At 26.8% G+C, this 115,343-nt stretch carries 107 protein-coding genes and 8 tRNA genes (1 of these 115 running past the window's edge); 53 read left to right on the top strand and 62 right to left on the bottom strand.

The genetic code is table 11. The features are described from left to right. The 5 genes from ABLL_RS03775 to ABLL_RS03755 form a co-directional block, all read left to right on the top strand. On the top strand, positions 1-297 hold the 3' portion of the coding sequence (locus ABLL_RS03775; protein ID WP_014473453.1) for a lipocalin family protein. 225 nt of this gene lie to the left of the window's left edge; only the last 297 of its 522 coding nucleotides appear in the window; its start codon lies beyond the left edge, outside the window; the stop codon is at positions 295-297. A 203-nt stretch (positions 298-500) separates the two neighbouring features. Continuing rightward, the gene (locus ABLL_RS03770) at positions 501-1,952 is read left to right on the top strand and encodes an acetyl/propionyl/methylcrotonyl-CoA carboxylase subunit alpha (RefSeq protein WP_014473452.1); all 1,452 of its coding nucleotides are present in this window, start codon (positions 501-503) and stop codon (positions 1,950-1,952) included. Positions 1,953-2,019: 67 nt separating this feature from the next. After that, complete coding sequence (locus ABLL_RS03765; protein WP_014473451.1) at positions 2,020-2,235, top strand: hypothetical protein; 216 nt, start codon at positions 2,020-2,022, stop codon at positions 2,233-2,235. 74 nt (positions 2,236-2,309) lie between these two features. Then, a complete protein-coding gene (locus tag ABLL_RS03760) occupies positions 2,310-4,454 on the top strand; it encodes an EAL domain-containing protein (protein WP_014473450.1) in 2,145 nt (714 codons plus the stop codon). Positions 4,455-4,624: 170 nt separating this feature from the next. Next, positions 4,625-6,577 (top strand): methyl-accepting chemotaxis protein, encoded by a 1,953-nt coding sequence (locus tag ABLL_RS03755; protein ID WP_014473449.1) that lies wholly within the window; start codon positions 4,625-4,627, stop codon positions 6,575-6,577. A gap of 6 nt (positions 6,578-6,583) precedes the next feature. On the opposite strand, the gene ABLL_RS03750 is transcribed toward ABLL_RS03755, so the two are convergent. From ABLL_RS03750 to ABLL_RS03725, 6 genes are all read right to left on the bottom strand, one after another. Beyond that, positions 6,584-7,456, bottom strand: a complete 873-nt coding sequence (locus ABLL_RS03750; protein ID WP_014473448.1) for a DMT family transporter — start codon at positions 7,454-7,456, stop codon at positions 6,584-6,586. Positions 7,457-7,466: 10 nt separating this feature from the next. Continuing rightward, positions 7,467-8,723, bottom strand: a complete 1,257-nt coding sequence (locus tag ABLL_RS03745) for a TolC family protein (RefSeq protein ID WP_014473447.1) — start codon at positions 8,721-8,723, stop codon at positions 7,467-7,469. A 12-nt stretch (positions 8,724-8,735) separates the two neighbouring features. Then, positions 8,736-11,870 (bottom strand): efflux RND transporter permease subunit, encoded by a 3,135-nt coding sequence (locus tag ABLL_RS03740; RefSeq protein WP_014473446.1) that lies wholly within the window; start codon positions 11,868-11,870, stop codon positions 8,736-8,738. Positions 11,871-11,878: 8 nt separating this feature from the next. Further along, a complete protein-coding gene (locus ABLL_RS03735; protein WP_014473445.1) occupies positions 11,879-12,922 on the bottom strand; it encodes an efflux RND transporter periplasmic adaptor subunit in 1,044 nt (347 codons plus the stop codon). A gap of 16 nt (positions 12,923-12,938) precedes the next feature. Further along, on the bottom strand, positions 12,939-13,544 hold the full coding sequence (locus ABLL_RS03730; RefSeq protein ID WP_014473444.1) for a TetR/AcrR family transcriptional regulator: 606 nt from the start codon (positions 13,542-13,544) through the stop codon (positions 12,939-12,941). Between the two features lie 134 nt (positions 13,545-13,678). Beyond that, the gene (locus ABLL_RS03725) at positions 13,679-15,136 is read right to left on the bottom strand and encodes a YdiU family protein (protein WP_014473443.1); all 1,458 of its coding nucleotides are present in this window, start codon (positions 15,134-15,136) and stop codon (positions 13,679-13,681) included. A gap of 241 nt (positions 15,137-15,377) precedes the next feature. Between ABLL_RS03725 and ABLL_RS03720 the strand changes: the two genes are divergently transcribed. Further along, positions 15,378-16,925: a PAS domain-containing methyl-accepting chemotaxis protein gene (locus ABLL_RS03720; RefSeq protein WP_014473442.1), complete on the top strand. Its 1,548-nt coding sequence runs from the start codon at positions 15,378-15,380 to the stop codon at positions 16,923-16,925. Here ABLL_RS03720 and ABLL_RS03715 read toward each other — a convergent pair. Both ABLL_RS03715 and ABLL_RS03710 read right to left on the bottom strand, forming a co-directional pair. Beyond that, positions 16,922-17,371, bottom strand: coding sequence for a low molecular weight protein-tyrosine-phosphatase (locus ABLL_RS03715; RefSeq protein ID WP_014473441.1), 450 nt, complete (start codon positions 17,369-17,371; stop codon positions 16,922-16,924). The genes ABLL_RS03720 and ABLL_RS03715 overlap by 4 nt on opposite strands. Further along, positions 17,371-17,565 carry a CPXCG motif-containing cysteine-rich protein gene (locus ABLL_RS03710; RefSeq protein WP_014473440.1) on the bottom strand — a complete coding sequence of 65 codons (195 nt, stop codon included), beginning with the start codon at positions 17,563-17,565 and terminating at the stop codon, positions 17,371-17,373. The genes ABLL_RS03715 and ABLL_RS03710 overlap by 1 nt, the downstream gene beginning before the upstream one ends. A 34-nt stretch (positions 17,566-17,599) precedes the next feature. Between ABLL_RS03710 and ABLL_RS03705 the strand changes: the two genes are divergently transcribed. Next, on the top strand, positions 17,600-17,797 hold the full coding sequence (locus ABLL_RS03705; protein ID WP_014473439.1) for a hypothetical protein: 198 nt from the start codon (positions 17,600-17,602) through the stop codon (positions 17,795-17,797). 2 nt (positions 17,798-17,799) lie between these two features. On the opposite strand, the gene ABLL_RS03700 is transcribed toward ABLL_RS03705, so the two are convergent. The 4 genes from ABLL_RS03700 to ABLL_RS03685 are packed head-to-tail and all read right to left on the bottom strand — an operon-like array spanning position 17,800 to position 22,026. Further along, the gene (locus ABLL_RS03700) at positions 17,800-18,339 is read right to left on the bottom strand and encodes a rhomboid family intramembrane serine protease (protein ID WP_014473438.1); all 540 of its coding nucleotides are present in this window, start codon (positions 18,337-18,339) and stop codon (positions 17,800-17,802) included. Then, positions 18,323-18,910 (bottom strand): hypothetical protein, encoded by a 588-nt coding sequence (locus tag ABLL_RS03695; protein WP_041654651.1) that lies wholly within the window; start codon positions 18,908-18,910, stop codon positions 18,323-18,325. Before ABLL_RS03695 ends, ABLL_RS03700 begins: the two co-directional genes overlap by 17 nt. Before the next feature lies 1 nt (position 18,911). Next, on the bottom strand, positions 18,912-21,332 hold the full coding sequence (gene lon / locus ABLL_RS03690; protein WP_014473436.1) for an endopeptidase La: 2,421 nt from the start codon (positions 21,330-21,332) through the stop codon (positions 18,912-18,914). A 40-nt stretch (positions 21,333-21,372) separates the two neighbouring features. Next, the gene (locus tag ABLL_RS03685; RefSeq protein WP_014473435.1) at positions 21,373-22,026 is read right to left on the bottom strand and encodes an outer membrane protein assembly factor BamD; all 654 of its coding nucleotides are present in this window, start codon (positions 22,024-22,026) and stop codon (positions 21,373-21,375) included. A 95-nt stretch (positions 22,027-22,121) separates the two neighbouring features. On the opposite strand from ABLL_RS03685, the gene ABLL_RS03680 reads away from it, so the two are divergent. The 4 genes from ABLL_RS03680 to ABLL_RS03665 are packed head-to-tail and all read left to right on the top strand — an operon-like array spanning position 22,122 to position 23,814. Then, positions 22,122-22,886: a pyrroline-5-carboxylate reductase gene (locus ABLL_RS03680; protein WP_014473434.1), complete on the top strand. Its 765-nt coding sequence runs from the start codon at positions 22,122-22,124 to the stop codon at positions 22,884-22,886. Beyond that, positions 22,873-23,160, top strand: coding sequence for a hypothetical protein (locus tag ABLL_RS03675; protein ID WP_041654648.1), 288 nt, complete (start codon positions 22,873-22,875; stop codon positions 23,158-23,160). The genes ABLL_RS03680 and ABLL_RS03675 overlap by 14 nt, the downstream gene beginning before the upstream one ends. Then, positions 23,150-23,491 (top strand): hypothetical protein, encoded by a 342-nt coding sequence (locus ABLL_RS03670; RefSeq protein ID WP_014473432.1) that lies wholly within the window; start codon positions 23,150-23,152, stop codon positions 23,489-23,491. Before ABLL_RS03675 ends, ABLL_RS03670 begins: the two co-directional genes overlap by 11 nt. Further along, positions 23,488-23,814, top strand: a complete 327-nt coding sequence (locus tag ABLL_RS03665; RefSeq protein WP_014473431.1) for a hypothetical protein — start codon at positions 23,488-23,490, stop codon at positions 23,812-23,814. Before ABLL_RS03670 ends, ABLL_RS03665 begins: the two co-directional genes overlap by 4 nt. 4 nt (positions 23,815-23,818) lie before the next feature. Here ABLL_RS03665 and ABLL_RS03660 read toward each other — a convergent pair whose 3' ends face one another. The 3 genes from ABLL_RS03660 to ABLL_RS03650 all read right to left on the bottom strand — a co-directional run bounded on the left by ABLL_RS03660 (position 23,819) and on the right by ABLL_RS03650 (position 31,428). Further along, positions 23,819-25,486 carry a ShlB/FhaC/HecB family hemolysin secretion/activation protein gene (locus tag ABLL_RS03660; protein WP_014473430.1) on the bottom strand — a complete coding sequence of 556 codons (1,668 nt, stop codon included), beginning with the start codon at positions 25,484-25,486 and terminating at the stop codon, positions 23,819-23,821. Next, on the bottom strand, positions 25,486-30,681 hold the full coding sequence (locus ABLL_RS03655) for an MBG domain-containing protein (RefSeq protein ID WP_014473429.1): 5,196 nt from the start codon (positions 30,679-30,681) through the stop codon (positions 25,486-25,488). The genes ABLL_RS03660 and ABLL_RS03655 overlap by 1 nt, the downstream gene beginning before the upstream one ends. 75 nt (positions 30,682-30,756) lie before the next feature. Continuing rightward, positions 30,757-31,428, bottom strand: a complete 672-nt coding sequence (locus ABLL_RS03650; RefSeq protein ID WP_014473428.1) for a response regulator — start codon at positions 31,426-31,428, stop codon at positions 30,757-30,759. Positions 31,429-31,495: 67 nt separating this feature from the next. Here ABLL_RS03650 and ABLL_RS03645 point away from each other — a divergent pair, with 67 nt between their 5' ends. Then, positions 31,496-33,367, top strand: a complete 1,872-nt coding sequence (locus ABLL_RS03645) for a 7TM diverse intracellular signaling domain-containing protein (RefSeq protein ID WP_014473427.1) — start codon at positions 31,496-31,498, stop codon at positions 33,365-33,367. 32 nt (positions 33,368-33,399) lie between these two features. Here ABLL_RS03645 and ABLL_RS03640 read toward each other — a convergent pair whose 3' ends face one another. After that, positions 33,400-33,999 carry a non-canonical purine NTP pyrophosphatase gene (locus ABLL_RS03640; protein ID WP_014473426.1) on the bottom strand — a complete coding sequence of 200 codons (600 nt, stop codon included), beginning with the start codon at positions 33,997-33,999 and terminating at the stop codon, positions 33,400-33,402. A gap of 74 nt (positions 34,000-34,073) precedes the next feature. Here ABLL_RS03640 and ABLL_RS03635 point away from each other — a divergent pair, with 74 nt between their 5' ends. The 3 genes from ABLL_RS03635 to ABLL_RS03625 are packed head-to-tail and all read left to right on the top strand — an operon-like array spanning position 34,074 to position 38,324. Then, positions 34,074-35,384 (top strand): MFS transporter, encoded by a 1,311-nt coding sequence (locus ABLL_RS03635; protein ID WP_014473425.1) that lies wholly within the window; start codon positions 34,074-34,076, stop codon positions 35,382-35,384. A gap of 55 nt (positions 35,385-35,439) precedes the next feature. After that, positions 35,440-36,081, top strand: coding sequence for a transglutaminase-like cysteine peptidase (locus tag ABLL_RS03630; RefSeq protein ID WP_014473424.1), 642 nt, complete (start codon positions 35,440-35,442; stop codon positions 36,079-36,081). Between the two features lie 14 nt (positions 36,082-36,095). Then, the gene (locus ABLL_RS03625; protein ID WP_014473423.1) at positions 36,096-38,324 is read left to right on the top strand and encodes an EAL domain-containing protein; all 2,229 of its coding nucleotides are present in this window, start codon (positions 36,096-36,098) and stop codon (positions 38,322-38,324) included. Positions 38,325-38,350: 26 nt separating this feature from the next. Here ABLL_RS03625 and ABLL_RS03620 read toward each other — a convergent pair whose 3' ends face one another. Next, the gene (locus ABLL_RS03620) at positions 38,351-39,109 is read right to left on the bottom strand and encodes a hypothetical protein (protein WP_014473422.1); all 759 of its coding nucleotides are present in this window, start codon (positions 39,107-39,109) and stop codon (positions 38,351-38,353) included. A gap of 123 nt (positions 39,110-39,232) precedes the next feature. On the opposite strand from ABLL_RS03620, the gene ABLL_RS03615 reads away from it, so the two are divergent. Continuing rightward, positions 39,233-39,655, top strand: coding sequence for a peptidylprolyl isomerase (locus ABLL_RS03615; RefSeq protein WP_014473421.1), 423 nt, complete (start codon positions 39,233-39,235; stop codon positions 39,653-39,655). A 33-nt stretch (positions 39,656-39,688) separates the two neighbouring features. Here the strand turns inward: ABLL_RS03615 and ABLL_RS03610 are convergent, their stop codons facing one another. Continuing rightward, the gene (locus ABLL_RS03610; RefSeq protein WP_014473420.1) at positions 39,689-39,886 is read right to left on the bottom strand and encodes a YwbE family protein; all 198 of its coding nucleotides are present in this window, start codon (positions 39,884-39,886) and stop codon (positions 39,689-39,691) included. Positions 39,887-40,014: 128 nt separating this feature from the next. Here ABLL_RS03610 and ABLL_RS03605 point away from each other — a divergent pair, with 128 nt between their 5' ends. Further along, the gene (locus ABLL_RS03605) at positions 40,015-40,611 is read left to right on the top strand and encodes a TetR/AcrR family transcriptional regulator (protein WP_014473419.1); all 597 of its coding nucleotides are present in this window, start codon (positions 40,015-40,017) and stop codon (positions 40,609-40,611) included. A 12-nt stretch (positions 40,612-40,623) separates the two neighbouring features. Here the strand turns inward: ABLL_RS03605 and ABLL_RS03600 are convergent, their stop codons facing one another. Next, on the bottom strand, positions 40,624-41,961 hold the full coding sequence (locus tag ABLL_RS03600; RefSeq protein ID WP_014473418.1) for an MATE family efflux transporter: 1,338 nt from the start codon (positions 41,959-41,961) through the stop codon (positions 40,624-40,626). A gap of 347 nt (positions 41,962-42,308) precedes the next feature. Next, positions 42,309-44,939 carry a valine--tRNA ligase gene (locus ABLL_RS03595; RefSeq protein ID WP_014473417.1) on the bottom strand — a complete coding sequence of 877 codons (2,631 nt, stop codon included), beginning with the start codon at positions 44,937-44,939 and terminating at the stop codon, positions 42,309-42,311. A gap of 156 nt (positions 44,940-45,095) precedes the next feature. Here ABLL_RS03595 and ABLL_RS03590 point away from each other — a divergent pair, with 156 nt between their 5' ends. Then, positions 45,096-45,770, top strand: a complete 675-nt coding sequence (locus tag ABLL_RS03590; RefSeq protein WP_014473416.1) for a rhodanese-like domain-containing protein — start codon at positions 45,096-45,098, stop codon at positions 45,768-45,770. Between the two features lie 23 nt (positions 45,771-45,793). Here the strand turns inward: ABLL_RS03590 and ABLL_RS03585 are convergent, their stop codons facing one another. After that, complete coding sequence (locus tag ABLL_RS03585; RefSeq protein WP_014473415.1) at positions 45,794-46,846, bottom strand: HD-GYP domain-containing protein; 1,053 nt, start codon at positions 46,844-46,846, stop codon at positions 45,794-45,796. Positions 46,847-46,937: 91 nt separating this feature from the next. Here ABLL_RS03585 and ABLL_RS03580 point away from each other — a divergent pair, with 91 nt between their 5' ends. From ABLL_RS03580 to ABLL_RS03570, 3 genes are all read left to right on the top strand, one after another. After that, a complete protein-coding gene (locus tag ABLL_RS03580; RefSeq protein WP_014473414.1) occupies positions 46,938-47,855 on the top strand; it encodes an MBL fold metallo-hydrolase in 918 nt (305 codons plus the stop codon). Positions 47,856-47,975: 120 nt separating this feature from the next. Continuing rightward, positions 47,976-48,542: a DJ-1/PfpI family protein gene (locus tag ABLL_RS03575; protein ID WP_014473413.1), complete on the top strand. Its 567-nt coding sequence runs from the start codon at positions 47,976-47,978 to the stop codon at positions 48,540-48,542. Positions 48,543-48,546: 4 nt separating this feature from the next. Continuing rightward, positions 48,547-49,281 carry an IclR family transcriptional regulator gene (locus ABLL_RS03570; protein WP_014473412.1) on the top strand — a complete coding sequence of 245 codons (735 nt, stop codon included), beginning with the start codon at positions 48,547-48,549 and terminating at the stop codon, positions 49,279-49,281. 12 nt (positions 49,282-49,293) lie between these two features. On the opposite strand, the gene ABLL_RS03565 is transcribed toward ABLL_RS03570, so the two are convergent. The 30 genes from ABLL_RS03565 to ABLL_RS03420 form a co-directional block, all read right to left on the bottom strand. Further along, entirely contained in the window at positions 49,294-50,082 is a 789-nt protein-coding gene (locus ABLL_RS03565; RefSeq protein ID WP_014473411.1) for an alpha/beta fold hydrolase, read from the bottom strand. A 16-nt stretch (positions 50,083-50,098) separates the two neighbouring features. Continuing rightward, positions 50,099-50,539 carry a DsrE family protein gene (locus ABLL_RS03560; RefSeq protein WP_014473410.1) on the bottom strand — a complete coding sequence of 147 codons (441 nt, stop codon included), beginning with the start codon at positions 50,537-50,539 and terminating at the stop codon, positions 50,099-50,101. Next, entirely contained in the window at positions 50,532-50,987 is a 456-nt protein-coding gene (locus tag ABLL_RS03555; protein WP_014473409.1) for an MOSC domain-containing protein, read from the bottom strand. The genes ABLL_RS03560 and ABLL_RS03555 overlap by 8 nt, the downstream gene beginning before the upstream one ends. 1 nt (position 50,988) lies before the next feature. Continuing rightward, the gene (locus tag ABLL_RS03550; protein ID WP_014473408.1) at positions 50,989-51,780 is read right to left on the bottom strand and encodes a thioredoxin family protein; all 792 of its coding nucleotides are present in this window, start codon (positions 51,778-51,780) and stop codon (positions 50,989-50,991) included. A gap of 94 nt (positions 51,781-51,874) precedes the next feature. Then, positions 51,875-53,641 (bottom strand): thiosulfohydrolase SoxB, encoded by a 1,767-nt coding sequence (gene soxB / locus ABLL_RS03545; protein WP_014473407.1) that lies wholly within the window; start codon positions 53,639-53,641, stop codon positions 51,875-51,877. A gap of 160 nt (positions 53,642-53,801) precedes the next feature. Next, on the bottom strand, positions 53,802-54,224 hold the full coding sequence (locus ABLL_RS03540; RefSeq protein WP_014473406.1) for a hypothetical protein: 423 nt from the start codon (positions 54,222-54,224) through the stop codon (positions 53,802-53,804). Between the two features lie 14 nt (positions 54,225-54,238). Next, positions 54,239-55,153 (bottom strand): sulfur oxidation c-type cytochrome SoxA, encoded by a 915-nt coding sequence (soxA, locus tag ABLL_RS03535; RefSeq protein WP_014473405.1) that lies wholly within the window; start codon positions 55,151-55,153, stop codon positions 54,239-54,241. Between the two features lie 37 nt (positions 55,154-55,190). After that, complete coding sequence (gene soxZ / locus ABLL_RS03530) at positions 55,191-55,496, bottom strand: thiosulfate oxidation carrier complex protein SoxZ (protein WP_014473404.1); 306 nt, start codon at positions 55,494-55,496, stop codon at positions 55,191-55,193. Positions 55,497-55,563: 67 nt separating this feature from the next. After that, positions 55,564-56,016 (bottom strand): thiosulfate oxidation carrier protein SoxY, encoded by a 453-nt coding sequence (soxY, locus tag ABLL_RS03525; RefSeq protein WP_014473403.1) that lies wholly within the window; start codon positions 56,014-56,016, stop codon positions 55,564-55,566. A gap of 18 nt (positions 56,017-56,034) precedes the next feature. Beyond that, positions 56,035-56,388 (bottom strand): sulfur oxidation c-type cytochrome SoxX, encoded by a 354-nt coding sequence (gene soxX / locus ABLL_RS03520; protein ID WP_014473402.1) that lies wholly within the window; start codon positions 56,386-56,388, stop codon positions 56,035-56,037. A gap of 14 nt (positions 56,389-56,402) precedes the next feature. Beyond that, the gene (locus tag ABLL_RS03515; protein WP_014473401.1) at positions 56,403-57,587 is read right to left on the bottom strand and encodes a c-type cytochrome; all 1,185 of its coding nucleotides are present in this window, start codon (positions 57,585-57,587) and stop codon (positions 56,403-56,405) included. Beyond that, a complete protein-coding gene (gene soxC / locus ABLL_RS03510) occupies positions 57,556-58,890 on the bottom strand; it encodes a sulfite dehydrogenase (protein WP_014473400.1) in 1,335 nt (444 codons plus the stop codon). Before soxC ends, ABLL_RS03515 begins: the two co-directional genes overlap by 32 nt. A 242-nt stretch (positions 58,891-59,132) precedes the next feature. Then, the gene (locus ABLL_RS03505; RefSeq protein ID WP_014473399.1) at positions 59,133-60,290 is read right to left on the bottom strand and encodes a cation:proton antiporter; all 1,158 of its coding nucleotides are present in this window, start codon (positions 60,288-60,290) and stop codon (positions 59,133-59,135) included. Positions 60,291-60,334: 44 nt separating this feature from the next. Then, complete coding sequence (locus ABLL_RS03500; protein ID WP_014473398.1) at positions 60,335-62,395, bottom strand: ATP-dependent helicase; 2,061 nt, start codon at positions 62,393-62,395, stop codon at positions 60,335-60,337. A gap of 265 nt (positions 62,396-62,660) precedes the next feature. After that, the gene (locus ABLL_RS03495; protein ID WP_014473397.1) at positions 62,661-63,212 is read right to left on the bottom strand and encodes a sulfite oxidase heme-binding subunit YedZ; all 552 of its coding nucleotides are present in this window, start codon (positions 63,210-63,212) and stop codon (positions 62,661-62,663) included. Further along, the gene (gene msrP / locus ABLL_RS03490) at positions 63,212-64,171 is read right to left on the bottom strand and encodes a protein-methionine-sulfoxide reductase catalytic subunit MsrP (RefSeq protein ID WP_014473396.1); all 960 of its coding nucleotides are present in this window, start codon (positions 64,169-64,171) and stop codon (positions 63,212-63,214) included. The genes ABLL_RS03495 and msrP overlap by 1 nt, the downstream gene beginning before the upstream one ends. Before the next feature lie 69 nt (positions 64,172-64,240). Beyond that, positions 64,241-65,434 (bottom strand): NnrS family protein, encoded by a 1,194-nt coding sequence (locus ABLL_RS03485; protein WP_014473395.1) that lies wholly within the window; start codon positions 65,432-65,434, stop codon positions 64,241-64,243. 71 nt (positions 65,435-65,505) lie between these two features. Next, positions 65,506-66,237 carry a tetratricopeptide repeat protein gene (locus ABLL_RS03480; RefSeq protein WP_014473394.1) on the bottom strand — a complete coding sequence of 244 codons (732 nt, stop codon included), beginning with the start codon at positions 66,235-66,237 and terminating at the stop codon, positions 65,506-65,508. 129 nt (positions 66,238-66,366) lie between these two features. Continuing rightward, complete coding sequence (gene prx-suh / locus ABLL_RS03475) at positions 66,367-66,909, bottom strand: thiol peroxidase Prx-SUH (protein WP_014473393.1); 543 nt, start codon at positions 66,907-66,909, stop codon at positions 66,367-66,369. A 105-nt stretch (positions 66,910-67,014) separates the two neighbouring features. Then, the gene (locus tag ABLL_RS03470; RefSeq protein WP_014473392.1) at positions 67,015-67,839 is read right to left on the bottom strand and encodes a S1 RNA-binding domain-containing protein; all 825 of its coding nucleotides are present in this window, start codon (positions 67,837-67,839) and stop codon (positions 67,015-67,017) included. 94 nt (positions 67,840-67,933) lie between these two features. Continuing rightward, positions 67,934-68,722 carry an MOSC domain-containing protein gene (locus ABLL_RS03465; RefSeq protein WP_014473391.1) on the bottom strand — a complete coding sequence of 263 codons (789 nt, stop codon included), beginning with the start codon at positions 68,720-68,722 and terminating at the stop codon, positions 67,934-67,936. Positions 68,723-68,818: 96 nt separating this feature from the next. After that, a complete protein-coding gene (locus tag ABLL_RS03460) occupies positions 68,819-69,637 on the bottom strand; it encodes a helix-turn-helix domain-containing protein (RefSeq protein ID WP_014473390.1) in 819 nt (272 codons plus the stop codon). 19 nt (positions 69,638-69,656) lie between these two features. Next, the gene (locus tag ABLL_RS03455) at positions 69,657-70,457 is read right to left on the bottom strand and encodes a metal ABC transporter permease (protein WP_014473389.1); all 801 of its coding nucleotides are present in this window, start codon (positions 70,455-70,457) and stop codon (positions 69,657-69,659) included. 9 nt (positions 70,458-70,466) lie between these two features. Next, the gene (locus ABLL_RS03450; protein ID WP_014473388.1) at positions 70,467-71,207 is read right to left on the bottom strand and encodes a metal ABC transporter ATP-binding protein; all 741 of its coding nucleotides are present in this window, start codon (positions 71,205-71,207) and stop codon (positions 70,467-70,469) included. A gap of 59 nt (positions 71,208-71,266) precedes the next feature. Next, on the bottom strand, positions 71,267-72,010 hold the full coding sequence (locus tag ABLL_RS03445) for an ElyC/SanA/YdcF family protein (RefSeq protein WP_014473387.1): 744 nt from the start codon (positions 72,008-72,010) through the stop codon (positions 71,267-71,269). After that, complete coding sequence (gene amrB, locus ABLL_RS03440) at positions 72,011-72,802, bottom strand: AmmeMemoRadiSam system protein B (RefSeq protein ID WP_014473386.1); 792 nt, start codon at positions 72,800-72,802, stop codon at positions 72,011-72,013. After that, positions 72,799-73,785, bottom strand: a complete 987-nt coding sequence (gene amrS, locus ABLL_RS03435; RefSeq protein WP_014473385.1) for an AmmeMemoRadiSam system radical SAM enzyme — start codon at positions 73,783-73,785, stop codon at positions 72,799-72,801. Before amrS ends, amrB begins: the two co-directional genes overlap by 4 nt. Then, positions 73,782-74,327: an AmmeMemoRadiSam system protein A gene (amrA, locus tag ABLL_RS03430; protein ID WP_014473384.1), complete on the bottom strand. Its 546-nt coding sequence runs from the start codon at positions 74,325-74,327 to the stop codon at positions 73,782-73,784. Before amrA ends, amrS begins: the two co-directional genes overlap by 4 nt. Before the next feature lie 9 nt (positions 74,328-74,336). Next, positions 74,337-75,272 carry a ferrochelatase gene (gene hemH, locus ABLL_RS03425; RefSeq protein ID WP_014473383.1) on the bottom strand — a complete coding sequence of 312 codons (936 nt, stop codon included), beginning with the start codon at positions 75,270-75,272 and terminating at the stop codon, positions 74,337-74,339. Then, positions 75,259-75,861 carry an ATP-binding cassette domain-containing protein gene (locus tag ABLL_RS03420; protein ID WP_014473382.1) on the bottom strand — a complete coding sequence of 201 codons (603 nt, stop codon included), beginning with the start codon at positions 75,859-75,861 and terminating at the stop codon, positions 75,259-75,261. Before ABLL_RS03420 ends, hemH begins: the two co-directional genes overlap by 14 nt. 198 nt (positions 75,862-76,059) lie before the next feature. Here ABLL_RS03420 and ABLL_RS03415 point away from each other — a divergent pair, with 198 nt between their 5' ends. Next, positions 76,060-76,350: a c-type cytochrome gene (locus ABLL_RS03415; RefSeq protein WP_014473381.1), complete on the top strand. Its 291-nt coding sequence runs from the start codon at positions 76,060-76,062 to the stop codon at positions 76,348-76,350. Positions 76,351-76,373: 23 nt separating this feature from the next. Here ABLL_RS03415 and ccoS read toward each other — a convergent pair whose 3' ends face one another. Both ccoS and ABLL_RS03405 read right to left on the bottom strand, forming a co-directional pair. Continuing rightward, entirely contained in the window at positions 76,374-76,619 is a 246-nt protein-coding gene (ccoS, locus tag ABLL_RS03410; protein ID WP_014473380.1) for a cbb3-type cytochrome oxidase assembly protein CcoS, read from the bottom strand. A 10-nt stretch (positions 76,620-76,629) separates the two neighbouring features. Next, the gene (locus ABLL_RS03405; RefSeq protein WP_014473379.1) at positions 76,630-79,068 is read right to left on the bottom strand and encodes a heavy metal translocating P-type ATPase; all 2,439 of its coding nucleotides are present in this window, start codon (positions 79,066-79,068) and stop codon (positions 76,630-76,632) included. Positions 79,069-79,176: 108 nt separating this feature from the next. Here ABLL_RS03405 and ABLL_RS03400 point away from each other — a divergent pair, with 108 nt between their 5' ends. Beyond that, complete coding sequence (locus ABLL_RS03400; RefSeq protein ID WP_014473378.1) at positions 79,177-80,799, top strand: EAL domain-containing protein; 1,623 nt, start codon at positions 79,177-79,179, stop codon at positions 80,797-80,799. A 9-nt stretch (positions 80,800-80,808) separates the two neighbouring features. Here ABLL_RS03400 and gmk read toward each other — a convergent pair whose 3' ends face one another. From gmk to rpsB, 5 genes are read right to left on the bottom strand one after another with little or no spacing between them, the layout of a single operon-like run. Next, complete coding sequence (gene gmk, locus ABLL_RS03395; protein ID WP_014473377.1) at positions 80,809-81,432, bottom strand: guanylate kinase; 624 nt, start codon at positions 81,430-81,432, stop codon at positions 80,809-80,811. A gap of 1 nt (position 81,433) precedes the next feature. Continuing rightward, entirely contained in the window at positions 81,434-82,234 is an 801-nt protein-coding gene (locus ABLL_RS03390) for a hypothetical protein (protein WP_014473376.1), read from the bottom strand. Then, entirely contained in the window at positions 82,231-82,914 is a 684-nt protein-coding gene (locus ABLL_RS03385; RefSeq protein ID WP_014473375.1) for an ABC transporter ATP-binding protein, read from the bottom strand. Before ABLL_RS03385 ends, ABLL_RS03390 begins: the two co-directional genes overlap by 4 nt. Positions 82,915-82,963: 49 nt before the next feature. Beyond that, positions 82,964-84,010: a translation elongation factor Ts gene (gene tsf / locus ABLL_RS03380; protein ID WP_014473374.1), complete on the bottom strand. Its 1,047-nt coding sequence runs from the start codon at positions 84,008-84,010 to the stop codon at positions 82,964-82,966. Positions 84,011-84,012: 2 nt separating this feature from the next. Continuing rightward, positions 84,013-84,804 carry a 30S ribosomal protein S2 gene (gene rpsB, locus ABLL_RS03375; protein WP_014473373.1) on the bottom strand — a complete coding sequence of 264 codons (792 nt, stop codon included), beginning with the start codon at positions 84,802-84,804 and terminating at the stop codon, positions 84,013-84,015. A gap of 245 nt (positions 84,805-85,049) precedes the next feature. On the opposite strand from rpsB, the gene ABLL_RS03370 reads away from it, so the two are divergent. The 6 genes from ABLL_RS03370 to ABLL_RS03345 are packed head-to-tail and all read left to right on the top strand — an operon-like array spanning position 85,050 to position 90,100. After that, on the top strand, positions 85,050-85,997 hold the full coding sequence (locus ABLL_RS03370) for a MoxR family ATPase (protein ID WP_041655050.1): 948 nt from the start codon (positions 85,050-85,052) through the stop codon (positions 85,995-85,997). A gap of 3 nt (positions 85,998-86,000) precedes the next feature. After that, a complete protein-coding gene (locus ABLL_RS03365; RefSeq protein ID WP_014473371.1) occupies positions 86,001-86,834 on the top strand; it encodes a DUF58 domain-containing protein in 834 nt (277 codons plus the stop codon). After that, complete coding sequence (locus tag ABLL_RS03360; protein WP_014473370.1) at positions 86,831-87,226, top strand: hypothetical protein; 396 nt, start codon at positions 86,831-86,833, stop codon at positions 87,224-87,226. Before ABLL_RS03365 ends, ABLL_RS03360 begins: the two co-directional genes overlap by 4 nt. Next, positions 87,219-88,121, top strand: coding sequence for a VWA domain-containing protein (locus ABLL_RS03355; protein WP_014473369.1), 903 nt, complete (start codon positions 87,219-87,221; stop codon positions 88,119-88,121). The genes ABLL_RS03360 and ABLL_RS03355 overlap by 8 nt, the downstream gene beginning before the upstream one ends. 28 nt (positions 88,122-88,149) lie before the next feature. Then, positions 88,150-89,502, top strand: a complete 1,353-nt coding sequence (locus tag ABLL_RS14635; protein WP_014473368.1) for an ATP-binding protein — start codon at positions 88,150-88,152, stop codon at positions 89,500-89,502. A 37-nt stretch (positions 89,503-89,539) separates the two neighbouring features. Then, positions 89,540-90,100, top strand: coding sequence for a hypothetical protein (locus ABLL_RS03345; RefSeq protein WP_014473367.1), 561 nt, complete (start codon positions 89,540-89,542; stop codon positions 90,098-90,100). Positions 90,101-90,114: 14 nt separating this feature from the next. On the opposite strand, the gene ABLL_RS03340 is transcribed toward ABLL_RS03345, so the two are convergent. The 4 genes from ABLL_RS03340 to ileS all read right to left on the bottom strand — a co-directional run bounded on the left by ABLL_RS03340 (position 90,115) and on the right by ileS (position 95,109). Next, positions 90,115-91,401 (bottom strand): UDP-N-acetylmuramoyl-L-alanyl-D-glutamate--2,6-diaminopimelate ligase, encoded by a 1,287-nt coding sequence (locus ABLL_RS03340; RefSeq protein ID WP_014473366.1) that lies wholly within the window; start codon positions 91,399-91,401, stop codon positions 90,115-90,117. Beyond that, positions 91,382-91,975: a hypothetical protein gene (locus tag ABLL_RS03335; RefSeq protein WP_014473365.1), complete on the bottom strand. Its 594-nt coding sequence runs from the start codon at positions 91,973-91,975 to the stop codon at positions 91,382-91,384. Before ABLL_RS03335 ends, ABLL_RS03340 begins: the two co-directional genes overlap by 20 nt. Before the next feature lie 2 nt (positions 91,976-91,977). Beyond that, positions 91,978-92,256, bottom strand: coding sequence for a NifU family protein (locus tag ABLL_RS03330; protein WP_014473364.1), 279 nt, complete (start codon positions 92,254-92,256; stop codon positions 91,978-91,980). A gap of 123 nt (positions 92,257-92,379) precedes the next feature. Then, entirely contained in the window at positions 92,380-95,109 is a 2,730-nt protein-coding gene (ileS, locus tag ABLL_RS03325) for an isoleucine--tRNA ligase (protein WP_014473363.1), read from the bottom strand. Between the two features lie 219 nt (positions 95,110-95,328). Between ileS and ABLL_RS03320 the strand changes: the two genes are divergently transcribed. The 24 genes from ABLL_RS03320 (at position 95,329) to ABLL_RS03205 (ending at position 115,069) form a co-directional block, all read left to right on the top strand. Continuing rightward, positions 95,329-96,687: an FAD-dependent oxidoreductase gene (locus ABLL_RS03320; protein WP_014473362.1), complete on the top strand. Its 1,359-nt coding sequence runs from the start codon at positions 95,329-95,331 to the stop codon at positions 96,685-96,687. A 122-nt stretch (positions 96,688-96,809) separates the two neighbouring features. Next, entirely contained in the window at positions 96,810-97,316 is a 507-nt protein-coding gene (locus ABLL_RS03315) for a CinA family protein (RefSeq protein ID WP_014473361.1), read from the top strand. Between the two features lie 63 nt (positions 97,317-97,379). After that, positions 97,380-97,455: transfer RNA gene (locus tag ABLL_RS03310), tRNA-Lys, on the top strand. Positions 97,456-97,475: 20 nt separating this feature from the next. Continuing rightward, positions 97,476-97,550: transfer RNA gene (locus ABLL_RS03305), tRNA-Glu, on the top strand. Positions 97,551-97,569: 19 nt separating this feature from the next. Next, positions 97,570-97,645: transfer RNA gene (locus tag ABLL_RS03300), tRNA-Val, on the top strand. A 49-nt stretch (positions 97,646-97,694) separates the two neighbouring features. Then, a tRNA-Asp gene (locus ABLL_RS03295) sits at positions 97,695-97,771 on the top strand. A 19-nt stretch (positions 97,772-97,790) separates the two neighbouring features. Beyond that, positions 97,791-97,866, top strand: a tRNA-Lys gene (locus ABLL_RS03290). Between the two features lie 22 nt (positions 97,867-97,888). Further along, positions 97,889-97,963 (top strand) — tRNA-Glu (locus ABLL_RS03285). A gap of 19 nt (positions 97,964-97,982) precedes the next feature. After that, a tRNA-Val gene (locus tag ABLL_RS03280) sits at positions 97,983-98,058 on the top strand. Between the two features lie 23 nt (positions 98,059-98,081). Then, positions 98,082-98,158, top strand: a tRNA-Asp gene (locus tag ABLL_RS03275). Between the two features lie 81 nt (positions 98,159-98,239). Then, positions 98,240-99,823, top strand: a complete 1,584-nt coding sequence (locus ABLL_RS03270; RefSeq protein ID WP_014473360.1) for a cache domain-containing protein — start codon at positions 98,240-98,242, stop codon at positions 99,821-99,823. Beyond that, complete coding sequence (locus ABLL_RS03265) at positions 99,804-100,466, top strand: response regulator transcription factor (protein WP_014473359.1); 663 nt, start codon at positions 99,804-99,806, stop codon at positions 100,464-100,466. Before ABLL_RS03270 ends, ABLL_RS03265 begins: the two co-directional genes overlap by 20 nt. 175 nt (positions 100,467-100,641) lie before the next feature. Further along, positions 100,642-100,896, top strand: a complete 255-nt coding sequence (locus tag ABLL_RS03260) for a DUF4212 domain-containing protein (protein WP_014473358.1) — start codon at positions 100,642-100,644, stop codon at positions 100,894-100,896. 11 nt (positions 100,897-100,907) lie between these two features. Beyond that, a complete protein-coding gene (locus ABLL_RS03255; protein ID WP_014473357.1) occupies positions 100,908-102,803 on the top strand; it encodes a sodium:solute symporter family protein in 1,896 nt (631 codons plus the stop codon). Between the two features lie 95 nt (positions 102,804-102,898). Beyond that, positions 102,899-104,719, top strand: a complete 1,821-nt coding sequence (locus tag ABLL_RS03250; protein ID WP_014473356.1) for a DUF294 nucleotidyltransferase-like domain-containing protein — start codon at positions 102,899-102,901, stop codon at positions 104,717-104,719. Further along, complete coding sequence (locus tag ABLL_RS03245) at positions 104,719-105,351, top strand: 3'-5' exonuclease (RefSeq protein WP_014473355.1); 633 nt, start codon at positions 104,719-104,721, stop codon at positions 105,349-105,351. The genes ABLL_RS03250 and ABLL_RS03245 overlap by 1 nt, the downstream gene beginning before the upstream one ends. A 187-nt stretch (positions 105,352-105,538) precedes the next feature. Further along, complete coding sequence (locus tag ABLL_RS03240; protein ID WP_014473354.1) at positions 105,539-105,853, top strand: DUF485 domain-containing protein; 315 nt, start codon at positions 105,539-105,541, stop codon at positions 105,851-105,853. Beyond that, a complete protein-coding gene (locus ABLL_RS03235) occupies positions 105,853-107,505 on the top strand; it encodes a cation acetate symporter (protein WP_014473353.1) in 1,653 nt (550 codons plus the stop codon). The genes ABLL_RS03240 and ABLL_RS03235 overlap by 1 nt, the downstream gene beginning before the upstream one ends. Before the next feature lie 286 nt (positions 107,506-107,791). After that, the gene (locus ABLL_RS03230; protein ID WP_014473352.1) at positions 107,792-108,106 is read left to right on the top strand and encodes a DUF485 domain-containing protein; all 315 of its coding nucleotides are present in this window, start codon (positions 107,792-107,794) and stop codon (positions 108,104-108,106) included. Further along, positions 108,106-109,755, top strand: a complete 1,650-nt coding sequence (locus ABLL_RS03225; protein WP_014473351.1) for a cation acetate symporter — start codon at positions 108,106-108,108, stop codon at positions 109,753-109,755. Before ABLL_RS03230 ends, ABLL_RS03225 begins: the two co-directional genes overlap by 1 nt. 93 nt (positions 109,756-109,848) lie before the next feature. Beyond that, positions 109,849-111,690, top strand: coding sequence for a putative nucleotidyltransferase substrate binding domain-containing protein (locus ABLL_RS03220; protein WP_041655045.1), 1,842 nt, complete (start codon positions 109,849-109,851; stop codon positions 111,688-111,690). Continuing rightward, a complete protein-coding gene (locus ABLL_RS03215; RefSeq protein WP_014473349.1) occupies positions 111,683-112,303 on the top strand; it encodes a 3'-5' exonuclease in 621 nt (206 codons plus the stop codon). Before ABLL_RS03220 ends, ABLL_RS03215 begins: the two co-directional genes overlap by 8 nt. A 24-nt stretch (positions 112,304-112,327) precedes the next feature. Continuing rightward, entirely contained in the window at positions 112,328-113,518 is a 1,191-nt protein-coding gene (locus ABLL_RS03210; RefSeq protein ID WP_014473348.1) for an acetate/propionate family kinase, read from the top strand. A 357-nt stretch (positions 113,519-113,875) separates the two neighbouring features. Then, positions 113,876-115,069: an acetate/propionate family kinase gene (locus ABLL_RS03205; protein WP_014473347.1), complete on the top strand. Its 1,194-nt coding sequence runs from the start codon at positions 113,876-113,878 to the stop codon at positions 115,067-115,069. Positions 115,070-115,343 lie beyond the last annotated feature (274 nt).

The raw sequence follows: 115,343 nt of genomic DNA, 5'->3' as shown, positions 1-115,343 counted from the left end.
AGATGTACAAAAATTCAAACAAATGAAAAAAAAGAGGCAATTGGTAGAGCTTATGCAATTGATGAAACTAACAGCAAATTAAAAGTTAGTTTTTTTAGACCATTTTATGGAGATTATTGGGTTTTAATGCTTGATGAAAACTACAAATATGCCGTTGTTGGAACTCCAAGTAGAGAGTATCTTTGGATTTTATCAAGAGATTCAAAACTCGATGAAGAAATCAAAAATGAGATTTTAGAAAAGCTTCCAAGTTTAGGATTTGATACTTCAAAATTAATCTGGACTATTCAGGAATAAAAAAGTTTTACACAAAATTACTAAGCTTCAAGGAGCTTAGTAATTCAATTTTTTTGTTTAAAAATCAACAATTAAAAGAACAGGAAAAAACAATAAAATAAGCAATATACAACAATTAAACCAGCATAAATTAAGAAGAATAAATTTTTAAAAAACTCTACAATGCTAAAATATTTTTAAAAAAATTCAAAAAAGGCAAAAAAATGAAAAAAATCTCAAAAGTACTTATTGCAAATAGAGGAGAGATAGCTTTAAGAATTATTAGAGCTTGTAAAGAGTTAGAAATTAGTAGCGTAGCTATATTTTCAGAGATTGATGTAGAAGGAATTTGGGTAAGAAAAGCTGATGAATGTTATCCAATTATGGGAGATGTAGTTCAAGCTTATCTTGACTATGAAAAAATCATTTCTATTGCAAAAAAAGCAAATTGTGATGCTATTCATCCTGGATATGGATTTTTAAGTGAAAACGCTGATTTTGCAAAAGCCTGCGAAGATAATGGACTTATTTTTATTGGTCCAAAACCAGAGCATATAGAACTTTTTGGAGATAAAATGGCTTCAAAAGTAGCTATGAAAAAAGTTGGTGTTCCAGTTCTTGAAGGAACAGATGAACCAATAATAAATGTAGAAGAAGGTGCAAGAATAGCTAAAGAAATTGGTTTCCCTATTATTATCAAAGCTGCTTTTGGTGGTGGTGGACGAGGAATGAGAATCGTTCGTGCTGAAAAAGAGTTCAAAGATATGTTTGAAAGTGCAACAAATGAAGCAAAAAAATATTTTGGTCGTGGTGAAGCATTTATTGAAAAATATGTTGAAAATCCAAGACATATCGAAATTCAAATTATTGCAGATAAATATGGAAATGTTCTTCACTTAGGTGAGAGAGATTGTTCTATTCAAAGAAGACATCAAAAAGTTATTGAAATTGCACCAAGCCCAAGATTAGATTCAGCAACTAGAAAAGAACTTTATAGAATTGCAACAAAAGCTATGTTTAAACTTGGATATGAAAGTGTTGGAACAATTGAATTTTTAGTTGATGAAAGCAATAATATCTTCTTTATTGAAATGAATACAAGAGTTCAAGTAGAGCATCCTGTTACTGAAACAATCACAGGTGTTGATATTATTCAAAGAATGATTGAAATAGCAGAAGGTGATAAACTTCAATTCTTACAAGAAGATGTACATTTTAGAGGATATGCTATTGAGTTTAGAATAAATGCAGAAAATCCACAAAAAAACTTTATGCCATCAGTTGGAACAATTAGTAAATATTTAACTCCAGGAGGTCCAGGAGTTAGAATTGATACAAGTATTTATACTGGATATAAAGTTCCTGCAAATTATGACTCAATGATTGGAAAACTAATCGTTTGGGCACTTGACTGGAAAGGTGCAGTTAAAAAAGCAAAAAGAGCTTTAGATGAGTTTTATATAGAAGGATTCCCAACAAATATTCCACTTCATAGAGAAATTGTAAGAGATCAAGATTTTATTGATGGTAAATTTACTACAAATTACCTTGATAAAAAAATGGAAATTTTCACTTTACACAGTGAAGACAATATCAAAAAAGAAGAAGAAAAAGTTGCTAATATCATGAAACTTATTGAAACTATCAATAAAAATAATCTAAAAGTTAAACATTAATAACCTCTTTTGAGGTTATTAATCTTCATACAGAAAAGATTAATCTAAATAATGAGAAAATCTTTTTATGAAAGATTTAAAATATACAATTATCAAACTCATTATTAGTGCTATTATTTTAGCTATTGCATTTTCATATCTTGAAAAAAAGCCTCCTGTAAATGCAATTCATTTTGATACATCTTCAAATAAAAAAACTGAAGCAACTCCTTCACAACTTCAATGGCATGAACCATTTAAAGGAGTTAATAACCTCCAACCTAAGCCTAAAGAAAACAACTAAAAGTTTTTTCTTTAGCTTTTTCTCATATTTTAAATAGTATTATAATTTTAGTTTTTAAATATGAAAGAAAAATAATGATAGAAAAAAGTTGCTTACTTGTTAGTACTGAAAATGATGAAATAATACTTATACCAACTCAGTATAATCAAATTCTAAATATCCATCAACAAATCTTAGAGATGTTATCTATCAATGAAAAAACTTCAAATATTCTTTCAAAATTATGTTTTCTTGCTGAATCACTACTTCCAAATTCTGTTGCTTCAATAATGTTAAAAGATAAAAAAACAGGATTAATGAGTGTTAAATCAGCTCCATCAATTCCCAATGAAGGACTCAAAGCTCTTGAAAATTTAAAACCAGGTCCCAAAGGTGGTTCATGTGGAAATGCAGTATTTAGGAATCAACCTCAATTTGTACAAGATACATTTACAGATGAAAGATGGGAAAATTTACGACAACTTGCTGTTGATTTTAATATTCGGGCTTGCTGGTCTTTTCCAATAAGAGATAAAGCAAAAAAAGCAATTGGTTCTTTTGCACTTTCCTCTTTTGAACATAGATCTCCCAACGCTTTTCATATAAAATTACTTGAAACAGCTGCATCAATCGTAAATATTGTTCTAACAAATGAAAATACTCAAAAAAGAAATAAACTTTTTTCAGATGCAATGCAAAACTCAATAGATGGTATATTTATTACTGATGAAAAAAATCAAATCATAGAAGTAAATGAAGCTGTTGAAAAGATTTATGGTTATTCAAAAGAAGAACTTTTAGGTAAAAATCCGAAAATTTTATCTTCAAATATATATGATGACAATTTTTATAAAAATATGTGGGAAAGTATAAATAGTAAATCAAAATGGAGTGGTGAAATAATAAATAAAAGAAAAGACAACTCTTTAATCAATGAATGGATGAGTATTACTGCTTTACATGATGAAGAAAACAAAGCTCACAATTACATGGCAATTATTACAGATTTAACTCAACTAAAAGATGCTCAAAGTAAAATGGAATATATGTTATATCATGATTCACTTACAAATCTTTACAATAAAAGTTATTTGGAAATAGAGTTAAAACGTCTTGAAGATAAAACATTGATACTTTTAAATATAAATAACTTTAGTTATATAAACTCTGCTTACGGTTTTGATATTGGAGATGAAATATTACTTTGTGTTTCTGAAATTTTAAAAAACCATTTTGAGATTGATTCAGCATATAGAATAAACTCTGATGAATTTGCATTAGTCTTTAATAAAAATATATCAATAGTTGATAAAATATCAGAAATTCAAAACTATTTTATGAAACATTTAATTAATGTAAAAAAAATTAAATTAAACATCACCTTCTCTTATGGTGCAGTTTATGGAAAAGATATGCTTCTTAGAAAAGCAGCAACAGCTTTAAAAGAGGCAAAAGAAAATGGAAAGAATAGATTTGAAATTTTTGAGCAAACAAATAATATAGATTATACAAAAAGAGAATCATTTATAAATTCAACAAATCTTATAAAAAGTGCTTTAGATAACAATCAATTTGTTCCTTTTTTCCAAGGTATTTATGATAATAACAATAATCAAATTACAAAATATGAAGCACTTGCAAGGATTGTTTTAGAAGATAGAATAATTTCTCCTTTTGAATTTTTAGAACCAGCTAAATTATCAGGATTATTACCTGAAATCACGAAAGTTATGATTGAAAAAACACTTCAAATAATGACAACAAATGATTATCAAATCTCAATAAATATAACAGAAGATGATTTAGCTGAGGGATATTTAAATGACTATTTAAAAGAAAAAGTAGCTTTTTATAAAATAAATCCAAATAGAATTGTACTTGAAATTTTAGAAGGCATTAGTTCAACTGGTAAAAAAAATCATATTAATCAACTTAATTCATTAAAAAATCAAGGTTTTAAAATTGCTATTGATGATTTTGGAGCTGAATATTCGAATTTCGAAAGAATATTAGATTTAGATATTGATTTTATAAAAATTGATGCTAAATATATAAAAAATATTGACACAAACAAAAGAAGTTTTGAAATAGTAAAAGCTATCACATTTTTTACTAAAAATGTAAACATTCCTTGTATTGCAGAATTTGTTCACAACGAAAATGTACAAAAAATTATCAAAGATTTAGGTATTAGCTACTCACAAGGTTACTACTTTTCTATTCCAAATAAAGAGATTTAAACTTTATCATTTCTTTAATTATTATATACAATCACATATAACTTACTAATTTATTTAAGCACTAAAATAATAATAAATTTAAGCTCCATTTAATCGTAATTATTTTAACTATAAGTTAAAATAATAACTTAATTATAAGAAAAAAGAAATTAAGAAGCAAGAGGACATAAATGTTAAAAAACTTAAAAATGAGAGCAAAAATATTTTTAATAGTAATATTAGGAATTGTTGCATTAACTGTAGTTGCAATCCCAACAATAATACAGCTAAACTCAACTATTGACAGATTAGATAAAGCAGAAGAGTTGAATAAAGTTGACAGACGTTTTAATGAAATGAGAAGACAAGAAAAAAATTTCATTATCAGAAAAGATACACAAAGTTTAGATGCATTCCAAAAAGCATATGATGATGGAATAAAAATAATCAGTGAGTTATCAAAAAGATTTAATAATCCAAAAAATCAAAAAATGTTGGATGATATAAAAAGTTCATTAGTTAACTATAGAGATGATTTTTTCGTTTTAGTTAAAGAAATTGAAACTGAACAAACTCAAGAATATAAAATGACTGATTCAGAAAAAACAATGGTAGAAAAAGCTAGAACAACAAGTGAGTTAATGGTCGTTTTTAGAAAAGATCAAAATAATCAAGCAGATGAAGAAATCACAGGATTAAAAACTACAATTATCACTGTTGGAATAATTGCTTTACTTTTACTTATCACTTTAGGAACACTTATAGTAAATTCAATTTTAAATGGATTAACTAGATTAAAAACAGGTCTTTTAAGTTTCTTTGCATATTTAAATAGAGAAACAAATGAAGTAAAATTAATTCATATTGATTCAAAAGATGAATTTGGTGAGATGGCAATAGTTGTAAATGAAAACATAGAGAAAACAAAAAAAGGTATCGAAGAAGATAGAAAATTAATAGATGAAACAATTGCTGTTTTAGGAGAATTTGAACAAGGTGATTTATGTCAAAGATTACATATAACTGTAAATAATCCAGCATTAATGCAATTAAAAGATGTATTAAATAAAATGGCAAATAATCTTGAAAAAAATATTGATAATGTCTTAACTATTTTAGATGAATATAGTAATTATAAATATTTAAATAAAATTGATAAAAGAGGATTAAAAGAACATCTTTTAAATCTTGCAAATGGTGTAAATACTTTAGGTGATTCAATAACGCAAATGCTAAAAGAGAATAAAACAAATGGATTGACGTTGGATGAAAGCTCGGATATATTATTGGCAAATGTAGATAAATTAAATATAAGCTCAAATGAAGCAGCAGCAAGTTTAGAAGAAACAGCAGCAGCCTTAGAACAAATAACTTCAAATATCAGAAATAATACACAAAATATAGCAAAAATGGCTAGTTACTCAAATAGTGTAACAAAGTCAGCAAGTGATGGTGAAAAACTTGCAAATCAAACAACTCAGTCAATGGATGAAATAAATAATCAAGTAAATCTAATCAATGAAGCAATAACTGTAATTGATCAAATAGCATTCCAAACAAATATACTTTCACTTAATGCAGCAGTAGAAGCAGCAACAGCAGGTGAAGCAGGGAAAGGATTTGCAGTAGTAGCACAAGAAGTAAGAAATCTAGCATCTCGTTCAGCAGAAGCTGCAAAAGAGATAAAAATCATAGTAGAAAATGCAACAAAAAAAGCGAATGATGGAAAAGAGATAGCATCAAATATGATAAGTGGATATAAAGAATTAAATCAAAATATATCACAAACAATAAACTTAATACAAGATATAGAGATGTCAAGTAAAGAACAATTAAGTGGAATAGAACAAATAAATGATGCAGTAAATCAATTAGACCAACAAACACAACAAAATGCAGCAGTAGCGAGTCAAACACATGATGTAGCAATAATAACAGATGAAATAGCAAAATTAATAGTAAATGATGCAAATGCAAAAGAGTTTGAAGGAAAGAATGAAGTAAAAGCAAAAGATATAAAAATAAATAAAAAGGATAATTCAAATCCAATAAAATCAAATTCAAAACAAAAAGATACACAAACAAAAAAAGATACAAAAGTAGTATCTAACAAAACAAACAACGACGAGTGGGAAAGCTTTTAGGCTTTTCTACTTTCCACTAAACTTTTCTTTTTTCAAAGCTATAAAAATTCCAAGAAGTATTATAAAAGTTGAAACTATTAGTTCAAAACTAACTTTTTCATCTAATATTATTAGACTTAAAAATATAGCAATAATAGGAACTAAAAGTTGTAATATACTCGCAGTAAAAATTTCTATTTTTGGTAAAACTTCATACCAAATCAAATAACCTAAAGCAGATGTTATCATCCCAGAAGTAATTGCTATAAAAAAAGTAAATAAATCTACTTTGAAAAAATCTACAAATAAAACTCCAAAAATAATTGTAAAAATCGAAGCTTTAAGAAAATTATCTGTTGTATTATATGTTGCATTTGTAGATTTTTTGCCAATTACACTATAAACTCCCCAAGAAATACCTGCAATAATCATCAAAAAAGCATGAAAGAAAGAGATAGAAAAATCCTCTTTTGGATAAAGTAAATAAACTAATCCACTAAAAGCTATCAAAACACCAAATATTTTATTTGAAGTTAATTTCTCTTTATAAAAAAGTGCAATTAAAATCATACTTAATTGTACAACTGCAAAAAGTATAAGTGTTCCAATTCCTGCATACATATTTATAAAAGAGTATGAAAAACAAATTGCATATAAAAAAAGCATAAAAGAACTAAGCCAATTTTTTTTGAAATTTAGTTTTAGATTTTTATTTTTATAAAAATAGATAATTAAAAGTAAAATTGCACCAGAAAATATACGTAAAAAAGTAAAAGTAAAAGCATCAATATTTTGTGTTGAAATCGCAACTCTTGCTAAAATTGAGTTTGCTGATAAAAAAACTAAAGCTATAAAAATAAAAATGAAGAGTTTTAAATCTATAAATTTTTCACTCTTCATTTTAAACTCCTTAATTTATATCTTTTTCAAAAATTCTATCAAGCGTAGCAATTGCTAAATACTTATCAAAATAAGCTCTATTATATCCTTGTTTTGATTGAGTTAATAAATAATTTGCATCCGTCAAATCTGTACTTGTAGAGATTCCTTCATCAAATCTATTTTTTACAATTTCATAATTTTCTTCTGCTTGTAAAAGTGCTAATTTTGCTGTTTCAAGATTATCTAAAGATACTTGAAGATTTGATTTAGCATTTTCATATTGTAGTTTTATATCAAGTTTTGTTTTATTTAAAAGTGATGTTGAACTTAAATATTTTGTTTTATAAATAACTGTTTGAGAATCATCATAGCCACCATTATATAAATTCCAAGTAGCAGTAACTTTTGCTATATTTTGATTTTCTTCTTGATTTTTTATTCTATCATTTGAAAAACCATCATAATATTCATTATGAGAAATTGAAGCATCTACTTTTGGATAAAATCCAGCTTTTGCAGATTTTTCTAACTCTTTAATAGAATTTAAATTCATTTTTAAAGCTTGAATTTCGCTTCTATTTTCTAACATTGTTTCATCATAATTTGAAAGTTTTAGTTTTGCTTCATCTAACTTTTCAATAGTTTCATTTGATAAATCCATTCCACCTAAAATATTTGATAACTCAAATTTTGCGACTTTTAAATCACCTTGAGCTTTTACTACATTTTGTTTTGCACTTGACATATTTACTTGAACTTGTAATAAATCATTTCTTGCGATAATTCCTTGGTCATATTTATTTTTAGAATCCTCATATTGCTCTTGAAATAATTTATAAGCACTTTCATAAGTTTCTAAAGCATTTTGTTTATCTAAATAATTTATATAAGCTGTTTTTGTATTTAAAACAATATCTTGTTTTGTTGCTTTTAAAGAATATAAAGATGATTCAGATAAATAAACAGATGATTCTTTTACTGCTATATCTTTAAATCCATTAAATAAATTATATGATAAAGCAATTGTTGCTGTTGCTTCATCTGATTCAAACCCAACATTCGCTTTATCTGTATTTGTATAACCATAAGAAGCATCTAATTTTGGTAGATAATTTGAATTATTAGCTCTTACATTCTCTAAACTTTCTACATAATCATAGTTTTTACCTTCTATATCATAGTTCTTTTTTAAAGCAATATCAACTGCACTATCAAGATTTAAGGCATTTAAATTAACAGCTAAAAAAGCTGCTAATGATAGTGTTATAAATTTTATTTTTTTCATAAATTTTTCCTTTTATGCTCTACTTAAATCTATATCTTGAACTGAACTTTTACCCATTGGAACTCTTTTTTCAAGTTTTATAAAAAACATTAATAAAGAAGGTGTTACAAATATTGTAAAAATAGTAGATAAAGTTAATCCACCTGTGATTACAGAACCTAAACCTCTATAAAATTCACTTCCTGGTCCTGGAATTAGAACTAATGGAAGCATTCCAAAAATAGAAGTTAATGAACTCATATATATTGGTCTAATTCTTGTACGTGTTGCTTCAATAACAGCAGCTTTATGGTCATATCCTTCATTTCTAATTAAATTTAAACTTTGATGAACTATTAAAATTGCATTATTTACAACTATTCCAACTAGAATAATAAATCCAAGCATTGTTAAAACATCTAAAGGTTGTGGTTCAATAAATTTATTTGTTAAAGCAAGTCCAATAAATCCACCTGCTGTTGCAAGTGGAACTGTAAACATAATAACCATTGGATATAAAAAATTCCCAAATAAAGCTGACATTAATAAATAAACAATAACTAATGCTAGAATAAAATTAAGACTTAACATCCCAATTGTTTCTGTTAATTTATCCGCAGTTCCACTCATCCCAATATCAACACTTTTTAATATTTTTCCTTCATTTTTTAAATTATTTATTGTTCCATCTAAAATTCCCATTGTCTCTTGAATAGTCATATTAGGTGGAGGAGTTACTTGTAAAGTAATAGTTCTTTTTCCATCTAAATGTCTTATTTCACTAATTCCTGTTGTATCAACTGCACTTGCTAGTGATGACATAGGAACTAATGAACCATTTGGAAGAGCAACTTGTGAAGCTAAAATATCTTCAGGTGTTTTTATTTGCTCATCATTTGCTTTTAAAACTAAATCTATTTTTTTCTTACCATCTTGTTCAAATTCAGATATTTTTCTTCCACTCATCAAAACATCAGCCATAATACCTAAATCATAAGAACTTAAATTTAAAGCTTTTAATGCATCTTGATTTGGTTTAAGTCTAACTTCTGGATAAAGTAATTCAATAGATGGAACTGGTCGAACTTGAGAACCTTCTATAGCTTGACTTACTGCCATAAATAATTGACTTCCTACATTTGCAATATCTTCAATTTTTTCACCACTAATATCAACATTTACAGTTCCACCTTCACCTATATCATCCTCAAAAACACCTGATTGTAAAGATACCCCAAATACAGAGGGAAGAGAATTTACAATAGGTCTAAAAAATGGTATTAATTCTCTAGCTCTACTTTCATGCATAGAAGTTGCACCAAATAAACTAAAATCACCAAAAGAGATAAAAAATGCTCTATTTATTCCAGGAATACCATCAACATCTTTATTCATATTTGGTTCAACTTTTTTCATAAGATATGCTCCCATACTATATCTTTCTTCATAAGAAAGTCCAGGAGGTGTAATCAAAATATTAAATATTAAATTTTTATTCCCTTGAGGTAAATAGTCCATTTTAGGGAATAATACAATAATTGTTAAAATAGAAAATATTGCTAAACTTCCGATTGTAATAAGTTTTGTCATTGTTGATTTTAAAGACCATTTTACAAATCCCATAAACAATTTTACAAATTTATTCCCAAAATGAGTAAGGCTACTTTCACCTCTTGGTTCTTTTCCACTAATACTTGCAAATTTTTTCCAAAGCATAGGAATAACAGAAATAGAAACAAATAAAGAAAATGTAACAGAAGCAACAACAGCAATTGCAATATCTTTAAATAACTGACCAGCTTCATCTTCTAAGAAAATAATCGGTAAAAAAACAGCCATCGTTGTAGATGCACTAGCTATTAATGCGCCCCAAACTTCACTAGCTCCTTTATAAGCAGCATCAGCAATACTCATACCTTCTTTTCTATGTCTATCAATATTTTCAAGTACAACAATTGCACTATCAACCAACATACCAACAGCAAAAGATATACCTGCTAAAGAAATAGTATTTAAACTTCTTCCCATTGACTGTAAAATTATAAATGTACCAATAACTGAAATAGGAATAGCAATTGCTACTACGGCTGTTGGAGAAATAGCTCTCAAAAATAAAATTAATACAATTACAGCTAATATTCCACCTATTATAATATTTTGCTTAACTAAATCAACAGAACCAACAATATAAGGTCTTTGATCATAAATCCATCTTATATGTAAACCCTCTTTTTTTAGTGTACTTTCATTTAATTCATTTACAACTTTTTCAACATCTTCTGTAAGTTGAACAATATTTGCATCAGAACTAGGTTGAACTCCTAAAAAGATTCCATCTTTTCCAAAAAACAATGAAACAGAATTTGCAGTATCATATCCAAAATCAACAGTTGCAACATCACCAACAGTCACTCTTTGTTCTCTATTTGAAATTAAAATAATATCTTTTATATCTTGTGGTGTCGCAAATTTATGAACAGTTCTAATTCTATATGCACGTCTTCCCATGTTTAATGTTCCTGCTGAAACATCAACATTCTCATTTTGTAAAATATTGATTACTTGAGGAATTGTAAGATTAAAAGATGCTAATTTATTTACATCAAGATTAATCTGCATTTGTTGTTCTCGTCCACCACCATCCATAGTTCCAGCTACACCATCTACTCTTTTGATTAATGGTTTGATTTCATCTTGAAAATATGTTTTATATTCATCTATATGTCTTGTATTTTCAGCTATTGTTTCTAACATCATCCAAATTACTGGGCTTGCTGTTGCTGTTTCAATAATTGGTTCATCAACATTATCAGGATAAGAACTTACTTCATTTAATTTATTTGAAACATCTTGAAGAGCGACTCTTATATCTGTTCCTAATTTAAAAGTAAGTTTTACTTCACCTGAATTATCAGTTGCAGAAGATTCATATTCTATTAAATTATTTAAACTTTTTAAAGCATCTTCTTGCTCTTCTATAATCTCTCTTTCTATTTCATAAGGAGTTGCCCCTGGCCAAGTAGTTGTGATTTTAATTTCTGGTTTTGTAACATTGGGAGTCAATTGATAAGGTAACTTATTAAGTGAAATTAACCCAAATAAAACCACAATTAAAACTGAAACTATTATTGTTACAGGATTCTTAATCGAAAATTTTATTAAATCCATATTTTTTCCTATTTATTTAAAACTTGAACTGGCATATCAGGGAAAATTCTTTCATTTCCTTTTGTAACTATTTGCATACCTTCAACTAAACCATTACCTGCAATTGCAGCATCCATTCCTGAATATGTTAAGACTTTAACTGGAAACATCATAGCTTTATTATCAACAACAGCAAAAACTACATCCATATCAAATCTTTTAATAACTGCATCTCGATTTATAACTAAAGCATCACTTTTTGAATCTTTAGCAAATTTTATTTTTGCACTTGCTCCATCAAAAATGAAACTATCAGAAGCATTTGCTTTAAATCTTACAGGAAAAGTTCTAGTTAATTTATCTCCACTTGGAATTGCAGCAAAAAGTGTAGCTTTTATTGTTTTATTTGCAATTTCTATATCATAAACATCTCCATTTTTTAAACCATTTATAAAAGAAATAGGTAAATTAAATATCACTTCCAATTCTTGTGTATTTACTAAAGTTAATATAAGTGTTCCTTGGTTTACCCACTCATTTAGATTTATATTTTTTTCTACTATAACTCCTGAATAAGGTGCTTTTATAGACTTTTTAATTTTTTGGATATTTAGTTCATTTAACTTTGCTTTTGATGAAATTAAATTCTCATTTGCAACATCATATTCAGTTTTAGCATCATCAAAAAGTTTTTGTGCAATTGATTTTTTTTCAAGTAAAGCCATATATCTTTCATAATTCTTTTTTGCATTTTTTAATTGAACTTCATACATATTAACTTCAGCACTAGCTGCTTTTATTTGAGCATCTAAAATATCAGAATCAATTTGAACTAAAATATCATCTTTTTTAACATTTTCTCCAACTTCAAAATTTATCTTTTTTATTACACCTGAACTTTCACTAGCTATTTTTGATTTTTTATCAAAATTTACAGTTCCAACAAACTCTTGTAAATCATTTATTTCTTGCTTTTTTAATACTTGTGTTTCAACTAATGAAGCTTTTGTTTCTGCTGCTTCAATCATAACTGTAAATAAAACAAAAAATAGTATTAAACTTATTTTTTTCATTTTTTATTTTCCTTATTTAAATATTTTTTTTTATTTCAATAAATTTAAAAATACTATTTATAAAATTTATGCAAATTTCATTTGTATTAAAATTTTCTTGAGTCATTTTTAATAAACTCAATCCCCTCTCAAAAACCAATAACCCATCAATAAATTCTATTGCTTCTGGGATTAACTCTTTTTTTTCAATTCCTTCTTTTATAATCTTAAATAATTGCTCTTTGAAAAAAATATGACAACTATTATTATATTTTTTCATAGAAGTATTATCATCACTCAAAACAACAGCTAGATACTCTTTAAAAGCATTAAATTCTTTTAAATTTGAATCTGAATCATCCATCACAAATTTAAAGAAACAAAAAAGTTTCTCTTTTGTTGTTTTTAAATTTTTTATAGCTTCTAAAAATTCATCATGATAGTTTTCTATAATCATATTTATTATTTCAAAAACTATATCGTCTTTATTTTCAAAATATTCATATATAGTACCTTTACCTATGCCAGCTGCTATTGCTGCTTGAGAAATTGTCAATTTTCTTATCCCAACTTCAAAAAGTAAATCGGTACAAGAAATGGCTATTTCTCTTCTTTTTTGCTCTTTATCTACTACTTTTGCCATTTTTATCTCCAAATTTATTTTTTTTGACTGACCGTCGGTCAAGATTGGAAATATACAAAAATATATCTTAATAAGATTTTAAATTTTACTAAAATTAAAAAATCTGAATTATGCAGATTTTTTTAAATTTTTATCTATGAAGAACAAGATAATTTTATATTTGCAAATTTCATAGGTGTTGGTTGAGCAAATCTTTCAAACTCTTCATGTTCATCAAATGGATTTTGAGCGATTTTTAATAACTCATTTACTAAAGTATAATCACCCTCGTCTGCTTTTTCAATTGCTTCTTGAAGCATATAGTTTTTTAGTATATATTTTGGATTTACTTTTTTCATAATTTCAAATCTACTTTCAAAACTACTATTTTGCTCGACACAAGCTCTTTTATATGAATCAAACCATTTTCTCAAAGGGTCTTGAAAAACTGCAATATCTAAAATTGAAGATAAATCATCAAAAGATTTTAGATTTGTTAATCTATAAAAGAAAACATTATAATCCATTTTTGAAGACTCTAAAGCTCCAAGTAATTCAATAATCAAAAATTGATTAGCATCACCACTTTTTGAAGCATCAAGCCCTACTCTTTTGTTCATCATATCTAAATATATTTTTTTATGAATTGATAAATAAAATTTCATATAATTCTCTAACTTCTCTTCATCACATATTTTTTTCAAAACATTTATTAGAACAAAAAGATTCCAGCGTGCCACAAACGGTTGATTGTTATATGAATATCTTCCTTCAACATCTGTATGATTACAAATTGCATTTTTTTCAAAATAATCCATAAAAGCATAAGGTCCATAATCAATAGTAAGTCCTGCCATTGAAAAATTATCAGTATTCATAACCCCATGTTGAAAACCATAAACTTGCCATAAAGCCAAAAGTTGCGCTGTTCTATCAACAAGCTTATAAAACATTTTTTCATATTTTTCATCTTCATTTTCAAGTTCAGGATATGACTGTTTGATTACATAGTCTGCTAATTGTTTTAGATTTTTTTGTGAGTTTTCTTTTGTTCTTGCAAAAAATTCAAATGTTCCTATTCTAATCCAAGAAGGTGACATTCTTAAAACTATTGCACAAGATTCTTGATTCCATTCTCTATGGGCAAAAGTTTCTGAATCAATAATAGCTAAAGCTCTCGTTGTTGGAATACCAAGAGCATACATAGCTTCACTTATAAGATATTCTCTTATACTTGAGCGTAAAACTGCTCTTCCATCTCCTTGTCTAGAATATCGTGTTAATCCAGAACCTTTTGTTTGTAAGTGCCAACCATTTATACTTCCTAGATTTATAGCTCTTCCATCACCAAGTTGAGGAACAAAATAACCAAACTGATGTCCTGCATAAACCATACTATATGGAACACTTCCATTTAATGTTTTTTCACCATTCATAAACTCTAAAAATTCTTGTGTCTCACACTCTTCATAATCTAAACCTATTAAATCACAAGCTTCTTTATTAAAAGAGACTAATTTTGGATTTTTTAAAGGTGTAGCGTTTAATTTTTGGTATAACTTTTCATCAAATTCAAAATAATCCATATCAAGTTTTAATTCATCTAATTTCATTATTTATTCTCATTTTTTTAAAAATTATTTGTATATATGCAAGAACTCTACCAAAAGAAAACATAAAATAGGATAATATTTATCTTATTTATAAAAACTTATTTATTTTTATATAAGATTATAAAATAATAATTATTTGAAAAATTTCATAAATTCTTATAAAAAGGCTATAATTTATATACAAATGATACATAAAATTATGATAACATACACCTAAAATTCAATAAATCAAGGTTTTAATATGTTTTTCTCATTTTCAAAGAATAAAGAAGAAAAATCCCAGTTAGATGCTATAAATGAAAATTTTGCAGTGATTTCATTTAAACCAGATGGAACAATTTTAGATGCAAATAAAAACTTTTTAGAAGCAATGGGTTATACAAAAGATGAAATAATAGGGAAAGACCACAAAATGTTTTGTAATCCTAAATACTCTGCAAGTCAAGCTTATAAAGATTTTTGGGAGAATCTAAATAAAGGAAAAGTTCAAACATCTGAATTTAGAAGAATTAAAAAAAATAAAGAACCAATATATTTACAAGCTTCTTACACTCCAATCAAAGATTCAAACGGTCATATATACAAAGTAATAAAATTTGCCCAAGATATTACAGAAAGAAAAATTCAAGCATTGGATTATAGTGGTCAGATCAAGGCAATAAGTAAATCGCAAGCGGTAATAGAATTTAATCTTGATGGAACAATAATAACTGCAAATGAAAATTTTTTAAATGCTCTTGGTTATAAACTTGATGAAATTGTAGGAAAACATCATAGTATATTTTGTGAAGAAACATATAAAAATTCAAGTGAATACAAAGATTTTTGGAAAAAACTTAATAATGGTGAATATGAAGCTGGAGAATTTTTAAGAATAGGTAAAAACGGTAAAAAAGTTTGGATTCAAGCAACATATACGCCTATTATGAATATGGATGGAGAGCCTTTTAAAGTTGTTAAATATGCAACAGATATTACACATAAAAAAAATATTATGTTTGAAATAGGTGAAAATATACAAAAATTAACTAAATCATTAAATAATCTATCAACTGCATCAAACACTATGTCAAAAGAAGCAAAAGTTACAATGGATGGTTCACAAGAAGTATCTGTTTCTTTGGAGCAAATGAATCAAGCTGTATCTGATTTATCTGAGAAAATTGAATCTATGCTTGCTTCTATAAATACTATTGCATTAGAAGCTACAAATGGTGAAGAAATTTCAAAAGGTGTAAAAGAACAATCAAAAACAACTTCTGCAGCTATGATTAAACTAAATGAAGAAGCTTCAAAAATCAGCCAAACAATTAGTATTATCACGCAAATTGCATTTCAAACAAATATTCTATCTTTAAATGCAGCTGTTGAAGCAGCAACTGCTGGAGAAGCAGGTAAAGGTTTTGCTGTTGTTGCAGCAGAAGTTAGAAATCTTGCGACTAGATCAAATGAAGCTGCAAAAGAGATAACAACTGCTGTTGAATATATACAATCTTTAATAAAAAACTCTTTAGATTCAATACATATGATTGATTCAACAATTGAAGAAATGAGTAGCATCTCTTCAAAAATCTCAAACTCAATGTCTGAACAACAAACAATTTCAAATGCTCTTGCAAGTAGTGCACTTGAAACAAGCCAAGGAATAAATGAAATTTCACATACAATGATAAATGTTTCTCAAAGTGCAAAAACAACGGAAGATGAAGCAATAGAAACTGTAAATGCTTCAAAAGAATTGATTGATATTTCTAAAACATTAATCTCAACTATAAAATCACTCAATTAATTGAGTGGTTTTGAATCTATCAAATTTTTAACACAAATATTTATCATTTCAAAAACTTTATCAAAACCTTCAAAACCATCAAAAAAATATGGGTCAGGAACACAAGCTCCATCAAAACCAAAATCTCCAAGTTTGATTGGATTTTTGCAACCTAAATTTTTTAGATTTGAAATATTCTTATCATCTAAGCCCACAACTAAATCAAACTTTTTAAAATCAGCTTTTTTAACTTGTCTTGCTCTTTGAGTTGAGATATCTACACCATTTTGTAAAGCAACTTTTATTGAATTTTCACAAGGAGGTTCACCTATATGCCAAGAACCAGTTCCAGCACTTTCAATTTCCATATCTAAATTTTTTTCAATAATATATTTTTTTGCAATTCCCTCAGCAAGAGGTGAACGACAAATATTTCCTAAACATACAAATAAAATTGATTTTCCCATTAAAATTCATTTCCTTCTATACTATTATATGAATATGTTTTTATCTCTTTATCTTCAACTATATAAGTAATTTCTATAGGTCTACAACAAACTTCACAATCTTCAACTATTGTTGTAGGTTCATAAACACCTGTATCCAATAAAATTGAAATTGCTTGTAAACAATAAGGACATTGTATATGTATCTCTTCCATCTCTTTTTCCCTTTATTTCTTTAAAGTCTAAAATATGCTAATATTCAACAAAAATTTCAAAGGATATATCATAGCTACTTGTAAAAATTGTAAAAATGAAATCGAACCAAAAAAAAGACAATGCCCATACTGTGGAATTTTAAATCCAACAGTAACGCTAAAAGATATTTTTGTAGGAATGGCTATCGTACTTTTTGTTATGAGTATTGTTACATATTTTGTAAATAACTAATTTTATCTTCTTATAACTGCGTAAATAAATCCAACAGCCAAACCAATAAAGTGAGCATACCAAGCAATTGGAAGTCCAATTAACAGCGGTGCTACCGAGATTAATAATATCCAAGTAATTATTCCACCTCGTTGAGCTTTATCATAATATGCAACATATCCTAAAATAGCACAAATTGCTCCTGATGCTCCTACTAAATTAACTTGATTATCTAAATAATAAATATATAAAAAAGATAATAAAGAAGTTACTATTCCTGTTATAAAATACAAAAAAATTATCTCTTTTTTACCTCGAAATCTCTCTATTAGATTTCCAAATTGCCAAAGTACAAACATATTCATTCCAAGATGAGCTATTCCACCATGAGCAAAAATTGTAGTTAATGGTTGCCACCAAAAGTCATAAACCATAAAATATAAATTTAATCCAAATAACAATCCACCTTGAGGTATATTTATCTGAATTATATACATTATTACAGTTATTAATATAATCACATTTGTTGCTGTAAAATCTTTTTTACTAAATCTTTTTAACATTATTTTTATATGCCTTTATAGTACAATCTATTCTTCTTTTTATTTCATCTTTATCATATAAATTAAAATCTATATAAAATCTAAAAATCTCTGTTTTATCTGCTTTAAATGAAGTCATTATACTTCCCGAACAGATTTTACACTCTTTTGATTTTTTATTTGGGTCTTTTTTATCATTTTCAATTATTTCATAATCTATAGTTAAAAATTTATTTATATCATTTTTAGGATTAACTTGTATAGAATTTTTATAAAAACTATCAATTTCATCTAAAGAAATAAACTCTTCGATAATAGATTTTGAGTATTTTGATTTTATATATTCACCTTGAATTTTATAAAATCCTTTATTTAAAGCTTTTTGAGAATCATTTAAGAGTTTTTGATTAAAAACTTTTGAAGTTGAAAAAATATCTTTTTCACAAGAAAGAGGAATAACTTCTTCTTTTGTAATTTCTTTATCACCTACTATAAATTTTGAATACAAAATCATCGTAACTGAAATCATTACGATAGAGGCTAAAGTAAAAAAATTATTTACTATTAGACTCTGTCGTCTTGTCTTACTCATCTTAGTTTTCCAATGCCTCTTTTAAAACATCTTCGATTGTATCAACAGCTTTTATTTCCATTGCATTTTTTACTTCTTCTGGAATTTCATCTAAATCTCTGTCAAAATTTTTTCTTGGAATTAATGCTTTTTTCATTTTTGCTTTATATGCTGCAATTAATTTTTCTTTTAACCCACCAATTGGTAAAACTTTTCCAGAAAGTGTAAGTTCTCCTGTCATTGCAACATCAGCCTTTATAGGTTTTTCACTTAAAACAGATGCTATTGTTAATGCCATTGTTATACCTGCACTTGGACCATCTTTGGGAGTTGCACCTTCTGGGATATGTAAGTGAATATCATATCTTTTATATAACTCACTTGAATCTAAACTCTGTTTTTCTTCCTCTTCTTTTGTTAATCTAGGAATAATTTTATTATCAAAAGTTAAAATACCTTTATCAATTAAAACTTTCACAACAGAATAAGAAATTCTTGATGATTCTTTCATAACATCACCCAAGTTTCCAGTTACACTTAAGTTCCCTTTTCCTTTTAGTTTTATTGCTTCAATTTTTAAAACATCTCCACCTACAGCTGTCCAAGCTAATCCATTTGCAATTCCAATAGAATTTTTCTTATCAGCTGCATCTATTTCAAAAATTGGATTATCTAAATATGTTTTTAAATCTTTTGTTCCAATTGTTACTTTTTCAATCATTGGGTCATTTAAAATCTGTTTTACAACTTTTCTAAATAATTTTGAGAAAACTCTTCGTAGATTTCTAACTCCAGCTTCTCTTGTATATTTTGAAATAATCATCTCAATAGTAGCTTTATTTAAACTAACTTCAGTTTTTTTAAGTCCGTGTTTTTCTAACTCTTGAGGAATTAAATAGTCTTTTGCAATATGATATTTTTCATTTGGAGTATATGAAGAAATCTCTATAAATTCCATTCTATCTCTAAGTGGTGCTGGAATTTTTCTAGCATCATTTGCAGTTGATACAAAAATTACTTGTGATAAATCAACTGGAAAATTTAAATATAAATCTCTAAATTCATGATTTTGCTCAGGGTCTAAAATCTCAAGCATAACTGCCGTTGGATCACCTCTATGATTAGCTCCTAATTTATCAATCTCATCTAAAACCATAACTGGATTCATTTTTTTAGCGTCAATTAATCCTTTGATTAATCTTCCAGGCATCGCTCCAACATAAGTTCTTCTATGACCTCTTAATTCATTTACATCTTCCATTCCACCTAAAGCTATTCGAATAAGTGGTCTTTGTAGCGCTTTTGCTATAGAATTTGCTAAAGATGTTTTACCAACACCTGGAGGTCCCACAAAACATAAAACAGTACCTTTTGATTTTAAATCTTCAATTTTTCTTTGTTCAAGTAACTGTTTTACTGCAAAATATTCAGAAATTCTCTCTTTTGGTTTTATTAAAGAGTAATGATCTTTATTTAATTGATCTTCAACATTTTTAACAGAAATCTTTTCATCAGCATATTCTCCATAAGGTATGTCTAAAACTTGCTCTACATAAGTTTGTAATAAAGAAGCATCAGGAGAATCTTGATTCATTCGACTTAGTTTTTCTATTTGTTTTTTTGTCTCTTTATAAGCTTCTTTAGGCATAAAATCTTTTTTTGCTTTTAATCTTTTTTTATAAGATTTAACCTCTTCATCTTTTTGATTATCACTTCCTAATTCTTTTTGAATTGCTTTAATTTGCTCTTTCAAAAAATAATCTTTATGAGTTTTTTCTATCTTAGAGTTTACTTTTTGAGTAATCTCTTTTTGGATTTTAAATGATTCAATCTCTTTTTTGATTACTTCAATAATATCAAGTAATCTTTGTTCAATATTTGTTTGAGAAAATAGTTTGTAAGCTTCATCTTTTTTAACTTTTAAAACTGATGAAATTAAATCAGCAATTCTTGTTGCATCATCATTTTCTTCAATAGTTTTTACTAAATCAGCAGGAAATTTAGAATTTAATCTTGATAGTTTTTTAATATTATCAATTAAAACTTCAATTACTGATTTTACACTTTGTTCATTTGATTCTTCAGTTTTTAATATATCAACACTTGTAAAAAGTGGTTGTTCTAGTGAAAAATCTAAGATTTTTCCTTTTGTTAAACCTTGAAAAAGTACTTTTATTTTACCATCAGGTAAAGATACTTTTCTCATAATATTTCCAACAACTCCAACATCATAAAAAGAGTCAATTTCTCGTTTTCCCTCTTTACCATGTTTTGAAACTGTCACCATAACTAATTTATTGTGTTCAATTGCATATTCAACGGCTTTTATATTTTGCTCATTACTTAAAAAAAGAGGAGCAATCATAAAAGGATATAAGAATATATCATCTTCAATAATTAATGGTATATTTTGTGGAAATTCATCATAATTTTCTAATTCCATTTTAATTTAACTCCTAAATTTATATTATATAATTTTTAAATTATTCAAAAATTGATCTATAAAACGGTACTTTTACAGGTTCTATTTCAGCTGGATTTACCCAAGATTCTTTAACTTTTTGTTCATAAAATGCTGCTGCTGCTTCTTTATCTCTTCTTATATAAAGCTCTGAAATTTCATTATCTAAAGAAGCTTTTGCCATATATAATCTTGAATTAATAGTATCAACTAAAGGCATATATGGTGAGTTTTTATATTTTACTTTAAAATCTTGGATTTGAGTTAAAGTATCATCAATTAATTGTTGATCTCTAAATTGATATTTAAATCCTAAAAAGTTTGCTTTAATTTTTAAATATCTAGCATAATCAATATCTTTACTTAAACCAAATCTTTTAATATATTCATCTAAATAAAAGTTTGCTAAAGCATACTCTTCTTCATCAATGTGAGCATTTACTAAGATTAATATAGCACTTGGAATAAATGGTGAATTTCTGTGTTCACTCTCTAAAGAAGTATATGTATCATCAGCCTTATCTAAATCACCTGATGAAATTTGTTTCATCATTTTGTTATACCAATATAGAGCTGGTTTATTATATTCTTCTTCCTCTTTTGAAGAACAAGCAGTAAGTACAAAAACTGCACAAGTTATCAATAATAAATTTTTTAGCTTCAAACTTTTTATCATTTTAATATCCTTTCTCATAAAAGTGATATTCTATCTAATACTAGCTTAGGAATTATCTGCTATAATAAATCAAAATAATTGAAAAGGCAATATAAATGAAACTTACATTAATTGGTAATGGAATTATGGCTCAATCATTAGCTAGAGGGCTTATAAAAAACCATGAAGTTGAAATGATAGGAAGAGATGAGGAAAAATTAAAAATTATTCAAGAGAAAATGCCTCAAATAACTATCAAAGTTTTAGAAGATCAAGAAGATATTACAGGTAAAAATGTTTTATTTTGTGTTAAACCTTATGCTTTACAAAGCGTTTCAGCTAGACTTGTTGGAAATGCAAATGTTTTATTATCTATTTTAGCTGGAACAAAACTTGAATCTTTAAAAAAACAAATTAAAGCAAAACATTATATAAGAACTATGCCAAATATTGCAGCTTCTGTTCAAAATTCAATGACAACAATCACAGGAGATAATGAAGCAAAAATCATTGCAATGGAGATTTTTAGTAGTATTGGTCAAGCAGTTTGGGTAAATACTGAAACTCAACTTGATATAGCAACTGCGATTGCTGGAAGTGGTCCAGCTTATTTAGCATTAGTAGCTGAAGCATTAGCAGATGGTGCTGTAAAAGCTGGACTAGAAAGACATTTAAGTATGCAATTAGTTCAAGGATTATTTAGTGGAACTTCAAGTTTATTAAAACATACTCATCCTTCTACTTTAAAAGATTCAGTTATGAGTCCAGGTGGAACTACAGCTGCTGGTTATGCTGAACTTGAAAAATATGGAGTAAGAAATGCTATGATTAAAGCTGTTGAAGAAGCTTATAACAAAGCAGTTGAGCTTGGGAAAAAATAGTTTTACTTTAATTGAAACATTAATAAGTATTACTTTTTTAATTATCGTAATAAGTGGTTTTAAGTTTTCCACTTATAGCGATGAACAAGAAGAAAAAAACTTTATGCTTTTAAACGATTTAGAAAACAAATTTGATACAAAAGATTATTCAAATTTTACAAAATCTTCAAAAACTCTACAAATTATAAAAAATAAAATTTCCATCGAAAACCTTGAAGTTTTTAAATATCAATTTGAAAATGAAGATATAAAGATTTTTAAATATGAAAAATAGTTTTTCACTTTTTGAAATAATTCTAACTTTGATAATTTCTTCTATAATAATTATTTATTCTACTACTTATATGAAAGAACTATTTTTAGAAAATAAACAAAATCAAGAACTTGAGATTGATAAAATAAATTTTAAAGCAACAAAAATTTTTATTGAAAAAAACAAAGATAAATTAGAAAAAATCAACTTTTCAAATCATAATCTATATTTTGAAAATAATTTACTGTTAAAAGATGTAAAAGAATTTATTTTAAATAAAAGTGCAAAACAAATTACGATTTATATAAATTTAAAAGATACAATTATTCAAACTTGGAAATTTGATTTATGAAAAAAGCATATACTTTGTTGATAACTATAACTTTAGTTACACTTTTTACATATTTAGCTAGTGTAATTTTAGAAACAAAATCTTTAAGAAGTCAGAATTTAGCCAATCAATATTTATATTTACAAGCAAAAAATCATATGAATTTTTTTAAAGATTATATGAATACCTTAGATTTAAAAGAGATAAATCACCTTCAAATTGAAGATGATTTATTTGATATTTATGCAAATATCGAATTTAAAGAAAATTTTTATATTTCAAATCTTTATGTAAAAGCAAAAGATTATGATATTTCACTTTATGAAAAGGTTGTTAAAGAATAACATCCTAAAACACCATTCCAGCTTGAATTAACAGCTTTGTATTTCCATGTGATGTTGTTTCACTTGATATTGCTTGTGAGTTTAAATTCCATGCCATTTGTGTTTTCAAAAAGAAATCTTTATAGTTTGAATAATATCCTATTCCTACATCTTGAAGAGTTGCTCTATCAAAGTTTGCATCTTGGCTTGAATCTTCCATATATACATTACCTACATCATAGAACAATCCTACTTTATGGGCATATTGATTTATATTTGGAAGTTGAGCGAATAATTCTGTATTAAAGATATATCCATTTTCTGCACTTTGTTCACTATCAGGATAAAGTTTTACCCCATAAGCTCCACCTAGGCTTAAGTCTTCACTACCATCTAGGTTTTTATTTCCCAATACTTTTTGAGCTGTTAGGTTTGTATTTAAAGAGAAAGTTTGATTTAGGTATAAAAAATTTGAAACATAGAAGTCTATTTTATTATATCTTCCTGTATCTACATTAGAATTATCTGAATTTAATCTTCCACTAGTTAGATTAAAATTAGAATCAAATCTAGAAGCTAGACCTAATAAAGAATAATCTTTCAAATAAGCCACAGAAGCTACAAATGATTTTATATTTTTATCTGCTGTTTTATCACTATCTTGATAATCATTCATATCTTTATTAGCAAACTTCAAAGATAAGTTTAGGTTTTCACTTTGAGTTCTTATTACTGGATAAGAAACTCCTAAATCAAAAATTTCAGAATCACCATCTGCGTTTAGATATTTATAATCTTTTGTTAAAGAGTAATCAGTTCTTGAGTAAGACATTTCACCTCTTAGACCATTTGAAGCCAAAGGAGCTGAATAAGCAATTTTACCATTTTTCAAATCTGCACCATTACTTACAAGACCAGAAACTGTTAATTTATCGCCTATATTAAAAGGAGAGTTTACATTTAGCAAAGCTTGAACTCTATTTCTTCCTGTATATTTACTTCCATAATTATCAGCAACCACATAACCATCTAGTCTATTTTGAGAAGTAGTTTCTATATCAAAATCGCTTGTTCCAACTTCAGCTCCTGGCATAAGTTCTGCTTTTGAAACCATTACACCTGGAGTATCATTTATAAGAAGCATACTTCTTTCTAAAGTTGAAGTAGCAATTACATTATCTTTTTTTGCTTCATCTAGCATATTTTGAACTACACTATCTTTTACTAAAGAAGTATTTTTTAGTTTAAACTCTCCATAATTTCCTTCAATGATAGAAATAATAATTACATTATCATTTTCTTGAATATTTTGAATAGGAAGATAAGCCCTTGCTACAAAGTATCCTTGTTTTCTATATTCTTTTGTAATAATAGAAGCTACTTCTTGAAGTTGAGAAAAAGTCAAATCTTTATTTATAAAAGAAGATATTAGACTTTTTAGTTCAGTTTCACTTATATGAATTGCATTTTCTATTTTAAAATCTTTTACAAAAATTGTTTTACCACTTTTATCATCAGACATCGGTTCTTTATATTTTTTTACACCATCAATATCCACCAAAGGAGTAACTTTTTTTGGCAAATCTTTTGGAGCTTGGATTTGTCTATTTACATCTCCTATATTTGGTGTTGCTCCTAAAAGTACGCTTGATGTTAGAAGTGAAATTGTTAATATTTTATTTACATTTTTCATTAGTTTGTTTCTCCTATTTGGTTATCTGGTGTTGTATCTGAGAGTAGTGTTAATCCTATTGGTAGTTTAACTCCTCCATTTATTATTCTAACATTTGAGTTTCTATCAACTATAATTCCTCCCTCATCTGGGTTCACACTTCCTATATTATTTACTTCTTGTCCATTATTTGTTTGAGTTGGATTAGTAGTAGAAGCAACAGGAGGGATAACGCCTCTATTTGGAACATTTACGCTTATTGTTTTATCTATATTATCTATGATTTTTGATAAATCTGGTGGCGTTGGAGTTGGTTCAGGATTTGGTGTTGGAGTTGGTTCAGGATTTGGTGTTGGAGTTGGTTCAGGATTTGGCGTTGGCGTATTTTTAGCAAGAATTGTTAATTCACCATCATTAAATGTTATTGCATAATTACCATTAGCTAAATCACCTTGAGTTATCTCATAAGTTCCCACATCACTTGATACAGTTGCAGTTGTATTTAAATTTCCAATTAAAATATCATTTCCAATTAATCCATTTACTACATAAGTTAAACTTGGATTATTTTCTCCTTGGGTTTTAGATTTATTTTCTGCGCTTACTGTTATTGCTTTTGGAGTGATTGTATATTTACCATTTGTGAAGGTAACTGTATAGTTTGAATTTGATAAAGTTGTATCTTGTGAAATTGTATATTCTCCTACATTTTCTCCTGATACTCTTTTTAAACTTCCACTTAAAGTATCATTTCCTACGAGGCCTGTTGTCGTATATGTTAAAGTTGAATCTGTTTGTCCATAGATTTTACTTAAATCATTTGCAGAAACTGTTATTGCTTTTGGAGTGATTGTATATTTTCCATTTGTGAATGTAATTGTATAGTTTGAGTTTGCTAAAGTTGTATCTTGAGAGATTACATATTCTCCTACATTTTCACCTGTTACTCTTTTTAAACTTCCACTTAATGTATCATTTCCTACTAATCCTGTTGCTGTATAAGTTAAACTTGCATCTGTTTGCCCATAGATTTTACTTAAATCATCTGCGCTTACTGTTATTGCTTTTTTTGCAATTGTTAATGTTCCATCTGTATTTCCAGAACTTGCAATATTTAAGAAATCATTTGTTGAAGCTACTTTTATATTCTCATAAGTAGCTGCATTTTTATATCCTGTTACATCTGTTTCATTTACTTGGAATTTATAAGTTCCATCTAAAAAGCTATAACCATTCCCAAAGATTGAAGTTGCTGTTGTATAAAAACTACTTAAGTTTTGTGTTAATCCATTATATTGCGAAGTTTTAGTTCCTAAATTATATGACAATGATAGGGGTGCTATTGCCCATACATATTTATCATTTACACTATCATATTTTAAAACTGGTGTTGAAGAAGTAACTGAACTATCTACTAATATATCCCAACCAGCATCACTAAAATATTTACCATAAGCCATTTGTGCTGTTGTTAGACCAGTAACTCCATTTACAGGATTACCATCAGAACCATTACCTCCTACACCATTAAAATTTGAAGTTTCATTGTTATAGAAAGAATCTTTAATTATTCCAGAATCAAGTCTACTAACTCCCACTAAACCACCTACATAAGAATGCCCTGTAATACTTCCTGTAAAATATGAATTTTCTATTGTCGATGATGAACTATTAGATCCAACTAAACCACCTGTAAAGAATGTACTTCCGATTCCAGTTACACTTCCACTTGCATAAGAGTTAGTGATATTTGAAAAATTAATGTTATTTCCAATTAAACCTCCTAGAGAGTTTTTACCACTTATACTTCCATTTGATGAATAAACATTTTTAACAATACTTTGTTTGTTGAGTCCAACTAATGCGCCTACATAGTCCTTCCCTGTTATAGTAGTGTTGATTAAACCTATATTTTTAATAGTTGATCCATTTGTCAATCCAAAAAGTCCAACATTATCCATATTTGGACGATTTATATAAAGAGAATCAATAGTATGACCAAGTCCATCAAAGTTTCCTGTAAATTGTGCTGAGCCATTTCCTAAACTATTCCAACCAGCTCCACCATTTGCAGTTGAACTTGCTAGATTTGTATAATCTGAAGTTGTATCACCAAGATTATTTAAAAGTTGGAAATAGTAGTTTTTAGTTAAAATATTACTATTATTGATATTTTGCAGTTGTGTCCAGTTTTTTATAGTATATGGATTTACACTTGTTCCTAATCCACTATTAAATAATAATACTACAGATTTATCTTCATCTCTTGTAACACCAATTAAATATGGAAGTTCTAATATCTCATATCCCTCTACACTACTTCCACCACTTGTTTTACTCCAAATAGTATTATCCCAAGTTCCACCAACTAAAGCTAAAATTTCTGCTTTTGTTTTTCCGTAAGAAGTATCAATCATAGAACTATCTGTATTTGTATCTTTATCATAGTATGAATTTTCAATGTATGGAGAACTACTTCCAACCAATCCTCCAACACCATGTCCTCCCTCTACTCTTCCACTAGCATATGAGTTTTTAATGGTTGAATCATTATTTCCAACCAATCCTCCTACATTAACAACTCCCTCTACTGTTCCACTAGCATATGAGTTTTCAATGCTTGAAGCCGCACCATTATATCCAACCAAACCTCCTACAGTAGTAGTTCCACTCACGGTTCCTGTTGCATAAGAGTTTTTAATGGTCGAAGCATCTCGATTAAATCCAACTAATCCTCCAACATACTCATTTCCCCTTACTGTTACATTTGAATAAGAGTCTTCAACTGTTGAGCCAAATAAAAAACCAACCAAACCTCCAACAATAGTATCTCCTGTAATCGTTCCTTTAATGCCTATATTACGAATAGTTGCCCCATTGGTATATCCAAAAAGACCTATATAATTGCTAGTTGGTCTATTAATATACAAATCTGAAATTGTGTGTCCAAGTCCATCAAAGTTTCCTTTAAATTGTGCTGAGCCATTTCCTAAAGGATTCCATCCAGCTCCACCATTTGCAGTTGAACTTGCTAGATTTGCATAATCTGAAGTTGTATCACCAAGATTATTTAAAAGTTGGAAATAGTAGTTTTTAGTTAAAATATTACTATTATTGATATTTTGCAGTTGTGTCCAGTTTGTGATTTTGTAAGCACTTTCTTCTGTTCCATATCCACTTTCAAAAAGTGTAGATGTGGGTGTTGCAAATGTTTTTAAAAGAGGCAAGCTAATACCACTATCAAAAATACCATATCCCACAATATCTGCCCCAGTTGTCACCCAAGCAGTATTTCCAGCAAATGCAGCTAAAATCTCTGCTTTTGTTCTCCCGTAAGGAGTATCATACATAAGTGCTGTATTTGTATCTTTGTCATAATATGAGTTTTCGATTATATTACTATTATTTCCAACCAAACCTCCCAAATAAGTATATCCACTCACTGTTCCACTAGCATATGAATATTTGATTTCTGAAAAATTAACACCAACCAAACCTCCGACATTGTTATTTCCATTCACTGTTACATTAGCATATGAGTTTTTGATTGTTAAATCATTCCATCCAACTAAACCTCCAATATAATTTCTTCCACTCACTGTTCCACTAACATATGAGTTTTTGATTGTTGAAGCAGTAGCACCAACCAAACCTCCGACAAAGTCATTTCCAATAATATTCACATTAATAAGCCCAACATTTTTTATGGTGCTTGAGGAATTGGTAGCGCCAAATAATCCAAGGTAATCAAATGAACTATTATTTATATAAAGTTTATCAATAGTATGTCCAAGTCCATCAAAATTTCCTGTGAATTTTGATGAGAAATTTCCTATTGGAGTCCAATTTGAAATACCACTTGCATCTACATCTGCACCTAAAACTGTATTTCCTGATAAAGACATACTTTGTACATCACTTGCTGTTGTTACAACTGTCCAAGAGGTCTCAGCTGAATCACTTGCTTTTTTTGTAAAGAAGTTTTGACCTGCACTTAGGTTTACTTTTGCATTTATATAATAATCTCCACTATCTCCATAATATAAAGCAAGTTTTCCATTGGTAGCACTTATTGCTTTATTGATATAAATATTATTATAAGCATCAAGGGTAAGTTTTGCGTTTGTTGTCCAATTAATCGTATCATTGATATAGATATTCCCCTCATCACTTCCTGTTTCATTATCTATTTTGATTAAAGTGTCTGTTCCATTTCCTAGTGCTGTTTCATAAGCTGTTGCATCATTTACTGTTATATTTGTTGGGTCTATTAACCAAGTTTTTGCTTTGATATTTGTATTTTTATCAATTGAAAATTTTTTCCCTGAAGTTTCAACAAAGCCATCTTTTGCTTTTATTGTTCCACCTACTTGAACTTCTCCACCATGGGCAAACAATTCTACTTTTCCTGTAACACCATCCAAAGAATTAGCTTCAAGAATCCCTGTATTATTTACTACACCTTTTAGTAGTTCATTTACAGCATTTGTACTTAGATAAATTTCTCCACCATTAGCAATAACAGTTCCTGAGTTTTCTACTAAAGCATCTAAAACACCTTTTTTTACACTAAGGCTTACAAGAGAGTTTCCATTTAAATTTAGGCTATATTTATCTGCACCTGATAAATATACTTTTCCTTTTACAGCTTTTATAGTTCCTGCATTTTTTACTTCATTTGAAGCTAGAACTACATAACCACTATTTGATACTTCTATTGTTCCTAGGTTTATAACACTAGCTTTTGAGTCACCTTTGAAGTTATAATTTCCAGCATTAAAATCTGCATCACTTAACTCTTTTGTAGTAGCTACTATTCCTGCGGTATTTACTTTTGCTGTTTTATTAAACAACACACCATTTGAGTTTAAAATCCAAACTTGTCCATTTGCGTTTAGTGCTCCATCTATTACTGATTTTTCATTACCTACAACTCTATTTAAAGTTATACTATTTTTATTTGGCTGATTAAAGTTTACTGTTTCATTTGATTTGATTGAAAAGTCTTGCCAGTTTATAGTGGCTTTATTAGAACTTTGGTTTATATTTGTGGTATTTCCACTTTGTGAAATATTTGCAGTTCCACTTGTTACAACTCCTGCTGTGGGAGAAGCAACACTCAAAGTTACACTTCCTAGAAGTGCAGACACCATTAGTGAAATTTTTCCACCTTTTAGGATTCTAAATCTTGAGCTAAAATCTGATTTAAATTTCATTATATCTCCCTATGTTTATTTCTATAAATAATTATAGAATCGGGAAATTAGAATGGTGTTAGAAATTTATTATTTTTAATAATCTTTTAGAATGTAACCTATATTTATACTATTTTCTACTTCTATATTTGGTAGTTTTTTTCTTATTCTATACACAAGTTCTCTTAGTGAACTAGCCTTGTTTGATGTATCAATATTCCAAAGATGGTTTATTAAAATTTCATGGGGAATATGATTGTTTTTATTTTGAAGTAATAACTCAAAACATTGTAATTCTTTTTTTGTAAGTTTTATTAAATTATTATTTTCTTTTACAGTTTTATTTATCACATCATATTTGTAAGTAGCTATTGTTATATAATCATCATTTTTTATTTCTATTTTTGTATTTGATTCGCAAACCATTAAGATAGCTTCTAAATCCTCTTTTGATATGGGCTTAATCAAATATCCATTTGGTTTTGATAGTTTTGCCATTTGTAAAGTTTGGGTATCTTTATATGAAGTAATAAATACAATTTTTATAGTTTTATTTATCTCTCTTAATTTTGTAGCAATTTGAGTTCCATCTAATGGGCCTTTTATTAAAATATCCATAAAAACTAAATCAATGTTCTCTTTTTCTATAACTTCAAAAAAACCTAGATAGCTATTAAATGTGGCTTTTACTGTATGTCCTTTTTTTTCTAAGGAGTCCTTTAAAAACATCATCATAATTGCTTCATCTTCTAAAATAATAATATTCACTTTTAATCTCTTTATTTATTCTTCTATCTTATTATTATATCATACAAAAAAATTCAGAAGGATTATCTTGAAAATATATTATTTAATAATTTTATTTATTGGATTTTCTTCTGCTTTTGCAACAGAGATAAATTTATCAAATGAGAACTCATCTTATGAAGGAGAAAAGATAAGTTATTTCGAAGATAAAAACTCATCTTACGATATAAATAAAATAAAAGAGTTAGATAATAAAAGCTTTATAAAAGAAAATAAAAAAGTTTTTTTAACATTTTTTACACAATCAACTTATTGGCTTAAATTTGATGTAATAAATGAAACAAATAATAAATTAGAAAGATATTTTGTATTTGATACACCTTGGATAGATACTATTAATATTTATATATATGATGAGCAAAATAGCTTGACAACTTATAAATTAGGTACATTATTACCCTTTAAAGAAAGATCAATGAAAATTAATCTTCTAAATCAAATTCACAACTTTTCCAATGGTAAATCAACTGTATATTTACAGATAAAAACAAGAGATCCTTTTATTATACCTTTTTCAATTTTAAGTGAAAAGAATTTTTATGAAAAAATAATTGATATGGATTTGATAGTAATAAGTACTTATAGTATTGTTTCTGCAATTTTAATTTTTAATTTTCTGATATTTGTTATTGCAAGATATAAGCCATATTTTTATTACTCTTTATATTTATTGTCCTATCTTATAGCAAGTTTAAGTTATGATAGCCATACTTTTAAGTATATACTCTATGACTATCCAAATACTCAAAACTGGATGCAATCTATTACTATACTTTTTTATTTGATTTTTAGTTTATTATTTGCTAAATCATTCTTAGAGTTAAAAGATAGCTTTCCTAAAATAGATAAATATACAAACTATATTTTAGTTATTCATATTGGAATATGTATTCTTACGACTATTTTAGGCTATGAATATACTATTTTTTATGCCTCTTGCATTACTCCATTATTTAGTATATACATGTTATTCTTGGGGCTTTATTCATTTATAAGAGGAAGTAAAAAAGCAATATTTTTCACTTTAGCAACTATTTTTGGTTGTATTGGTGCTTTTTTGACATCTTCTATTGCAGCTTCTTTAATAGCTTATAATTGGTATTTATTTAAAGGAGTTGATATTGGAATAACGATAGATTCTATTCTTTTTTCTATAGCTTTAGCATATAGATATACTTCATTAAATCTTATTTTAGAAAAAACTAAAAATGAAGTAACTCAACTAAATATAAATTTAGAAAAAAAAGTTGATGAAAGAACAAAAGAGTTAGATATACAAGTGAAAAATAAAACAGTATTATTAAAAGAGTTATCTCATAGAATTAAAAACAATTTGCAAATAATAAGTGCCTTGTTATATATGGATAAGGACAAATTACTTAATGAAAAAGATAAAGATATTTTAGATGAAAACATAAAAAGAATCAAGTCAATATCTATATTGTATGAAAACTTTTTAGAAATAGAAAATCCAAATAAAATTGAACTAAAAAAGTATATTAAAGAAATTGTATCTGAAATTAAAAATAGTTACTCTTCTTTAAATATTTCATATGATTTAAATATTCACAAAATTTTATTGAATCAAAATAGTCTAATCCCAATAGGACTTGTAATGAATGAGCTAATATTAAATAGTGTTAAATATGCTTTTAAAGAAATACCTAATCCCCAAATTAGTATCTACTTTTTTAAAGATGATAAAAATATAAATTTTATATATAAAGATAATGGTATTGGTGCAAGTATTGATAAAGTAGAAAGTGGTTTTGGATTTAGTCTTATTAAAACTCTTATCTCATTTCAATTAAATGGAAAAATTAATTGTAGAAATAATGAAGGATTGGAATACAATATTATACTTCCTAAAGATTCATTTCTTAATGAAAAAGTTTTATAATAAGTATCCCTCTTTCTTGATTTAATAATTTTTTATAAAATAACATCCAAAACTTTTTTGGCAAGATTTAAAGCTTTTGTTCTATGTGAAAACTCTTTTTTTGCTTCATAACCTAACTCTCCTAAAGTTTTTTCAAAACCATTTGGAATAAACATTGGGTCGTATCCAAAACCACCCTCACCTAACTCTTTATTTATCACATCTCCATGCATCCAACCGTGAACTGTATAAACATTATTTTGATAAACTATAGCTATACAAGCTGTGTAAAAAGCTGGTGTTCTTTCTAAATTTATTTTGTTAAGATTCTCTATTAATTTTGCATTATTTGATTTATCTGTTGCGTTAACTCCTGAATATCTTGCACTATAAACGCCAGGTTCATTATTTAAAACTGGAACACTAATACCTGAATCATCAGAAATCACTATCATATCTCTATATCCATTTTTATAAAGCTCATCATAAATTGTTTGAGCTTTTTTTATAGCATTTCCTTTAAAAGTGTCTTTATCTTCTTCTATTTCAATTTGACCTAAAATTTCACTAAATGCAATTACTTCATCATTTGGCATAAGTTTTTCAAACTCTGCTATTTTTCCCTTATTTGCTGATGCTATTATTATTTTCACATATATCCTTTTAACCTGTTATTAACTAATATTAACTATAATCTGCAAAAATTATATTATGTTTAGGATTATATATGATTAAATCAGTTTTGCCGCTTAGTGTAATTATTGCTCTAAGATTTTTCGGTCTATTTTTAGTTCTACCTATTATTTCAGTTTATGCAATAAATTTAGAAGGTGCAACGCCTACATTAGTAGGTATTGTAATTGGTGGTTATGCTTTAACTCAAATGATTTTTCAAGTTCCATTTGGAGTAATAAGTGATAAATTAGGAAGAAAAGGTACTATTATTATGGGATTATTGCTTTTTGCAATAGGTTCTTTAATTTGTGCTATTTCAACTGATATTTATACACTATTATTTGGAAGATTACTTCAAGGTGCTGGTGCTATTGGAGCAGTTGTAACTGCAACGATTAGTGACTTAGTAAAAGAAGAGCAAAGACCTAAAGCTATGGCTTTAATGGGTTCATCTATTGCTATTGCTTTTGCTGTTTCAATGATTGCAGGTCCTACAATTGGAGCTGCTTATGGTGTTCATTCTTTATTTTATATAACTATGATTATAGCCTTAGGTTCAATTTTTGTATTAATAAAAATGGTTCCAAACCCTCCTCATATAACTCACACTTATAACAAAAAAGCAAATTTAGGTGAGATTTTAGGAAATACAAACTTAATCAAAATGAACATTACAAACTTTTTACAAAAAGGATTAATGACTTTTGCTTTTATGATTATTCCTATTACTTTGATAAATCATTTTGGTTGGACAATGGGAGAACTTTGGAAAGTTTATCTTCCGGCAATGATTTGTGGAGTTATTGCTATGGGTCCTGCTGCTGTTATTGCAGAAAAAAAAGGAAAATTTAAAGAAATATTAATTATTGGAATAATCTTTTTTGCTATATCTTATTTAGTAATCGGATTTAGTTCAAATGCTACTATTTTTGTTGTTGGTGTTGTTATATTTTTCATTGGATTTAATATGCATGAACCAATTATGCAATCACTTGCATCTAAATTTGCTAAAGTTCATCAAAGAGGTTTAGTTTTAGGGATTTTCAATTCAGCTGGTTATTTAGGAACGTTCCTTGGTGGTATGATTGGAGGAATGTTTTATAAAAATGTAACTCTATCTACTTTAGTTGTTACTATTGCCGTAGTGTGTATTTTATGGGCTATTTTAATCTTAACTATGCCAAATCCAGCTAAAAAAAGATTTGTTTATCTATCTTTAGATGAATATCATTTGGAAAATAGTGCAAATCTAAATCATACAGCAATTGATGAATGGTATATAAATAATACTGAAAATATAATTGCAATAAAATATGATAATGAAAAAATCAATGAAGATGAGATAAAAAATCTTCTAAAATAACCTCTTTTATTTTAATCAAAGATTAGCTACTATATAAGATAAAAAAGGAGATAAGATGCAAAAAATGTTATTCATTTCAATTTTTCTTATCTCTTTATTATCTTTATTTGTAACTGCTTCAAAAACATTCAATATTGATTCTTCTCAGCTTAATTCAATAGAAAAAAAATATGGTTCAAATGCTAAACAAAGAGTTGAATTATGGGATTCGATGATTGAGTCTTCAAAAAATGAATCTGTTTTAAATAAACTAAAAAATGTTAATGATTTTTTTAATAAACTAACTTATAGAACAGATTTAGCACAATGGCATAAAAAAGATTATTGGGCAACACCTATTGAATTCATGGGTGTTGGAGCTGGAGATTGTGAAGATTATGCCATTGCAAAATATTTTTCACTAATAAAACTTGGCATTCCTGATGAAAAACTAAGAATTACCTATGTTACTTATTCAAAAGCAAATAGTAAATATGACCAAGCACATATGGTTTTAACTTATTATCATAAAACAGGAGCAGATCCTGTTGTTTTAGATAATATCAATAAATCTTTACAATTAGCAACAAAAAGACCCGATTTAAAACCAGTTTATAGTTTTAATGCAACTGGATTATGGCAAGCACAAACAAAAGGTGAAAGAAAAATGGGAAGTAATAATCTTAAATCATGGAAAGATTTAATGAGTAGATTTTAAAAAAGGAACAAAAAATGTCTTTATCTAAACAGCTATATATAATCATATCAATAATATTTTTTATGATTTTTACAGGTAATTTTATAATTAGTGTTAAAAATACAAAAGAGTATTTAGAATCTGAATCTTTAACAAAAGCACAAGATACTGCTACTTCTTTAGGAATGAGTTTAAAAAATCTATTAAAAGATAAAACAAACCCCGAAATAGAATCAGTAATAAATGCTATTGCAAATAGAGGATTTTACAAAGAAATAAGATTAGAAGATGCCTTATTTACGATTAAAGAGAGTGATATAATAAAAGCTTCAAAAGATTTAGATGATTCAATTTGGGAAATTTCAAATTTAACAATAGATGAAAAAGTTGGTAAAATCGAATTAAATACTGTAAGTGATGATTTTGAAAAAGAGTTGTTAGCTTTAGAAAATCCTGAATTAGACACAAAAATTTCAGATATAAAAAAGACTCCTAGCGAGAATATTTATAATTTTATTCCAAAAATAAAAACAGATGGAGAACTTACTCTAACTTTTAATTTTACTGCGACAAATCAATTTGGTAAAAAAATAGATACAAGTTCAACAATAACTTTAAATAAAATCTTAGTTCAAGTAACTCGTGACATAAAATTTGATTCTGTTCCTCAATGGTTTATAAAATTAATTCCAATTGATTTAGAAGAACAATCAAGTGAAATAAATAATGGTTGGCAAACAACTGCAATTATATATGTTAGCGCAAATCCTGGAGAAGCTTACGATAAACTTTATGAACAAGCGAAAAGTGCTATTATTTACGCAATTATTGCATTTATTGTTGCTATTGCTATTTTATTTATATTTGTTCAATATTTATTAAAACCTCTAAAAAAACTTGAAAAATTAGCCAATAGTATTGCAAGTGGAAAATTTGGAAAAATTGACAAACTTCCTTGGACAACTGAAATAAAAGCTGTTGCAATTGCTTTCAATGATATGTCTAGTAAAATTGAAGCTATTATAAATAGACTAAATTTAACTTTGGAAAATCTTACAAAGAAATTATCTTTAGATGAATTAACAGGATTATCTTTAAAACCAAGTTTTGAAACTGATATGAAACATATGTTTATTCATAAATCAAATGGTTATATTTTTGTAATTAAAATTTTTGATTTAGCTTCTTTTGCCAAAGCTCACACAAACTCAGAAGTAAATAACTTCATAAAAAAATTTGCAAAAATTCTTGCGACTACAAAATTAAATGACAAGTCAAAAATAACTGCATATAGATTTTTTGGTTCAGAATTTGCTTTAATTGCTGAAACATTCAGCTATGAAGATGCTGTTAATTTTACAAAATTATTACAAAAAAGTTTTGAAGAATTATCTTTTGAATTTAATAAAAAAGATATTATGCACATTGGAGCAACTCCTTTTAATCCAATAGGTACAACTCCTGAAATTTTACAAAGTGCAAATCAAGCATATGAAAAAGCAACAGTTATTGGACCAAATGAGTTTTTTATAACAGATAAAAATGAATTAGTAAAAGATATGGAAAGTTGGAGAGAACTTGTTTTTGATATTATCAATAATTCAAAATTTGAAGTTAGATATATAGGTGATTGTAGAAGACTTGATGAATCAAACGATAAAACTGTAATGCAAGAAGCATTTACAAGTATCAAAGATAAAGAAGATAACAATATACCAATAGGAACATTTGTTTCTATCGCTGAGAAATATGAAAAAATTGTTGACTTTGATAAAAAAGTTACTCAAAAAGTAATAAATCACATTTTAATTAACAATGTAAAACATGATATTTCAATCAACTTATCGCTAGAATCAATAAACAATACAGCATTTATAGCTTGGTTAGAGAAAATATTACTTGAAAATAAAAATATTGCATCTCAACTTGTATTTAGTGCAACTGCTTATGCTGTTGCAAAAGATGTAGATAAATTCAAATTCTTTGCAGATGAAATGCACCAATGTGGAGCAAAAATTATTATAAAAAGATTTGAAACTAAATTTATACCACTAAATAACATTAAAGATTTCAATTTAGATTATATAAGACTTGCAAGAGATTATACAAGTGAAATATCAAATGATTATTCTAAACAAAGTTTCGTTGAATCAATCTCAGAATTAGCAACTCTTTTAAATATCAAAGTATTTGCTGAAAATGTACAAAAAGATGAAGATTTAGAATTTATCAAAAAACATAACTTATATGCTGCAAGTAGATAAATTCTACTTGCCACATAAAAATCAATCTACAAAATAAAAATAAAACTTTTTAAAGCTGTCATACTCATCTCATAAGGTTCGATATTCATCTTTTTTAGACTAAATTCCACATTTGTTATTATCTTAGACATCACTATCTCAAAAGAGAAGTTTGAAGAGTCAAAAACTGTTTCTTTATTTGCTTTTATATAAAGTAAATCGTTTATAATATTGTAATCACCTTGATATTTTTTTGCTAATTCTAATTGCCAATTATTTTGCCAAGTATTAAATAAATACTCATTTTTATCATCTTTTGAAGTTCTTATTTTCCATCTTACAATTTGTAAATATTCATAAAGTTTTGTCATATCTTCTTGGTTGTATGAAATAGCTGAAAATTGATAATTTTTATTCATTTCATATGCTTTATAAATCATTTTGTAAATACCTAAAATCAAAAGATCATTTCTATTTTGGATTTTTTGTGTTGAAAAAGCATAATAAAAATATTCATTTGGTTTTTCTAAAACTTTTCCATCTTGAACTAAATTTATAAAATTCTTTTTAGTTCTAATTTCTTGAATTATGCTACTTTGAAGATTTTTATTATAAGCATTTGGATTTCGTAAGTCTAACTTCTTTTTATAACTAATAAGCTCTTTTAAAATCTCATTTTTAAACTCATCTATTTGTGTTGCTGAATTTGTTTGAGCTGCACTTTTTATAGAATTTTGATCTAATGTACAAGCTTGTATAAAAAAGGTTACAAATAATAAAAAAATGATTTGAATTTTTTTTGTCATATTTTCTCCTTCTTAATACTCTTGATTGTATCTTTTTAAAAGTAAAATAAATTTTAAAAAAATTACTATTTGAAATTTTAGATTAAATACTATATAGTTCATTAATTTTTAATAAGGGATAATATGGCTATAGAGATTAATCAAACTGTTAAAATAATGTTTGAAGTAAAAATAGATGGTGTAATAGTTGATGGAAGTAGAAGCAATAAACCATTTGAATTTCAGTTTGGTACAGGTCAAGTAATCGCTGGACTTGAAAAAAGAATAATAAATATGAAAGCAGGAGAAATTGCAGATATTTTTGTTCCAGCATCTGAAGCTTATGGAGAATATGACCCAGCAGGAATTCAAACACTTCCAATAGAGCAATTTGCAGGAATTGAAAATTTAAAAGTTGGTATGCAAATTCAAGCTCAAGATGAAAATGACCAACCAATTCAATTTATTGTAAAAGAGATTGGAGAAAAAGAAATAACAGTTGATTTTAATCATCCGCTAGCTGGAAAAGATTTAGAATATAAAATAAAAATTGACTCACTTCTATAAAATAAAAAGATTTTATCTTTTTATTTTATAATCTTATTGCAATATTTCTTGAACTCTTCCAACTTGTCCATCTTGAAGTCGTACTTTTATTCCATGTGGATGAGTAGGTGAATTTGTAAGTATGTTTTTTACAATACCCGTTGTAAGTTTTCCTGTTCTTTGGTCTTCTTTTAAAACAATATTTACTTTTAAACCTGCTTTAATATTTATTCTTTTTTTACCGTCAAGCATATTTTTCCTTAGTTAATGATAATCTATTGTACTAGATTTAAAGTATATAAACAAGGAAATATAGAAAATAACAAGTTTTTTAGTGAAAATATCTTAAGATATTTTCGAAATATAATAAGGGACAATAAATGCCAAAAATAGTTAATTCTAATGAAAAAATTGATTTTATATGTGAAAAAGCATATGAAGAATTTATAAACAATGGAGTAAACAATTTTTCTTTAAATAAATTTATTGAATCTTTAAATATGTCAAAGGGACAGTTTTATCATTACTTTAAAACAAAAGAAGAATTAATTTTTGAAGTAATTGACAAAAAAAGTGAGAAATTTTTTGTTGATACTGAAAAAGAAATAGCAGAAGCTCAAACATTTTCTGAGAAACTTTTAGCTCTTTTTTCTTTTTATTTGGTTTTATCAGACCCTGAAAATAAATCTTTTGATAAATTTATGAAAGATACATTTTATATGTATTTAAATATTGAAAATGAATTTATAAAACAAAAAAATACAGAGTGTTACAATTATTTATTTAGTGCTACAAATGAAATCTTTGATGAAATGATTGCAAAAAAAACTTTGAATGAAAATGCTAGAAAATTTATTCCAAGTTTAATCGCAACTGCAGATGGAATGTATCTACAGTCTATAATTTTAGAAAATTATGACTTGAAAAAAAATCTAATAGATTATATTAGAATGTTAGAAGATTTACTAAAAAAATAAGAAAGAAAAGATTTATTTTCTTTCTTTATAATTTATTTTTTTGGGGCTAAATTTTCTATATAAAACTACTGCTATGATGCAAGTAATAAATTCAGCCATTGGTATTGCCATAAATATTCCATTTTTATCAAATAAAATTGGTAAAGAAAATACAAAAAATACAGGAAAAATAAAACTTCTAGACAATGCAATAATCATTGATGCTAAAGGTTTATGAATTGCTGTTAAATAAGCTGAAATTACAAGATTAATACCATCAAAAAGAAAGATTATCCATATAAATGTAGCAAAATTTAAAACTAATTGTTTGGTTTTATAATTAGTGTCTTCTAAAAAAATATTTGCCAAATTATCTGGTATAAATAGAATCAATATTATCATTATAAAACCGACTAAACTTGTACTTATAAAAGCAAATTTTAAAAATTCTTCTATTCTTTTACTCTGTTTTGCACCAAAATTTTTGCTGATAATTGGTTGCAAAGAATCACTTATTCCAAAACTTATCATTATTCCAATAAATAATAGATATTCAATAACAGTAAATGCAGCTATTCCTTCTACACCAAAATTCTTTATCATAATATAATTAAAAATCAAAGTCATTATTCCTATTGAAATTTCATTTACAAACTCTGAAGATCCATTGTAAGAGGCTTTTATAATTTGAATATAACTTCCAATTGGCTTTACAAATCTAAGTGTTGCTTTTTTTGAAAAAAAATGAGGCAATAAAATAAATATTAAAGCAAGTTGGGAAATACCAGTAGCTAACGCTGCTCCAAAAATACCTTTTTGTAAATATACAATCATAAACCAATCTAATATAAAATTTATAAGAGCACTTGCAAGTAAAGCTATAAAAGCAAGATTTGGTCTGTTATCTATTCTTACAAAATAATCTAAAACAACTCCAATCATCAAAAAAGGAATAAAATACAACATAACCGATAGATACTCTATTGCAATTTTTGTTAAGTTGTCATCTGCACCAAAAAGATATAAAACAGTTTCTATATTAAAAAATAAAAGGCTACAAGTTATAAAACTAAAAAGAGTTATACAAACTATAGTTTTACTAAAAATTATAGAAGCATTTTTTATATTTCTTTCTCCTATAAGTTTTCCTGAAACTACACTACTTCCAATTGCTAACATTAAAGCAAAACCAAATAGGAAAGAAAAAATTGGTAAACTTATATTAATTGCAGCTAGTCCAAAATCCCCAACATAATTTCCTATAAAAAATCCATCAACAATATTTGCTGATGAAATAGCCAACATTCCTAACACAGAAGGTATTGAATATTGGAAAAAAATAGATAATATTTTATCTTTTGTTACGTTCATGATATTTCTTTTTAATAATTCTTAAATTTAAAAAATACTTTATTAATTTTGTTTTAAAAATTGTAATTGATTATAAAATTTTTAGGATCTAATACTCATATGTATTATGTAAGTTTTATTTTTCTTTATTCAAAATTATATAAATTTATTTTTATAAACTAGTGGTCTAATTTTATCAAAAGAAAACTTTTTTTTAAATAAACTAGTAGTTTATTTAGTTTGATTCTTTACAATTTACTTTATGATTAAAAAAAGAAGTGAGACAAAATAGCTTTAAATTTTTAATATTAAAAAAGCCCCATCAAAAAATTGACGGAGCTTTTAAAAATCAAATCCAAAATTTTTTATTAACTTAAAGATTTTAACTCAGCTTCAATTTTTTCAAGTCTAGTTTTTACTTCTTCTAAAGCTTTTCTATTTTCTGCAATAACTGCTTCAGGTGCATTTGCTACAAATCTTTCATTTGATAACATACCATTTAGTTTATCAAACTCTTTTTGAGCTTTTTCTTGTTGTTTAGTTAATTTATCAATGATTGGTTTCATATCAATTTCACTTGTTGGAAGATATACCTCTAAGTTATTTGAAACGTCAGTTATACTATTTTCAACTTTTGCATCTACAAACTCAATATCTTCAACTTTTGCAAGTTTTTCAATAAATGGTTTAGCAACTGCTGTATCTATTTTTTTATCAAGTTTGATATACGCTTTTGCAATTTTTGAGTTACCCATATCAATAATAACTTTTGCTCTTCTAATAGCTGTGATTGCTTCTTCGATGATTGCAAACATCTCTTCAATTTTTTCATCTTTTTTTACATCTTTAGGGAAGTTCATAATCATAAGTGAATCACCCTCTTCTAAAGTTGTTCCACTTAATTTATGATATAAATAATCAGAAATAAATGGCATAAATGGAGAAACCATTTTTAAAGTCTCTTTGAAAATTGCTCCAAGTTCAACTATACTATCTTTTGAAGCTTTTGAGTACTCAATTCCCCAGTCACAGAATTCAGTCCATACAAATCTATATAAAACTGAAGCTGCTTCATTGAATTTATATGACTCTAATGCACCTCTTACTTCATCAATAGCATCACTTAGTTTACTTTGCATATAAAGTCCAAGTGGTGTTTTAATTTCGATATCTTTTAAATCAGGGAAAGTATCAACATTTAATGCCAAGAAATTAGATGCATTATAAAGTTTATTTGTAAAGTTTCTAAATTGCTCTAAATTTTTTGCACCAAGTTTTATATCTCTTCCTTGAACGGCTAAGTACGCAAGAGTAAATCTGATGATATCAGCACTGTGCTCTTCAACCATATCAAGTGGGTCGATTACATTTCCTTTTGATTTAGACATTTTTGCACCATGTTCATCACGTACAAGTGCGTGCATATAAATATCTTTAAATGGCAATTCACCCCTAAAGTGTTCACCCATCATCATCATTCTAGCAACCCAGAAAAACATAATATCAAATCCAGTAATTAATAAAGAGTTTGGATAAAAATCTTTTAAATCACTTTCATTAAATGTATTAGTCATTTTTCCATTGTTTCCCCAACCAAGTGGTGAAAATGCCCAAAGTGCAGAACTAAACCAAGTATCTAATACATCTGGATCCTGAGTGAAATTTTTGCTTGAGCAATGAGGACAAGCTTCTGGAACATCCGCTTTATCAGCCCATTGATGACCACAATCTTCACAATTAAATACAGGTATTCTATGTCCCCACCATAATTGTCTTGAAATACACCAATCTCTTAATTCATCCATCCAAGCTCTATATGAATTTAACCAATGACTAGGATGGAATTTTGCTTCACCAGCATACGTTTTTTCTATTGATTTTTTTGCAACTTCACTTCTTACAAACCACTGTTTAGAAATATACGGTTCAACAATATTTTTACATCTATAACAATGTCCTACTTGATGAACATGCTCTTCGATTTTTACGATAAATCCTTCATCTTGAAGTTTTTTTACTATCAAAGGTCTTGCTTCTAATCTTTCAAGTCCAGCAAACTCTCCACAATAATCATTTAAAATACCTTTTTCATCAAAACAAGTAATAAACTCTAAATCATGTCTTTTCCCTACTTCGTAGTCATTTTGGTCATGAGCTGGTGTAACTTTTACAACACCTGTTCCAAATTCCATATCAACATGTTCATCTGTAATTACTTTAATTTTTCTGTCAGTTAATGGTAAAATTACTTCTTTCCCAACTATAGAAGAATATCTTTCATCATTTGGATGAACCATTATAGCTGTATCTCCAAAATATGTTTCAGGTCTAGTTGTTGCAACTGTTACAAATCCGCTACCATCTGCAAAATGATAATTCATATGATAAAATTTACCTTGAACTTCGTCATGTTCAACTTCAATATCAGATAATGCACCATCATGTGTACACCAATTAACCATATAGTTATTTTGAACTATCATACCTTCATTGTATAGATGAACAAAAGCCTCTTTAACAGCTTCTTTAAGTCCTTCATCCATAGTAAATCGCTCTCTAGACCAAGCTGGACTTACTCCTAACTTTCTCATTTGATGAACAATTGTACCACCTGAATACTCTTTCCATTTCCAAACTCTTTCTAAAAACTTTTCTCGTCCTAGTTCTTCTTTTGTAGTACCTTCTGCTAGAAGTTGTTTTTCAACAACATTTTGTGTTGCAATTCCCGCATGGTCAGTTCCTGGTTGCCAAAGAGTTTTGAAACCATCCATTCTTTTATATCTTGTAATAATATCTTGTAAAGTAAATGTTAATGCATGACCAATATGTAAACTACCTGTTACATTTGGTGGTGGCATCATAATAGCAAAAGTTTTTTCCTTACCTTCACTATCTTTGGCTTGAATAGATTTATTTCCATCTATTTCAAAATATCCTCTGCTTTCCCAAATCTTATAAAAACTATCTTCTACCTTTGATGGTTCATATTTTTCGCTCATTAAATATCCTATAATTTTCTTAAATATACGCGATTATATCAACTTTTTACTTAGGTTGTTATTTTGCTAATTTTTTATTTATGATTTAATTATTAGTTTTTATAATATCTTGTGATATAATATTTTTGATTACATATTAATTATTAAGGAGAGCGAATGATTAAAATAATTTTAGGAAGTTTTGTTTTAGCATCATCAATTTTTGCAGTTGATTTACAATCAAGTGGTGTTGAAGTTACTTATAAAAATTCAAATGATGAAGATAAAACAATTACTATAAAAAGAGAAAAACCTGAAGAGTGTAAAGATGTAAAATTTGATCCAAAAACTGTTTATGGTGGGAAAGGTCAAGCAGCAGAAAATATAAATGCTAATTGTAAAAGATCATTTGTAACATATTTTGGAAAAATTTCACCTATAAAATATTCTGACAAAGTAGAAACTTATGGTGAAGTTGAAGTTTTAGACTTTATTGAAAAAGCAAAAACAAATAAAAATATGATGCTTGTTGACTCAAGAACTGAAAATTGGTTTTATCATGAAACAATTCCAACAGCAGTAAATGTTCCATATATTTATTTAAAACAATCTCAATATCCTGACGAATTTGAAGAATATTTAGGAATATTAGGAGTAAAAAAAGTAGATGGAAAATATGATTTTTCAAATGCTAAAGAAATCTTAATGTTTTGTAATGGAGCTTGGTGTGGACAATCACCTGAATCTATGAAAGCATTGACAGCTATTGGTTATCCTGAAGAAAAACTAAAATGGTACAGAGGTGGAATGCAATCTTGGTTAAGCTTTGGGCTTACTACTGTAAAACCTTAATAAAATTGGAGTTTTCTCCAATTTTATTCAAAAATTCTTTCAAATATTTCAACTAAACTTTCATCTATTTTTTCAGATTTTGATTCTTTTTTCATCAATTCTATAGCACCTAAATGATTATATGAATTTCTGTAAACTCTATCTTCTCTCAATGAATTATATATTACTAAACAGGCTAATAACCTATCTTTTAGACTTAAATCTTTACCATCCAAACTATAAATATATCCACTTCCATCTAATCTTTCTTGTACTTTTATAGACAAAGATAAAATATCATTAAATCCCATAATTGAACCTAATATTCTTTTTGTGTGATATGGATATGATTTTATTATTTCAAACTCTTCAAAAGACAATTTCTCTTTTTTATTTAAGATAGAACTTGGTATCAACATCTTTCCTATATTTTGTAAAGATGTTGCTATTAAAAATATTTGTTTATCTTTATGTTCAAAATTAAATTCATCAGCTATTTTTGAAGCTCTTTGTATGATTATCGAATTTTTATTCTCTAGCTTATGAAAAATTGTTGTCAGATTTAAAATTTCTTCAAAATCTAAAACAGTTGTAAAGTCATGTAAAGATGAATAAATATACATCAAAATCTCATTTTCATATTGTAAATCCAACCAAAAAGATATTTGCGATGAAACAAATAAAAAATTATCTATTAAATCTTTTGAAAAATTTTCTTTATTCTCTTTTGCAAATTCTATTGCTTTAAATCTATTTTCTATTTGATTATTCCCCAAATTAAACATCTTGTCTAATTTTGAAGAAAATTCAATAATTTCTTTTATCAAACTATCTTCTAAAAACTCTTTTGTATTTAAAAAAGGAATTTTTTCTAACTCTTTTTTTTCTAAATTATAAATCAATGATAAAGAACATAAATCTGCCATCATTTTAGGTTCAAGATTAAATTTTGCACCTAAATTTAAAGCTATATATGTAACTCTTTTAAAATGATTTAATGGTGTTCCCTCTAAATCAAACTCTTTATAATCTAAAACTGCACTCATTGATAAAAGGAAATTATTTAGGTTAAATACCATTTGTTTTTTCTTATCCATATCCATCCTATTTGATTAAAATTAAAACTATTACTTATATAAAAGTGATATTACAATATAATTTTTGATTATAAAATAAAAAAGGAGTTTTATGTTTAAAAATATTCTATTTTCACTTTTACTATCAATATATGCTTTTGCATTTGATTATAATTTAAAACCTATAAAAGTATCTTCTGATATTTGGTGTTTTTTTGGAAAACTTGAAGCACCAACAAAAGAAAATGGTGGTTTTATGTCAAATAGTTGTTATATTAAAACAAATAAAAGTTATGTTTTGATTGATTCAGGAGCTAGTTATGATTTCGCAAATCAAGCTTATAAAGCTATGGAAAAAATAGAAAAACTACCAGTTAATACAGTAATTACAACTCATGCTCATGATGACCATTGGTTAGGAAATAATTTTTACAAAGAAAAGTTTAATGCAAAAATTTATGGTCCAGCTCTTATAAATAAAGAATTTAATACAAATTCAGAAATAAGAGGAGTAAAAGTCCTTTCAGAAGAGAATAAAAAAAATACAAAATTTGTAGCTATTGATGAAATCATAAATGAAACTAAAACTTTAGATATAGATGGTAAAGAAATAATAGTTATTCCAACGGGAGTAAAAGCTCATACATCAGATGATTTATTTGTTTATTTACCAAATGATAAAGTTTTATTTTCAGGTGATATTGTAATGAATGGAAGAGTTACATCAAATAGAGATGGTTCTGTTATTGGTTCATTAAAAGCACTTGAGATGATAAATTCAAAAAAATGGGATGTTTTAGTGCCTGGTCATGGAGTTGATACTTCAAAAACAGCAGCAGATGAAACAATAAAATATTTTACTTTATTAAAACAAAGAGTTCTTGAAGCTATTGAAAATGAAGTTACAGGAAATGATATAACAAAAATTGTAACAATGGAAGAGTTCAAAAACAAAGCTTTATATGATGAATTAAATAGTAAAAATGTTTTTGATGCATTTAGAGAATTAGAATTTTACGAGGAGAATTAATCTCCTCTTTTCTTTCTTGTTTCACTATGTGAAACTAAAAAAAACTAACTTTTAAATAAATATTATTTTAATACAACTTCCTATAAAATCTTTGCTAATTTAAAAATTTAAGGAGAACTTATGTCAAAAAAAATTTTAATATTAGCAGGTGATTTTGTAGAAGATTATGAACTAATGGTTCCTTTTCAATGTCTAAAAATGTTAGGTTATAGTGTTGATGTTGTTTGTCCTAATAAAAAAGCAAATGAGCAAATAAAAACTGCAATTCATGATTTTGAAGGTGATCAAACTTATACAGAAAAACCAGGTCATAACTTCACTTTAAATGCTTCATTTGATGAAGTTGATGAATCAACTTATGATGCGCTACTTATTCCAGGTGGTAGAGCTCCTGAATATATTAGATTAAATCCTAGAGTTATTGAAATTGTTCAAAATTTCAACAAAGCAAATAAACCAATTGCATCTGTTTGCCATGGTATTTTAGTTTTAGCAGCTGCTGGAATTATCGCAAATAAAACTTGTTCTTGTTATCCAGCTTGTGCACCTGATGTTGGTTTAAGTGGTGGTAAATGGGCAGATATTGGATTTGAAAGAGCAATAGTTGATGGAAACTTAGTTACAGCTGCTGCTTGGCCTGCACATCCTGAATGGTTAGCAAAATTTAATGAGTTATTAACAAAATAATTTTATGCCAAATCAATTAAAATCTTTATCAAAGGGTTTAAATGTTTATAGGTTTATCATAGATTATGGTAAACCTATTTTAGCAGTTACTTTATGTGAAAAATTAAATATTGACAAAAGTACAATGTCTAGAATTTTAAAAACTTTAAAAGAAGAAGATTTTATCTCATATTTAGAAAATTCAAATGAAATCATCGCAAATGATTTATCTAATAAAACAAATCAATCTACAAAAATTGAACTACTTATAAAAGCAACTAAATTTTTACTTGAAGAAATTTCTACAAAAACAAATGAATGTGCATATTTAGGTATTTTTGATGATTATAAAATCTCTTATATAAATCAAATTGATTTATCAAATCAAAAATTAAAAACTAGAAATAACATAGGTATCAAAACAAATCTACATACAAGTGCTTTAGGAAAATCTATTTTAGCTTTTGGAAATTATGATTTAGAAAAAATTAAATTTAATCAATATACAACAAATACTATTACAGATATAAAAACACTAAACAATGAATTAAGTATGATAAAAAACAAAGGTTTTGCTATTGATAATAAAGAGTACCAAGATGGAATGTCTTGTGTTGCCGTTCCACTTTTTAATAAAGAAAATATTTTAATAGGTGCAGTTGGAATATCAGGAAATTCATCTAGATTAAAAGATAATAAACTAAATGAAATTGGAGAACTTATCTCAGATATTGTCTCAAAATATTCAATAGTTTATTAACTTTTATTTTATTTAGTCTGCAACAATTTCTTCTATTGCATCTTTTGATTCAGTTGTCATATCTAAATCAATATGTGGTGCATCTACTGCTTCCACAAGTTTTACATCAAAACCTTTTTCTTTTGCTAATTTATAAAAATCTTTTGTAACTTCTGGTTTTGAAATATCATCTGCTGTTCCATAAACAAGTACAAACTTAGTATTTTTAGATACATTATCTAAAACATCAACAATTGAAATTAAACCTTTTTCTTTACTTTTTTCATGTACATTATAAACTCCACCAGCACAAACAATATTGTTTATTAAATCAGGTTTTATTCCAGTTAAAGTTGCACCCATCATACAACCAGCACTATGACCTATATATGTAAGTTTATTTGCTTGATATTTTTCTTTTAAAGCTTCAACTAATGAACCTAAAAATTCAACATACTCTTTTTTAGCAGCTAAATTTTCTACACCATCATGAGATAATGAAGTAAATTTATTTGTAGAGCTTCCTGAATACCCTGGAAGTGCAACTGCAATTGTAGTTATATCTGTTCTCATTGCTAAATCTTCTGCAAAAGGAGCATAACGAGCAAGTGTATCAGTTCCATCTTTCCAAGTTCCATGAACTATGATATTTAAAGCACTTTCTTCTTCACCTGAAAATTTTTTATATTGGATACATTCATTTCCTGCAAATATAAAATTTTCACCTTTTTTAGAACATTCATCTTCTGTGATTTTTGCTGCATTCAAAGACAAATTTGAAACCAAAAGTAAACTTGATAATATTAAAGCTTTTTTAAACATTTTATTCTCCTTTGTTTTAATAAGCAGTTATTCCAATATATCCTGCTTGTTGTTTTTCAATCACTTCTACAATTCCTGCTTGAGTATATGAAATTCCATCAATAAAATCTTTTTCTGTCCATTTCATTGTTTCCATAGTATTTCTACAAGCTACAAATTCTACGTCATATTCCATCAAAGATTTTACTCTATTTAATGTATTTGCATCATAATCTTTTTTTAAAACTCTCAAACCTTTTCCATAAGCAACAACAACGATTTTTAAACTCTCAGCTGGATACTCTTTTAAAATATTATACATAGATCCTATAGTATGATTTACCGTTTCTAAGTCGCCAACATATAATGAATAAACAACTTTTCTTGGATTTTCAAAAGTTGGTTGAGGGTCACTGAAATTTGATTGTGCAAAACTAAATATTGACAATAATAAAACTAATAAAATTTTTTTAATCATTTTTATCCTTTATTTTTGCTTCCATATCTTTTGATACGAAACCATTTTTTATTATCTTACAATAAAGTCCCCTATGCGCTTTTAATAATTGTGGCAAATTTTTATCAAAAACACTTAAATGATTACAAACGGTACAAATTTGTGTAATTTCTATTATAGCTTCACCAATTATCAAACGTGTTCCCACTTCTAAATCATGTGGGTCAAAATTCAATAAAATATTTTCACCTAAACTTCCAAACTCTAAATTTATACCTTCTTCAAGTGCAATTTCATAAGATTTTAATCCAACTATCATAACTGTTTGATCAAGCTTCTTTCCAGCAAATTTATCATTTTCTATTCCAAAATCTTTTATAAGATTTAACTCTTTTACTTTTGGTCTTGGTAATCCACTTGACTCTTTTGTTGCACTAAAAGTTGCTAGTACTTTTCCTAACTCTTTCATCTTATTTTATATTCTCTTTTAAAATTTCTAAAAAATCATTTTTTACCCAAGCCCCAGGATATTGTTTTTCAAAAATTCCTTCTTTTGAAAGAACAAAAAAACTAGGAGTTATTTTTTTATACTCTTTTTGTAAACCAAAAGGTAAAGATGATTCATCCATATCATTTTTTACAAAAATATAGTTTTTATCTATCTCTTTTTTTATTTCATTTAAACTCAAAACATCTCTATCCATTCTTTTACAAAAAAAACAAGATTTTGATGTAGCGTAAACCATTATTTTTTTATTCTCTTTTTTTGCTTTTTCTAAAATATTTTTTTCATCAATAGTTGAAGCAAATTTTTTTACTTCTGTATCTTTTACATTATCATTATATTTCATAAAATAAATTGTTAAATTTTTATAATCTTCCTCTGATAATTGACCTTTCATACTTTGTTTAGTTTCATAAAAAGATAAAATATGATCATCACAAATAGAATTAAATCTATCAGGATTTTCTAAATATGATTTTAAATAACTCTCAATTTCTAACTCTTGCATTTCAACATCAGTTGAATCTCCTATTTTTTTAGGACTTTCCATGATTGCATATGCTATCATATTTACTGTTGGCGCTTTTAGATTTAATAATTTATTATTTTTTTCAAAAAAGTTCTCTTTTAAAGTATTTAAAGAGATAAAATCTTTATGGCAGGTTGCACATTTATTTTTAAAAATGCTTTCACCTTCTTTAAAATCAGCAAATAAACTTATCACTAAAAAAAATGTATAAAATAAAATTTTTATCAAAATAAAATCCTTTTCAACTTAAGAAATATTTCAATGAAATATCTATTAAATTGAAAAAAGTATAAAGAGTATCTTTATACTTTTTCTTTGGAAATTAGATAATTCCAGGATTACCTTTAACTCCAATAATATCAGGCGTATCAACTTTGATATTACTAATATGTTTTACATTTTTTAAGTAAGTTTCAACTGTTTCCCAAACAGGTTCACCCTCACTTTGAGCTCCAACAGTTGACCAACCAGCAACTTTATATGCTTTTGAAGCATCAAGTTTTTCACCAGTTTTTGTAAGAACAATGTCAGAAATTCTTTCACCCATTTTTGCTTTTGGATTTATTTTATAAGAAATTCCACCAGTTCTTACCATATCTCCACCTTGTTGATAGAATGGATCTTCATTAAATAAGTTATCAGCAACATCTTCTAAAATAGCTTTAATATCTGTTCCTTTTATATCTCTTGCATAAGTTTCTGGATATGTCATAGCTGTTTGTGTCATTAAATCATCAAATGTGATTGCTTGACCTGGCATAACTGAAGTTCCCCATCTAAATCCAGGTGATAATGAAATTTGTGCTTCTTTTACTTCTAAAAGTGCATCACAAATAATTTGATCCCAAGAACCATTGAAGTTCCCTCTTCTAAACAAAGTTTGCTCAGTTGTTGCTATTTCTCTTGTAAGTTCTTTTAAGTATGGAAGTCTTACATCTTCGATGTATTTTTTCATATCTTTATCTTCAGTTATTAAATCAGAGAAGATTGGTAATAAAGTAAATTTAAAATCTTTAATTTTTCCATTTTGAATATCTAAATCTAAAACATTTAAGAATTTACCATTTGATCCTGCATTACAAACATAAGTTGTACCAGTTGCATTTTTAACAGGAACTGCTTCTGGAACACCATCATGAGTATGTCCACCCATAATAAAATCTATTCCACTTACAACTTCTGCCATTTTTTTATCAGTATCAAATCCGTTGTGAGATAATACGATAATTGCATCAGGTTTTTCTTCTTCTTTGATTTTGTTTACAATTTCTTGCATATTGTCATCTTTAATACCAAAAGTCCAATCAGGAATAAATCTTTGTGGATTTGCAATTGTTGTATATGGGAAAGCTTGACCAATAATAGCAACTCTTGCTTTTCCTAATTGTTTGATTGTATAAGGTTTAAATGCTAACCCACTATCTTCATCATAAGCTTCAACACCATTCATTAAAGAATCTTCTTTAACAAAAATATTTTGAGCTAAAAACTCTGCATTTAGTGCTTTTACATTTTCTAAAACTTCTTCAGCTTTATATGTAAATTCCCAGTGTCCAACAGCAACATCAACACCAAGTAAATTCATAGCACCAACCATGTCTTTCCCTCTTGTCCAAAGTGCAGTTGCTGTTCCTTGCCAAGTATCTCCACCATCTAATAAAAGAGTTTTTTCTTTACCAAAACTATCTCTTAAAAAATCTACAACTGTTTTAATTTGAGAAAAACCACCTGTTCTTCCCATAACTTTTGCGTGTTCTTCAAAATTTACACATGAGTATGCATACTCTAATCTTTTATTACCTTTTATTCCATAATAATCAAGTAATTTTTCACCAACAATATGAGGTGGTTTTCCAAAATTACTAAAGAAACCTAAATTAACACTTGGTTCTCTAAAATATACTGGAAGTAATTGTGCATGAGAATCTGTCATATGTAATAATCTTGCATTACCAAACGGTTTTAATTTATAATAATCTTCTAACTTTTTTGTTGTCTCTACCATTCTTGTATGTGAATTTGCAAATACAGGAGCAGCACCAAGTACAGCCATCATATAAACAAATTCTCTTCTACTTAATTTACTCATTTTGTTACCTTATTTATAATTAATATACATAAATATGAACTCGAAAAAAGCTCAAATTTATATAGAAATATCTATTTATTGTAAATCTACTCATTTTTCAGAAATAAAAAAAGCCAAGAGTTAAATCTTGACTTTTTTAAAACAAATATTAATCTTAATATTAATATTTATATTCGTCACTTGGACTAGCCAATTTCCAAGTTGTTTTTGCTTCTTCTTCTTGTGTTAATGCACTAATTGCAAAAGAACAAGCTCTCCAAGCAGCAAACTCAATTGGAGCTTCACTTGTTTTTTTACCTTTTGCATCAACAATATCGATAGTTTTTGCTCCACTTTTTAAAGCACTATTTACAGCATCAATATATTGACTAGCTTTCATTCCAAGTCTCATAAATTCAACTTTGTGTTTTACAGCTATTTCATTGTATTTTGCAGCTGTTTCTATAACTTTTTCTATACCATTAGCTTGAACATTACACTCTTTTTTAACATCTAATTTAGATATTTCAGAAGCTGATGCGTTTACTAATCCAGAAGTTAATAATGCTGTAACTGTTGCGAATTTTAAAATTGTTTTTTTCATAATATTCACCTTTATTATTTTCTTATATCTGGACCATCAATTGCCATACCATTTGACATATATGCCATAAAGTAAATTAGTTGTTTCATTTGTGTACTTTCATCTTTTGGTGGAACTTGTCCTTGATCTACAACACAACCTGACAATCTTCTTTCTAGTGTACCTAAATCTCCCCATTTCAATCTATGTACTGGGAATTGAGTTATTTGTCCTGTTAATGTAGAAAGTTTTTCATTTCTAACTCTTAATCCTGAACCTTGTACGTGACAAGTTGCACAAGACATTTTTAAATAACCTCTTTGAGAATAATAAAATTCTTTTCCTGCTTCATATGCTTTTTTAGCTGCTTCATTTTGAATTTTTATATCAAATTTTTTACCAGCTTCTGTAGTTGCATTTACTAAATAAGCTTGAATATTTGCCATATCACCTTTTTGCGTATTAAACTCTTTTTCTCCATTATCTCTTAAGCAATCATTAACCGCAGATGTTAAAGAAACAACATCTTTTTTCTTTTCATCATAATATGGATATAAGTTTGCAATTGCAGGATCTGGGAAACAAGTTGCAAATGAATTACCGTTTGCAAATTTTTTGTTATATAACTCTTCTCCAGCATCAATAGCATCTTCATAAGGTGGCATTTCTTTGATTGCTTCATATTGTGATTTAGCATCTTTTGAAAATGCATAAGTTCCAATATTAAAATCATTATGTTTTAGATTTTTAGCATAATCATTTTTTAATTCTTCATCTGTTGAATATGGAAAGAATCTATTTTTGTCTTTTTCTGGATCAGCAAATTTAGTCTCAAAATATTTAATTAACGCAATTCTATCTTTTTCAGCCCCAGCATTAAAATCAGCAGCATTTAAAGAATATGCTGCTAATGCTAAAAGAGCTGTTGACTTAGCAATTTTTGATAACATGGTATCTCTCCTTTTTGATTAATTACTAAGAAAGTAATTATTTAATTTTCTCACTACTTACGTCTGTGTTACCTTTTAAATCTTTCCATGTTAACTCAACTACATCACCTGCATTTGCACCTGTAAATGAGAATTTTAAATAAGGATCTTTTGATAAGAATTGAGAAGTTGATGCTTCATATACAACTTTATCTCCAACTTTTGCAACTACATAAGTAATAAAGTTTGCTTCTTTTTTTGCTCTTTCAGCTTCTTGATAACTTAACATTGGATGACTTGCTAATGCTTTTACTTCAATAACACCATTTTTTAATTTTGCTTTAATTTTTGTAGTACCTGCCATTTTAATTTCCTTTTCTTTTTTATTTTTTACTTAATTAAATTATTCAATAGATTTTAGTTGAACTAAATCAACCACCACATCCACCAATTGTAACTTTTACTAATTTAGAAACTGAATGTAATTTTCCTTCTGCTTCTGCAATAACTGTAACTGTTCCTGTTTTTGCCATTTTAATTCTGATTGCATAATCAGCAACACTAAATTCATTTAAACTAAATACTGCAACAGCACTTTCAGGATTTGCATCTTGGAATACAGCAATTTTAGTAGCTTTTAAATCTGTTGAGAAAGAAACAGGTATAACTGCTCCATTTTCTGCAATATCAGGTGCACTTAAATTAACTCCACCTTCAACAGTTGCAGTTGTACCGAAAATTTCTTTTACTGCTTCATCAACTTTTGTTGCTGTCCAAGCTTTTGGTTTTGTTTCTCTAAAATCAACTGCACTTAACTTACCAGGAATTGCTGCGATTGCAATAGCTCCTAATCCTAATCCTAAAAAATTTCTTCTATTAATCATCTTTTTTCTTCCTTTTTATTAATTTATTGTTTTTAAATAAGCAACTACTGCTTTAATTTCTTCATCACTTAGCCAACCATTTTTACCAAATGCAGGCATTGCAGAAATTGGATTTGAAACATATGGATCAAAAATTTTATCATATAATGCTTCTTCTGGCCATGCAGATAGATACTGTAAAACAGGTCCCATACTTCCTGGTCCATCAACAGTTTTTCCATTTATAGCATGACAAGCTAGACAATTTCCTTGAGTATTAGTCATAAAGATTTTTTCACCTTTTTTAACTAATTCAGAATCAGATGCAAAACTACTTACTGCAACAACTCCACTTATAGCTGCTGCTGTTAATAAACTCTTGATTACATTCATAGCATTCTCCTTTGTTATTTACTAGAATTAATCATATAATCGATTACTTCTTTAATTTTTTCATCACTAAGGTCCGTTCCACCTTTAGGAGGCATAGCATTTATACCATTTATTGCATTATGATATACTTTATCAATTCCTTTTTCAGTAACCTTAGCCCAAGCATTTTTATCTCCAACTACAGGTGCTCCAATTGCAGCATTTCCATGACAAGCAGAACAACTAGCTTCATACTCGGCTTGTCCAGGTTGTACTGAACTATCTTCAACTTTTGGTAAACTTCTTTCAACAGACATTGGTTGATTTGCATTTGCTGTTAAATCAAAATTTATTTTCATTAAAAGATTATTTGTATCTTCTTTTATACAATCTTTCATACATCTTGTACCTGTTCCATAAATTTTTGGATCAGACAATAATGCTGTCATATTTTTTACACCATCTCTTGGATCTTTTGTATCAACTTCAGGATAGAAACCATCATGATTTGGCATAACAACTTTCATTAATTTTTCTTTGTCTAATACATATTCATCTTCAAGTTCTTCACCATCAATAGTAATATTATTTACAGATAATAAATATGCTGTAATTGCATAAGTTTCACTATTTGTTAAAGTTTTTGGATGAGGGAAAGGCATAGAATCTTGAACATACCAATATAATGTTGTTGCATAAGGCCAATATGAACCAATTGTTCTAACTGGTGTATCAGGATTTGGATGTTCATCTGCTGGATTTAATCTTTGAATTTTTAAAGATTCTTTTGAACCTCCAGCTAAAGTAGGATAACCTTTACCACCTGAACCAAAATCACCATGACACATAGCACATTGAGCATCATAAAGTTCATTTCCAAGTTCTACAGAACCTTCAGCTTTTTTAGGTTTTCCATCATCACCAAGAACAACTTCACCCTCTTTCATATCATATTCAGGTAAACCAGTCCCGTCAGGTCTTACGTCAACATTCCAAACTCTAATCTCTTTTTCAGTAGCAACTCTTCCAATATTTGAATCTTTAACTTTTTGTGTATTCACATAATATGAAGAATATTTTCCATCTTTTAATGGATATTTTACTGCCCCATCAACAGATGATTCTTTTGTTGCTGCAAATGCTGAAGTTGCTAATAAAGTTGATAAACTAACACTAAGAAGAGTAGTTTTAAGCTTTTTTGTGTTTTCTAATTTGAACATTATTACACTCTCCTTTTTCAGTAATTTCCCAAGTAACAATAGCATTTCTGTGATATACAGATTCTACACCAACAGCAGAAGTTTCTTGGTCGATTGTAGGTTGAATATTTCCAAAATCATCATAAGATCTACTTGCTAATAATAAAGGTTTTCCATCCCATCTAAATACGTAACTAAATCTTGTCCAAGATTTTGGTAATACTAAACCTTTAAGTTTAGCTTCAACCCAATTATCTCCACCATCAAAAGAGATATCAACACCTTTGATTGTTCCATGACCAGACCAAGCTAGACCTTCAATCTCTACTAACTCACCTTTTTTCAAGTTTGTCCATGGTTTCTCAGGACATGGGCTAGTAATTACTGAATTAACTTCATTTACCCAAAAATATCTGATAGCTTTTCCAGATTTTTGAAGCATTGTATATTTAGAAGTCTCTTCTTTTGAATGCCAAGGTTTATCACTAAATTCTAATCTTCTTAACCATTTAGTATTTAAGTTACCTTCCCATCCTGGAACAATTAATCTTACAGGATAACCTTGTTCAGGTCTTAGTGCTTCACCATTTTGAGCCCAAACAACCATTACATCATCAAGTGCTTTTTCAACAGGAATTGTTCTTGGATTTGAAGCATTATCACTTCCTTCAGCTAACATCCAAACAGCATCTTTTTCTAAACCTAAGTCATCTAAAATAGTTTTTAACATAACTCCAGTCCATTGAGCTGCACTCATAAGACCTTTCATAAATTGTAAACTGTTAAATTGAGGTCCTCTCCATTCTGGACTTCCATTTGCAGGACATTCTATAAAATAAATTCTTGTTTCACTTGGATATTTTTTTAAATCATCTAAAGTTAAAACTATCTCTTTTTTAACTTTTCCATGAATCATTAATCTCCACTCATTTGGATCAACATGAGCTGTTCCTCCATGATCTCTTGTAAAAAATAGACCATTTGGTGTAATAATTCCTTCTGATTCATGAATTGGACACATAGATACAGAAGCATAAGCATCTCCTGATGAGAATAAATCATGAGTTCTTCTAATATTATTGTGTTCATAAGGTGATGGGATACCATATAAATTTTTATCTACTGGATCTCCTAATTTTTGCCCCCAAGGTGCATCATTTATTATTGCAGGGTCATCTGCTCTTGCAGACAATGGCGATAAAACTGATGCAGCACTTAAGGCTCCAGCAGAATAAATAGCAGTTTTTCTAAAAAAATCTCTTCTACTTGTAACTTCAGTAGTAATAGAATTTTCTTTTATTTCTAAAACTTCGCTTTTTTTCAACTTAACCTCCTATAAAATTTGACATTATTATAAATATTCTTTATCGAGCCAATTATAGGTTTTAAAAGTTAAAATAAAACTTAAAGTATTAATTTATCTTATATAATAATTTAAAAAAATATATCTTTGTAGCATTTAAATAGCACGAATAATTGGGGGTTATAGAAGATATTTGTTTTAGTTATAATACAAACAAATAGTGAATAAGTATTCATATTTATTTGTAATATTACTTAATTATTTTAAGTATTTTGATTAAATAATTTATATAATTTTCTAATGAAAATCATTAAAAAAAGTCCATCTATCATACTTGCAATTATGAAAGAAAAATACTCAGATTGAGTTATTAATCCATAGTTAAATGAAAGCATTGCAATTGCAACCATAAAAGTTAAAGGCATAGAATCACTTAGAGCAAAAAGTGTAGTTTGTTTAAACTTTAGATACTTAAAAAAAGACAAATATGAACTAATAAGTCTTATCATAATAATTGCACACATAATAAAAATTGCATGTTTTAGAATATCAAAAGTTATCATATCAAGCTTTACTGTTGAACCAGTATAAATAAAGAAAATGGGAACGAAAAAACCAAAACCAAAAGATTCAATTTTTTCAAGAAGTTCATGTTTTTGATTAAAAAACATTTTAAAGAATAGACCTGCTGTAAAAGCTCCTAATACAACATCAATTTTTAATACAAGCATAATTGCAACTAAAATTAATAAACTTGAAATTGAAAAACGAATGTCTTGATTATATCTATCATGTTGTGAATCAGGAATTAAAAAATTTTTTAATTCAGGAAACCACCAAAACAAAATATATGAAATTCTTAGCCCTAAAATACTAACTACAATTACACTAAATATTGTCAATAGAGAAAGAAAAAATTGAATATTAAAACCATACTCAATCCAACCACTAAATAAAGTAAGTGCTAAAATACTTATAACTTCACCAACGACACCTATTGATAAAGCAAGATTTAGCCAAGGTTCATTTTTTCCATACTCTTTTATAAGCATCATAATCATACCTAAAGAGAAAATTGGTAAAGCAACAAAATAAGTAACACCTAAGTTAAAAATCCAACAAACAAGACCTGAAATTGTATATAAAAATATAAAGTATAAAATAACATTTATAGCAAGAGTTGCTTTTATGATTTTTACAAGTTTTAGATTTATTTCAAGACCTGCTAAAAACATCAGATAAACAAAGCCAAATTTTGCAACAAGTTTTAATGTTTCATCATCATATAATAAGCCTAAATATCCTGCAAATAGACCTAAAAATATCTCAACTACAACTACTGGTGTTCTAGTTAATTTAGAGACTCCGGGAGAAATCATAATTATAGTACATACAGTTATGATTAAAAAAAATTTTTCCATTTTATTTCCAATGTAAATCTAATAAAACGGAGTATTTTATAACATTACTCTTGAATTTGAGATTCTTCGTCGTCTTTTATTTGCATACCTGCTTCTTTTAGAAATGGACTAGCTACAAATGTAAGTTTTTTCATCTTGTCATATTTTGCGTATGAAAGATATAAGATATCTTTTGCCCTTGTAACTGCAACGTAAAAAAGACGTCTTTCTTCTTCAATACTTCCACCTTTACTCATAAGTTTTCGATTTGGAAATCTTCCATCCATTAAATCAATAACGTAAACTTCTTTAAACTCTAAACCTTTACTTGCATGAATTGAAAGTAGATTTACTCCATCACCTTCACTCATCTCACTTCCACCTAAAATCATAGAGTTTATAAATTTTGAAAGGTCGTTAAAATTTCTTGATAAATTTTTTAAAAGCATACCTTTTCTATTTATTTTTGCTAAAGATTTTGTTTTTTGCATTGGATTTATTGTTCCATCTTTTTGTGTTGCTCTTTTTGTAGATAAAAAATCTTTTAACTTAGAATATGCCATAGAAGATATGATATTTCCAACTAATGTCTCTGGATTTTTTGTTCTTCTTAAATGTTTCATCAATAAATAAATATCATAAAGATATTTTCCACCATCAACATTTAATTTTGGATGTTTTAGTATTGGATTTCCTAAAAATGCCTCTTCAAAATTACAATCTTTAAATTTTGAAACTGAACCTAACTCTATAAAATCATCAAAAAGACCTAATTGCTGATTTTTGATTTTTCCTGTTTCATAAGGATTGTTTATGTCACTTCTTGGTTGAAATAATCCTCTTAAAATATCTCCATCACCAAGCCTAATTAAAGCATCAAATACATCTTTTGCTATAGCTTTTCCAATACCTTTTCCGTGCTCAACAACATGAATAAAAGCCATCATATCATTGTGAGAAAGTTGCATAACTAATACATCAAGTATAAATTTAACTTCAACAGAGTCAAAAAAACTCATTCCACCTTTTCGTTTAGCAGGGATGGAAAACTCTCTTAAATTTGCTTCAATACCATCTGCACTTGAATTATTTCTATATATTATTGCAATTTCATTATGTGGAGTTTCACTTTTTGAAATCAATTGTGAGATATATTCATATTGAGAGAAAAGCTCATTAAAAGCTAATAGTTTTGGTTTATGTTCATCTTGAGTTCTTACAACTTCAAGTTTTTTTTCATAAACTCTTTCATTAAATTCAATAACTTTTGTTGCTAAATCTAAGATTGGTTTTGTTGAACGATAATTTTTTCTAAGAGTAAATACTTTTGCATTTTCATATCTTTTTGCAAAAGTTGAAATAATTCCAATATCAGAACCATTAAAAGCATAAATACTTTGGTCATAATCACCTACACAAAATAGTGATTTTGGTCTAAATCCATCAAGTAATCTTCCTTGAAGTGGATTTGTATCTTGATACTCATCTACTAAAATCTCTTTAAAATCAAACTCTTTTTCTTTTAAAGTTTCAAGCATAAGTGTTAGTAAATCATCAAAATTTGCATAACCATATTTTGTTTTCAATTCATGAAATTCAGCAACTACATCTTCATAAATCAAAGTATAAATTTCATGACTAGCATTTTTTGATTTTATCCATGAAGCAAAATCTTCACCATCATTTGAATTTAGATATAAAGAGTACATATCATACAAATATCCACCATCATATGGATTTGCTTCATCATCTCTTTCCATAAAAACTCTTTTTTCATAAATAGATTTAAATAAAGTTTTTAATTCATTTGGCTGTTTTAAAGTAATATTTACATTTAATTCTTTTAAAAGTTTATAAGAAACAGAGTGAAAAGTTCCTGCCATTATTTGTTTTGCGATATCTTTTCCAAAAAATTTAGCAACCCTTGCTACCATTTCAGCAGCTGCTTTATTTGTAAAAGTTAAAAGTAATATTTGATTTGGTTTAACACCATTGTTTATTAAATTTGCAATTCTTCCAACTATAGTAGAAGTTTTTCCTGTCCCAGCACTTGCAATAATTAGATTAAAACCATAAGGACAAGTTGCCGCTTCTAGTTGTTCTTGATTTAGATTTGATAAAGGCATTGGATTTAGTTATTTGTATTTTGTAAAAGTGTAATCATTTCGAAATAGTATCATAAAAGATTTAAGAAAGATTGAAATAAAAAAAGGATGCCCAGGGGAGACATCCTTCTTTACACAAGGAAACATAAAAAATTATCTATTTAAGAAATCTTATCTTAAAAAATACTCATATAAATAAGTCGCTGCGTCAACTTATCTATAGAGAAATTATAATAGTTCATAATTAACTAAAATCTAATCGAAAATTAACGAAGAGTTAACTTCCCTATTTTAGATTCTTAATTAACTGCTGAAACAATTTACTAAAACCTATCAAAAGAATAATTACTATATACACATATTGAGAAATATTTATTGATTTTTGAGCCATAATCCAATGAATTGTTATTAAAATCAAAGCTAAATATATAAATTTATGATATTTGTTATATTTTCTAAAAAGTTGTTTTGTTGAAGTAATTGCCATAAATAAAACTATAAAAAAAGCAATCATTCCTAAATAAATAAATGGTTTTTCTAAAGTCTCTTTAAAAATAAAATCTAAATCAAAAGAAGCATCTAAAACTACAAAGTTCAGAAGATGTAATAAAGCATAAAAAAATCCTAAAAGTCCTACTTCTTTTCTATATTTTATTAAATTTATTTTCTCTTTTATTAGTGAAATAGATATTGTAAAAAATAGTATTACAGTTGCTGTTCCACCAGTTATTGTATAGATATATTTTATAGGGTCATTTACATTATCAAATATAAATAACCTAATATTTAAGTAAACAAGAGGAGCTAAACTTAATAAATATATAAAAAATCGTACCATTAGAAATACTTTGTTAAATCCATATTTTTATACAAACTTGCAACTTCATTTTCATAACCATTAAACATTAAAGTGTTTTGTTTTAAAAAACTTCCTAAAACTCTCTCTTTTTTTTGAGACCATCTTGGATGGTCAACATTTGGATTTACATTTGCATAAAAACCATACTCTTTTGGATTTTCTTTTTGCCAAGTGTTAAGTGGTTCTTTTTCTACAAAAGAGATTTTAACTATTGATTTTATTGATTTAAAACCATATTTCCAAGGAACTACAAGTCTCATTGGAGCGCCATTTTGTTTTGGCATAACATCTCCATATAAACCAATAGCTAAAAAAGATAAATCATTCATAGCTTCATCTATTCGTAAACCTTCAACATATGGATAATCCAAAGTTGCAAATACACCTCTACTTTGGTCTGGAAAACTGTCTTTATCAACTAAAGTCTCAAATCTTAAATATTTTGCAGTTGAAAGTGGTTTTACTTTTTTTATTAAACTAGAAAGTGTAAATCCATTCCAAGGAACAACCATAGACCAACCTTCAACACATCTAAATCTATAAATTCTCTCTTCAATATCAAACATTTTTACTAAATCATCTAAATCAACTTCCATAGGATTTTCAACTAAACCATCAATAGACACTTTCCAATTTTCAGTTTTCAAAGTATGTGCCATGTCTTTAACATCTCTTTGATTTGTAGTAAATTCATAAAAATTATTGTGAGAAGTTATTTGCTCGTATGTATTTAATTTTAGATTATTTATATTTTTATCTTTTATATAATTTAGAGTTTGTGTAGGTAATTTTTCATTTGCTAAAAGTTCCATAATTGCTCCACTTGATACAAGTGTTGCAGCTCCTAGTTTTATAAAACTTCTTCTTTTTTCAAAAAACTCTTTTGGAGTTACTAAGTTTTCAGTTATCTGCCAAGATTTTTTTCTAATAAGTTTCATAACATATCCTTTGTATTTCTAATCAAATTATAGAAATTTTCTGTAAAGGATATGTTTAGAATAAATTCTTTATTTGCCTTTTAATAAAATAGTTATATATTTACTCGACCAAACAAGTAAAACTAAAACTAACAAAATAGCTGTTAAATTTAGGAAAAAGATATAATCCAAACCAAAATTTGAACAAATTGAAGAAAAAAGTCTTAATAACACAATAAATTGTAAAGCTATAAAAATTATAACTGTAAATTTATTCGCAACTATTTGATTTCCTGAATGTCCTAAAATTACCCTAGTTCCAAAACCTATAAGTAAAGTCAAAAAATATCCCAAAGCAAAACTATGAATTACAATCTTTTCAAAATAGATACTTGAGTTATAAATAGCAAAAATACTCTCGATAATTGATATGAAAAATCCTAGAACTATCCAATAAAGTCCTAAATATAATATCCAAATTATTGCTTCTACTTTAAATATTGGAAGTTTCCATTTTATCAACTCTTTTGTAATAATAAAAAATAAAGGTATATCACTGATAAGATTGAATCTAACATCATCAAAAGATAAAATTACAATCTTTAAAATAAGTAATATAAAAACTATTTTTAAAAATTTTAAACTTTTATAAGCTACATGATTTGGCACTTTAGCTCTTGTAAAAAAAGGTATCATTCTTTGGGAAATAGTTAAAAATATCATAAATAAAAATAGATAAAATCCAATATTAATAGCTATTTTTGAAATAAAAAAAGAGTATTTAAAATCTAAATTTGAAATTATAAATAAAAAATGTGAAATAAGTCCTGCAAAAAGTGCTATTAAAACCCATTTGGTATCATTTTTAATTTGAACTAAACTTTTTTTATGAATATCTAACAGTAGTTTAAAACTAAATATTTGTGTAATCAAAAGAAAAATTTGAAAAACAAAAGTAATTTTTGAATAAAAAATTAAACTTAAAAATATGCATAATGAATTAAAAAAATATGCAAAAAAATGTCTTTTATATATTTTTTCTGAAATTTCAGCTTGCATAAGAAATTTAGGAAAAACAACAAATAAAAAACCTAGAAAGAACTGTAAAAAAACTACAAAAACCATACTATAAGCATGATAAGTCAAAATTGATGTATCTAAAACTAAAATATTTGAATAAACCAAAATAAAAAGTATCATAAATAGAGTAAAAAACAGTATCCCACTTGTAAAGAATGGTTGATGTGGTTGAGAAAAAAATCTTTTATACCATGAAAACAACATAAAATCTCCTATAAATTTTAGAAGATTTTAGCTGTTAAGAAAAATTAAAACATTGATTTAAAACAAGTATTTTATTTATTCAAATTTTTATATGCTTCACAACCACTATCAAGTTTCATATCACAAGCTTTTTTAAATAGTTGAGAAGCTAATTCATCATTTTTTGTAAAAAATTCACCTTCAAAATACATAACTCCAAGATTATAACAAGCATTAGCATAACCTAAATCACAAGATTTTTGATATAAGTTTGCAGCTTTTAAAGGATTTTTTTCAACACCATCTTCATTTGTAAATCTTACTGCAAGATTATAGCAAGCTTTAGAATGATTCATATTACAAGCACGTGTTAGATAATCTACTGTTTTAAAAACATCTTTATCTACACCATCTCCAACAGAATACATATTTGCAATATTGTAACAACCTGCACTAATTCCAGCTTGACAAGTTTTTTCATATAACTCAATAGCTTTCAAAGAGTCAAGAAGCGTTCCTTGAGCATTTTGATACATATATGCAAGATTATAACAAGCTGTAGTGTGTCCATCATTACAAGCTTTTGTAAAATACTCTATTGCTTTAGGATAATTTTGCTCTATTTTATCTCCCTTGTAATATAAAAGTCCAAGATTATAACATCCTGATGTTGCACCTTCATCACAAGCTTTCAAAAAAAGATTTGCTGCTTCTAAAACATTTCCTTTTTTTAATTCTGTAAATCCATCATTTACAACAGAAGCACTCAAAGTTTGCAAACTTAAAATTGAAAATAACAAAATTTTGATTAATATTTTAAGCATAATTTCTCCTTATTATAAAATTATTTCAATTGCTATTATACTATTGTTTTAAGATTTTAAAATTAAGAGAGAAGAAAAAAGAGAGAATAGAATAAAAAATCCACTATAAAAGTGGATTTTTCTTAAAAATTAGTGACAACCACATCCTGTTCCACAAGAACCACCAGTTACACCTTTAGCTGCTGCTAATGCTGCTTCATAGTTTGGCTCTTCTGTAATTTCAGGACAAATTTCTTTGTAAGTCACTTTTCCAGAAGCATTAATAACAAATACAGCTCTACAAGCAACACCTGCTAATGGTCCAGAAGAGATTAATACACCATAAGATTTTGCGAAAGCTTTAGCTCTAAAATCTGAACCAACTTTTAAATTTTCAATTCCTTCAGTTGTACAGAATCTTCCCATTGCAAATGGTAAATCCATAGAAACTACGATTACTTCTGCATTTTCTATTTTCGCTGCTTCAACATTAAATTTTCTTGTTTCTGCTGCACAAACAGCTGTATCTAAAGATGGAACTACTACTATAATTTGAGCTTTTTCTTTTTCTCCACCAATTTGAATATCTGATAAATCTCTTGCTACAACTGTAACAACAGGTGCAATATCTCCTACATTAATTTCTGTACCACTTAAAGTTACTTCATTTCCTTTTAATTTTGTTGTTGCCATTATTATTTTCCTTTAATTTTTTTAAAATATATACGAAATTATAATCAAATAGGATAAATTTACTCTTAATTATTTGCAATCAAGATGTAATTATTTTATCTGTTACTATTTAACTCTAATAGCATCTATTTCAAGAACAATTTTATCCTCTGATAATAGTTTTGTCAATGAAGCTTTAAAAGCTTTTTTACTAAGACCAAATACTTCATTTATGTCAGAAGCCTCACTCTTATAAGTAAAATTTAATTTTCCACCATTTTCAACTAAAATATCAAAAACTTTATCACCTGATATTTTTTCACCAATTTTTTGCAAAGACAAATCAATTTTATTATCAGCTCTAATGTTTTTTATATAAGCTCTTTTTTTATCACCAATTTTTAAATTTTCAAAAATTTCTGTGTGATAAATCATTCCTTCATATCTATTATTAACTATTACTTTATATCCTAATGGAGTTTTAGAATAAAGTATTATTTCAACCTCATCATTTTTTTCTAAATCTCTTATTTCTTTTAATAACTCATATTTTTCAGAGGCTATTAACCTATTTGTTCTCTCGTCTAATTGAAGTTGTAAAACTTTTCTTTTTCCAACGTCATAAGTTCCTTTTTGCTTATTTTTTGGAACTAAAATATCTTTTGGTAATCCAATATCTACAAATGCTCCAAACTTTGCACTATCAACTATTTCTAAAGATGCAAATTCATATAAATAAACATAAGGTTTTAATGTTGTTGATACAAGTCTATCTTCACTGTCTGTATAAATAAATACTTCAAGTAAACTATCAATTTCCATAGACTTTGTAACATAGGCATTTGGCAGTAGTACTTCTGTTTCGTCAGCACTAATTAAATAAATTCCAGGTTCACTAACCCTATTTACTCTTAAAGTATTTAATCTTCCTACTTCTATTTTTTCATTCATTTTGGTTTTTCCGTTTCTTTTTTTGTTTAATTGTCGATTATAGCTAAATAATTCTTTTTAGTGAAATCTTACAAATATTATTTAAATAATAAATTTATTCTTCTATTAAAATAGAATCATCTATTTTTATTATTCCTGTCTTAATAACATCTGCATAAATTCCAACTTTTCCATCATTACTTTTTTTAATGGTTTTTAATATATTTATATCTTTTGGTAAATTTTCTTGTTCTAATGTAGTCATTACACATCTACTTGTTGATTGTTTTATTTTTAAAATAACTTCTTCTCCAATATATATTTTTTTACCTACCCAGTTATTTTCAACAAAATCTTTTTCTTTGGAATCTAATTGAATAATAATATTTGGTCTAAATCTATTAATATTAAAATCTCCTTCTTTATATAATTCTTTTAGTTTAGATATAGTTGAAGTTGTTAATAAATGTATTATTCCAATATCAAAAAATGTACCTTTAGGCATAATAACATCAAGTATAGAATCATCAAATAAACCTTCAAGTTTTGCATCATTTGGAACATTTGAGGATAGTCTAATATCTGAATTGAAGTTTTTAGATAATATTTCATTAATATCATTTTGGGAACTTGATAATACTGATTTATCAGGTAATTTAATCTCTATATTTGGAATTTTATTAAGTGTTGGTTCTTCTAAAAAACTTGAACTGTATTTAAAAATATTTGGCCATTTTCTAGGGTTTTTAGCACTTATTATTTTTTTACTTTTTATATCAATTAATGCATAAGAACGATCACCTAATAAACCTTTTTCAGTGATTATAGTTTGTTTTAAATTTTCTCCTTGCATAGATTTAACTGGATATCTTAATAAAGAAGAAACTTTACCTATTTTTTTCATATAAATAACTCCTAAAATGAAATTTTGGTAATTATATGTTTTATGCTAAGTCAATTCAAGATAAAAAAAATACAATTTATTGTAAATTTTGTACATCTAAGATTTTGTTTTTAAAGCTTTAAATTCTGATGGTGTATAGTTTGAGTATTTTTTGAAAAATTTTGAGAAATGTGAAGTGCTATTAAAACCCATTTTTTCAGATATCTCTTTTATAGATGAATTTGAATATGATAATTGTCTTTTAATCTCAATAATATTTCTATCAATAATCAAAGATAAAAGAGTTTTATTTAAGTATTGTTTTGTTAATTCATTTAATCTTTTAGTTGTTATTCCAAAATAATTTGCATAAAAATGTGTATTTTTTTCAATTTTATAGTTATCATCAATTAATCTTATTAAAGTATAAATTCGTTCATTTTTATAATACAAGTTTGCATCTGGTTCTTTAAATTTTAAAATATATTCTAAAATCGAACAAAAAAGATGCGAAGAAATTCTATTATGTATATCTTCTTCTTTTTCAATCATTAAAATTAAATTACTTATATTTTTTGAAATAGCATTGGAAATTTTAATAATAGGTAATGTATTTTCTTCAAATAATTCATTTATAATACTATTTGGAGGTAAAAATTCTTTCGAAAAATGGAAAATATATCCTTCACAATTTTCAAAAAAATTATCTTTTAATAACTGATGTATTTGCCAAGGTTTTACTAAAGATAGAGTATTTTTTTTTAAAATAAATTCTTGAAAATCAATTTTATATTTTAGTTGACTTTTGGTTATATATACGATTTCATACAATTCGTGCTGTTGAGGACTAAAAGTAAAAAAATCTTTTTTACTTTCTATATCTATTTTTATAAAACTAAAAGATTTATTTTTATTTAAAATATTTTTTTTATTCATTCAATTTTTTATAAATATACTATCTTTTTAATCCAATTAGTTTCACTACTGTTAAAATAATAACTGATACCATAATAATACTAGCTCCTGAGCTAATATCATATACATAAGAAACAATTAACCCAATGATTGTAAATATTGTGGCTAAAATTGAACTAATCATCATCATCGAGGAAAGTTTATTTGCAAATGTTTCAGCTAAATATGTAGGAATTGTTAAAAGTGCAATAACTAAAATCAATCCAACTGCCTTAATTGCTGCAACGACACAAAGTGCTGCAAGAATCAAAATTAACGTATAAAAGAACTTTACATTTATACCTCTTAAACTTGCAAATTCACTATCATAAGAAACTGCTAATATCTGTTTATAAAAAAATAAAATAATGAAAATAATGAAAAAATCTAACAAAGACATAAATATTAAGTCTTCATTAGAAACAGCAATAATTGAACCAAATAAATATGACATCAAATCTACATTATATCCAGGAGTTAAATCAACAAATATAATTCCTATTGCCATACCACTTGCCCACATTATGCCGATAATTGCATCTATTCTTGTTCTATTTTTTAATGTTATTATCGCAATTATTATTGCTGTTAATACAGCAAAAATTGTTGCACCAAATAAAACAGGTATTCCCAAATAAATAGCAAGTCCAATTCCACCATAAGAACTATGAGCTATTCCACCAGTTAAAAAAGTAATTTTATTTACAACTACTAAAGAACCTATAATTCCAGCAGCAATTGAAATCAAAATTCCTGCAATTAAGGCATTTTGAATAAAACTATATTGTAAAACTTCTAACATTTCTTACCTTTAATGGTTGTGATTACAACAAATTTGAGTTTTTCCTAATGCTGATAGAAGTTCAACTTCGCATAAATGCTCATTTTGTGTATTTATATTTTTTTGTACATTTTCTAAAGAGTGATAAACTATATTTTTATTGATATGTGCTACATTTTTTGCATAATTTAATAAAACAGAGATATCATGACTAACAACAACTATACAAATAGATTTATTTAACTCTTTTAATAATTCATAAATTTCTCTTTGACCTTTTACATCAATACTTGCTGTTGGTTCATCTAAAAGCATAATTTTCGGGTTTGAACAAAGAGCACGTGCTATAAAAACTCTTTGTCTTTGTCCTCCACTTAAATCACCAATTTTGCTATTTGCAAATTTTTCCATACCTACTTGTTCCAATGATTTCATCGCACAAGAAATATCATCTTTTGAATAACCAAATATTTTCTTTTTAGAGCTAATATGTCCCATCAGAACTATTTCTAAAGCAGTAATTGGAAAATCAATATTTAAATTTGTATTTTGAGGAACATATCCTATTAAACTATTTGGTATTTTTTTATTAATTGTTCCAGATTGGGGAGTTAACAATCCTAAAATCAATTTTAATAAAGTTGATTTTCCACCACCATTTGGTCCAATTATTGCTAAAAAATCATTTTCATTTATTGATAAATTTATATTTTCTAATACATCTGTTTTATGGTATCTATAAGATAAATTACTTATATTTATTAATTCCACTAAAAAACCTTTATTTGCAACTTTGTTGCAATATTATCAAAGATTAGATAAATCTAATCTCAAATCTCATTTCTAATCCAAGAATAAACTAATCCTAAATATTCATGAATTGCAATTTCAACTTTTCGCAAATTCTTTGCACTAAAATATGCACTATAAGAATCATCCAAATAAGCCAAATTATTTGTAGGGCTTGCAATGATATTTAATCCTTCTTTTTTAAATAAAAGTATTGAACGTTTCATATGAGATGCTGAAGTCACTAAAATAAAAGGTTCTGTTCCAACTATTTTTTTTGTTTCAATAACTTCTTCTTTTGTATCTTTTGGAGTATCAAGTCTTATAATATCTTCTTTCTTAACTCCTAATGAAATTGCTAATTTTTCTTGCATTAAAGCATGAGAATCTCCACCACTAATACTATAACCTGAAACTATAAGTTTTGCATTTTCTAGATTTTTATAATGTCTTATTCCCTCAACTAATCTATTTATTGCTGTCATTTTAACCTGAGAAGTAATACTTAAACTATCATCATTTTTATGTCCACTTCCTAAAACTAAAATATAATTTACTTTTGGTGTTTGAAGTAAAGCTGGATATGAGTTTTCAAGTGGATATAAAATTGCATTTGAAATAGTTTGATTTGATAAAAGAGCAAACCATAAAAAAGCTAGAAATAAAAAAAATTTAGCTTTTTTGTATGAATTAAACATCAAATAAATAAAAGATAAAAAAAGTAAAAAAAGACAAATAGGAATTGGCAACAAAAAAGCTGAAACGATTTTTTTAAATATAAACATCTAAACTCCAATTAAAGCTGAAGTATATCCAACAACCCTACTTTTATCTTTTGTTACATCGGCACTTGTGCAATGATTTAATATTTTAGTTTCATAATTATTTTTTATTGCCCAATTAATTATTGCTTTAACTCCTATTTTTCCGCAAGCTTCACAATAATCAAAAAGTTTTAAATCTTTTTTATTTATTGCTTCTAAGCAGATATTATCAAGTTTTTGAGCTTCTTCAAGAGTATAAAAATGACTTAAATCTGTGCTTATTACTACAAAATTAGACTTATCTTTTAAAACCTCATCAATAACTTTTGATAAATCTTTATAATCAATTTGCCCATAAACTATCTCAACTAATTGAACATTTTCAAAATAGTGTTTTATAAATGGCGCTTGCGTTTCAGTTGAGTGTTCAAATTCACACTCAATATTAAAATCTAAAAAATCATATTTATCTATAAGTTTTTGAGAAAACTCTTTATCAACTTTTAGATTTCCAAGTGGCGTTTCATATTCATCATAAAGTGCAACACTAGCACCTTTTAGATAAACTCTATGAGATGGACCAAGAACAACTACTCTTTTTATATCTTTTTTTGAAAATGAAACTAACTTGTAAGCTAAATTTGCAGTAAATCCACTATAAATATATCCAGCGTGGGGAACAATAATAGCTTTTATATCTTCAAAACTTTCAACATTTGTTTTAACACTATTAAAATGATTTATATATTTTAAAATCTCTTCTTTTTTTTGTGGATAAAAACTTCCACTTACAACTGCTTTTCTTATACTCATTTGAAAACTCCATCAAGTTTTGTTTTACATTTAGGACAACATCCGTCAACAAGTCTGTTTTCTAAAACATTAAAATATTCTCTTATTATTAAAACTTCTTTACAATTTTTGCAAACTGTATCATTTTCGAAAGTACTATTTCCTTTATAAACATAGTTTAACCCATGACTTTTTGCAATATCATAAGCCATTTGTAGAGTTTCATCTTTTGTTCGTTCTAAATTTTGTTCTTTATAATCTGGATGAAAAGCGCTAATATGCCAAGGAACATTAACACCAAGATTTTCTTTTATAAATTTAACAATATTTTCTAACTCTTGTTTTGAGTCATTAATTGTTGGAACTATTAAAGTTGTAATTTCTAAATGAATATCATTTTTCTTGATATTTATCAAATTATCACAAACAACTTTTAAATCACCACCTAATGATTTTTTATAATAGTTTTTATCAAAAGATTTCAAATCAATATTCATAGCATCAATAACATCTTTCATATCAGCTATTACTTCACTACTTTCAAAACCATTTGAAACAAAAACAGATTTTAGTCCAAACTCTTTTGCCTTTAAAGCTATATCTTTTGCAAATGGATAAAAAATTGTTGGTTCATTATAAGTATATGAAATTGACTCACATTTTTTTTCTATTGCAATATTTACTATTTCATCTACACTAAAATAGTTGTTTTTGTTTATATTCGAAGTTTGCGAGATTTGCCAGTTTTGACAAAATGAACATCTAAAATTACAACCAACAGTTCCCAAACTAAGAGATTTTGATGAAGGTAAAAAATGATAAAGAGGTTTTTTTTCTATTGGGTCAATATTTAAAGCACTCAAATATCCATAAACTAAACACTCTATTTTTTCACCAATATTTTTATTTACTCCACAAACTCCTGTTTGCCCTACTTTTAATTTACAATAATAAGAGCATAAAAGGCAAACTAATCGCTCTTTTTCTTGTTTATAAAATTTCATTTTATCTTCTTAACTTCATAAGTAAAGATTTGAGGATGAAACTCCAAACAATTTATTTCAAAACTTCCTTTATAACAAAGATGTGAGAAAAACTCTTCAAAAGTTGGGAGTTGTTCCCAAACTTGAGGTAAAAATGTACTTTTTCTTCCATCTTTTTGTAAAATCACACCATGAATATTTGGTTTGATTTTTGATTTTAAATCTTTTATATCTGTATAAATCACTTCAACAGGTGTTGATAATATAGAGATTTCAATTTTTACTTTTTTAAACTCTAAGGGCGTTAATTCATAAAATCTTGGGTCTTCAAAAGCAGCTGCAAAGGCATTTGAAATCAAATCATCTAAAAGTGGTCTATATGCTTGAAGTGAACCAATACAACCTCTAAGTTGCCCATCCAAAGTCAATGTTACAAAAGTTGCACCATTTTCTTTCAGTTCTGGAAAATCAGTTAAAAGTTTTGTTTTATCAATCTTTATATTTGAATCAAACTTCTTTTCAATAGATTTTTTTGTTATATCCAATAAAACCTGATTTTCCATATTAACTCCTTAGTTTTTAATAATATCCTTTATTGCTTCAATAAATTCATCACTATCATTTACACAACGGCATACTTTATATTCACTAATTCCTAATTTATGAGCAATTTCTCTATATTCAATATCAAGTTCAAAATCTGTTTCAGAATTATCAACAATAAATGAAATTGGATAAATAATTACATTTTCATCTTTAAAATTTTTTAACATATCTTCAAGTGATGGTTCAAGCCATTTTAAAGGTCCAACTTTTGATTGATATGCTAAATTAATTGATTTAAATTTTATTCCCTTTTCATCTAATTTTTTTGATAAAATTTCCACATGTTCATTCATCTGTTCTTCATATGGATCACCTTTTTTAACAATTTTTTGTGGTAATCCATGTGCAGAAAATATCAAATTATACTCTTTTTTGTCATCAATATTTCTAATTACTTCATTTACAATACAATCATTAAATTTATCATTTTTATAAAATTCTTCTATATATTTTACAGTAAATCCCTCATATGGGATATTTCCTATAAAATCTTGAACTGACGATTTTGTTGTAGTAGTTGAAAATTGTGCATATAAAGGAAATAATAAAATTTCATTTATTCCATCTTTTTTTATTTGCTCTAGAACATCATTTGCAAATGGAGGAGTATAACGCATAGCTTGATATGTTTTAAACTCTTCTATTTTTTCATTACATTTATCTACTAATTTTTCAGTTAATGGATTAATTGGTGAAGCATTACCAATTTTTTCATAATTTTCCCAAGCACTATCAAGTCTTTTTTTTACTATAAAATTTGCAATAATACTTCTTATAAAATCTATATTTATAGTTAATATATTTTCATCATTAAACATATTTGTTAAAAACATTTTTAATTCATCTTTATTTCTAGCTCCACCCATATTTAATAGAACTAAAGCCTTTTTATTTTTTTGCATTTTCTTCTAACCTTATAATTTTATCACTACACCATTTTGCCATATCTAAATCATGAGTTATTAACAAAATAGCACATTTATCTAATAATGTAATCAATAATTTCATCACATCGTAAGCTATTATATTATCAAGTGCAGATGTTGGTTCATCAACTAAAAGTAAATCTGGTTTCATCAAAAGTGCTCTTAAAATTGAACATCTTTGAAGTTGACCTCCACTTAATTGATAAGTTTTTTTATCTAACAACTCTTTTTGTAGACTTAACTTTGGTAAAAGTTCATCTAATTCTTTATAAAAATCTCTTTTTACTACATCTTTTATCTGCTCTAAAATTGAGTAAGTTGGATGAAAAGAGTTAAAAGGATCTTGAAAAATCATTGCAATATTTGATTTTTCAATAGTTCCACTTATTGGTTTTAAATTTCCGTAAATTAATTCAAAAAGAGTAGTTTTTCCTGTTCCACTTTTTCCAAAAATTGTAACTAATTCACCTTTTTTTAATTTCAATGAAAAATCTTTGTAAATTGGGTTTTCTTTTTTATAATAAAATATTAAATTATTTATATTTAAAACTAAATCTTTATTCAACTTTTTACCTTTTAATTTAATTTATTACTATATTAAAAAATAGCTTTATCTTCCCTCTACAAAGAGTTTTTGTGCATTTCACTTTTTTTATACAATAATAGGTAAAACTTATACTGAATATTTAATAAAAAAAGAAAATATTAAGCATAAAAAAAGAAAAAAAAGCTAAAATATTTTTCTTAAAATTAAGGAGATAAAATGAAAAAAATCGTTCTTGCAACATTAGCTGTTGCTACTTTAGCGTTAGCAGATGCACCTGCAGCTTACAATACTTGTAAAGCATGTCATGGAGCAAAAGGTGAAATCAACATTACTACTCAAAGTAAAAGTCATGTTCCAGCAAACTTAGCAAAAGCTGATGTTGAAAAAGCATTACATGGTTATAAAGATGGAACTTATGGTGGACCAATGAAAGGTATCATGAAAGGTCAAGTAATGAAACTTTCTGACGCTGACATCAAAGCTTTAGCTGAATATATCGGTAAATAATTTTTTAGAAGAATAAAGACTCTTTATTCTTCTTTCTTTTCCTCTTTTTTCTTTTCACTTTGAAGTTTTTCTTCTTTAGCTTCTTTTAAATTCTTCTCTTTTTTTATTGCATCGTTTAAATCATCAACACTATCATATAAAAGACCATTTAACATCTTATTTGCATCATCAAATTGACCTGTTTTTGCAGCCCAAACAAAAAGAAGTAATAATCCTGCTGAGATTATAATTCCAACAATTAACATAAAAAAAAGTGTATCATTTATCATTTAAAAACTCCTATTTCATCTTTATTCTAAGTGAATTTAATACAACCATTAATGAACTTAAACTCATTGATAAAGCAGCCACTAAAGGAATAACTAGACCAGCCATTGCTAAAGGTATTGTAATCATATTATAAACTATTGATAAAGATAAATTTTGTTTAATATATTTATATGTTTTATTTGAAATAACAAATGCATCCTTCAAAGAATTTAGCGTTGAATTTAATAAAACTATATCAGAAACAGCAAGTGAAATATCAGCTGAATTTCCCATTGCAATTGCAACATCTGCATTTGATAAAGCAACACTATCATTTACTCCATCTCCAACCATCACAACTATCTTATTCTCTTTTTTTAACTCTTTTATATAATTTGCTTTTGAAACTGGTGTTTGCTTTGCAAAATATTTTTTAATATTTAATTCATTTGCAATTTTTGAAGCAACTTGTTCATTATCACCTGTTAGCATAATTACATCAATATTTTTATTTTGAAGATATTCTATAATCTCTTTTGCATCATCTTTTATTTTATCTTCAAGTTCAAAAGTTGCAATTACTTTTTTATTTATAGCAAACAAATAAACTGTTTTTGTTGAATCAAATTTATAATATATTCCAAATTCTCTTAACAACTCAATATTTCCACCAATAATTTCAAACTCTTTTTCTTCTATATTTTTATATATTGCACTCATTCCTTTTGCTTCTATATTTTTTACAGTTTCAAGTTCTTTAATTTTTAAATCGTACTTTGATTCTAAATATTTTTTTATTGAAATACTAACAGGATGACTAGAAGCAGAAAGTAAAGAGTATAAAAGGTTTAATTTATGAATATTATCATCTAAAATTCGAGCTTTTGATACATTTAATTCACCTTTAGTTAAAGTTCCTGTTTTATCAAAAACTACACTTGAAGCAACAGCAAGTGTTTCAATAAATTTTGCTTCTTTGAAGAGTAAACCTTTTTTTGCAAGCTCTGAAATACCTATTAAACTTGCCATTGGAGTAGCAAGTGCAAGTGCGCAAGGACAAGCAATAACTATAACTGAAACAGCAACAATAAATGATTTTTCAAATTGACTTGTCCCTTCATAATCAAAACCTAAATCTATTCCAAAAAAATACCAAACAACAAAAGTAAGAATTGCTAAACTTAAAATAGTAACACTAAAACCTTTTGAGATTTCTGCTGCTTTTGTTTGAATAGTTGGTTTAGAGTTTAAAGAATCTTCCAATAAAGAAACAATTGAAGAGAAAGTTGAATTTTTAAAATTTTTAGTAACTTCAAATTGTATTAAAGAATCTAAATTTATAGTTCCACTATAAACAATATCCTGAGTTTTTTTATAAATGGGAAGAGATTCTCCTGTTAAAGTTGATTCATCAAAAGAACCACTTCCTTGGATAATTTTTCCATCAACAGGAACTTTTTCTCCTGGTTTTATTTCTATAATATCACCAATATTTATACTATTTAAAGCTACAGTTTTTCTCTCATTGTTTTTTATAACAACAGCTTCTAAAGGTAAACTTGATTTTATTTTATCTAAAGTATCAACAGCAGATTTTTTTCCTATTACTTCTAAATATTTTCCAACTAATACAAAAGTAATAATCATTGAAACTGAATCAAAATAACTCTCACCTTTTGCACCAAAAAGAATAAATAAAGAATATATATAAGTTGATGTTGCACCAGTTGCTACTAAAAAATCCATATTTAAAATACGATTTTTTAAACCAAAATAAGCACCTTTGAAAAATATCCATCCACTATAAAATAAAACAGGAGTTGAAAGTAAAAATTCTCCTATATGAATCATATCTTTTACTTCTTTTGATATACCCGTAAAAAATCCAGTATATTTTGCAACACTTAACATCATAATATTCATACTACAAACAACAGCAACCATCATACGAATAAAATAATCTCTTTTTGCTTTTGAAGCTTGTGCATCTGCTACACTTGAATCATAAGCATAAGCGTTATAACCAATTGATCTAATTTTTAAAATAATTTCTGAAAGTTTTAGTTTTTCATCATCCCAAACAATCCGTGCCTTATTTGTTGTAAAATTGATATTAGCTTCAACTATTCCTTTTGTGTCATATAATATTTTTTCATTTAACCAAACACAAGCTGCACAATGGATTCCTTCAATTATCAAATCTATTTGAGAAAATCCATCTTTTGTTTTACTTACATAATTATCTAAAAAATTTTCAGAATCAAATTTTGTAACATCATCATTATCCAATTTTATAGGAGGAGCAATTGTTTTATTTCCTAATTTATCATAAAAAGAGTCTAATCCATCATCTTTAAGTATATGATATACGCCTTGGCATCCTTTACAGCAAAAATTTAAATCTTCTTCTTTTATCATTACATTTTCATCAAATTCTAAATGACAATGATTACACTTGATTTTCGACAAATGGACTCCTAATAGACTAAAACTATATAATTATTGATTTTTTTATTACTTAGATATTATGTTTATTTATGATATTATATCTTAATAATTTTGGAGAGAGTCTTAATAATGATAAATAATATTTCAATACTGAAAAATATAACTATTTTATATGCAGAAGATGAAAAAGACTTAAGAGAAGTAACACATCAAATTTTAAAGGGCTTTACCAAAAAGCAATATGTTGCACAAAATGGACAAGAAGGTCTAGAACTTTTTAAAAAATATGAGAATGAAATTGATTTAATTATTACTGATGTTAATATGCCTATTTTAAATGGTTTAGACATGGTAAAAGAGATAAAAAAAATCAATATGAATATTCCTATTATTGTTGCAACTGCATTTTCAAATAAAGAGTATTTACTTGAAGCTATCGATATTGGTGTTGATAAATATGTTTTAAAACCTATTGATATTGCAAAACTTTTACAAGTAATGTCACAATCTTTGATTTATCATGAATTAAAAGATTTATACACAGATAAACTAACAAATCTTCCAAATAGAAATAAACTAAAAAAAGATTTAGATGAAAACAATATTGATTTAATGGCATTATTAGATATTGATGAATTTTCAACAGTAAATGATTTATTTGGTGAAAAAATTGGTGATACAATTTTATATGAGTTAGCTAATAAATTAAAAAGCTATTTTAGTGATGAAGAGTATTTTGTATATAGAATTGAAGCTGATAAATTTGCAATTGTTGCAAAGCAAAGTAATAAAGATGTAAATGAATTTTATGATATATGTAAAACATTTGCTGATAAAATTGAAAAAGAATCATTACTTATTGATGAAGATGAAATTGATATAAATATAACTATTGGTATAGCACAAGGTGATGGAGCAAGAGCGTATAAATACTCACAAAGAGTTATAAATTATGCAAGAACAAAACTTCAAAGAATTATGATTTATAATGAATCATTTAAAATCCAACAATCTTTTGAAGAAAATATAAAATGGGTAAAACAATTAAAAGTTGGATTCAGAGAAAATCTATTTCAAGCCTATTTTCAGCCAATTGTTGATACCCAAACAAAAGAAGTTCATAAATATGAGGCACTTATTCGTTATGTAACAAAAGAAGGTGTTGAAATAGCTCCATATAACTTTATAAATGTTGCAAAAAAGACAAAACTTTATCCAAACATCATAAAAATTGTTATACAAGATGCTTTTAAACTAATAAAAAATAAAAACAAAAGAGTTTCAGTTAATATCTCTTTTGATGATATTGCAAATGAAGAAACAACTGCATTTATTTATGAAGTTTTAGAACAAAATAGAAAATATACTCAATTTTTAGAATTTGAAATTTTAGAATCAGAAGAGATTTCAGATTTCAATGAAGTTTCAAAATTCATTGCAGAAATTAAAAAGTTTGATTGTATTGTTGGAGTTGATGATTTTGGAGCTGGATATTCAAACTTCAACTTATTAACTCTTCTTGATATTGATTTCGTTAAGATTGATGGTTCATTAATTGAAAGAATTAATAGTTCAAAAGATTTAGAAATAATTGTAAATACAATTGCTAATTTTTCAAAAGAATTTAAAGTAAAAACTGTTGCAGAATATGTATCAAATGAAGATATTTATAACAAAATAAAAGAGTTAAACATTGATTATTGTCAAGGTTATTACTTTGAAAAACCTTTGAGTTATGATAGTATCAATTAGATTAAGTAGTTAATTACTTAGCCAATTTGATATTATATTTTCTTTCTTGAAAAGTTTAGTTTTTATTCTGGTTATATTTGCAATACAAACTAATTCTTTTGCAGCTGTTTGTAAATCATCATTAATTATTAAATAATCGTAATCTTGAAAAAATTCAACTTCTGCTTTAGCATTTTTAATTCTTTTTTCAATAATTTCTAAACTATCTGTATTTCTACTATTTAATCTCTCTTCTAAAACATTTAAAGATGGCGTTGTAATAAATACTGATGTAACTAAAGCATTTATCTTATTTCTAACAATTTCATGACCTTGAACATCAATATCAAAAATTATCAATTTACCCTCTTCTAAAGCTTTATTAATAGGTTTTAATGATGTTCCATAATAGTTATCATGTACTTTTGCATATTCTAAAAAATCATTGTTTTTTATATCTTCTTCAAACTCTTCTTTAGAAACAAAAAAGTAATCAATACCATTTACTTCTCCAACTCTTGGAGCTCTTGTTGTAGTTGAAATAGAAAAATAGTAATTATCAATATTTTTATATACTTCTTTTAATAGAGTTGATTTTCCACAACCGCTAGGACCTGAGATGATTAAAATTGCACCTTTTTTCTCTTTTATCATCTTATTTTTCCTTTAAAGTAATTCTAACATCAACCGTTTCACCACTTGAAAGTTTATCAATTACCGTTTGATCAAATTTTTCAAGTAAAGGTCTTAATTCATTTATATTAAAATTACTTAGAACTAAATTATAAGGCTTAATAGGCTCTTTTGTTAAATCAAATTCATATTCTTTAACTTCGGCTAAAGCATCATCAATAATAGACGAAATATCTTTCCAATCATTTTTTTCAAGATTTATTTCATTTTGAATATTATCTTCTCTTAGAATATCATTTATTTTATCTAATTCTCGAGAATCTAAAACTCCACCCATATTTAAAGAAGCAAGGCTAACTATACTTTCATCTTCATCTAAATCAAATTCTTCTTCTATTTTTTCTTCCATATCATTATCTATATAATTTACAATAGGAACAGTAACTTCTTCATCTTCTTCATCATCATAAGAGGTAAATGTTGTTACTTTTCTATTATGTTCATATTCCTCTTCTTCTTTAATAATTTCTAATTGTTCAACTAAAAGTGATTCTAACTTTGTAGGTAAAAATGGTCTTGGAATAATAAAATCTCTTGATTTATCAAAAGGTAATTCTTCAGAACTAATAGCACCTAATTTTTTTGAAAGTTGTTTAAGTGAATTAAACTTATCATCTATAAAATTTTGATCTACAACTATTAAATCAAATTTTTCATTTATACTATTTGTTTTTTGAATAGTTAGATTTATATTTAATCTCTTACAAACTAAAGTAAAAATATGTTCAATAATTGCTGTTTCACAAATTAATAATAAATTCACTTTATCTCCTGCAATTTCAATTGTTCTAACTTATAAACTTTATCACATCTCATTGCAAGTTCATTTTCATGTGTTACTAAAATAAGACCTGCATCATTATTTTTAATATAATTAAATAGAGTATTCATTACAACATTTGCTGTATCTTTATCCAAGTTTCCTGTTGGTTCATCTGCAAAAATAATCGCTGGTTTTTTTGTCATAACTCTTGCAATCGATAATCTTTGTTGCTGTCCACCACTTAATTCACCAACACCTTGATTGATAACATATTCTATATTTAATTCTTTTAATAAATTATTATCTATTTTTTCACCACTTAATAATGTGGCTATTTCTAAATTTTCAATTGCTGAAAAGCCTCGAAAAAGATAATGTGCTTGAAAGATTATACCAAAATCATCTCTTCTTATCTTTAAAAGATCATTTTGTTTTATTGAATACATATCTTTACTTTTAAAAACAACATTTCCAAAAGATGGTTTTAAAAGAGAAGATAAAATATTTAAAAGTGTTGATTTTCCACTTCCACTTGTACCAATTATAGCTATTGATTCTTTTTTGTGAAGAGATAAATTTATATTTTTGAAAAGATCGTAATCAAATTTATGAGATAAGTTATTAGCTTGGAGTAAAAGGTCATCTGCAATGAGCGTATCTTTATTATTAGCTTCACTCATTACATATTTCCTTTTATTTTTTTACATTGTAGTTTTAATTAACTACTAATTATTTACCCATTTGTTTTGCAACTTCTGCTGCAAAATCTTCTTCTTTTTTCTCAATACCTTCACCAAGTTCAAATCTAATGTACTCAGTGATTTTAATAGATGCATCAACTTCTGCAATTGCTTGCTCAACAGTTTTTTTATCATCCATTACATAAGCTTGAGATAAAAGTGCAAATCTTCCATCTAATTGAGTATTATCAGTGATATATCTTTCAATTTTTCCTGGAATAATATTTGCCCAAATTTTTTCTGGTTTACCTTGAGCTTTTAATTCTTCTTCAAATTTAGTTTTTGCAGCAGCAATTGCTTCATCTGTTAATTGAGATCTAGAAACAAAATCAGGAATATTTTTTAATGGTTTTCCTAATCTTTTTAACTCATCATTTTCAGCTTCAATTTCTGCTCTAATCGCTTTATTTTCAGATTCAACAAACTCTGCATCTAAATCTTTATATGAAATTACTGTTGGTTTCATAGCAGATGCGTGCATTGCAATGTTTCTTAATAATGCAGCTGCTTTATCTTTTACAGCTTCATCACAAGTAGCAGCTAAAACAACTCCTACTCTTCCTGTTGCATGAACATATCCATTTACAACTTGTCCTGAAACTAAAGCAAGTTTTCTAGCTACTAAATTTTCACCGATTGTTGCAATTTTTTCATTTAAATAAGTTTTAAATTCTTGTCCATTAATTACAGAAGTTGTTAAAACTTCAGCTGAAGCAATTTCATTACTTAAAGCGTGATTTGTAATCTCTTTTGTTAAATTAACAAAATTTTCATTTTTTGCAACGAAATCTGTTTGTGAATTTAATTCTAATAAAGCAGCTTTTGTGAAGTCATCATTAACTAAAACAGAAATTAAACCTTCAGCAGCTACATTTCCAGCTTTTTTAGCAGCTTTACCTAAACCAGCTTCTCTTAAAGCTTGAACAGCTTTTTCTAAGTCACCACCAGTTTCATTTAGTGCATTTTTACAATCAAGCATTCCTGCACCAGTCATTTCTCTTAATTCTTTGATTAATTGTGGAGTTGCACCTGCCATAATTATGCTTCCTCTACTTCTGAAATTTCAGACTCACCTTCTGCAACAGCTTCAGCGATTAACTCTTCCGTTTCTTCAACAGTAACAGGTTCTAATTCAACACCTGTTTCATCTGATAATACAGCTTTCCCTTCATTCATTGCTGCAGCCATTTCGTTGCAGAATAAGTGAATTGATCTAATAGCATCATCATTTCCTGGAATTGGTAAATCTACAACATCAGGGTCACAGTTTGTATCTAAAGGAGCAACAACAGTGATTCCTAATCTTCTAGCTTCTTGAATTGCAATTTTTTCTTTAACAGCATCAAGAACAAACATCATATCTGGAAGTTTGTGCATTTCTTTGATACCACCAAGGTATAATTCTAATTTTTCTTCTTTTCTAGTAAGCATTAAAGCTTCTTTTTTAGTTAAAAGATCTAATTGACCTTCTTCTCTCATTTTTTTAATAATTTCTAATTTTCTAATTGATTTTTTAATTGTTCCGAAGTTAGTTAACATACCACCTAGCCATCTATGGTTAACATATGGCATTCCACAAGAAATAGCAGCTTTTTTGATAGTTTCGCTAGCTTGTTTTTTAGTACCTACGAAAATCATAGTTTCACCTTGAGCAGCTCTGTCTCTAACAACGTTATATGTATATCTGAAGTATCTTAACGTTTTTTGTAAATCTATAATATAGATATTTTTTCTAACACCGAAAATGAATTTTTTCATTTTTGGATTCCATCTTCTTGTTTGGTGTCCGAAGTGTACACCACACTCTAATAGGTCTTTCATTGTAACCATGAGTAATTCTCCTTGAATTATTTTGTATTTATTTTTTGTAAAGGGTTTAGCCTCTGTGCCCCTTAATGTCAAGATTTCTCTTGTCACAACCCATACAAGGATTGACACATGTGAGGTTCTAAATAAAATTAGAACCGTGATTTTATCTAAATTAAATTTAATTTAACTTTAATCTTAATTTAACAATATTTTTAATTTGTAATTAGATAAAATTAAATTTCAATATAAAAGGATAGATTTTGAATTTGCATGAAAAACTAAATGAATTAAAAGTTGAAATAGCAAAAGGCGTTGTTGGTCAAGAAGAGATGGTAAACTCTATTTTAATTGGACTTCTTACAAATGGTCATATTTTACTAGAAGGTGTTCCAGGTTTAGCAAAAACTACAACTGTAAAATGTGTATCACAAGCTTTAAGTCTTAATTTTAAAAGAATACAATTTACTCCTGATTTACTTCCTAGTGATATTATTGGTGCTCAAATTTTTGATATGAAAACTAATGAATTTAAAATCAAAAAAGGTCCAATATTTACAAATTTACTTTTAGCAGATGAAATCAATAGAGCTCCTGCAAAAGTGCAATCAGCACTTCTTGAAGTTATGCAAGAAAGACAAGTAACAATAGCTGATGATACCTTTAAAATAGATACTCCTTTTTTAGTTTTAGCAACTCAAAATCCAATCGAACAAGAAGGAGCTTATACTTTACCTGAAGCTCAACTTGATAGATTTATGTTTAAAATTGTTGTTTCATATAATACAAAAGAACAAGAGTATGAAATAGCAAAAAAAGCTACAATGAACTCTTTTGAAGAGATAAACAAAGTTTTAGATAAAGATATTTTAGAAAAACTAAAACAAGCAGTTAAACAAATACATATTGATAAAGAGTTAGAAGAATACATTATTGATATTATTGATGCAAGTAGAAATCCAAAAGATTATGGATTAGAGGAATTAGTTGATACTATACATTTTGGAGCAAGTCCAAGGGCAACTATTGATATGTTTAAAGCTGTAAAAGCTAGTGCATTTTTAAGAGGAAATGATTTTGTTTCTCCAATTGATATTGCACTTGTTGTAAAAAATATTTTAAGACATAGAATAATTTTAACTTATGAAGCAATGGCAAAAGAGATAAATGTAGATGATGTTATTCAAAAAATTTTAGAGAAAATTGTTATTCCATAAAATATGAATCAAGCTTTAAAAAAAATACTCATAAAAACAAAAAAACAAGTTTTTTCTGAAATCATTGGAAATAATAGTACAAAATTAAAAGGTGAAGGTTATAATTTTTGTGAACTAAAAGAGTATGAATATGGTGAAGATGTAAAAAATATTGATTGGGTTATAAGTGCAAAAATGCAAAAACCATATGTGAAAGTTTTTTATGCACAAAAAGAGTTAAATGTAAATATTGTTTGTTTATTAAATGGTTCAACATATTTTGGAACTGATATTTTTAAGCAAGATATTATCACTCATATTGCTTCAAGTTTAGGATTTATTTGCATAAAACAAGGTAATCCTTTCTCTTCATTTATAGCAAATGAAAATCTTGAAGTTTGTACAAAAAAATCAAAACAGATTTTTAATGTAAATTTTATGGCTGAACAACTTTATAATTATAATGTAATTGGTAAAAATATAGATTATGAAAAAATTACTAAGGAACTTTTTAAAGCCATTCATCAAAAATCACTCATTTTTTTAATTGGAGATTTTTTTGATATTGAAAAACTTGATTTAAAACTACTTTGTCAAAAACATGAAATTATTGCACTTATAATTAGAGATAAATTTGAAGAAAATCCTTTAGAACTTGGGAATGTAAGTTTTATTGACCCAAACAATAATAAAATGTTTGAATCAATTTTAAATAAAAGTGCAGTTTTAGAGTATGAAAAAAAAGTTTTAGAAAACGATCATAAACTATATAATCATCTACAAAATTGTAGTATTAGATTTACAAAAATATATACAAATGAAGATCCAATAAAAAAACTAATTGGAGTTTTAAAATGAATGAAGATATTTTATCAAAACTCAATGACATAAAAGAGTTAGAAAAAATACCTGATAACTCTATTTTTATCTTTGCATTATTAGTTTTTTTAGGAATTTTAGTTTTATTAAGTATTGTTTTTTTAATCATCAAATTTTTAAAAAATAGAAAAAAAAGTCCACGAAAAATCTATTTTGAAATTTTAAAGCAAATAGATTTTGAAGATGCAAAAAAATCAGCTTATCTTATAACAAAATATGCAAGATTAGTTGCTTCAAATGAAAGAGAAAAAAAATTGGCAAATGAGTTAATAGATGAACTTGAAAAATATAAATATAGAAAAAATGTTGAAATTATAAATAATGAAATCAAAAATAAATACTCAATTTTTTTGGAAGCTTTAGATGTTTAATAATTTCACTTTTGAATATCCATATTTTTTATTATTAATTTTTTTATTTATATTTTGTTCTATTTTTTGTAAAGCAAAATCACCTTCTTATTTAATTCCACATTTAAATATTTTTCAAAAAGTAAATCAAAAATCAAATTTAATAAACTCTATTTTAAAATATTTGATAATTATATTTTCAATAATTGCTCTATCAAGTCCTGTAAAAATAAATGATACTATTTTATTAAAAAACGATGGAATAAATATTATTTTAGATTTAGATGCAAGTTATTCTATGAATGAAAGAGATTTAGATGAAAACCATATAAAAAGTCGTTTTGATGTTGTAAAAGAGATAATAAAAGATTTTATGACAAAAAGAGTTGCTGATAATATAGGAGTAGTTTTATTTGGAGATTCGGTACTTATTTCAAGTCCTTTAAGTTTTGATAAAGAGGCTCAAAAAGAAATTATTGATTATTTAGATGTTGGAATGGCAGGTAAAAATACAGCATTAATTGATTCAGTTGCTTCAAGTATAAATATTTTAAAAGATAAAAAAGCAAAATCAAATATCATAATTTTATTAAGTGATGGAGAAGATAATTCTAGTTCCATTCCAATCGAAGTTGTAATAAAATTATTAAAAAAGTATAATATAAAAGTTTATACAATTGGTATTGGAAATTTTAATAACAATATTTTAAATTCATTAGCAAAAGAATCAAATGCAAAAGCTTATGTAGCTTATTCAAAAGAGGATTTAAATTTAATTTATGAAGATATAAATAAACTTGAAAAATCTAAAATTGATCAAAATAAAATTATTTTAAAAGATTATCTTTTCTTTTACCCACTATTTTTTTCAATTTTATGCTTAATTTTATTAATTTATTTAAGGAATAAAGAATAATTGTTTTATTTAATAAGAAGGATTCGTTATGTCAAAAAATAAATCTGCATTGAAAATTTCTTTGCTTTATTTTTTATTTAGTTTTTTTTGGATTTATTTCTCAGATTTAGCACTTAATCTATTTTTTAAAGATTTAAATAATGCGCAATTTTTACAAACTATAAAAGGTTTAATTTTTATTAGTTTATCTTCAATTTTACTATATTTCTTAATCAAAAATTTTTTCAAAACTTTGCAAAATGAAAAATCTCAACTACTTAAAACTAATGAAATTTTAGAAAAAATCATTGAAAATGCTCCTGTAATAATATTTTGGAAAGATAAAAAAGGAGTTTATCTTGGTTGTAATACTGCATTTCTTGAATTAATGAATTTAAATACTAAAAATGATTTACTCGGGAAAAAAGATTCTGATTTTCATATTAGTGAAAAAGAGAACTTTATGAATGATGATATGATTGTTATTACTACAAGAAATGCAAAATTGAACTATATTGAAACTGTAACAGCAAAAGATAAAAGTTTAAGATTTTTAAATACCTCTAAAGTACCTTTAGTTGATGATAAACAAAATATTATTGGTGTGTTAGGTGTTTCGTTAGATATCACTGACCAAATAAATAAACAAAATCAAATTAAATCTCAAGAAGAACTAATTATACAACAATCAAAACTTGCATCTATGGGAGAAATGATAGGAAATATTGCTCATCAATGGAGACAACCTTTGTCTATTATTTCAACTCTTTCAACAGGAATGAAACTACAAAAAGAATTAAATATCTCAAATGAAGAGTATGAAAAAGAGTCATTAGACAATATAAATGAAAATGCTCAATATTTATCTAAAACAATTGATGATTTTAAAAACTTTTTTAAAAAAGATACTATAAAAATATCTTCAAATACTAAAACCGTTTTTGAAAAAACTTTAAAACTTATAAATTCAAGATTAAAAAATAGAGATATTGAAATAATTCAACATAATTCCGAAATTGAATTTGAAACTTATGAAAGTGATTTAATACAAATTTTTATAAATATAATAAACAATTCAATTGATGCTTTTGATAATATTAAAACAAATAAATATATTTTTATAAATACAAAACTTGAAAAAGATAAAATAATTATTGAAATAAAAGATAATGCAGGTGGTATACCACAAAATATTATAGATAAAATTTTTGAACCATACTTTACAACAAAAGGTGAAAAACAAGGAACTGGTATTGGGCTTTATATGTCAAAAGAAATTGTAAGTAAACATCTAAATGGAACAATTACAGCCTCAACAGTAAATTTTGAATATTTAAACAATCATTATACAGGTGCTCTATTTCAAATTATTTTACCTATAAAAAAAACTATAATGGAATAAAAATTGCATATAAAAATCCTAAAAAAAAGGATTTCATATGACACCAAATGAATACATAAAAGAATATAAACTTGAATGGCAACCATCTTTTAATGGTTCTATTTCTTCAAATCTAAATGCTTATAGGGGAGCATTAATTATTGAAGAAGGTAAAAAACTTTCTGAAACTAAAATCATGCCTCCAAAAGCTCAAGCAAAACAAGTTATCATGATAAGTGAAAATGATAAAGTTAAATTCTTTGCTTGTGAGTTAGAAACATTTAACTATTTTGAAGCATTCTTTGAAAAATATAAAAGTTTCTTTGATAAAGATTCTATCATCGTACTTTATGTTATAGATTTAGATGGAAATGGTATTTTTGAATACGAAGGTATTAAATTTAATGCTATTATGTTATATGAGAACTCTGTATGGAATGAAGTTTTAGATTTTGTATCACTTGAAAAAGGTGATTTGAAAAAACTTTCAAATGAAGATAAATTAGTTGCAATTTATGATGAGTTAGCGAATTTAGAAAAAGAAGAAGTTAATAAAACTTATGATGAGATGTTAGCTTTAATAGGAAATACTAAAAAAGCTCTTATGGGAGCAGTTTGATTAAATAAAGAGTTTTACTCTTTATTTAAAATCTTTAAAACTTCCTCTTTATCAGAAAATGGAAATTTTTTATCATAAATAATTTGTGTTGATTCATCACCTTTTCCAAGAAGTAAAACAACACTATTCTCATCAGCCATTTCAATTGCTTTTTTAATAGCTTCTTTTCTATTTATTTCAACTTGAACACTTGGATGATTTTTTATTCCAGCTAATATATCTTCAATAATCATATCAGGATCTTCAAATCTTGGATTATCACTTGTTACAATAATATCTTTTGAATATTTTGCTGCAACTGTTCCCATCAATGGACGTTTAAGTTTATCTCTATCTCCACCTGCTCCAAATACACAAATAATATCTTTATCATTAAAACTTTTTAGAACTTCATCCATTCCATCAGGAGTATGAGCAAAATCAACTATAACTAAAGGATTAACACTAATTGTTTCCATTCTTCCACTAACTCCACCAAAACCTTCAAGAGCTTCACAAATCTCTTCTAATGGTTTTTTTGTAGTTATGTGAACAGCTGCAACTGCAGCCATTAGATTGTAAACATTAAAAATTCCCATCATATAAGATGAAAAAGAGTAATGTTTTCCAAAATGATTAAACATTACATGCATACCATTTTTAAAAGAGTATGCGTCAACTTTATATGTTGATGGATTTTCTAAAGAGTATGCAAATCCATTTTTTATGTTGTATCTTACTTTATCATCATCTTTATTGATTAGTTTTGGTGATTCATCTTCAAAAAATGAATTTTTAACTCTTATATACTCTTCAATTGTTTTATGATAATCCAAATGATCTCTTGTTATATTTGTATGGATTTTTAAAGCAAACTCTAAACCTTCAATTCTTTTTTGTTCAATTGCATGAGAGCTAACTTCCATCACAAAAAAATTACAACCATTTTGTATTGCTTTTTGAATATGTGCAAAATTTCCAAGTTGAACAGGAGTTGTTAAAGAATATTCTTCAACTCTTTCGTCATTTATGAAAAATCCTCGTGTACCTTGTAGTGCAACTTTATAACCTAAATCTAAAAGAATTGAATAAATAGCTGCAGCTGTTGTTGTTTTTCCATTTGTTCCAGTTATTCCAATAACTTTGATGCTTGACATATCTAAGTGATTTTTTAATTCACTTGCAGTTATTATCTCACCGCATCCATTATCAATTGCACTTTGTTTAAATTTTTCATTCTGTTTTGAAACAACAAAAACAGAATTTTCATCTACTTCATTTGAATTATCAGTATAAATTCTATTATTTATGATTAGTTGCAAGTTTTTTCTCTTCCAATTTTTTATATAATTTTTCTATTTCTTTATCATAAGAAAAATATTCATTAAATCCATCAAGATATGTATAAGCCGTACTGTTAAAATCATTATCAATCAATTTTGTTACAAAATCATAAAAATCATCTCTATTTTCAATTGCAACTTTTGTTGAAAACATTATATCTTCAAAAGCTATTCGAAAAGAGCCCCTTGATTCAATCAATTTTTTGAAATCTTCATATCTAATTGCATCTAGAGATTCAACAGTTGATGTACTTAAATCTTTTAATATCTCCATCATTTTATCTATATCACCATCATAGGCATTTATAACATCTTCTACATATCTTATTGCTTCTTCTAAATTTTCATCTTTTATTATCGAGAAATAGTCATATAATGACATTGCTTTTTGAACATCTTCACTTGCAACATCACAAAAAAGGGCATAAATAGGATACTCTTTATTTTTTGGGAAATTTGATGATAGTTGAGAATATAAAAATAAAGCTTCATCAAATCTTTTTTGTACAAAAAGTGAATTTGCCTCATCTAATAATCTACTTTCATTTATCATTATTATAATTCCTCTAATTTATTTTCCATACCTAATGGTACATTTACTATTTCTAAATCTGGGTGTATTGCTGATTTTAATTCTTTTTCTACAATAAATTTTAATGTACTTCCACTAGCACTACAGCCAACACATGAACCTTGTAGTTGTACAAAAATTCTTGCATTTTTTATATCTAATAACTTAATTGCTCCACCATCTCTTGCTAACATAGGTGCAATTTTATTCTCAATAATTGAACTTACAGGTGTAAGTAAATCTTCATCTGTAAATGGTATCATTTATTTTTTACCTCTTTTGCTTTTCTCTTTACAAAATATATTCCAATAGCTGTAATTACTAAAATTACTGCTATTGTTTGAAATATAAAAGAGAGTGTTACTTCTTCTTGAAACATTATTTTCCTATTTTAAAACTTCTTCACATCTATTACAAAGAGTTTCTTCAGCTGTTGCTGTAAACTTCCAACATCTTGGACATTTGTGTGCAACTGCTTTGTAAACTTCAAAATCTTTTCCATCAATTTGGAAACTTCCAAGTATATCAGAGTTTTGTTTATTATTTGTTACAGAACTTACTAAGAACCAATCACTTGATTCTACTTCATCTAAAGCTAAAATTTCTTCACAATTTGTATAAATCATCAACTCTAAAGTTGATTTGATAACCTTTTCTTTACTTAATGAATCTTTTATTTCAGAGAATTTTTCTTTCGCCTCTATCAAAATTTCTTCATTTATAGAAGACTCAACTTGTGGCAAGTCAAATTTTTTATAATCAAAAATATCTTCACAATTTTCTTTTATAAATTTTGGAGCAAACTCTAATAATTCATCCATTGTATATGTTAAAATACAAGCTAAAGTTGAAATTAACTTTTTAGCAATTAGTGCCATTGCACTCTGTGATGCAAGTCTGTGAATATCATTTTTATCATCGCAATACAATCTATCTTTACAAACATCAAGATAAATTCCAGATAAATCAACAACTAAGAAGTTATTTAATTTATTTAAACCTTTTGAAAATTCATAAACACTAAATGCAGCTTCAATTTCTTCAAATACTTTTTTAGCTTTATTTAATATCCATTTATCTAATGGACCCATTTTAGAAACATCAACTATTTCTTCTAAATCACTAATATTTGCAAGTAAAAATCTTGCTGTATTTCTAATTTTTCTATATAACTCACCATTTTGTTTTAGAATATTATCAGAGATTTTTAAATCAGATTGATAATCACTCATTGCAACCCAAAGTCTTAAAATTTCACTTCCGTACTCTTTTATAACTTTATCAGGAGCTACAACATTCCCTTTTGATTTAGACATTTTTTCACCTTTTTCATCAACAGTGAATCCATGTGTTAAAATCGATTTATAAGGAGCAATTTCACTTGAAGCAAGTGTAGTTAAAAGTGAAGATTGGAACCAACCTCTATGTTGGTCACTTCCTTCAAGATACATATCAGCAGGGAAAGTTCCAGCATCATAATTTCTACTTCTTAAAACTGCATTTTGAGTTGAACCACTATCAAACCAAACATCTAAAATATCTAAAGTTTTTTCTAAATCATCAGGATTTAATCCACTTCCTGGATATAAAAGTTCAGAAATTTCTAAATCATACCAAGCATCACAACCTTTTTGTTCAAAAATCATTGCTGTATAATTTAAAACTTTTTCATCAAAAATGATTTCATCAGTTTTTTTATTTCTAAAAAATGCAATTGGAACTCCCCAATCTCTTTGTCTTGAAATACACCAATCAGGTCTTCCTTCAAGCATTGCTTTTAACCTATTTCTTCCCCATTCTGGATAGAATTTTAGGTTTTCAACTACTTCTAAAGCATTTTCTCTTAATGTATTATTTTTATTTCCATATTTATCATCAATAGAGATAAACCATTGTTTTGTTGCTCTAAAAATAATTGGGGTATGTGTTCTCCAACAGTGTGGATAAGAGTGTCTAATATCTACTCTTTTTAATAAAGCACTTCCTAATTCTTCTAAAATTAACTCATTTGCTTTGAATACATTTAATCCTAAATATTTATCAGTATCCTTAAATAATTTTTCTCTAACTATTGTTTCATCATATTTTCCATATGCATCAACAGGCATAATAACATCAAGATTATAAACAAGACCAACTTTATAGTCATCTTCTCCATGTCCTGGTGCTGTGTGAACTGCTCCAGTTCCTGAATCCATCATAACATGATCACCTAAAACAATTTTAGAAGTTCTTCCATTTAATGGATTAATTGCAAATGTATTTTCTAAATCTTTTGGATTAATAGTTTCAACAATTTCTCCAGAAATTACACCACTTTCTATTAAAGAATTATGTAATTTTTTAGCAACAATGAATTTATCAGAAGTTTTTACATATTCTTCTTCACCATTTAAAGAGATTCCAGTATTTGCAGGAAGTGTCCAAGGTGTTGTTGTCCAAATAATTATACTTGCATCAATATTTTCATGTTTAAACGCTACAAATATTGAAGGAGATGTTTTATCTTCATACTCAACTTCTGCTTCAGCAAGTGCTGTTTGAGCAGCCCAAGACCAATAAACTGGTTTACTTCTTTGAACTAATAAACCTTGTTTTGCAATTGCACATAACTCTCTATAAATATTTGCTTCAAATTTAAAATCCATTGTTAAATAAGGATTTTCCCAATCAGCAATAACTCCTAATTTTTTGAATTCATCTTTTTGAATTTCAACAAATTTAGTTGCATGGTCTCTACATAATTGTCTTAATTTTGATTTTGGAAGCTCTTTTTTCTTTTCACTACCAATTTTTTCTTCTACTTTTTGTTCTATTGGTAAACCATGACAATCCCAACCTGGAACGTATCTTATTGATTTTCCTTCAAAATAATGAAATTTGTTAATAATATCTTTTAGAATTTTATTTAAAGCATGACCAATATGAATATTCCCATTTGCATAAGGAGGTCCATCGTGAAGTGTAAATGATGGACACTCCACTCTATTTTTTTTCATTTTTTCGTAAACTTTTTTGTCATCCCATTGCTTATATTTAACAGGCTCATTTTGAGGGAGATTCCCTCTCATTGGAAAATCTGTTTTTGGAAGCAATAAACTCTCTTTATAATCCATTATAACACCTTCATTTTTCAAATATTTATTGTTTTCATTAAATCGTAGATTATAGCTAATTTAATTTAAAACTATATTTAGTACAAAATTAAATTATACTTTGTTACTAAAATCCATAATTTATTTATATATTGACTAATTTTATGTAGCATTTATGTTAAATAAAAAATTTATATGATAGAATTTGCAAATATTTCACAAAAAACATAGGAAAGATAAATGAATGAAAAACACTATGAAGTAGTAATTGTTGGTGGAGGAATCTCTGGGGCAGCTCTATTTTTCGAGTTAGCAAAATATTCTGATGTAAACAGTATGTGTTTATTAGAAAAATATGAGGACTTAGCTACATTAAACTCAAAAGGTACAAGTAACTCTCAAACTATTCACGTAGGTGATATTGAAACAAACTATACTTTTGAAAAAGCAAAAATTACAAAAAGAACTGCAAAAATGATTGAAAAATTCAATCTTATGTATGATCTTCAAGATAAAATCATGTTTAAACACCAAAAAATGGCTCTTGGAGTTGGTGAAAAAGAAGTTCAATTTATAACTGATAGATATAATAAGTTTAAAGAAATTTTCCCTTACTTAGAATTATGGGATAAAGAAACTTTAAAAGAAAAAGAACCTTTATTAGTATGGGCTGATAAAGAAAGAACAAAAGAAAGACCTGAACCAATTGTTGCAATGGGTACAGCTGATCAATATACAACTGTTGATTTTGGTGCTATGACTAAAGAATTAGTTAAAGCTGGTCAAAATGCTGATTCATCAAAAACAACAGATGTATTCTTCAATTCTGAAGTTGAAGAGATTGAAAAAGTTGGAAATAAATTTAAATTAACAACAATTAATGGTACAGTTTATACAGCAGATTTTGTTGTTGTTGATGCTGGTGCGCACTCTTTATTCTTAGCACATAAAATGGGTTATGGAAAACACATGGGTTCTTTATCTATGGCTGGTTCATTCTATATTACAAGTGGACATTTCTTAAATGGTAAAGTTTATATGGTACAAAACGATAAATTACCATTTGCAGCTCTTCATGGTGATCCAGATATTCTTTGTGAAGGTAAAACTAGATTCGGACCAACAGCTCTTGCATTATTAGTTTTAGAAAGATACAAAGGTGGAAAATCATTCTTCCAATGTTTAAAAACAATGAATTTTGATGGAAATATTTTAAAAATATTCTGGGATTTATTAAAAGATTCAGATATTAGAAACTATATCTTCAAAAATTTCTTATTTGAAGTTCCAGGAATCAATAAAGGTCTTTTTGTTAAAGATGCTAGAAAAATTGTTCCTTCATTATCAACTGAAGATATTGAATATGCAAAAGGTTTTGGTGGAGTAAGACCACAAGTTTTAAATAAAGCAGAGAAAAAATTAATGCTTGGAGAAGCTTCAATTACAGAATTAGAAGGTATTATATTTAATATGACTCCATCTCCTGGTGCAACTTCTTGCTTAGGAAATGCAGAAAGAGATATCAAAAAAGTTTGTGAACACTTAGGTAAAACTTTCTACGAAGATAAATTCTTAGCAGATTTTACAGACGATAAATAATTAACTTAATTAATAGAAGAGACTCTCTTCTGTTAATCTCTCTTTTTATTCATACAATTATCCCTATTTAATACAATAATCATTACAATACATATAAACTACTTTTATTCCAAGGAAAAGTTATGTATGAAAATATATTTAATGAAAATGATATGATAAAGTTACAAGAGCTTTTAAGAACACATAATAAAACTATAACTGCTGCAGAATCTTGTACAGGAGGATTAGTAGCAAGTCTAATTACAAGAATTTCTGGTTCATCTGATATTTTTGATGGAAGTATAGTGAGTTATTCAAATAAAATAAAAAATCAAGAATTAAACGTAAAATATAAAACATTGGAAGAGTTTGGTGCAGTAAGTCATCAAGTTGTGAATGAAATGTTAGATGGTGTAATTAAAAAATTTGATGCAGATTTTGCAATTGCTATCTCAGGAATTGCCGGACCAACTGGTGGAAATGAATCGAAACCTACAGGAACTGTTGTTATTGGTTTTTGTGATACAAAATCCCATAAAATGGTTCATACACATCATTTTACTGGTTCAAGAGAAGAAGTACAATTTCAAGCTGCAAAAACATCTTTAAAAGAAATTTCAAAATTTATAAAAAAAAGTCTTGACAAATAAAATGAATTGCACTATAATTCCAGTCCAATTTAAGTAGAACAACTTAAAAAAGGACAAATATGTGACCCGTTAGCTCAGCCGGTAGAGCATCTCACTTTTAATGAGGGGGCCGATGGTTCGAATCCATCACGGGTCACCATTTTTTTGTTGCATAATCTTGGCCCCTTCATCTAACGGTTAGGATTCATGGTTTTCATCCATGCCACAGGGGTTCGAATCCCCTAGGGGTCACCAAGACAAATATGCGACAAACGGTCGATTAGCTCAGTTGGTAGAGCGCTACCCTTACAAGGTAGATGTCATAAGTTCGAGTCTTATATCGACCACCATTTTTTATAGAAGTGATTATTTTAATCATTTGTGACGTTAATTTTAAGTGCGGCTGTAGTTTAGTTGGTTAGAATGCCTGCCTGTCACGCAGGAGGTCGCGAGTTCGAGTCTCGTCAGCCGCGCCACTTATAATTGTTTTTATGTGACCCGTTAGCTCAGCTGGTAGAGCATCTCACTTTTAATGAGGGGGCCGATGGTTCGAATCCATCACGGGTCACCACTTTTTTTTGTTGTATAATCTTGGCCCCTTCATCTAACGGTTAGGATTCATGGTTTTCATCCATGCCACAGGGGTTCGAATCCCCTAGGGGTCACCAAGCCAAATATGCGACAAACGGTCGATTAGCTCAGTTGGTAGAGCGCTACCCTTACAAGGTAGATGTCATAAGTTCGAGTCTTATATCGACCACCACTTCTCAATATATATTTCCAAGTGCGGCTGTAGTTTAGTTGGTTAGAATGCCTGCCTGTCACGCAGGAGGTCGCGAGTTCGAGTCTCGTCAGCCGCGCCACTTGAGAAATTATTTTTCAAAAGATTCCTATTATAAAAATCTAGATATTATACAACTTACTTTTCTATAAGGTTGTTATAAATGTTAAAAGCAAAAAGTCTCTATCATCTGATCGTTTATAGTATATTATTTATTATTGTTCTTATATCTTTTTTTACATTTATTATTATAGACAATGCTCATGAAGAACTACAAGAAAAAATACATACACTAAAAATTGATTATACAAATAATCAAAAGGCATTAATAAAAAATCATGTCAATTACATAATTAATTTTATAGATTATTACTACAATCAAAATAAAGATACAAAATCTGTTGAAACTATTCAAAAAGAAGTAATTGAAGCAATTGAAAAATTAAGAATCACGGATAATCGTAATGAATATATTTTTATATATGATTTTAATGGTAAAGTAATACAAAGTTCAGTTGCGAAAGAAAATATTGGAAAAAACTTTTTAAATGTTATTGATCCTAATGGGAAAGAAGTAATAAAAGAATTAATAAACACTTCAAAAAAACCTTTTGGTGGTTATGTTGATTATGTTTGGTTTAAGCCTGAAATTAACAAAGAAACAAATAAAGTTTCCTATGCTAAATCTTATAATAGATGGAATTGGACTGTTGGAAAAGGTGTTTATCTTGATGAGATTGATAAACTTGTTCATATAAAAGAAGAAGAATATAATGAAAAAATATCAAACTATACTCTACAAATTACTTCTTTGACTATAATGTTGATACTTTATTCAATTTTTATTTATAAAAATGCAACTATATTAATTGTAAATGATGTAAAAGAAATTGGTAAATATTTTAAAGAATCACAAAAAAATGATAATCCTATAAATCAAAATAGAATCATATTTGGTGAATTTAAAGTTATTGCTAATTATGCAACTGATGCAATGAATAATATAAAATTAAGAACTCATATGCTTGAAGATTTAAATAAGAACCTTGAATATAAAGTAAATGAAAAAACTAAAGAACTTACAAATCTTATTGAGTCTCAAAAACAATTTATTAAAAATTCTGTACATGAAATTAATACTCCATTATCTATCATACAAACAAACATAGATTTATTAAAAATGAAAATTCCAAATAACAAGTATATTACAAACATAGAATCGGGGTCGAAAATTATTCAATATATCTATGATGATTTATCCTATCTTGTAAAAAAAGATAGAGTTATTTATGAAAAAGAATATTTAGATTTTACAACTATACTTAAAAATAGATTGGATTTTTTTGATGAAATTGCTAAATCAAATTCATTATACTTTATCAATAGCATAGAAGATGATTTATACATAAAGTTTAATAATACTGAACTTCAAAGAATTATAGATAATAATCTTTCTAATGCAATTAAATATTCATATGCAAAATCACCAATTTTTGTAAAATTATACTATTTAAATGATGATGAAATTGAATTTTCAGTAGCTACAAATTCTCAAAAAATAGAGAATACAAATAAAATCTTTGATGATTTTTATAGAGAGAATTCTGCTCGTGGTGGTTTTGGATTAGGATTAAAAATTGTAAAAGATATATGTGATAAAAATTTAGTTATAATCAGGCTCGATTCAAAGGAAAAAGAGACAAAATTTACTTATAGGTTTAAAATAAATGAAGATACTACTACTTGAAGATGAATTGATGCTAAATAATGCAATTAGTGAATATTTGAGAAATATTGGTCATATGGTTGAAAGTTTTTCAGATGGACAAGAAGTCTTAGATAATATAAATAGTTCTTATGATTTATTAGTATTAGATATAAATGTCCCTACAAAAGATGGTTTTCAAATCTTAAGTGAATTAAATAGTAAAAAAATTTATATTCCCACAATCTTTATTTCTGCATTAATTGATATTGAAGACATAAGTAAAGCATATAATCTTGGATGTAGAGAATATATAAAAAAACCTTTTCATTTAGGTGAGTTAGGTATAAAAATAAATCAAATACTAAAAAAAGAACAAAATAACACTTCTCACATAAGATTTTCAGAAAATTATTCTTATTCTAAAGAGAAACAAACACTGTATTTCAATGGTGAACCACAAAATCTTACAAAAAAACAATTAGAAATTATTCATATACTTGCACTTAATATAAATATGATTGTTGACTTTGAAAGATTTAGAATCGATATCTGGGATGGAGAAAATATAGATAATCCAACAATAAGAGCAGAAATTTCAAGATTAAAAAAAGCATTAAAAGAAGATTTTATAAAAAATATTAGAGGACTTGGATATAAAATAGACAGATATTATTCTGTATAAAAAGCCCTTATTTAGGGCTTTAATTCCACTTATTAAACTGCTTTTTTTTCCTATTTAAACAAAATTTATAAAAAAATATCAATTGCTACCTTTTTGCTATTCACAGTTATTATAATTTCAATGTTACTTATTTAACAATTTAATTGTTTAATAAAAATTCTAAAAGGAGAGCAAGATGAGTCCAGAGAAAGCACAAGCATACTGGAAAGAAAATATTTCTATGATTATCAAATTACTTGTAGTTTGGTTTCTAGTTTCTTTTGGTTGTGGGATTTTATTTATCAATGAGCTTAACACTATTGAAATAAGTGGAGTTAAGTTAGGGTTTTGGTTTGCACAACAAGGTGCGATATATGTATTTGTTATCTTAATTTTTGTTTATGTAAAAGTAATGTCAGGAATTGATGAGAAATACGGTGTACATGAATAGGGAGTAGCAAAATGGAATTACAAACATTAATTTATCTATTCGTAGGTATTTCTTTCGCAATTTATATTGGTATTGCTTTATGGGCAAAAGCTGGCTCAACTAAAGATTTCTATGTTGCTGGTGGTGGAGTTCATCCTGTTGCAAATGGTATGGCAACTGCAGCTGACTGGATGAGTGCAGCATCGTTTATTTCGATGGCAGGTATTATTGCTTTTAAAGGTAGTGATGCAAGTGCTTATTTAATGGGATGGACAGGAGGATATGTTCTTCTTGCTATGTTACTAGCTCCTTACTTAAGAAAATTTGGTAAATTTACTGTTCCTGATTTCGTAGGAGATAGATATTATTCAGATGTTGCTAGATTAGTTGCAGTTATTGGTGTTATATTTGTTTCATTTACATATGTTGCAGGTCAAATGAGAGGGGTTGGGATTGTTTTCTCAAGATTCTTACAAGTTGATGTAAATACAGGTGTTATGATTGGTATGGCAATAGTATTCTTTTACTCTGTTCTTGGAGGAATGAAAGGTATTACATATACTCAAGTAGCACAATATGTTGTAATGATTTTTGCTTATACAATTCCAGCAATTTTCTTATCATTACAAGTAACTGATACATTCTTACCTCAATTAGGTATTTTTGGACAAACAACTGTTGCATTTAACGATGGAGTAAAAATTATCCCAGAAGGTACATATTTACTACATGCTTTAGACTCAGCAATTAGTGATTTAGGTTTTGGTAACTATACTGAACCAACAAATTTATGGAATATGTTTATGCTAACAACTGCTTTAATGCTAGGTACAGCTGGACTTCCTCACGTTATTGTTAGATTCTTTACAGTTCCTACAGTAAAAGATGCAAGAGTATCTGCTGGATGGGCTTTAGTATTTATTGCGATTATGTATACATCTGCTTCAGCAGTTGCAGCATTCTCAAGAGTTAACTTAATTAAAAATGTTCAAAATGTTGAATATTCAGCATTTGTAAATGGTGAAGCAAAACATGCAGATGGAACACCAAATCATGGTAAATGGTTCCAAACTTGGGAACAAGGTGGATTATTGGCATGGAATGATAGAAATGGTGATGGTAAAATCCAATATGCTTCAGGTCCAGCATTTGATGGTAAAGGTGGAAAACCTGTATTTGATGGTGATAAAAGAGCTGAAGATGGTCATAAATTAACAACTAATGCAAAAGGTGCACCTGATGAAGCTGAATTAGCAAAAGGAAATGGAATTGCAAATGAACTTTATGTTGATAATGATATTATGGTTCTTGCGAATCCTGAAATTGCAAACTTACCAAACTGGGTTATTGCGCTAATTGCAGCTGGAGGTTTAGCAGCAGCATTATCAACAGCGGCAGGTTTATTACTTGTAATTGCTTCAGCTATTTCACACGATTTAATGGGACAAGTTATTTTTAAAGATAAAATAACTGGTAAATCTACATTAAATGAAAAAACTGAATTAATGTGGGCAAGAATTTCAGCTATCGTTGCAATTGTTATTGCAGGATATTTAGGGATTAACCCTCCAGGTTTTGTTGCACAAGTTGTTGCATTTGCATTTGGTTTAGCAGCAGCAGCATTCTTCCCAACAATTATTCTTGGAGTATTTGATAAAAGAATGAATAAAGAAGGTGCAATTGCAGGTATTTTAGTTGGTTTATTCTTCACATTTGGATACATTGTGTACTTTGTATTTATGGGTGGAAAACCAGAAAACTATTTATTTGGAATTAATCCAACAGGTATTGGTACAATCGGAACATTATTACACTTAATCGTAGCAATAGTTGTATCAAGAATGACTCCTCCACCTCCACAAGAGATTCAAGATTTAGTAGAAAGAATCAGAATTCCTTCAGGTGCAGGTCAAGCATTAGATCACTAAAAACTATAAAGTATACCTTTTGGTATACTTTTAGTATTTTTTTAAATTAAATCTTTTTAGTTTAAAAAAATACTAAATAAAAACAAAGGAAATATATGAGTATACAAGACCAAGAGGCTTTTTTATCTAATATTCATCCATTTCAAGTTTTAACACCAGGACAAATGTCCATGTGTATCCAACACATGGATATTGCATATTATCCAAAAGATTCAATACTAATTAGCCCCGAAAAAATACCTGAACATTTTTTTATAATTATTAAAGGTTCAGTATATGAATATTCAGTAGATAATATAATTGTTATGGATTATCAACACGAAGATTCTTTTGATTCTAATTCTTTAATATATGGAAAATGTGCAAATACTTTCAAAGTAAATGAAGAGTTAATTTGCTATGAAATCGAAAAAAATACTTTTCTTTCATTAATTGAAAAAAATCAACAATTTAAAGATTATTTCTTAAAAGATTTAGTTAATAAAATTCAAACTCTAAAAGATAAAGAATATACATCTCAATTATCATCTTTTATGATTGCAAAAGTTGAAGATACATTGATCCATGAAGCTTGTATAGTTGAAGAGAACACAAGATTGATTGATGCAATAGAAAAATCAATGGAATATAAAACTTCTACAATAATAGTAAAAAAAGATTCAGGGAAATATGGAATAATTACTGATTCTTTATTAAAAGTAAAAGTTTTACTTGAAGGTAGAGATTTAACAATTCCTGTTGTTGATATTGCAATATTTCCACTTCTTACAGTTCACAATGATGATTATTTATTTGAAGCACTAACTATACTAATCAAGAAAAATATTAAAAGAATTGGTGTAACAAATAATAAAGGTGAAATGATAGGAATTTTAGAACAAATTGATGTACTTTCACATTTTGCAAATCATACATATGTTGTAGATTCAAAAATAAAAAAAGCTAAAAAAATAGAAGATTTAAAAGATGCTAGTAAAGATTTATTAAATATTATAAAAAGTCTACATGCAAAAGGGGTAAAAGTAAATCATATATCAAACTTGATTGGTCAATTAAATACAAAAGTATATCAAAAACTATATAGTTTAGTATTACCAAAAGAGTTACAAAAAGATGCTTGTTTTATTGTTATGGGAAGTGAAGGAAGAAATGAGCAGATTATTAAAACAGACCAAGATAATGCGCTTGTTATAAAAGATGATGTTAATGTTGAACAATATAGACCATATATGGAACAGATTACAAAACACTTAATTGATTTTGGTTATCCTCCTTGTGAAGGAAATATTATGGTTTCAAATCCATTTTGGTGTAAAACTGTTAGTGAATATAAAAAAGAGACTATTCGATGGATTGAAGCTCCTGATATGCAAAACTATATGGATTTAGCAATTTTCTTTGATTCTTTCGCAGTTGCAGGAGACAAAGAATTACTAATAAATTTAAAAGATAATTTATTTAATAAATTACATGATAAAGATGTTTTTATGGCATATTTTGCAAGAGCAACTCTAGCTTTTGATACACCAACAACAATATCTAATTTTATGACGAAAACACATTTTATTGATATAAAAAAAGCTGCTGTGTTTCCAATTGTTCAAGGAATTAGAAGTTTAGCATTAAGAGAAAGAATTAGAGAGACTACAACTGTAAAAAGAATTAAAATTTTAGAAGAGAAAAAAATTCTAGAAAAAAGTAAAGCAGCAGAATTAATTGAAGCATTTGATGTAGTAAATACTCTAAGATTAAAGTCTCAACTAGATGATATACAAGCAGGAAAAAAAATCAACAATGAAATAGACACTCACGCTCTTGGGAAAATTGAAAGAGATTTATTAAAAGATTCTTTCAAAATTATTATTGAATTTAAAAAATTCATTAATTATGTATTTAAAATTGATAAGATTTCATGATGTTAGAAAAATTTTTTAAAAACTGGAACAGAAAAAAGTTAAAAAACAAGAAATATGATTTCTTATTTGATGAACCTTTGGCAGATGAATATGTATCTTTAGATTGTGAAACTACAGGATTAAATCCTAAAAAAGACGAAATACTTTCAATTGGTGCAGTTTTAATAAAAGGAAATAAAATCTTAATGAGAAAAACATTTAATATTTTTTTAAAACCTGTAAAAAATATAAATGCAGAATCAATTAAAATTCATCAAATTAGGACAGTAGATTTAGAAAATGCACTTGATCCAGAAGATGCAATTTATCAACTATTAGATTTTATTGGATCAAGACCAATAGTAGGTTATTATATAAAATTTGACGTAACTATTATCTCAAAATATACAAAAAAATATATTGGAATAAAACTTCCAAATGATACTATTGAAGTTTCAACTATGTATTACAGAACAAGAAAAAGAACAAGTGATTATGAATTTATTGATTTAAAATTTGATACTATTTTAAAAAATTTAAATATACCAGCTTTAGGTAAACATGATGCATTAAATGATGCAATTATGACATCTATGATGTTTTTAAAATTAAAAGATTTAACTCCAGCAAAAACTACTTTTTACACTAATTAACTATATTATAGTTACTTTTTACAATCAATTTTATTATATTTTTATAATTAAATAAATTAGTACATTTTTTAAGTTTTATTTATATAAGATTTTTTGTAAATAATTTTTAAATGCTATGTTATTGCAACTTTCATAGTTTATTATTCCAAAGTATTTTTAAATTAAACACAATTTACAGGAGGCAAAAATGGATAAAGACTTAGTTAACAAAATTAAATCTAATCCTAAATATCAAGAGTTAGTTTCAAAAAGAAATTCATTTTCTTTAATACTATCACTTTTTGTATTAGCGATGTTTTATTCTTATGTTCTAGTTATCGCTTTTGATAAAGAATTACTAGCAACAAGAATTGGAGATGGGGTTATGACATTAGCATTTCCTATTGGCGCGGCAATTATTTTAATTAGTTTTATTACTACACTAATTTATGTAAAAAGAGCAAATAGTGAATTTGAAGATTTAACTAATGAAATTAAAAATGATGTTAAGGATTTATTATAATGTTAAGAATTGTTACAATATTAAGCTTATTTGCATTTGCATTATTTGCAGCAGGGGATGCAACATTTGATGGACCAAAAAGAGATTTAAATATCTCAGCAATTATAATGTTCTTTATTTTTATTGCTGGAACATTAGCTATTACAAAATGGGCAGCTAGCAAAACTAAATCTGCAAGTGATTTCTATACAGCTGGTGGAGGAATTTCAGGTTTCCAAAATGGTATGGCGATTGCTGGAGATTATATGTCTGCTGCATCTTTTTTAGGTATTTCAGGTATGATTTATTTAAATGGATATGATGGTTTAATTTATGCCGTTGGATTTTTAGTTGGTTGGCCTGTAATTTTATTTTTAATGGCTGAAAAATTAAGAAACTTAGGTAAATTTACATTTACTGATATTGCAGCATATAGATTAGATCAAACAAAAATCAGAATTTTAGCAGCATTTGGTTCATTATCAGTTGTTACATTATATTTAATTGCTCAAATGGTAGGAGCTGGAAAACTAATTCAAGTTCTATTTGGTATGAATTATGAATATGCCGTTATCCTTGTTGGGGTTATGATGATTATTTATGTAACATTTGGTGGAATGTTAGCAACAACTTGGGTACAAATTATTAAAGCTGTTTTATTACTTTCAGGTGTTACGTTTATGGGATTCATGGTGTTATCTCATTTTGGATTCTCTTTTGAAGCACTTGCAACAAAAGCTGTAGAAAGTCACACAAAAGGTCAAGCTATTATGGCTCCAGGTGGATTTATCTCAGATCCAATTTCTGCTATTTCATTAGGTATGGCATTAATGTTAGGTACTGCTGGATTACCACATATTTTAATGAGATTCTTTACAGTTGGTAATGCAAAAGAAGCAAGAAAATCTGTTGTTTATGCAACTGGATTTATTGGTTATTTCTATTTAATTATTGCAGTTATTGGATTAGGAGCTATTGTATATTTAAATTCTCCAGAAGGTGCTCAATATTATGTTGATGGTAAACTTTTTGGTGGTGGAAATATGGCTGCTATTCACTTATCTCATGTTGTTGGTGGAGATATATTCTTAGGATTTATTTCAGCTGTTGCATTTGCTACTATTTTAGCTGTTGTATCAGGATTAACACTTGCAGGAGCATCTTCAATTTCACATGATATTTATGCGATTGTTGTGAAAAAAGGAAAAGCAACTGAAGCAGATGAAATCAAAGTTTCAAAAAGATCAGTTATTATTATTGGTATTGTTGGAGTTATTTTAGGAATTGCATTTGAAAAACAAAATATTGCATTCATGGTTGGTCTTGCTTTTGCTATTGCAGCATCAGCTAACTTCCCTATTTTATTCTTATCAATTTATTGGAAAAAATTAACAACTAGAGGAGCATTTATTGGTGGATTTATTGGTCTATTAACTGCTGTAATTTTAGTTATTTTAAGTCCAACTGTATGGAAAGATATTTTAGGTAATGCAGAAGCTATATTCCCATATAAACACCCTGCATTATTTTCTGTAACTATTGCATTCATATCTATTTGGTTCTTTTCTATCACAGATAAGTCTGAACAAGCTAAACAAGAAATTGAAGCTTATGAAGCACAAAATGTTAGAGCTGAAACTGGTATTGGTGCTGATGGGGCTGTTGCTCATTAATAAAATTACTAAAGAGAATCTTCTCTTTAGTAAAATAAACTTTATTTATTAAATGTAGCTTAACAATTATAATTAAAATTAATAATTTATAATTGTATTTTATGTTACAAATCTACAAATTACTACACAATTTTTACATATTTTATGAAATTTTCTAATACAAATTTATATTTATAAGTATAATCAGATACTTTTTTTCATTAACTATTTTATATATTTATTAATTTAGTTTAAATGAAAAAAGGTAATAAACTTTTGTTTATTATCTTATTAAAAAGGAAGCAGAATGAACGACGAACTGGTTGAGAGAATTGAATCTAATCCTAAATATAAAGAATTAGTTTCAAAAAGAAATGGCTTAGGAATTAAGCTTGGTATTTTTGTATTAGTTATGTTTTATGCATATATTTTAGTTATTGCATTTGACAAAGAACTTTTATCAGCAAAAGTTGGAGATGGTATAACAACTATTGCATTTCCTATTGCATTGGCAATTTTAGTAATTAGTTTTATTACAACATTAATTTATGTAAGAAAAGCAAACACTGAGTTTGAAAAATTAACTAATGAAATAAAAAAAGATGTAAAGGATTTAATATAATGTTAAAAGTTTTAGCACTTATTTCAATTATTGCAATATCTGCATTTGCAGCAGGTGATGCAACTTTTGAAGCAACTAAAAGAGAGCTTAATATTTCTGCAATTATTATGTTTTTCGTATTTATTGTTGGTACATTAGGGATTACTTATTGGGCAGCAAGAAAAACAAAATCTGCAAGCGATTTTTATACAGCAGGTGGTGGAATTAGTGGATTTCAAAATGGTTTAGCAATTGCTGGAGATTATATGTCAGCTGCAGCTTTTTTAGGGGTTTCTGGTCTGATTTATATGAAAGGTTATGATGGAGTAATTTATGCTGTTTCATTTCTTGTTGGTTGGCCTGTTATTTTATTTTTCATGGCTGAAAAATTAAGAAATTTAGGTAAATTTACTTTTGCTGATATTGCAGCTTACAGATTAGGACAAAAAGAGATTAGAACTCTTGCTGCATTTGGTTCATTATCAGTTGTTATTTTATATCTAATTGCACAAATGGTTGGAGCTGGAAAATTAATTCAAGTATTATTCGGTATGGAATATGAGTATGCTGTATTTATGGTTGGAGCATTAATGATTATTTATGTAACATTTGGGGGAATGCTAGCAACTACGTGGGTGCAAATTATTAAAGCTTGTTTATTACTTTCTGGTGTTTCATTTATGGCAATTATGGTTTTATACAGTTTCGATTTTTCATTTGAAAAATTAGCTGTAAAAGCAGTTGAAAACCATACAAGTGGTGAGTCTATTTTAAGTCCTGGAGGATTTATTTCAGACCCAATTTCAGCTATTTCATTAGGTATGGCATTGATGTTAGGTACTGCTGGACTTCCTCACGTTTTAATGAGATTTTTTACGGTTGGAAATGCAAAAGAAGCTAGAAAATCTGTTGTTTATGCAACTGGATTTGTTGCATATTTTTGGGTAATTATTACAATAGTTGGATTTGGAGCTATTGCATTTTTAAATTCAGCTGATGGAGCACAATATTTCGTTGATGGGAAATTATTTGGAGGAAGCAATATGGCTTCAGTTCATTTATCTCATATGTTAGGTGGAAATGCATTCTTAGGTTTTATTTCTGCTGTTGCTTTTGCTACTATTTTAGCAGTTGTTTCAGGTTTAACACTTGCAGGTGCTAGTGCTATATCACATGACATTTATGCAAATGTAATTAATCCAAATGCAAGTGATGAAAAAGTTGTAAAAATTTCAAAAATTACAGTTATTATAATTGGAATTATTGGAGTAACTTTAGGTATTGCATTTGAATCTCAAAATATTGCATATATGGTTGGATTAGCATTTGGAATTGCAGCGAGTGCAAACTTCCCTATTTTATTTTTATCTATTTACTGGAGTGGATTAACTACAAGAGGTGCATTTATAGGTGGATTTATGGGACTTATAACTGCTGTTGCACTTGTAATTTTAGGACCAAATGTATGGGTACAAATTTTAGGAAATGAAAAAGCAATTTTTCCTTATGCACACCCTGCACTATTCTCAGTAACTGTTGCATTTGTTTCTATTTGGTTCTTTTCTAAACTTGACAACTCTCCTAGAGCTCAAAAAGAAAAAGTATTATTTAGAGCTCAAAATGTAAGAGCAAATACAGGAATTGGTGCAGCAGGAGCTGTTTCTCACTAATAAAAATATCAAAGGATTTTCCTTTGATATTCAAGTATATTGGTGATTGATTTTATTTCAATCATTACTTTTATTTTTAAAAAAGAGGAAAATATGAGTATATTAGAACAAAAAACATTTATCTCTTCGATCCATCCATTTAAAAATTTAACAACAGATCAAATTGATACTTTCGTTGAAAATATGGATATTGTGTATTTTAAAGAGAATGAGACAGTACAAGCTCAAGGAAGTTTACCTCAAACACTTTTTTTTATATTAAAAGGAGTAATTCAAGAAAAACAAGATGATGAAGTTTTATCAATATACTCAAAAAATGAAATTTTCGATTCAATATCTTTAATAGAAAATTATTCAAAAAATAGTTTTGTGACTACAGAAGAGACCATTTGTTATACTCTTCCAAGAGAGATTTTTATAAATATACTTCATGAAAATCAAGAGTTAGAGAACTATTTTTTCCAATCCATTTCAGAAAAACTTAACAATAATATTTTACATGAGAAAAACAAAGAAATGGCAAATATTATGATTGCAAAAGTTAAAGATGCAAAAATTCATAAAGCTGTGATTATAGATACAAAAAAATCTATTTTTGAAGCAGCAAATATTATCAAAAAAGAAAAAATTCCAACTATTTTATTAAAAGATGAATTAGGAGAAATGTATATTGTAACTGATTCTGATTTTAGACAAAAAGTTATTTTAAATAGAATGAATTTTGATGATGAAGTTATAAAAATTGCTACAAAAGGTCTTATTTATATAAATGAAGAAGATTTTTTATTTAATGCCCAATTAATAATGGCAAAACATGGAGTGAAAAGAGTTGTTGTAAAAAATGATAAAGATGAAATTATTGGGATTTTAGATCAAATATCTTTATCTTCTTTTTTTGCTACAAACATTTTTTCTGTTTCAAATCAAATAGTAAAAGCTGAAACAGTTGAAGAGCTAAAAGAAGCTTCGTTATCTTTTATTAAAATAATAAAATCTCTAAATGCAAAAGGTGTAAAAATTGAGTTTATCTCTAAACTGATAAATCAATTAAATAAAAAACTTTTAGATAAATTATATAAAATTCTTGCACCTAAAGAATTATATGAGAAATCTTGTTTAGTTGTAATGGGAAGTGAAGGAAGAGGAGAACAAATTCTAAAAACTGACCAAGATAATGCTTTGATTTTATCAGATGATTGTGCAATTGAGGAGAATGAATTACAAAAATTTACATCAAAATTTACAGAGACACTTGTTGATTTTGGGTTTCCTAGATGTGAAGGAAACATAATGGTTTCTAATCCTTATTGGTGTAGAAAAAAATCTGATTTTAAAGATTTAATTTATTCATGGATAAATGAACCAACTGGTGACAACTTCATGAACATAGCAATTTTTTACGATGCGGTATATGTTTCAGGTGATAAAAATTTAATCACTGGATTAAAGGAATATCTATTTAAAATATCTTCTAATAGTCAAACTTTTTATGCACTTTTTGCAAAAGTGATATTAAGTTTTGATGTTCCATTAGGTTTCTTTGATGGTTTTGTTTTTAATAGTAAAGATAATAAACATAAAAATGAAATAGATATAAAAAGAGGTGGAATTTTTATCATCGTTCAAGGTATTAGATCTCTAAGTTTAGAAAATAAGATTTTTAATACAAACACCGCAAAAAGAATAAAAAAGTTAGTTGAAATAGGAATTATTGAAGAAGAATTTGCCAAAGAATTAACAATGGCTTTCAATTTTTTAACAAATTTGAAATTAAAATCAAATTTAGAAAAACTTGACAAGAATATTGAAATAGATAACTATATCAACCCTAATAATTTAAATACTATGGAAAAAGATTTATTAAAAGAATCTTTTAAAATTGTAAATAAATTAAAGAAAAAATTAGAATTTCACTTTAAGTTAAACTATGTTTAGAACTATTAAAAATTATTTTAATAAAAAAAATTTAAAAGATCAAAAATATCTATTTTTGTTTGATAAATCTTTTGATAATGAATATGTATGTTTTGATTGTGAAACAACAGGACTTAATCCAAAAAAAGATGACATTATCTCAATTGGAGCAGTTATTATAAAAGATAATACGATTGTATCTAGTAAAAAATTTATAAAATTTATAAAACCAAAAACAAAACTTCAAGCTGAAGCTATAAAAATACATCATATAAGAGAGTGTGATTTAAACGATGCTGAAGAGATAGATGAAGTTATCACTGAATTTATTGATTTCATTGGAAATCGACCATTGGTTGGATATTTTTTAGAATTTGATATTGCAATGATAAATAAATATTTGAAACCAAAACTTGGGATTACTCTTCCCAATAAAGCTTATGAAGTTTCAGAAATTTATCATGATTATAAAATTGAAATTATCCCTCAATCACATATTGATTTGAGATTTAATTCTATTATGGAAGAACTAAATATACCAAATTTAGGAAAGCATGATGCATATAATGATGCAATCATGACTGCTATGATTTTCATAAAACTTAAAAATTTACCAAATATAAAAATAAAATAAACTATAGAAAGGAAAAAAATTATAATGTTAGTATTTGTATTAAATGCTGGTTCATCATCTTTAAAATATCAATTAATCAATGCAGAGACATCTGAGTTAAAAGCTAGTGGAATTGTTGAAAGAATTGGCATTGATGGTGTATTAAAACATGTAGTTGGTGAAAATAGAAAATTAACTATAGAAGCATCTATTCAATCTCATAAAGAAGCTATTGAGCTTATTTTAGAGACTCTTACTCAAGGTGAAACAAAAATTATTGATTCAATAACTGAAATTCAAGCTGTTGGGCATAGAGTTGCGCATGGTGGAGAGTTTTTCAAAGAATCAACGATCGTTACAGATAAAGTAATTAAAAAAATTGAAGAATTAATTCCTCTTGCACCTTTACATAATCCTGCAAATATTTTAGGAATGAAAATTTGTAGAGAATTAATGCCAAATGTTCCAAATGTTGCTGTTTTTGATACAGCATTTCATCAAACAATGCCAGAAGTTCATTTTTTATTTCCTGTTCCTCATGAAGATTATACAGAACATCATTTAAGAAAATATGGTTTCCATGGAACAAGTCACTTCTACGTTTCTCAAGAAGCAATCAAACTTTTAGATAATAAAAAAGAATCAAGAATTATAGTATGTCACTTAGGTAATGGTTCGTCTGTTTGTGCAGTCAAAGATGGAAAATCTTTAAATACAACAATGGGACTAACTCCATTAGGAGGTTTGATGATGGGAACTAGAAGTGGTGATATTGATGCAGGAGTTATTCCATATTTAATGGATAGAAAAGGTATGGATACACATCAAATTATTGATTATTTAAATAAAAAATCAGGTATTTTAGGTGTTTCTGGTATAAGTTCAGATTTAAGAGAAATTATTAGTGCAGCAAATGATGGTGATCAAAGAGCGCAAGTTACAATAGATATGATGTGTAATAGAGTAAAAAAATATATTTGTTCATACGCAGGTTTATTAGGTGGAGTTGATGCAATCTGTTTTACAGCTGGCATTGGAGAAAATTCTGATTTAATAAGAAATAAAATTTGTCATAATTTAGAATTTATGGGGATTGAACTTGATAGCCAAAAAAATCAATTAAAATCTAATATAAGTAGAGAAATAAATAGAGATACTTCAAAAACAAAAATTTTTGTTATTCCAACAAATGAAGAATTAGTAATAGCACAAGATACATATAAACTTGTAAAATAGTAAAATATGTTACAAATTAGAAAACTTTTAGAAAATTGAGTATTATGTACAATCAATGTACATAATACTTTTCAAATAGCACTTTTTAAACATTTTAAAATTAAAATTTCCATATTCTTACTCAAAATCACTTGATTTTCAACAGTTAAAAAAATTTAATTTAGATTTTCTTATCTATAATCTATCTTTCTTATGAAATAAAATTAATTTTAAAAGCAAATATAGATTTAAGTTTTAATATAATCTACAAAAAATTTTGAGATTTTTAAATTTTGAAAAAATGTTATTATATTAACGTGATTATCAATTTAATGATTTTTATAAAAAATATATTGTTTAAGAAGAAAGGAATAATTTATGTTAGTATTTGTATTAAATGCAGGTTCATCGTCTTTAAAATACCAATTAATCAACGCAGAAACTTCTGAATTAAAAGCTAGTGGATTAGTAGAAAGAATTGGAATTGATGGAATTTTAAAACATGAAGTAGGAGAAAATAAAAAATTAACTTTTGAACTACCAATTCCTACACATAAAGAAGCAATTGAATTAGTACTAAGAATTTTAACAAATGATGAAACAAAAGTTATTGATTCTATAAAAGAGATTCAAGCAATTGGACACAGAGTTGTTCATGGTGGAGAATATTTTAAAAAATCTGTTTTAATTGATGATGATGTAGTTAAAAAGATTGAAAATTTAATTCCACTTGCTCCTTTACACAATCCTGCACATGTTCTTGGAATAAAAATTTGTCAAGAATTAATGCCAAATGTTCCTAATGTTGCAACATTTGATACAGCATTTCATCAAACAATGCCTGAAGAAAACTTTTTATATGCTGTTCCATATGGTGATTATACAGAGCATCATCTAAGAAAATATGGTTTTCATGGAACAAGTCACTATTATGTTTCAAATGAAGCTGTAAAAATTTTAAATAAAAAAGATTCTAAAATAATTGTTTGTCATCTTGGAAATGGTTCATCTGTTTGTGCAGTAAGAGATGGAAAATCAATAAGTACATCTATGGGATTAACTCCTCTTGAAGGATTAATAATGGGTACAAGATGTGGAGATATTGACGCAGGTGTTATTCCATATTTAATGGAAAAAAAAGGTTTAGATACTCATCAAATTATAAACTATCTAAATAAAAAATCAGGCATTTTAGGTGTTTCAGGTATTAGTTCAGATTTAAGAGAAGTTATAAAAGCTTCAAATGATGGCGATAAAAGATCAAAAATTACTATTGAAATGTTATGTTCAAGAATTAAAAAATATCTTTGCTCTTATGCTGGATTAATGCATGGAGTTGATGCCATTTGTTTTACAGCTGGAATAGGAGAGAATTCTGATTTAATAAGAGAAAAAGTTTGTAATGGATTAGATTTTATGGGAATTGAACTTGATACAGAAAAAAATAGTATAAGAAAATCTGGAATTAGAGAAATTAGCAAAAAAACTTCTAAAACAAAGATTTATATTATTCCAACAAATGAAGAACTTGTTATAGCAAAAGATACTTTCGATCTAGTAAAAAAGAAATAATCTGTTACATTTAGAAATTTATCTTAAAATTGAGTATTATGTATAATTATTGTACATAGTACTTGCTTTTTTTACACAATTAAAACATTTATTCCTCATAACTTATCACTATTTCTCACAAATCCTATTTTTTTTTATAATAATGTATATTTTATGTACTTTTTTTTTAATATGCTATAAAATATCCTTTAGTGAGATTATAAGACATTGCTATGTTAATGCTATGTTTCTTAATTATAATTTTTCCACAAAGTTTAAACTAGAAAGGATAACT

The sequence above is a fragment of the Arcobacter sp. L genome, assembly GCF_000284235.1.
In the GTDB taxonomy this organism is placed as follows: domain Bacteria; phylum Campylobacterota; class Campylobacteria; order Campylobacterales; family Arcobacteraceae; genus Aliarcobacter; species Aliarcobacter defluvii.
The sequence above is the reverse complement of the archived record's forward strand: the minus strand, read 5'-3'. Positions and strand labels throughout refer to the sequence as shown.

Coding starts and splice junctions, on each gene's coding strand:
- ABLL_RS03625 (WP_014473423.1), top strand. CDS start 36,096: ATGTCTTTATCTAAACAGCTATATATAATCATATCAATAATATTTTTT.
- ABLL_RS03725 (WP_014473443.1), bottom strand. CDS start 15,136: ATGAAATTAGATGAATTAAAACTTGATATGGATTATTTTGAATTTGAT.
- ABLL_RS03730 (WP_014473444.1), bottom strand. CDS start 13,544: ATGGCAAAAGTAGTAGATAAAGAGCAAAAAAGAAGAGAAATAGCCATT.
- ccoS (WP_014473380.1), bottom strand. CDS start 76,619: ATGATAAATGATACACTTTTTTTTATGTTAATTGTTGGAATTATAATC.
- ABLL_RS03630 (WP_014473424.1), top strand. CDS start 35,440: ATGCAAAAAATGTTATTCATTTCAATTTTTCTTATCTCTTTATTATCT.
- ABLL_RS03385 (WP_014473375.1), bottom strand. CDS start 82,914: ATGAGTGAAGCTAATAATAAAGATACGCTCATTGCAGATGACCTTTTA.
- ABLL_RS03505 (WP_014473399.1), bottom strand. CDS start 60,290: ATGGAAAAATTTTTTTTAATCATAACTGTATGTACTATAATTATGATT.
- ABLL_RS03560 (WP_014473410.1), bottom strand. CDS start 50,539: ATGATTAAAAAAATTTTATTAGTTTTATTATTGTCAATATTTAGTTTT.
- lon (WP_014473436.1), bottom strand. CDS start 21,332: ATGGAATTAGAAAATTATGATGAATTTCCACAAAATATACCATTAATT.
- amrS (WP_014473385.1), bottom strand. CDS start 73,785: ATGAAATTTTATAAACAAGAAAAAGAGCGATTAGTTTGCCTTTTATGC.
- ABLL_RS03355 (WP_014473369.1), top strand. CDS start 87,219: ATGTTTAATAATTTCACTTTTGAATATCCATATTTTTTATTATTAATT.
- ABLL_RS14635 (WP_014473368.1), top strand. CDS start 88,150: ATGTCAAAAAATAAATCTGCATTGAAAATTTCTTTGCTTTATTTTTTA.
- ABLL_RS03680 (WP_014473434.1), top strand. CDS start 22,122: ATGAAACTTACATTAATTGGTAATGGAATTATGGCTCAATCATTAGCT.
- ABLL_RS03480 (WP_014473394.1), bottom strand. CDS start 66,237: ATGCTTAAAATATTAATCAAAATTTTGTTATTTTCAATTTTAAGTTTG.
- soxY (WP_014473403.1), bottom strand. CDS start 56,016: ATGATTAATAGAAGAAATTTTTTAGGATTAGGATTAGGAGCTATTGCA.
- ABLL_RS03265 (WP_014473359.1), top strand. CDS start 99,804: ATGAAGATACTACTACTTGAAGATGAATTGATGCTAAATAATGCAATT.
- ABLL_RS03710 (WP_014473440.1), bottom strand. CDS start 17,565: ATGGAAGAGATACATATACAATGTCCTTATTGTTTACAAGCAATTTCA.
- ABLL_RS03685 (WP_014473435.1), bottom strand. CDS start 22,026: ATGATAAAAAGTTTGAAGCTAAAAAATTTATTATTGATAACTTGTGCA.
- ABLL_RS03610 (WP_014473420.1), bottom strand. CDS start 39,886: ATGCTTGACGGTAAAAAAAGAATAAATATTAAAGCAGGTTTAAAAGTA.
- soxB (WP_014473407.1), bottom strand. CDS start 53,641: ATGAGTAAATTAAGTAGAAGAGAATTTGTTTATATGATGGCTGTACTT.
- prx-suh (WP_014473393.1), bottom strand. CDS start 66,909: ATGGCAACAACAAAATTAAAAGGAAATGAAGTAACTTTAAGTGGTACA.
- ABLL_RS03540 (WP_014473406.1), bottom strand. CDS start 54,224: ATGAAAAAAACAATTTTAAAATTCGCAACAGTTACAGCATTATTAACT.
- ABLL_RS03495 (WP_014473397.1), bottom strand. CDS start 63,212: ATGGTACGATTTTTTATATATTTATTAAGTTTAGCTCCTCTTGTTTAC.
- ABLL_RS03335 (WP_014473365.1), bottom strand. CDS start 91,975: ATGATAAATGAAAGTAGATTATTAGATGAGGCAAATTCACTTTTTGTA.
- ABLL_RS03320 (WP_014473362.1), top strand. CDS start 95,329: ATGAATGAAAAACACTATGAAGTAGTAATTGTTGGTGGAGGAATCTCT.
- ABLL_RS03235 (WP_014473353.1), top strand. CDS start 105,853: ATGTTAAGAATTGTTACAATATTAAGCTTATTTGCATTTGCATTATTT.
- ABLL_RS03485 (WP_014473395.1), bottom strand. CDS start 65,434: ATGTTGTTTTCATGGTATAAAAGATTTTTTTCTCAACCACATCAACCA.
- ABLL_RS03270 (WP_014473360.1), top strand. CDS start 98,240: ATGTTAAAAGCAAAAAGTCTCTATCATCTGATCGTTTATAGTATATTA.
- ABLL_RS03225 (WP_014473351.1), top strand. CDS start 108,106: ATGTTAAAAGTTTTAGCACTTATTTCAATTATTGCAATATCTGCATTT.
- ABLL_RS03575 (WP_014473413.1), top strand. CDS start 47,976: ATGTCAAAAAAAATTTTAATATTAGCAGGTGATTTTGTAGAAGATTAT.
- ABLL_RS03315 (WP_014473361.1), top strand. CDS start 96,810: ATGTATGAAAATATATTTAATGAAAATGATATGATAAAGTTACAAGAG.
- ABLL_RS03555 (WP_014473409.1), bottom strand. CDS start 50,987: ATGAAAGAGTTAGGAAAAGTACTAGCAACTTTTAGTGCAACAAAAGAG.
- ABLL_RS03655 (WP_014473429.1), bottom strand. CDS start 30,681: ATGAAATTTAAATCAGATTTTAGCTCAAGATTTAGAATCCTAAAAGGT.
- ABLL_RS03580 (WP_014473414.1), top strand. CDS start 46,938: ATGTTTAAAAATATTCTATTTTCACTTTTACTATCAATATATGCTTTT.
- ABLL_RS03330 (WP_014473364.1), bottom strand. CDS start 92,256: ATGATACCATTTACAGATGAAGATTTACTTACACCTGTAAGTTCAATT.
- ABLL_RS03595 (WP_014473417.1), bottom strand. CDS start 44,939: ATGAGCGAAAAATATGAACCATCAAAGGTAGAAGATAGTTTTTATAAG.
- ABLL_RS03500 (WP_014473398.1), bottom strand. CDS start 62,395: ATGCCTTTATCAAATCTAAATCAAGAACAACTAGAAGCGGCAACTTGT.
- ABLL_RS03215 (WP_014473349.1), top strand. CDS start 111,683: ATGTTTAGAACTATTAAAAATTATTTTAATAAAAAAAATTTAAAAGAT.
- ABLL_RS03205 (WP_014473347.1), top strand. CDS start 113,876: ATGTTAGTATTTGTATTAAATGCAGGTTCATCGTCTTTAAAATACCAA.
- ABLL_RS03260 (WP_014473358.1), top strand. CDS start 100,642: ATGAGTCCAGAGAAAGCACAAGCATACTGGAAAGAAAATATTTCTATG.
- soxZ (WP_014473404.1), bottom strand. CDS start 55,496: ATGGCAGGTACTACAAAAATTAAAGCAAAATTAAAAAATGGTGTTATT.
- msrP (WP_014473396.1), bottom strand. CDS start 64,171: ATGAAACTTATTAGAAAAAAATCTTGGCAGATAACTGAAAACTTAGTA.
- ABLL_RS03240 (WP_014473354.1), top strand. CDS start 105,539: ATGGATAAAGACTTAGTTAACAAAATTAAATCTAATCCTAAATATCAA.
- ABLL_RS03600 (WP_014473418.1), bottom strand. CDS start 41,961: ATGAACGTAACAAAAGATAAAATATTATCTATTTTTTTCCAATATTCA.
- ABLL_RS03470 (WP_014473392.1), bottom strand. CDS start 67,839: ATGAATGAAAAAATAGAAGTAGGAAGATTAAATACTTTAAGAGTAAAT.
- soxA (WP_014473405.1), bottom strand. CDS start 55,153: ATGTTATCAAAAATTGCTAAGTCAACAGCTCTTTTAGCATTAGCAGCA.
- ABLL_RS03220 (WP_041655045.1), top strand. CDS start 109,849: ATGAGTATATTAGAACAAAAAACATTTATCTCTTCGATCCATCCATTT.
- ABLL_RS03760 (WP_014473450.1), top strand. CDS start 2,310: ATGATAGAAAAAAGTTGCTTACTTGTTAGTACTGAAAATGATGAAATA.
- amrA (WP_014473384.1), bottom strand. CDS start 74,327: ATGGAAAATCAGGTTTTATTGGATATAACAAAAAAATCTATTGAAAAG.
- ABLL_RS03770 (WP_014473452.1), top strand. CDS start 501: ATGAAAAAAATCTCAAAAGTACTTATTGCAAATAGAGGAGAGATAGCT.
- ABLL_RS03345 (WP_014473367.1), top strand. CDS start 89,540: ATGACACCAAATGAATACATAAAAGAATATAAACTTGAATGGCAACCA.
- amrB (WP_014473386.1), bottom strand. CDS start 72,802: ATGAGTATAAGAAAAGCAGTTGTAAGTGGAAGTTTTTATCCACAAAAA.
- ABLL_RS03400 (WP_014473378.1), top strand. CDS start 79,177: ATGATAAATAATATTTCAATACTGAAAAATATAACTATTTTATATGCA.
- ABLL_RS03605 (WP_014473419.1), top strand. CDS start 40,015: ATGCCAAAAATAGTTAATTCTAATGAAAAAATTGATTTTATATGTGAA.
- ABLL_RS03705 (WP_014473439.1), top strand. CDS start 17,600: ATGCTAATATTCAACAAAAATTTCAAAGGATATATCATAGCTACTTGT.
- ABLL_RS03515 (WP_014473401.1), bottom strand. CDS start 57,587: ATGTTCAAATTAGAAAACACAAAAAAGCTTAAAACTACTCTTCTTAGT.
- ABLL_RS03465 (WP_014473391.1), bottom strand. CDS start 68,722: ATGAAAAAAATAGGTAAAGTTTCTTCTTTATTAAGATATCCAGTTAAA.
- ABLL_RS03455 (WP_014473389.1), bottom strand. CDS start 70,457: ATGTTAGAAGTTTTACAATATAGTTTTATTCAAAATGCCTTAATTGCA.
- ABLL_RS03255 (WP_014473357.1), top strand. CDS start 100,908: ATGGAATTACAAACATTAATTTATCTATTCGTAGGTATTTCTTTCGCA.
- ABLL_RS03720 (WP_014473442.1), top strand. CDS start 15,378: ATGTTTTTCTCATTTTCAAAGAATAAAGAAGAAAAATCCCAGTTAGAT.
- ABLL_RS03365 (WP_014473371.1), top strand. CDS start 86,001: ATGAATCAAGCTTTAAAAAAAATACTCATAAAAACAAAAAAACAAGTT.
- ABLL_RS03695 (WP_041654651.1), bottom strand. CDS start 18,910: ATGAGTAAGACAAGACGACAGAGTCTAATAGTAAATAATTTTTTTACT.
- ABLL_RS03460 (WP_014473390.1), bottom strand. CDS start 69,637: ATGAATAAAAAAAATATTTTAAATAAAAATAAATCTTTTAGTTTTATA.
- ABLL_RS03585 (WP_014473415.1), bottom strand. CDS start 46,846: ATGGATAAGAAAAAACAAATGGTATTTAACCTAAATAATTTCCTTTTA.
- ileS (WP_014473363.1), bottom strand. CDS start 95,109: ATGGATTATAAAGAGAGTTTATTGCTTCCAAAAACAGATTTTCCAATG.
- tsf (WP_014473374.1), bottom strand. CDS start 84,010: ATGGCAGGTGCAACTCCACAATTAATCAAAGAATTAAGAGAAATGACT.
- ABLL_RS03570 (WP_014473412.1), top strand. CDS start 48,547: ATGCCAAATCAATTAAAATCTTTATCAAAGGGTTTAAATGTTTATAGG.
- soxX (WP_014473402.1), bottom strand. CDS start 56,388: ATGAATGTAATCAAGAGTTTATTAACAGCAGCAGCTATAAGTGGAGTT.
- rpsB (WP_014473373.1), bottom strand. CDS start 84,804: ATGGTTACAATGAAAGACCTATTAGAGTGTGGTGTACACTTCGGACAC.
- ABLL_RS03715 (WP_014473441.1), bottom strand. CDS start 17,371: ATGGGAAAATCAATTTTATTTGTATGTTTAGGAAATATTTGTCGTTCA.
- ABLL_RS03765 (WP_014473451.1), top strand. CDS start 2,020: ATGAAAGATTTAAAATATACAATTATCAAACTCATTATTAGTGCTATT.
- ABLL_RS03665 (WP_014473431.1), top strand. CDS start 23,488: ATGAAAAAAGCATATACTTTGTTGATAACTATAACTTTAGTTACACTT.
- ABLL_RS03745 (WP_014473447.1), bottom strand. CDS start 8,723: ATGAAAAAAATAAAATTTATAACACTATCATTAGCAGCTTTTTTAGCT.
- ABLL_RS03750 (WP_014473448.1), bottom strand. CDS start 7,456: ATGAAGAGTGAAAAATTTATAGATTTAAAACTCTTCATTTTTATTTTT.
- ABLL_RS03620 (WP_014473422.1), bottom strand. CDS start 39,109: ATGACAAAAAAAATTCAAATCATTTTTTTATTATTTGTAACCTTTTTT.
- ABLL_RS03210 (WP_014473348.1), top strand. CDS start 112,328: ATGTTAGTATTTGTATTAAATGCTGGTTCATCATCTTTAAAATATCAA.
- ABLL_RS03635 (WP_014473425.1), top strand. CDS start 34,074: ATGATTAAATCAGTTTTGCCGCTTAGTGTAATTATTGCTCTAAGATTT.
- ABLL_RS03660 (WP_014473430.1), bottom strand. CDS start 25,486: ATGAAAAATGTAAATAAAATATTAACAATTTCACTTCTAACATCAAGC.
- ABLL_RS03230 (WP_014473352.1), top strand. CDS start 107,792: ATGAACGACGAACTGGTTGAGAGAATTGAATCTAATCCTAAATATAAA.
- ABLL_RS03565 (WP_014473411.1), bottom strand. CDS start 50,082: ATGTTTAAAAAAGCTTTAATATTATCAAGTTTACTTTTGGTTTCAAAT.
- ABLL_RS03755 (WP_014473449.1), top strand. CDS start 4,625: ATGTTAAAAAACTTAAAAATGAGAGCAAAAATATTTTTAATAGTAATA.
- ABLL_RS03590 (WP_014473416.1), top strand. CDS start 45,096: ATGATTAAAATAATTTTAGGAAGTTTTGTTTTAGCATCATCAATTTTT.
- gmk (WP_014473377.1), bottom strand. CDS start 81,432: ATGATAAAAGAGAAAAAAGGTGCAATTTTAATCATCTCAGGTCCTAGC.
- ABLL_RS03740 (WP_014473446.1), bottom strand. CDS start 11,870: ATGGATTTAATAAAATTTTCGATTAAGAATCCTGTAACAATAATAGTT.
- ABLL_RS03670 (WP_014473432.1), top strand. CDS start 23,150: ATGAAAAATAGTTTTTCACTTTTTGAAATAATTCTAACTTTGATAATT.
- ABLL_RS03250 (WP_014473356.1), top strand. CDS start 102,899: ATGAGTATACAAGACCAAGAGGCTTTTTTATCTAATATTCATCCATTT.
- ABLL_RS03735 (WP_014473445.1), bottom strand. CDS start 12,922: ATGAAAAAAATAAGTTTAATACTATTTTTTGTTTTATTTACAGTTATG.
- ABLL_RS03700 (WP_014473438.1), bottom strand. CDS start 18,339: ATGTTAAAAAGATTTAGTAAAAAAGATTTTACAGCAACAAATGTGATT.
- ABLL_RS03415 (WP_014473381.1), top strand. CDS start 76,060: ATGAAAAAAATCGTTCTTGCAACATTAGCTGTTGCTACTTTAGCGTTA.
- ABLL_RS03245 (WP_014473355.1), top strand. CDS start 104,719: ATGTTAGAAAAATTTTTTAAAAACTGGAACAGAAAAAAGTTAAAAAAC.
- ABLL_RS03615 (WP_014473421.1), top strand. CDS start 39,233: ATGGCTATAGAGATTAATCAAACTGTTAAAATAATGTTTGAAGTAAAA.
- ABLL_RS03360 (WP_014473370.1), top strand. CDS start 86,831: ATGAATGAAGATATTTTATCAAAACTCAATGACATAAAAGAGTTAGAA.
- ABLL_RS03445 (WP_014473387.1), bottom strand. CDS start 72,010: ATGTTTATATTTAAAAAAATCGTTTCAGCTTTTTTGTTGCCAATTCCT.
- hemH (WP_014473383.1), bottom strand. CDS start 75,272: ATGCAAAAAAATAAAAAGGCTTTAGTTCTATTAAATATGGGTGGAGCT.